General features: G+C 65.6%; 100 protein-coding genes and 2 tRNA genes (2 of these 102 only partly in view). 61 read left to right on the plus strand and 41 right to left on the minus strand.

Going from position 1 to position 115343, the window contains the following annotated elements; all coding sequences use genetic code 11:
* The 6 genes from dxs to rpe all read right to left on the minus strand — a co-directional run.
* Nucleotides 1-587, minus strand: the start of a protein-coding gene (dxs, locus tag GRI97_RS00595; protein ID WP_161389226.1) for a 1-deoxy-D-xylulose-5-phosphate synthase. The gene continues 1336 nt to the left of window position 1, outside the view; only the first 587 of its 1923 coding nucleotides appear in the window; it begins with the start codon at nucleotides 585-587; its stop codon lies off the left edge, out of view.
* A 58-nt stretch (nucleotides 588-645) separates the two neighbouring features.
* Nucleotides 646-1107 (minus strand): Fur family transcriptional regulator, encoded by a 462-nt coding sequence (locus GRI97_RS00600; RefSeq protein WP_161389227.1) that lies wholly within the window; start codon nucleotides 1105-1107, stop codon nucleotides 646-648.
* Nucleotides 1108-1142: 35 nt separating this feature from the next.
* Nucleotides 1143-1784, minus strand: coding sequence for a peptide-methionine (S)-S-oxide reductase MsrA (gene msrA / locus GRI97_RS00605; protein WP_161390732.1), 642 nt, complete (start codon nucleotides 1782-1784; stop codon nucleotides 1143-1145).
* Between the two features lie 313 nt (nucleotides 1785-2097).
* Nucleotides 2098-3717 (minus strand): bifunctional phosphoribosylaminoimidazolecarboxamide formyltransferase/IMP cyclohydrolase, encoded by a 1620-nt coding sequence (gene purH, locus GRI97_RS00610; protein WP_161389228.1) that lies wholly within the window; start codon nucleotides 3715-3717, stop codon nucleotides 2098-2100.
* Nucleotides 3718-3723: 6 nt separating this feature from the next.
* Nucleotides 3724-5607 carry a heparinase II/III family protein gene (locus tag GRI97_RS00615; protein WP_235917555.1) on the minus strand — a complete coding sequence of 628 codons (1884 nt, stop codon included), beginning with the start codon at nucleotides 5605-5607 and terminating at the stop codon, nucleotides 3724-3726.
* Entirely contained in the window at nucleotides 5604-6266 is a 663-nt protein-coding gene (gene rpe / locus GRI97_RS00620) for a ribulose-phosphate 3-epimerase (RefSeq protein ID WP_161389229.1), read from the minus strand. Before rpe ends, GRI97_RS00615 begins: the two co-directional genes overlap by 4 nt.
* Nucleotides 6267-6417: 151 nt before the next feature.
* On the opposite strand from rpe, the gene GRI97_RS00625 reads away from it, so the two are divergent.
* Nucleotides 6418-7608, plus strand: coding sequence for a M20 metallopeptidase family protein (locus GRI97_RS00625; RefSeq protein ID WP_161390734.1), 1191 nt, complete (start codon nucleotides 6418-6420; stop codon nucleotides 7606-7608).
* A 27-nt stretch (nucleotides 7609-7635) separates the two neighbouring features.
* Here GRI97_RS00625 and GRI97_RS00630 read toward each other — a convergent pair whose 3' ends face one another.
* Both GRI97_RS00630 and GRI97_RS00635 read right to left on the minus strand, forming a co-directional pair.
* Nucleotides 7636-8949, minus strand: a complete 1314-nt coding sequence (locus tag GRI97_RS00630; RefSeq protein WP_161389230.1) for a HAMP domain-containing sensor histidine kinase — start codon at nucleotides 8947-8949, stop codon at nucleotides 7636-7638.
* Entirely contained in the window at nucleotides 8946-9650 is a 705-nt protein-coding gene (locus GRI97_RS00635) for a response regulator (RefSeq protein ID WP_161389231.1), read from the minus strand. The genes GRI97_RS00630 and GRI97_RS00635 overlap by 4 nt, the downstream gene beginning before the upstream one ends.
* 146 nt (nucleotides 9651-9796) lie before the next feature.
* Between GRI97_RS00635 and GRI97_RS00640 the strand changes: the two genes are divergently transcribed.
* From GRI97_RS00640 to GRI97_RS00665, 6 genes are all read left to right on the plus strand, one after another.
* Complete coding sequence (locus tag GRI97_RS00640; RefSeq protein ID WP_328598466.1) at nucleotides 9797-10954, plus strand: efflux RND transporter periplasmic adaptor subunit; 1158 nt, start codon at nucleotides 9797-9799, stop codon at nucleotides 10952-10954.
* A gap of 11 nt (nucleotides 10955-10965) precedes the next feature.
* On the plus strand, nucleotides 10966-12936 hold the full coding sequence (locus GRI97_RS00645) for a MacB family efflux pump subunit (protein WP_161389233.1): 1971 nt from the start codon (nucleotides 10966-10968) through the stop codon (nucleotides 12934-12936).
* Nucleotides 12937-12955: 19 nt separating this feature from the next.
* Complete coding sequence (locus GRI97_RS00650; protein ID WP_235917557.1) at nucleotides 12956-14377, plus strand: efflux transporter outer membrane subunit; 1422 nt, start codon at nucleotides 12956-12958, stop codon at nucleotides 14375-14377.
* A gap of 74 nt (nucleotides 14378-14451) precedes the next feature.
* Nucleotides 14452-14886, plus strand: a complete 435-nt coding sequence (locus tag GRI97_RS00655) for a BA14K family protein (protein WP_161389234.1) — start codon at nucleotides 14452-14454, stop codon at nucleotides 14884-14886.
* A 142-nt stretch (nucleotides 14887-15028) separates the two neighbouring features.
* On the plus strand, nucleotides 15029-16675 hold the full coding sequence (locus GRI97_RS00660; protein WP_161389235.1) for an inorganic phosphate transporter: 1647 nt from the start codon (nucleotides 15029-15031) through the stop codon (nucleotides 16673-16675).
* A gap of 90 nt (nucleotides 16676-16765) precedes the next feature.
* Complete coding sequence (locus GRI97_RS00665; RefSeq protein WP_161389236.1) at nucleotides 16766-17200, plus strand: acetyltransferase; 435 nt, start codon at nucleotides 16766-16768, stop codon at nucleotides 17198-17200.
* Here the strand turns inward: GRI97_RS00665 and GRI97_RS00670 are convergent.
* The 5 genes from GRI97_RS00670 to GRI97_RS00690 all read right to left on the minus strand — a co-directional run bounded on the left by GRI97_RS00670 (nucleotide 17191) and on the right by GRI97_RS00690 (nucleotide 23552).
* Complete coding sequence (locus GRI97_RS00670) at nucleotides 17191-20373, minus strand: efflux RND transporter permease subunit (protein WP_161389237.1); 3183 nt, start codon at nucleotides 20371-20373, stop codon at nucleotides 17191-17193. The genes GRI97_RS00665 and GRI97_RS00670 overlap by 10 nt on opposite strands.
* A 3-nt stretch (nucleotides 20374-20376) precedes the next feature.
* Entirely contained in the window at nucleotides 20377-21510 is a 1134-nt protein-coding gene (locus tag GRI97_RS00675; protein WP_161389238.1) for an efflux RND transporter periplasmic adaptor subunit, read from the minus strand.
* 3 nt (nucleotides 21511-21513) lie between these two features.
* Nucleotides 21514-22782, minus strand: a complete 1269-nt coding sequence (locus GRI97_RS00680) for a TolC family protein (protein ID WP_161389239.1) — start codon at nucleotides 22780-22782, stop codon at nucleotides 21514-21516.
* A gap of 63 nt (nucleotides 22783-22845) precedes the next feature.
* The gene (locus GRI97_RS00685) at nucleotides 22846-23214 is read right to left on the minus strand and encodes a hypothetical protein (RefSeq protein ID WP_161389240.1); all 369 of its coding nucleotides are present in this window, start codon (nucleotides 23212-23214) and stop codon (nucleotides 22846-22848) included.
* Between the two features lie 65 nt (nucleotides 23215-23279).
* On the minus strand, nucleotides 23280-23552 hold the full coding sequence (locus tag GRI97_RS00690) for a helix-hairpin-helix domain-containing protein (RefSeq protein ID WP_161389241.1): 273 nt from the start codon (nucleotides 23550-23552) through the stop codon (nucleotides 23280-23282).
* A gap of 229 nt (nucleotides 23553-23781) precedes the next feature.
* Between GRI97_RS00690 and GRI97_RS00695 the strand changes: the two genes are divergently transcribed.
* From GRI97_RS00695 to GRI97_RS00710, 4 genes are read left to right on the plus strand one after another with little or no spacing between them, the layout of a single operon-like run.
* A complete protein-coding gene (locus GRI97_RS00695; RefSeq protein WP_161389242.1) occupies nucleotides 23782-25428 on the plus strand; it encodes a (2,3-dihydroxybenzoyl)adenylate synthase in 1647 nt (548 codons plus the stop codon).
* Nucleotides 25425-25658, plus strand: coding sequence for a phosphopantetheine-binding protein (locus GRI97_RS00700; RefSeq protein ID WP_161389243.1), 234 nt, complete (start codon nucleotides 25425-25427; stop codon nucleotides 25656-25658). Before GRI97_RS00695 ends, GRI97_RS00700 begins: the two co-directional genes overlap by 4 nt.
* 6 nt (nucleotides 25659-25664) lie before the next feature.
* Nucleotides 25665-29564 carry a non-ribosomal peptide synthetase gene (locus GRI97_RS00705; RefSeq protein WP_161389244.1) on the plus strand — a complete coding sequence of 1300 codons (3900 nt, stop codon included), beginning with the start codon at nucleotides 25665-25667 and terminating at the stop codon, nucleotides 29562-29564.
* Nucleotides 29561-30334, plus strand: a complete 774-nt coding sequence (locus tag GRI97_RS00710; RefSeq protein WP_161389245.1) for a 2,3-dihydro-2,3-dihydroxybenzoate dehydrogenase — start codon at nucleotides 29561-29563, stop codon at nucleotides 30332-30334. The genes GRI97_RS00705 and GRI97_RS00710 overlap by 4 nt, the downstream gene beginning before the upstream one ends.
* Before the next feature lie 522 nt (nucleotides 30335-30856).
* On the opposite strand, the gene GRI97_RS00715 is transcribed toward GRI97_RS00710, so the two are convergent.
* On the minus strand, nucleotides 30857-32008 hold the full coding sequence (locus GRI97_RS00715) for an amidohydrolase (RefSeq protein WP_161389246.1): 1152 nt from the start codon (nucleotides 32006-32008) through the stop codon (nucleotides 30857-30859).
* A gap of 172 nt (nucleotides 32009-32180) precedes the next feature.
* Between GRI97_RS00715 and GRI97_RS00720 the strand changes: the two genes are divergently transcribed.
* Nucleotides 32181-33299 (plus strand): FecCD family ABC transporter permease, encoded by a 1119-nt coding sequence (locus tag GRI97_RS00720; RefSeq protein WP_328598468.1) that lies wholly within the window; start codon nucleotides 32181-32183, stop codon nucleotides 33297-33299.
* Nucleotides 33299-34093, plus strand: a complete 795-nt coding sequence (locus GRI97_RS00725; protein ID WP_161389247.1) for an ABC transporter ATP-binding protein — start codon at nucleotides 33299-33301, stop codon at nucleotides 34091-34093. The genes GRI97_RS00720 and GRI97_RS00725 overlap by 1 nt, the downstream gene beginning before the upstream one ends.
* A 94-nt stretch (nucleotides 34094-34187) precedes the next feature.
* Here GRI97_RS00725 and GRI97_RS00730 read toward each other — a convergent pair whose 3' ends face one another.
* Together GRI97_RS00730 and GRI97_RS00735 are read right to left on the minus strand one after the other, a co-directional pair.
* Nucleotides 34188-35627, minus strand: coding sequence for a YncE family protein (locus GRI97_RS00730; protein ID WP_161389248.1), 1440 nt, complete (start codon nucleotides 35625-35627; stop codon nucleotides 34188-34190).
* A gap of 104 nt (nucleotides 35628-35731) precedes the next feature.
* Nucleotides 35732-36847, minus strand: a complete 1116-nt coding sequence (locus GRI97_RS00735; protein ID WP_202392539.1) for an ABC transporter substrate-binding protein — start codon at nucleotides 36845-36847, stop codon at nucleotides 35732-35734.
* 159 nt (nucleotides 36848-37006) lie between these two features.
* Here GRI97_RS00735 and GRI97_RS00740 point away from each other — a divergent pair, with 159 nt between their 5' ends.
* From GRI97_RS00740 to GRI97_RS00775, 8 genes are all read left to right on the plus strand, one after another.
* Nucleotides 37007-37837, plus strand: coding sequence for an alpha/beta hydrolase (locus GRI97_RS00740; RefSeq protein WP_161389249.1), 831 nt, complete (start codon nucleotides 37007-37009; stop codon nucleotides 37835-37837).
* Nucleotides 37838-37931: 94 nt separating this feature from the next.
* A complete protein-coding gene (locus GRI97_RS00745) occupies nucleotides 37932-38477 on the plus strand; it encodes a cytochrome b (RefSeq protein ID WP_161390738.1) in 546 nt (181 codons plus the stop codon).
* Nucleotides 38478-38768: 291 nt separating this feature from the next.
* Nucleotides 38769-39314 carry a Csu type fimbrial protein gene (locus GRI97_RS00750; RefSeq protein WP_161389250.1) on the plus strand — a complete coding sequence of 182 codons (546 nt, stop codon included), beginning with the start codon at nucleotides 38769-38771 and terminating at the stop codon, nucleotides 39312-39314.
* A gap of 27 nt (nucleotides 39315-39341) precedes the next feature.
* Entirely contained in the window at nucleotides 39342-39887 is a 546-nt protein-coding gene (locus tag GRI97_RS00755) for a Csu type fimbrial protein (RefSeq protein WP_202392541.1), read from the plus strand.
* 37 nt (nucleotides 39888-39924) lie between these two features.
* The gene (locus GRI97_RS00760; protein ID WP_161389251.1) at nucleotides 39925-40686 is read left to right on the plus strand and encodes a fimbrial biogenesis chaperone; all 762 of its coding nucleotides are present in this window, start codon (nucleotides 39925-39927) and stop codon (nucleotides 40684-40686) included.
* A gap of 6 nt (nucleotides 40687-40692) precedes the next feature.
* A complete protein-coding gene (locus GRI97_RS00765) occupies nucleotides 40693-43038 on the plus strand; it encodes a fimbria/pilus outer membrane usher protein (protein WP_161389252.1) in 2346 nt (781 codons plus the stop codon).
* The gene (locus tag GRI97_RS00770) at nucleotides 43029-44024 is read left to right on the plus strand and encodes a Csu type fimbrial protein (protein WP_161389253.1); all 996 of its coding nucleotides are present in this window, start codon (nucleotides 43029-43031) and stop codon (nucleotides 44022-44024) included. Before GRI97_RS00765 ends, GRI97_RS00770 begins: the two co-directional genes overlap by 10 nt.
* A gap of 72 nt (nucleotides 44025-44096) precedes the next feature.
* Nucleotides 44097-44654, plus strand: a complete 558-nt coding sequence (locus GRI97_RS00775) for a methylated-DNA--[protein]-cysteine S-methyltransferase (protein ID WP_161389254.1) — start codon at nucleotides 44097-44099, stop codon at nucleotides 44652-44654.
* A gap of 67 nt (nucleotides 44655-44721) precedes the next feature.
* On the opposite strand, the gene GRI97_RS00780 is transcribed toward GRI97_RS00775, so the two are convergent.
* The 4 genes from GRI97_RS00780 to GRI97_RS00795 form a co-directional block, all read right to left on the minus strand.
* On the minus strand, nucleotides 44722-46038 hold the full coding sequence (locus tag GRI97_RS00780; RefSeq protein WP_161389255.1) for a sensor domain-containing diguanylate cyclase: 1317 nt from the start codon (nucleotides 46036-46038) through the stop codon (nucleotides 44722-44724).
* The gene (locus tag GRI97_RS00785) at nucleotides 46035-46835 is read right to left on the minus strand and encodes an alpha/beta fold hydrolase (RefSeq protein ID WP_161389256.1); all 801 of its coding nucleotides are present in this window, start codon (nucleotides 46833-46835) and stop codon (nucleotides 46035-46037) included. Before GRI97_RS00785 ends, GRI97_RS00780 begins: the two co-directional genes overlap by 4 nt.
* A 203-nt stretch (nucleotides 46836-47038) precedes the next feature.
* Nucleotides 47039-47115: transfer RNA gene (locus GRI97_RS00790), tRNA-Arg, on the minus strand.
* A 140-nt stretch (nucleotides 47116-47255) separates the two neighbouring features.
* Nucleotides 47256-47651 carry a DUF6152 family protein gene (locus GRI97_RS00795; RefSeq protein ID WP_161389257.1) on the minus strand — a complete coding sequence of 132 codons (396 nt, stop codon included), beginning with the start codon at nucleotides 47649-47651 and terminating at the stop codon, nucleotides 47256-47258.
* A 146-nt stretch (nucleotides 47652-47797) separates the two neighbouring features.
* Here GRI97_RS00795 and GRI97_RS00800 point away from each other — a divergent pair, with 146 nt between their 5' ends.
* The 10 genes from GRI97_RS00800 to GRI97_RS00845 all read left to right on the plus strand — a co-directional run bounded on the left by GRI97_RS00800 (nucleotide 47798) and on the right by GRI97_RS00845 (nucleotide 56593).
* On the plus strand, nucleotides 47798-48595 hold the full coding sequence (locus GRI97_RS00800; RefSeq protein ID WP_161389258.1) for a hypothetical protein: 798 nt from the start codon (nucleotides 47798-47800) through the stop codon (nucleotides 48593-48595).
* A gap of 81 nt (nucleotides 48596-48676) precedes the next feature.
* On the plus strand, nucleotides 48677-49090 hold the full coding sequence (locus tag GRI97_RS00805; protein ID WP_235917558.1) for a hypothetical protein: 414 nt from the start codon (nucleotides 48677-48679) through the stop codon (nucleotides 49088-49090).
* A gap of 38 nt (nucleotides 49091-49128) precedes the next feature.
* Complete coding sequence (locus GRI97_RS00810; RefSeq protein ID WP_161389259.1) at nucleotides 49129-49701, plus strand: MmcB family DNA repair protein; 573 nt, start codon at nucleotides 49129-49131, stop codon at nucleotides 49699-49701.
* 123 nt (nucleotides 49702-49824) lie between these two features.
* On the plus strand, nucleotides 49825-50730 hold the full coding sequence (locus tag GRI97_RS00815) for a PAS domain-containing protein (RefSeq protein ID WP_161389260.1): 906 nt from the start codon (nucleotides 49825-49827) through the stop codon (nucleotides 50728-50730).
* Between the two features lie 106 nt (nucleotides 50731-50836).
* Complete coding sequence (locus GRI97_RS00820; RefSeq protein ID WP_161389261.1) at nucleotides 50837-52192, plus strand: M48 family metalloprotease; 1356 nt, start codon at nucleotides 50837-50839, stop codon at nucleotides 52190-52192.
* A gap of 11 nt (nucleotides 52193-52203) precedes the next feature.
* Entirely contained in the window at nucleotides 52204-52896 is a 693-nt protein-coding gene (locus GRI97_RS00825) for a DsbA family protein (RefSeq protein ID WP_161389262.1), read from the plus strand.
* A gap of 77 nt (nucleotides 52897-52973) precedes the next feature.
* The gene (locus tag GRI97_RS00830; protein WP_161389263.1) at nucleotides 52974-54161 is read left to right on the plus strand and encodes a sensor histidine kinase; all 1188 of its coding nucleotides are present in this window, start codon (nucleotides 52974-52976) and stop codon (nucleotides 54159-54161) included.
* Nucleotides 54158-54952: a LytR/AlgR family response regulator transcription factor gene (locus GRI97_RS00835; protein ID WP_161389264.1), complete on the plus strand. Its 795-nt coding sequence runs from the start codon at nucleotides 54158-54160 to the stop codon at nucleotides 54950-54952. The genes GRI97_RS00830 and GRI97_RS00835 overlap by 4 nt, the downstream gene beginning before the upstream one ends.
* Before the next feature lie 67 nt (nucleotides 54953-55019).
* Nucleotides 55020-55883: a carboxylating nicotinate-nucleotide diphosphorylase gene (nadC, locus tag GRI97_RS00840; RefSeq protein ID WP_161389265.1), complete on the plus strand. Its 864-nt coding sequence runs from the start codon at nucleotides 55020-55022 to the stop codon at nucleotides 55881-55883.
* Nucleotides 55880-56593, plus strand: a complete 714-nt coding sequence (locus tag GRI97_RS00845; protein ID WP_328598469.1) for a ribonuclease T2 — start codon at nucleotides 55880-55882, stop codon at nucleotides 56591-56593. Before nadC ends, GRI97_RS00845 begins: the two co-directional genes overlap by 4 nt.
* A 10-nt stretch (nucleotides 56594-56603) precedes the next feature.
* On the opposite strand, the gene GRI97_RS00850 is transcribed toward GRI97_RS00845, so the two are convergent.
* Both GRI97_RS00850 and GRI97_RS00855 read right to left on the minus strand, forming a co-directional pair.
* The gene (locus GRI97_RS00850) at nucleotides 56604-57059 is read right to left on the minus strand and encodes a nucleoside deaminase (protein ID WP_161389266.1); all 456 of its coding nucleotides are present in this window, start codon (nucleotides 57057-57059) and stop codon (nucleotides 56604-56606) included.
* Between the two features lie 37 nt (nucleotides 57060-57096).
* On the minus strand, nucleotides 57097-57234 hold the full coding sequence (locus GRI97_RS00855) for a hypothetical protein (RefSeq protein ID WP_161389267.1): 138 nt from the start codon (nucleotides 57232-57234) through the stop codon (nucleotides 57097-57099).
* Between GRI97_RS00855 and rpmB the strand changes: the two genes are divergently transcribed.
* Complete coding sequence (rpmB, locus tag GRI97_RS00860; protein WP_161389268.1) at nucleotides 57233-57520, plus strand: 50S ribosomal protein L28; 288 nt, start codon at nucleotides 57233-57235, stop codon at nucleotides 57518-57520. The two genes, GRI97_RS00855 and rpmB, sit on opposite strands and share 2 nt — an antisense overlap.
* Nucleotides 57521-57651: 131 nt before the next feature.
* On the opposite strand, the gene GRI97_RS00865 is transcribed toward rpmB, so the two are convergent.
* From GRI97_RS00865 to xseA, 4 genes are all read right to left on the minus strand, one after another.
* A complete protein-coding gene (locus tag GRI97_RS00865; protein WP_161389269.1) occupies nucleotides 57652-58617 on the minus strand; it encodes an esterase-like activity of phytase family protein in 966 nt (321 codons plus the stop codon).
* A 72-nt stretch (nucleotides 58618-58689) separates the two neighbouring features.
* Entirely contained in the window at nucleotides 58690-59625 is a 936-nt protein-coding gene (locus GRI97_RS00870; RefSeq protein ID WP_235917559.1) for a M23 family metallopeptidase, read from the minus strand.
* Nucleotides 59625-59828, minus strand: coding sequence for a DUF2093 domain-containing protein (locus GRI97_RS00875; protein ID WP_161389270.1), 204 nt, complete (start codon nucleotides 59826-59828; stop codon nucleotides 59625-59627). Before GRI97_RS00875 ends, GRI97_RS00870 begins: the two co-directional genes overlap by 1 nt.
* 26 nt (nucleotides 59829-59854) lie before the next feature.
* Nucleotides 59855-61327, minus strand: coding sequence for an exodeoxyribonuclease VII large subunit (gene xseA, locus GRI97_RS00880; RefSeq protein ID WP_161389271.1), 1473 nt, complete (start codon nucleotides 61325-61327; stop codon nucleotides 59855-59857).
* On the opposite strand from xseA, the gene purD reads away from it, so the two are divergent.
* A complete protein-coding gene (gene purD, locus GRI97_RS00885) occupies nucleotides 61326-62615 on the plus strand; it encodes a phosphoribosylamine--glycine ligase (RefSeq protein ID WP_161389272.1) in 1290 nt (429 codons plus the stop codon). The genes xseA and purD overlap by 2 nt on opposite strands.
* A gap of 69 nt (nucleotides 62616-62684) precedes the next feature.
* Here purD and GRI97_RS00890 read toward each other — a convergent pair whose 3' ends face one another.
* Nucleotides 62685-64460, minus strand: a complete 1776-nt coding sequence (locus GRI97_RS00890; RefSeq protein ID WP_161389273.1) for a peptide MFS transporter — start codon at nucleotides 64458-64460, stop codon at nucleotides 62685-62687.
* 158 nt (nucleotides 64461-64618) lie between these two features.
* Between GRI97_RS00890 and GRI97_RS00895 the strand changes: the two genes are divergently transcribed.
* The 4 genes from GRI97_RS00895 (at nucleotide 64619) to GRI97_RS00910 (ending at nucleotide 67986) form a co-directional block, all read left to right on the plus strand.
* Entirely contained in the window at nucleotides 64619-64957 is a 339-nt protein-coding gene (locus tag GRI97_RS00895; protein ID WP_161390743.1) for a GntR family transcriptional regulator, read from the plus strand.
* Nucleotides 64958-65128: 171 nt separating this feature from the next.
* Complete coding sequence (locus tag GRI97_RS00900; RefSeq protein WP_161390744.1) at nucleotides 65129-65410, plus strand: integration host factor subunit beta; 282 nt, start codon at nucleotides 65129-65131, stop codon at nucleotides 65408-65410.
* Between the two features lie 99 nt (nucleotides 65411-65509).
* On the plus strand, nucleotides 65510-66766 hold the full coding sequence (locus GRI97_RS00905; RefSeq protein ID WP_161389274.1) for an MFS transporter: 1257 nt from the start codon (nucleotides 65510-65512) through the stop codon (nucleotides 66764-66766).
* A gap of 32 nt (nucleotides 66767-66798) precedes the next feature.
* On the plus strand, nucleotides 66799-67986 hold the full coding sequence (locus GRI97_RS00910) for an FAD-dependent oxidoreductase (protein WP_161389275.1): 1188 nt from the start codon (nucleotides 66799-66801) through the stop codon (nucleotides 67984-67986).
* Between the two features lie 12 nt (nucleotides 67987-67998).
* Here GRI97_RS00910 and GRI97_RS00915 read toward each other — a convergent pair whose 3' ends face one another.
* Nucleotides 67999-69336, minus strand: a complete 1338-nt coding sequence (locus GRI97_RS00915; RefSeq protein WP_161389276.1) for an MFS transporter — start codon at nucleotides 69334-69336, stop codon at nucleotides 67999-68001.
* Nucleotides 69337-69433: 97 nt separating this feature from the next.
* On the opposite strand from GRI97_RS00915, the gene GRI97_RS00920 reads away from it, so the two are divergent.
* The 10 genes from GRI97_RS00920 to GRI97_RS00965 all read left to right on the plus strand — a co-directional run bounded on the left by GRI97_RS00920 (nucleotide 69434) and on the right by GRI97_RS00965 (nucleotide 77467).
* Nucleotides 69434-70267 carry a CmcJ/NvfI family oxidoreductase gene (locus GRI97_RS00920; RefSeq protein WP_161389277.1) on the plus strand — a complete coding sequence of 278 codons (834 nt, stop codon included), beginning with the start codon at nucleotides 69434-69436 and terminating at the stop codon, nucleotides 70265-70267.
* Nucleotides 70268-70373: 106 nt separating this feature from the next.
* The gene (locus GRI97_RS00925; RefSeq protein ID WP_161389278.1) at nucleotides 70374-71603 is read left to right on the plus strand and encodes a serine hydrolase domain-containing protein; all 1230 of its coding nucleotides are present in this window, start codon (nucleotides 70374-70376) and stop codon (nucleotides 71601-71603) included.
* A gap of 11 nt (nucleotides 71604-71614) precedes the next feature.
* Nucleotides 71615-72013 carry a carboxymuconolactone decarboxylase family protein gene (locus tag GRI97_RS00930; protein WP_161389279.1) on the plus strand — a complete coding sequence of 133 codons (399 nt, stop codon included), beginning with the start codon at nucleotides 71615-71617 and terminating at the stop codon, nucleotides 72011-72013.
* Nucleotides 72013-72486, plus strand: coding sequence for a nuclear transport factor 2 family protein (locus tag GRI97_RS00935; protein WP_161389280.1), 474 nt, complete (start codon nucleotides 72013-72015; stop codon nucleotides 72484-72486). The genes GRI97_RS00930 and GRI97_RS00935 overlap by 1 nt, the downstream gene beginning before the upstream one ends.
* Nucleotides 72487-72532: 46 nt before the next feature.
* Nucleotides 72533-72946 carry a nuclear transport factor 2 family protein gene (locus tag GRI97_RS00940; protein WP_161389281.1) on the plus strand — a complete coding sequence of 138 codons (414 nt, stop codon included), beginning with the start codon at nucleotides 72533-72535 and terminating at the stop codon, nucleotides 72944-72946.
* The gene (locus GRI97_RS00945; protein ID WP_161389282.1) at nucleotides 72946-73698 is read left to right on the plus strand and encodes an SDR family NAD(P)-dependent oxidoreductase; all 753 of its coding nucleotides are present in this window, start codon (nucleotides 72946-72948) and stop codon (nucleotides 73696-73698) included. Before GRI97_RS00940 ends, GRI97_RS00945 begins: the two co-directional genes overlap by 1 nt.
* An 11-nt stretch (nucleotides 73699-73709) precedes the next feature.
* Entirely contained in the window at nucleotides 73710-74855 is a 1146-nt protein-coding gene (locus GRI97_RS00950; protein WP_161389283.1) for a serine hydrolase domain-containing protein, read from the plus strand.
* A 55-nt stretch (nucleotides 74856-74910) separates the two neighbouring features.
* Complete coding sequence (locus tag GRI97_RS00955; protein ID WP_161389284.1) at nucleotides 74911-76473, plus strand: phytoene desaturase family protein; 1563 nt, start codon at nucleotides 74911-74913, stop codon at nucleotides 76471-76473.
* Nucleotides 76470-76682, plus strand: coding sequence for a hypothetical protein (locus GRI97_RS00960; RefSeq protein ID WP_161389285.1), 213 nt, complete (start codon nucleotides 76470-76472; stop codon nucleotides 76680-76682). The genes GRI97_RS00955 and GRI97_RS00960 overlap by 4 nt, the downstream gene beginning before the upstream one ends.
* Complete coding sequence (locus GRI97_RS00965) at nucleotides 76682-77467, plus strand: SDR family NAD(P)-dependent oxidoreductase (protein WP_161389286.1); 786 nt, start codon at nucleotides 76682-76684, stop codon at nucleotides 77465-77467. The genes GRI97_RS00960 and GRI97_RS00965 overlap by 1 nt, the downstream gene beginning before the upstream one ends.
* Before the next feature lie 145 nt (nucleotides 77468-77612).
* Here the strand turns inward: GRI97_RS00965 and GRI97_RS00970 are convergent, their stop codons facing one another.
* The 7 genes from GRI97_RS00970 to GRI97_RS01000 form a co-directional block, all read right to left on the minus strand.
* Nucleotides 77613-78551 carry a helix-turn-helix transcriptional regulator gene (locus GRI97_RS00970; protein WP_161389287.1) on the minus strand — a complete coding sequence of 313 codons (939 nt, stop codon included), beginning with the start codon at nucleotides 78549-78551 and terminating at the stop codon, nucleotides 77613-77615.
* 113 nt (nucleotides 78552-78664) lie between these two features.
* The gene (locus GRI97_RS00975; RefSeq protein WP_161389288.1) at nucleotides 78665-79579 is read right to left on the minus strand and encodes an NAD(P)-dependent oxidoreductase; all 915 of its coding nucleotides are present in this window, start codon (nucleotides 79577-79579) and stop codon (nucleotides 78665-78667) included.
* Nucleotides 79576-80412 carry an N-acyl homoserine lactonase family protein gene (locus GRI97_RS00980; protein WP_328598470.1) on the minus strand — a complete coding sequence of 279 codons (837 nt, stop codon included), beginning with the start codon at nucleotides 80410-80412 and terminating at the stop codon, nucleotides 79576-79578. The genes GRI97_RS00975 and GRI97_RS00980 overlap by 4 nt, the downstream gene beginning before the upstream one ends.
* A 1-nt stretch (nucleotide 80413) precedes the next feature.
* On the minus strand, nucleotides 80414-81595 hold the full coding sequence (locus GRI97_RS00985; protein ID WP_161389290.1) for a cytochrome P450: 1182 nt from the start codon (nucleotides 81593-81595) through the stop codon (nucleotides 80414-80416).
* Nucleotides 81596-81770: 175 nt separating this feature from the next.
* Nucleotides 81771-82676, minus strand: coding sequence for an MBL fold metallo-hydrolase (locus GRI97_RS00990; protein ID WP_161389291.1), 906 nt, complete (start codon nucleotides 82674-82676; stop codon nucleotides 81771-81773).
* Nucleotides 82677-82687: 11 nt separating this feature from the next.
* A complete protein-coding gene (locus tag GRI97_RS00995; protein WP_161389292.1) occupies nucleotides 82688-84394 on the minus strand; it encodes a GMC family oxidoreductase in 1707 nt (568 codons plus the stop codon).
* Between the two features lie 93 nt (nucleotides 84395-84487).
* A complete protein-coding gene (locus GRI97_RS01000) occupies nucleotides 84488-85285 on the minus strand; it encodes a citryl-CoA lyase (RefSeq protein ID WP_235917560.1) in 798 nt (265 codons plus the stop codon).
* A gap of 151 nt (nucleotides 85286-85436) precedes the next feature.
* Here GRI97_RS01000 and GRI97_RS01005 point away from each other — a divergent pair.
* A tRNA-Leu gene (locus GRI97_RS01005) sits at nucleotides 85437-85521 on the plus strand.
* Nucleotides 85522-85535: 14 nt separating this feature from the next.
* On the opposite strand, the gene GRI97_RS01010 is transcribed toward GRI97_RS01005, so the two are convergent.
* From GRI97_RS01010 to GRI97_RS01025, 4 genes are all read right to left on the minus strand, one after another.
* Nucleotides 85536-86213: an energy transducer TonB family protein gene (locus tag GRI97_RS01010; RefSeq protein ID WP_161389293.1), complete on the minus strand. Its 678-nt coding sequence runs from the start codon at nucleotides 86211-86213 to the stop codon at nucleotides 85536-85538.
* Nucleotides 86214-86282: 69 nt separating this feature from the next.
* Nucleotides 86283-87260: a FecR family protein gene (locus tag GRI97_RS01015; protein WP_161389294.1), complete on the minus strand. Its 978-nt coding sequence runs from the start codon at nucleotides 87258-87260 to the stop codon at nucleotides 86283-86285.
* 4 nt (nucleotides 87261-87264) lie between these two features.
* Nucleotides 87265-87813 (minus strand): RNA polymerase sigma factor, encoded by a 549-nt coding sequence (locus GRI97_RS01020; protein WP_161389295.1) that lies wholly within the window; start codon nucleotides 87811-87813, stop codon nucleotides 87265-87267.
* Nucleotides 87810-88505: a hypothetical protein gene (locus GRI97_RS01025; protein WP_161389296.1), complete on the minus strand. Its 696-nt coding sequence runs from the start codon at nucleotides 88503-88505 to the stop codon at nucleotides 87810-87812. The genes GRI97_RS01020 and GRI97_RS01025 overlap by 4 nt, the downstream gene beginning before the upstream one ends.
* A 255-nt stretch (nucleotides 88506-88760) precedes the next feature.
* Between GRI97_RS01025 and GRI97_RS01030 the strand changes: the two genes are divergently transcribed.
* The 12 genes from GRI97_RS01030 to GRI97_RS01085 all read left to right on the plus strand — a co-directional run bounded on the left by GRI97_RS01030 (nucleotide 88761) and on the right by GRI97_RS01085 (nucleotide 113811).
* A complete protein-coding gene (locus GRI97_RS01030; protein ID WP_161389297.1) occupies nucleotides 88761-89639 on the plus strand; it encodes a helix-turn-helix domain-containing protein in 879 nt (292 codons plus the stop codon).
* Between the two features lie 430 nt (nucleotides 89640-90069).
* Entirely contained in the window at nucleotides 90070-91644 is a 1575-nt protein-coding gene (locus tag GRI97_RS01035) for a ShlB/FhaC/HecB family hemolysin secretion/activation protein (RefSeq protein ID WP_235917561.1), read from the plus strand.
* Nucleotides 91644-93377, plus strand: coding sequence for a DUF2341 domain-containing protein (locus tag GRI97_RS01040; protein ID WP_161389299.1), 1734 nt, complete (start codon nucleotides 91644-91646; stop codon nucleotides 93375-93377). Before GRI97_RS01035 ends, GRI97_RS01040 begins: the two co-directional genes overlap by 1 nt.
* Nucleotides 93378-93401: 24 nt before the next feature.
* On the plus strand, nucleotides 93402-93824 hold the full coding sequence (locus GRI97_RS01045) for an ExbD/TolR family protein (RefSeq protein WP_161389300.1): 423 nt from the start codon (nucleotides 93402-93404) through the stop codon (nucleotides 93822-93824).
* Nucleotides 93824-94564, plus strand: coding sequence for a TonB-dependent receptor (locus GRI97_RS01050; RefSeq protein WP_161389301.1), 741 nt, complete (start codon nucleotides 93824-93826; stop codon nucleotides 94562-94564). Before GRI97_RS01045 ends, GRI97_RS01050 begins: the two co-directional genes overlap by 1 nt.
* A 74-nt stretch (nucleotides 94565-94638) precedes the next feature.
* Nucleotides 94639-96441, plus strand: a complete 1803-nt coding sequence (locus GRI97_RS01055) for a putative porin (RefSeq protein WP_161389302.1) — start codon at nucleotides 94639-94641, stop codon at nucleotides 96439-96441.
* Nucleotides 96442-96601: 160 nt separating this feature from the next.
* Nucleotides 96602-97042, plus strand: a complete 441-nt coding sequence (locus GRI97_RS01060) for a hypothetical protein (RefSeq protein ID WP_161389303.1) — start codon at nucleotides 96602-96604, stop codon at nucleotides 97040-97042.
* 151 nt (nucleotides 97043-97193) lie between these two features.
* Nucleotides 97194-109841, plus strand: coding sequence for a filamentous haemagglutinin family protein (locus GRI97_RS01065; RefSeq protein WP_161389304.1), 12648 nt, complete (start codon nucleotides 97194-97196; stop codon nucleotides 109839-109841).
* A gap of 88 nt (nucleotides 109842-109929) precedes the next feature.
* Nucleotides 109930-110751 carry a SapC family protein gene (locus GRI97_RS01070; protein ID WP_161389305.1) on the plus strand — a complete coding sequence of 274 codons (822 nt, stop codon included), beginning with the start codon at nucleotides 109930-109932 and terminating at the stop codon, nucleotides 110749-110751.
* A gap of 15 nt (nucleotides 110752-110766) precedes the next feature.
* Nucleotides 110767-111384 carry an OmpH family outer membrane protein gene (locus tag GRI97_RS01075; RefSeq protein WP_161389306.1) on the plus strand — a complete coding sequence of 206 codons (618 nt, stop codon included), beginning with the start codon at nucleotides 110767-110769 and terminating at the stop codon, nucleotides 111382-111384.
* Nucleotides 111385-111395: 11 nt separating this feature from the next.
* Nucleotides 111396-111863, plus strand: a complete 468-nt coding sequence (locus GRI97_RS01080; protein ID WP_161389307.1) for a hypothetical protein — start codon at nucleotides 111396-111398, stop codon at nucleotides 111861-111863.
* Nucleotides 111864-112026: 163 nt separating this feature from the next.
* Complete coding sequence (locus tag GRI97_RS01085; RefSeq protein WP_161389308.1) at nucleotides 112027-113811, plus strand: PfkB family carbohydrate kinase; 1785 nt, start codon at nucleotides 112027-112029, stop codon at nucleotides 113809-113811.
* A gap of 19 nt (nucleotides 113812-113830) precedes the next feature.
* On the opposite strand, the gene GRI97_RS01090 is transcribed toward GRI97_RS01085, so the two are convergent.
* Complete coding sequence (locus GRI97_RS01090; RefSeq protein WP_161389309.1) at nucleotides 113831-114127, minus strand: hypothetical protein; 297 nt, start codon at nucleotides 114125-114127, stop codon at nucleotides 113831-113833.
* Complete coding sequence (locus GRI97_RS01095) at nucleotides 114124-114621, minus strand: DUF3299 domain-containing protein (protein ID WP_235917562.1); 498 nt, start codon at nucleotides 114619-114621, stop codon at nucleotides 114124-114126. The genes GRI97_RS01090 and GRI97_RS01095 overlap by 4 nt, the downstream gene beginning before the upstream one ends.
* A gap of 281 nt (nucleotides 114622-114902) precedes the next feature.
* On the opposite strand from GRI97_RS01095, the gene GRI97_RS01100 reads away from it, so the two are divergent.
* Nucleotides 114903-115343 carry the 5' portion of an ABC transporter ATP-binding protein gene (locus tag GRI97_RS01100; protein ID WP_161389310.1) on the plus strand. Its footprint extends 216 nt past the window's final position, so 441 of the gene's 657 nt are visible here — the first part of the coding sequence; the start codon lies at nucleotides 114903-114905; its stop codon lies off the right edge, out of view.

Consider the following 115343-nt stretch of genomic DNA (forward strand, 5'->3'; position numbering starts at 1 on the left):
GCCAGATAGGCGGATAGGCCACCCACCGGCGGGGCGATCGACATGTCATTGTCGTTGAGGATCACCACCAGCCGATTGCCGGCATGTTCGGCGTTGTTCATCGCCTCATAGGCCATGCCCGCACTCATTGCGCCATCGCCGATCACGGCAATCCCGCGGCCGGGCTTGCCCGCCAGCTTGTTCGCCACGGCAAAGCCGAGCGCGGCGGAAATCGAGGTGGACGAATGCGCCGTACCGAAGGGGTCGTATTCGCTTTCACTGCGCTTGGTGAAACCGCTCAGCCCGCCGGGCTGGCGCAGGGTGCGGATCCGGTCGCGGCGCCCGGTGATGATCTTGTGCGGATAGGCCTGGTGGCCGACATCCCAGATCAGCCGGTCGTCCGGCGTGTTGAATACGTAATGCAGGGCCACGGTCAGTTCGACCACGCCCAGCCCCGAACCCAGATGGCCGCCGGTCGATCCGACGGCGTCGATCATCTCCGCGCGCAGTTCATCGGCCAACTGGCGCAGATCACGAGCAGGAAGTCGGCGCAGGTCTTCGGGTGTGCCAACCGTGTCGAGAAGAGGTGTCTCGGGACGTGAGTACATCTTGTGCCCCTACACCCGGTTCAGCGCGCGTGATACAGAAAACCGCTGCATTGCGGCTTCAACCGGCGCAGGCGTTGCACAATCCGCGCAATTCCACGACCGGGCGAACGTCCGCAAAACCTGCGTCACGCCCCGCCGTGCGCAGGGCCCCGGTTACCCGTTCGTCGTCCAGGTGCTTGGCGATGCCGCAATCGTCGCAGATCAGGAAAATGCAGTCATGCCGGCATCCGGGGTGGGTATTGGCCAGATAGGCATTCGAACTTTCGATCCGATTGGCCAGATTGGTCCGCACGAACAGATCGAGGATCCGATAGACGCTGTTGGCTGCCACCCGCTTGCCGCGCCGACGACCAACCTCTTCGGCGATGTCATAGGCCGATGCCGGGCGATCCTGCGATGCCAGTGCATCGAACACATCCGCGCGCATCGTCGTCCATTGCTCGCCGGCGGTCTTGAGCACCGCTGCTGCTTCTTCGACCAGCGCGGCGCCGGAATGTTCGTGGTGAGAATGTCCTGCCATGACATCAATATAGGCGCAGCATGGCGCGCCCGCAATCAGCCGGTCTGGAAGGTGTCGCTGTAAAACGTCGGGAACATTCGCCGCAGCGCGGCGACCTTCGGGGCATCCCAGCGCAGAATATAGGGATTGTTGGGGTTGCGCTTGGCGAAGTCCTGATGATTGCTTTCTGCCGGGAAGAACCGACGGGCGGTTTCCACGCGGGTCACGATCGGGCGCGACCAGACATCGCTGTTGCTCATCTGGGTCAGATAGGCGGTCGCCACCGTGCTCTGTTCACGGTTCAGCGGCACCAGCGCCGCACGATATTGCGGGCCGGTATCGGGGCCCTGCCGGTTGCGCAGGGTGGGATCGGCCACGACCGAGAAGAAAATCTGCAGCAGCTGATCATAGCGGACCACACTGGGGTCATAGACCACCCGCACCGCTTCGGCGTGGTTGGTCGTGCCGGTGGATACCTGATCATAGGTGGCATTGCCCGCTGCGCCACCGTGATATCCGGAAACGGCGCTCTTCACGCCCTTCACATGGCTGAACACCGCTTCCACGCCCCAGAAACATCCGCCAGCGAAGATCGCGGTCTTCAGCCCTTCCCCTTCGCGCGCCTGGCGCGTCGGGACCGGGGCATTGACGGCAGTTTCAGCCGCGACCGCGGGTGACTGGCATGCGGCCAGCGCCATGGCACCGGCGATCAGCACGCCGCGCAACGCAGTCAGGCGGGGGGTGTTCACGCCCCGGCCAGCGCCGGTAGCATGTTGATCACCATCGCCCCGGCGGTCAGCGCGAAACCAATGGCGAAGGCGGTGATGGATTGGCTGGTGAATAGACCCATCGGACTGACTCTCTTGTCTGTGAAACAGGGGATCGTGTGCCATGGGGTCTACTCCGCGCTGGATTGCGAAGGCGTGAATGGGCCATCTGCGTAGCGTTCAGCTTCATAGCTGACAGCGTCGCAGATGGGCAATCGTTCCTGCCTTGCAAGCCTGCCGGCAATCAGTGGCGGAAATGGCGCATCCCGGTGAAGACCATCGCCAGCCCGGCTTCGTCGGCCGCTGCAATCACCTCGTCATCGCGCATCGCCCCGCCCGGCTGGATCACGGCTGTGGCCCCCGCATCGATGGCGGCCTGCAGCCCGTCGGCAAACGGCAGGAATGCTTCGGATGCCATGGCGCTGCCGATGGTGCGCGGTTCCGCCCATCCTTCGGTTTCGGCGGCTTCGCGGGCGCGGATCGCGGCGATTCGCGCCGAATCGCGGCGGTTCATCTGCCCTGCGCCGATGCCCGCGGTCACCCCATCCTTGGCAAAGACGATGGCGTTGGATTTGACATGGCGGGCAATCGTCCAGGCGAACAGGCAATCGGCCAGCTCGCGTTCGGTCGGGGCACGCTTCGTCACCACCTGCAGCATGTCGGCCGTGACCGCGCCATTGTCGCGGCTTTGCACCAGCAGGCCGCCGGCAATGCTCTTCAGCATCAGCCCGGGGCGGCGCGGATCGGGCAGGTTTTCGGTCAGCAGCAGGCGCAGGTTCTTCTTCGCGGCGAAGATCTCGCGCGCTTCTTCATCGGCGCCCGGTGCGATCACCACCTCGGTGAAGATTTCCGCAATCGCGGCGGCGGTGGCGCCGTCCAGCGGGGTGTTGAGCGCGACGATTCCACCAAAGGCCGACACGCTGTCACAGGCCAGCGCTTCGCGCCAGGCCGCCAGCGGGGTTGCGGCTTGGGCCACGCCGCAGGGATTGGCATGCTTCAGGATCACCACGGCCGGATCCTGCCCGGCGAATTCGGCGACCAGTTCCAGCGCCGCATCGGCGTCGTTGAAATTGTTGTAGGACAATTCCTTGCCCTGCACCTGTTGCGCCTGCGGCACGCCAGCGCCACCGGCCTGCGCCTTGTAAATGGCGGCCTGCTGATGCGGGTTTTCGCCATAACGCAGCACGGCGTCGCGGCGGAACGCCAGCGGCATCACAGGCGGGAACAGCGATGCGTCCAATGCCTCGGGTCCGGCCGGGTGGCTGAAGGCATCGCTCCAGGCGAACCAATTGGCGATGGCGGCATCATAGGATGCGGTGCGGGCAAAGGCCTTGCCTGCCATGCGAATACGGAACGCTTCGGTGGTGGCGCCATCGTTGCCGGCCAGTTCTTCCAGCAGCGTGGCGTAATCTGCCGGGTCGGTCACGATGGTCACATAGCCGTGGTTCTTCGATGCGGACCGGATCATCGCCGGGCCGCCGATATCGATATTCTCGATCACTTCGGCGCGGTCGGCGCCGCGCGCGACGGTTTCCTCGAACGGATAGAGATTGCACACCAGCAGATCGATTGCGCCGATATCATGCGCCTCCATCGATGCGGCGTGATCGGCGTCGTCGCGCACCGCCAGCAGGCCGCCATGGATCAGCGGGTGCAGCGTCTTGACGCGACCATCCATCATTTCGGGGAAGCCGGTGACATCGGCCACATCGCGCACCGGCAGGCCGGCGTCGCGCAGCGCCCGCGCCGTGCCGCCGGTGGAAACCAGTTCCACCCCACCCTTGTGCAGGCGTGATGCCAGTTCCACCACACCGGTTTTGTCGGACACTGACAGCAGCGCCCGGCGGATCGTTACATCGCTCATATTCTTCTATCCCGCTTTTTTCAGCAGCCAGGAAAAGCTTCCGCCGCCCCGTGACACCAAGCCCTGTACCACCAATTGCTGTACCGGATGCGGCTTGCCATCGCCATCGATCCAGATGCTTTCTTCCAGCTCCAGCGTCTCATTCTCTGCCAGAAACTGCCAGTAACTGCCATCGGGCAGCGCCAGACCGGCGCCACGCCCGTTTTCCCACAGCGATGCGTCCACCTCCGGGCCCAGATGGAACCGGATGGCGAAGGGCACCTTGCCGCGCTTGCCCTTCTGCGTGCCGGGCACCAGCAGATCCGCCCCGCGCAGTTCCAGCCCATCGTCGCGCAGCATCAGCAGCCGGCGATGGATCAGGCCGAAACGCGGCACATAGCCGTCATGGCTGGCTTCGATCCGGGTCGCGGTCACGCCATTGTCGGTGTCCAGCGTCCGCCGTTCCACCTCCACCTCGTTCACACCGCTGCCCAGCCGGCCATTGATCAGGACGGCGGTGGAATTGGCATCGCCCAGCACCAGCGTGGAATGCGCCGCGCTGGCGCGCAGCCCCTGTTCGATCCGCACCGGTACCTGCCCACCGGCAAAGGCCGCGCCGCCGCAATTGACGACGATTCGCTGGCCCAGATGGGACATTTCGAAGGACAGGGTGGAGGCACAGCCATGCCGCGCATGGCGGGCCAGCGGCGGAGGAGCCGCGTCGAATTGCAGGATGGTCTTGCCGGCGACCGCCCGCTGATAACCCCATTGCCGGGCATCGCGCAGCGGCCGGGTGCGCACCTGCGCAGCATCGACCAGGGCGTTGACCCGCGCGGCGGAAATCGCGCCGCAGCCCTGCCAATTGCCCAGCCCGCCTTCGCCATGGGTCAGCGCCAACAGCGGCGGCACCAGCAGCTGCAGCATGGTGTCCAGAATATCGGGGGTGTCGAGTCCGGCCGCACGATAGCAGGCCGTCAGATCGATCAGCAGGCCGATCGCTTCCATCTGGTCCAGCGGGCTGCGTGACAAGACGCCGCCGTCATTGCCGACCAGATCGCCCAGCACGCGGGCCAGCCCGGCTTCACCATAGAGCCGACGCGGCTTGCCCTGCGGCAGCAGCAGCCCGGCGGCGGTGATGGCGCACCAGGCGGCCAGTTCTTCCAGCCGGTCGCCCGCCTTGCCGGTGTTGCGATCCAGCCAGCGCGCGGTGGCCTCCAGCGCCTCCAGCACGCGTCCGCACAGGGCGGATTCGCTGTTGGACATGATCAGCGGCGCATGAACGATCCAGGCGAGCGCCCGATGGCCGGCATTGCCGACCCGCCAGGCTGCACCCTTGCCGGGGCCCGGATTGGCATCCAGCCAGGCGCCCAGCACGCGCTCCGCCGTGGCGGCACTCTGCTGGCGTGTGCCGGCGGCCTCGATATCGCGCAGCCAGGAAAATCCATGCACCACCCGTTCGAACGGCGGGGTCAGCTTGGCGGCAGACGAAAAATCGATCTGCGCGATCGGGGCTTTCACCCCATAGACCAGGAAGTGCCCGGACCGCAGCGCCATGCCGGCCACCCGGTCACCCGGCAGCGGGCTTTCCACCGTCGCCAGCAGATGCGGCCTGGCCGGCCGGCGGAACGGGGCGCTCAGCACCGATCCGGACAGACCCATGCGATAGGCGAACCGGATCAGCCGTTCCCCGGCACTGGCGGAAGGGGGTGAAAAATCGGCCAGCGCCAGGGCCCTGCCCGGTTCTGTCACGGGGAAAGGTTCGCGCGCATCCCCGCTGTGCGGCTGCAACAGCGGGTCGTCGGTGGAACCGGAAGCGGGAATAGCCATGATCTCTGCACCTTCCCGTTCATGTGCCTGCCGTTCTTCCGCCTTGCCCGTGGGGCGGCGCAGATCGGCAGTCTGGTCCGTCATGCAGCGCCCTTCAGCGCGGCGATATTGGCGGCATATTGGTCTGGTCCGCCCCGGAATGTGGCCGATCCGGCCACCAGCACATCGGCCCCGGCGGCCACGCACAACCGCGCGGTGTCGACATTGACGCCGCCATCGACCTCCAGCCGGATATCGCGCCCGGTCTTGTCGATCATCTTGCGCACGGCTTCGATCTTGCGCAGTTGCGATGAAATGAAGCTCTGCCCGCCAAAGCCGGGGTTGACGCTCATGATCAGCACCAGATCGATATCGTCGATCAGATAGTCGAGCATCTTGGCCGGGGTAGCCGGATTGAGCGAGATACCCGCCTTGCATCCCAGCGCATGGATCGCCTGCACCGTGCGGTGCACATGCGGGCCGGCTTCGGGATGGACGGTGATGATATCCGCGCCGGCATCGGCAAAGCCTTCCAGCCACAGATCGACCGGCGACACCATCAGATGCACGTCGAAGGTTTTGGCCGAATGCGGCCGCAGGGCCTTCACCACGGCGGGGCCGATGGTCAGATTGGGCACATAATGCCCATCCATCACATCGATGTGGATCCAGTCGGCGCCGGCCGCATCGATTGCGCGCACCTCTTCACCCAACCGGGCAAAATCGGCAGACAGGATCGAGGGCGAGATAAGGACATCTTGCATTACAGGGACCAGCCGATACGCGCGCGGGATTCACGCGACAAGCGCAAGCCACTGTCTTTTCCACACGGTGGGGTGCTGCGGGGCTGTTTTCGGACCGATGACCGCTGCGCGGACGCTCGACCTGCACCGATCCAGCAGGTACACCTGCGCCATGCTTGCGGACCATTTGCTCGATCAGGCTCACGACATTGCACCGCGGATCATCGCGCTGCGCCGGGCCATCCATACGGAACCCGAACTGGGGCTCGAAACCCCGCTGACCCTGGCCAAGGTGCAGGCCGAACTGGTCGATCTGCCGCTCGAATGGCGCACGGGCCCATCCTCCACCGGCGCCGTGGCGATCCTGCGTGGCGGTGACGGGCCAGCGGTGCTGCTGCGCGGCGATATGGATGCGCTGCCCATGGCGGAGGAAACCGGCCTGCCCTTCGCCTCTGCCATCCCCGGGCGGATGCATGCCTGCGGCCATGATACGCACACCGCCATGCTGGCCGGCGCCGCGCGGCTGCTGGCGGCGCGGCAGGCGGACCTGTCCGGCGATGTGCGCTTCATGTTCCAGCCGGGCGAAGAAGGGTTTCACGGCGCGCTGCGGATGATCGAGGATGGCCTGCTCGATCCGCTGCCGCAGGCGGCCTTCGCCCTGCATATCATGCCCAACGCCCGCCATGGTGTGCTGGCCAGCCGTGCCGGCCCGCTGATGGCGGCGGCCGACCAGCTGGAAATCACGGTTACCGGGCGCGGTGGCCATGCCTCTATGCCGCATCAGACGCGTGATCCCGTGCCTGTCGCGGCAGAGATCATCACCGCGATCCAGACGCTGGTTACGCGGCGCTTTTCTGCCGCCGAAGGCACGGTGATCACCATCGCCCGGCTCGATGCCGGCAGCGCGCACAATGTCATTCCCGATCACGCCATGTTGCGCGGCACGATCCGCACCCTGTCTGCCGAACGGCGGCAGGCGGTGCGTGGCGCGTTAGAGACGCTGGTGGCCGGAATTGCGCAGGCGCATGAATGCGTGGGGGCGGTGCGGTTCCAGGATGGTTTTCCGGTGACGGTCAATGATCCGCGCGCGGTCGACCTGGCGCAGCAGGTGGCCTCCGCCCTGCCCGGCGGCGTGTTCGAACGGCTCGGCGATCCGATCATGGGGGCGGAAGATTTTTCCTACGTGCTCGAACGTGTGCCGGGAATGATGGGTTTTCTGGGCGTAGCAGCGGATGGCGCCGACTGGTCCAGCTGCTGCGGCATCCATTCCAGCCGGATGCTGGTGGATGAAGCTGCCCTGCCGCGCGGGGCGGCGTTCCTGGCCGGCTGTGCGCTGCGCTTCCTTGATCGCGGCTGGGCCTGAAGGCTCTTCTGTTCGGGAGGGCGCCCGTCAGCCCTGCGGCGGATGGATGGGCAGGGCTATCGTGACCTGCAAACCGCCGCTGGGGCGATTTTCGGCGGTCAGCCTGCCACCATGGGCGGCGATCGCCCGGCTGGCGATGGTCAGCCCCAGGCCGAACCCGCTGCCGGGCTGATCATCTTCCGCTCCGCGCACGAAAGGTTCGAAGATCGCGCCGATCTCCGCCTCCGGAATGCCAGGCCCCTCATCCAGCACGGTGATCCGGCTGCAGGCCGGATCGGACCGTTCGTCCACCGCGATGGTCAGCGTGCTGCCGGGCGGTGAGAAGCGCAGCGCATTGCGCACGATATTGTCGATCGCGCGGCGGACCAGTTCGGCGTTGCCCTTCAATGGGGGGCGGTCATCTTCGGGCAGCAGGGTTTCGATCAGATCGATGCGGATGTTCTGCGCCTGGGCCTCAAACCGCGCATCCTCGACCACGCTGGCAACCACGCCCGCCAGATCGAAATAATCGTCACCGGGCGATTGCCCGCTTTCGGCACGGGCCAGCGTCAGCAATTCGGCCACCAGCGCTTCCAGCCGGGCCGATTCGCGTTCGATCCGGCTGACCATGGTGGTCATGTCGGCCGGCTCCCCCCGGTCGCTGTCACGGCCCAGCGCAATGGCCAGCTGCAGCCGCGCCAGCGGGGACCGCAATTCGTGCGATACATGGTGCAGCAGCCGATCGCGTGCTTCCACCAATTGGGCCAGACGCCGGGCCATCAGGTCGAAATCGCGCCCCAGATCGGCCAGCTCATCGCGCCGGTGGCCGATGGCCGGCGCCAGCCGCACGGTCAGGTCGCCCCCAGCCAGCTGTTCGAAGCCGCGCCGCAGGCGGTTGATCGGGGCGGTCAGATACCAGGCCAGCGCGCCGGAAAACAGCAGTCCGCCCAGCACCCCGACCAGCAGCAGTTCGGGCGGGGCATTCAACAGCGGCACTTCGCGCGGATTGTCGCCGCCATGGCGATAGCCGATCCGGTAATTCTGCCCGTCGGGGGCGCGGACCATGCGCGTGATCAGTCTTTCGGGCGCAGGTTCCTGGTCGGTCACTGGCACCAGGGTCAGACGTTTCGCCTGATCGGCTGGCAGCGATGCCTGCAGCCGTTCGATTCCCCCGGGTCCGCTGCGCGCAACCGTATCGACCGCCGCCGCCAGCACGGTCGGGGCCACGAATTCCGCCATCAGCTGTTCGGGCGGGCCGCGGCGGTCGTTGTTCAGCATGAACAGCAACCACAGGCCCTGGGTCATCAGGATGAAGGTCAGCCAGAATGCCAGCAGGATCTTCAGGAACAGCCGGCTCTTCATGCGCCGGCCTGCAGGCGATAGCCGACCCCGCGTATGGTTTCGATGGCAATGGCGCCATCGGAACAGGCGGCCAGCTTGGTGCGCAGATTGCTGACATGCACATCCACGCTGCGATCATAGGATTGCCGCGCCCGGCCCAGCCCGCTCAGCGACAGATTGTCCTTGGTGATGACATCATCACCCGGGCGCATCAGCGTCACCAGCATGTTGAATTCGGTCGCCGTCAGATCGATCGGCTGGCCATGCCAGCTGGCCCGCCGGGCCGAAACCTGCACTTCCAGCCCGCCGCTGGTCAGCACGGCCGCCCCGGCCTCCGCCGGGCTGGTCCGCCGCCGCAGCACCGCCCGCAGCCGCGCGACCAGCTCGCGCGGGAAATAGGGTTTGGCGATATAATCATCCGCGCCCAGCTCCAGCCCGACCACGCGATCGATCTGGTCGCCGCGCGCCGTCAACATGATCACCGGTATATCGCTCGCCTGGCGGATGTGGCGCAGGGCTTCCACCCCGTTCAGCTTGGGCAGCATGATGTCCAGGATCACGGCGCCATGTTCGCCGGAAAGGGCGCGCTTCACCCCGTCCTGCCCATTGTGCACGCTTTCCACGGCAAAGCCTTCGCTGGTCAGATATTCGCCCAGCATGGCGCTCAGCTCGGCATCGTCGTCGACCAGCAGGATGGATCGTTCAGTATCGGCCACAGTCATTCCATGACGGAGAGCAGGCAGGCTGTCAGCGGGCTTTGCGATAACTTTACACTCTCCTCACACTCTTTTGATCCCTGTCGCGGGTTTTCCGGGCTAGTCCCAGCGGCATGATGACCCGTCGCCGAATGATCATTGGTGGTGCCATCGTGGCAGTGATTGCACTGTTGCTGATCTGGCGCCTGTTCTTCGCCGCGCCCGATGCGCCCGCCCTGCTGACAGCCGACGTCACCCGTGGGGATATCGAGCAGACGGTGGAGGCCACCGGCGCGCTGGAGCCCAAGGAAATCGTCAGCGTCGGCGCCCAGGCTTCGGGCCGGGTCGAGGTGCTGACCGTCGCGCTGGGCGATACGGTGCGCCAGGGGCAATTGATCGCGCAGATTGATCCGCAACCGCAGACCAATGCCCTGCGCACGGCCCAGGCCGAACTGGCCAATACCCAGGCGCAGCGCGCTTCGCGGCAGGCGACGCTCGCCCGCGCGGAACTGGCGTTCCGCCGCCAGCAGCAGATGATCGCGGGCGAAGCCACTTCGCGGGCCGAATTCGAAACGGCGGAGGCTGAGCTGAAGGCGGCGCGCGCCGATCTGGCGGCGGTCGATGCGCAGATCCGGCAGGGTCAGGTCAGCGTCACCAACGCAGAGGTGAACCTGGGCTACACCCAGGTCATTGCGCCGATGGATGGTGTGGTGGTGGCCGTGGTCACCAAGCAGGGGCAGACGGTCAACGCCAACCAGTCTGCGCCGACCATCGTCATTCTGGCGAAGCTGGATGTGATGACGGTGAAAGCCGAAATCTCCGAAGCCGATGTGATCCGGGTGAAGCCGGGCCTGCCCGTCTATTTCACCATTCTGGGCGATCCGGACCGGAAATATGAGGCCAGCCTGCGCCAGGTGGAACCCGCACCCGAATCCATCGTCAACGAAGTGGATTCGACCAGCACCAGTACCAGCACCACCTCCAGCGCGATCTATTACAATGCGCTGTTCGATGCGGCCAATCCCGAAGGCACGCTGCGCGCCATGATGACGGCGCAGGTCACCATCGTGCTCGCCCGCAAGACCAATGTGCTGCAGATCCCCTCTGCCGCGCTGGGCGCGAAGGGCAAGAATGGGCGTTATACGGTGCAGGTTTCCGTACCCGGCAAGCCGCCCGAAAGCCGCGAGGTCCAGATCGGGCTGAACAACAATATCCAGGCAGAGGTTCTGTCCGGATTGAAGCAGGGTGAAAAGGTTGTGCTGGCCGAAGCCAGCGCCACGGACGCCGCCTCTGCCAATGGGGGCCGCCGGATGGGCCCGCCGCCGAGGTGAGGCCGGCAGATATGACCAGTCTTCATTCGACATCAGGCGAACAACCGCTGCTGCACCTTGAGAAGGTCCGCCGCGAATACCCTTCGGGCGACGGCGTCTTCGCTGCGCTCAAGAGCGTGGATCTCACCATCTGGCCGGGCGAGATGGTGGCGATCGTCGGGGCGTCGGGCTCCGGCAAATCGACGCTGATGAACATCCTGGGCTGCCTCGACCGGCCGACGTCGGGATCCTATCAGGTGCGTGGCCAGGAAACCGGGCAGCTGGAACCCGATCAGCTGGCCGCGCTGCGGCGCGAACATTTCGGCTTCATCTTCCAGCGCTACCACCTGCTGGGCGATCTGTCCGCGCTGGGCAATGTGGAGGTTCCTGCGGTCTATGCGGGGCTGGCGCGCAATGCGCGGGATCAGCGCGCGGGTGCGCTGCTCGAACGGCTCGGTCTGGGTGCGCGCACCGGGCACCGTCCGGGGCAATTGTCGGGCGGTCAGCAGCAGCGCGTCTCGATCGCACGCGCGCTGATGAACGGCGGCGAGGTGATTCTGGCTGATGAGCCGACCGGCGCGCTCGATTCGCACAGCGGCGTCGAGGTGATGAAAATTCTCGAGGAACTGCATGCCGAAGGGCATACGGTCATCCTCGTCACCCATGACATGGCCGTGGCCGAACATGCCGATCGCATCATCGAAATCAGCGATGGCGACATCGTCGCCGACCGGCAGCAGCGTGAATGCAAGCCAGCCCCCAGCCTGCCGCCGCCCCACCCGCCAGCGGGCGGCCTGCAGCAGCTGATTGACCGTTTCCGCGAAGCCTTCCGCATGGCCACGCTGGCGATGGCGGCGCACAAGCTGCGGACTTTCCTGACCATGCTGGGCATCATCATCGGCATCACATCGGTGGTGTCGGTGGTGGCGCTGGGCAATGGATCGCAGCAGGTAATCCTCGAAAACATCGCCAGCCTGGGCACCAACACGCTGGATGTTTATCCCGGTACCAGTTTCGGCGACATGCGATCCAGCCGGGTCGAAACGCTGGTTCCAGGCGATGCCGATGCGCTGGCCAGCCAGCCCTATGTCGACAGTGTCACGCCCAGCGTGTCATCCAGTGTGACCGCGCGATATCGCAATGTCGCCGCCAATGCGCAGGTCAGTGGCGTGGGCGAAGGCTATTTTCGTGCCAAGGGCCAGACGCTGTTGCAGGGGCGGCTGTTCGACGCGACCAGCGTGACCAGCCGGGCGCAGGAAGTGGTGATCGACGAGACTGCGCGTGATACGTTGTTCACCAATGGCGAAGACCCCATCGGCCAGGTGGTGATGTTCGGCAATGTGCCGATGCGCGTGATCGGCGTGCTGAAGAAAAGCCAGATGGGTTTCGGCGGCAATGACACGCTGAGCGCCTATGTGCCCTATACCACGGTAATGACCCGCATGCTGGGGCAGAGCTTCCTGAGCAGCATAACAGTGCGCATCGCCGATGATGCCGATATGACTGCGGCGCAGGCGGCGGTGACACGCCTGATGCAGACACGTCATGGGCGGACCGACTTTTTCATCAACAACACCGATGAAATCCGCAAGTCGATCACCAGCACCACCCAGACCATGACTCTGCTGATTTCCGCCATCGCGGTGATCGCGCTGGTGGTGGGCGGCATCGGGGTGATGAACATCATGCTGGTCTCGGTGACCGAACGCACCAGCGAGATTGGCGTGCGCATGGCGGTGGGCGCGCGCCAGTCCGACATTCTGCAGCAGTTCCTGATCGAAGCGGTGATGGTCTGCGCCCTGGGCGGGGTAATCGGCGTGTTGCTGGCATTGGGAATCAGCGGGCTGTTCTCCCTCAGCGGGGCCAGTTTTCCGATGATCATTTCCGCGACCTCGGTCGTGATCGCCTTCCTGTGCTGCACGATGATCGGGGTGACCTTCGGCTTCCTGCCGGCGCGTCGCGCCGCCCGGCTCGACCCGGTCGAAGCCCTGTCCAGAAATTGAAATCCCGAGGAAGCGACCAATGATGCAGGCTTCTGCCCCCTTCCGCCAACGGCCCTTGCGCCGCATGGCCGTGGCATCGCTGCTGGCCCCCATGATGGCCGTGGCCTGCGCCGGCTGCGCCTCCATGACGCGGACCACCTATGTGGCGCCCGAACTGCCGGTGGCGCAGGGGTGGGATGTGCGCCCGTCCGGGGCGGTGATCGCGCGTGAAGGGGCTTGGTGGAACCAGTTCGGCGATGCTGGCCTGACCACGCTGGTGAACAATGTGCTGGCCGCCAATGGCGATCTGGCGGCGGCGGGCATCCGTCTGCGCCAGGCGCGCATGTCCGCCGATCTGGCCGCCAGCCAGCTGCGCCCGACCTTCACCGGCAGCCTTTCGACCGGCGCCTCGCAAGCGCTGGATGGTGGCAATGGCTGGTCGGAAAACGGTTCAGCATCGCTCGGCGCATCATGGGAAGTGGATCTGTTCGGCCGGCTGGGCGCGCAGCGGGACGCGGCCGACTGGGCGGCAGAGGCGAGCGTGCAGGATTTCGCGGCAACGCGCCTGTCGCTGGCCGGAACCGCCGTCAGCGCCTGGTGGCAGCTTGGTTATGCCAATGAACGGATCGCGATCGCGCAGGACAGCCTGGCCTATACCGAACGCGCGCTGACGCTGGTGCAGCTGCAATATCAGGCGGGCGCGGTCTCGCAGATCGAGCTGCGCGATGCCGAACAGAGCGTCGCGGCGCAGCAGGCAACGCTGACCCAGCTGAACCAGGCCCGGGTCGAGGCGCGCAATGCGCTGGCGGCCCTGCTGGGCCAGCAGACCTATGCCGGCGCGGAATTGCAGGCGCTGCCGATCGCGCCCCTGCCCGCGGTGAGCGCTGGATTGCCGGCGGAATTGCTGGGCCGGCGGCCTGATCTGGCCGCGGCGGAACTGCGGCTGCGCCAGACGCTGGCCACCAGCGATGCGACGGTGGCGGGCTTTTATCCGCAGCTGAACCTGACTGGATCGCTCGGCACCGCCAGTTCCACCCTGCTCGACATCATCAGCAATCCGGTGGCGAGCCTGGGGGCGGCGATTTCCCTGCCGTTCCTGAACCCTGACCGGGTGCGGCTGCAGAGCGGGATCGCAAGGGCGGATTACGATATCGCGGTCGCTGAATTCCGGCAGGATTTCTACGAGGCTCTGCGCGATACGGGCAATGCCCTGTCCCAGCGGGAACAGCTGATCGGGCAGGCCGTGCTGCTGCAGCGCAGCCTGTCGGCGGCCAGCGATTCCGAACGGCTGTATGAACGCCGGTACCGCGCCGGGGCGATCGCCCTGCGCGACTGGCTCGACGCGCAGGAACGGCTGCGCACGTCCCGGGTCAGCGCGATCGACAACCGCTTGAGCCAGCTGAACGCCCAGGTGGCGCTTTATCAGGCGCTGGGCGGGGACACAGCCATAGCAGGGGAATGAGGGGGCACCTCGCAAGCCCGGGCAGGACGAAACTAGCATTCGCGCCTGCCCGATAACCCCACAGGAGCAATTTCATGAAGCAGTCCAAGTCTCGCGCCATCGGCGCCGTGCTGGCGCTCGCTTGCCTTGCCGGATTGCCCGGCCCGGCCAGTGCGCAGCAGCAGGCACCCCGTCCGCAGGCCAGCAGTTCCGCCGCGCCCCGGCCGGCAGCCACCCGCGCTGCAGCGACGCCAGCGCGCCAGAATGCACCTGCACAGGAGGCAGGGCAGCAGGTGGGCCAGCGGTCCGGCAATGCGCATCCATCGTCACACTCCAGCAATGATGCCAGCCAGTATGGCAATTGGAACACCGGCTGGGGCATCCGTCCCGGCGCGCCGCCGGCGCATTGGAACAACAAGGGTGACTGGTATCGCCACGTCCGCGCCTGCCAGCAGAAATTCCGTTCTTACCGTGCTGCCACAGATACTTACCGGACGAATTCGGGCCGGACAGTGCGCTGCACACTCTGACCGGATCAGCCTTCCGACCTGGCAGCTGTTGCCTTCCGGCAGCACCCAACAGCGCCGCGGTCCGGGCTCAGATTATGACTTCGAATTGTCATAATTGATTGCTAGGGGCCGCCGCGTAATCACCTCCCGGGGAAATTCTCGCATGACGACGGCGGCGGCTCTTGAGCCTGCGGCACCAGCCCAGCCTTCGGCAGGGCGACCGGATCTCGACAAGGGATTTGGACTGGCCGGGATGATTGGATTCTGCGCGGTGATCATCGCCACGCTGATCTATGTCGGATACAATGTCTACGCCGATGCCAACGCCGCTGGCGTGGCACCGACGACCTATCTGCCCTTCATGCTGCTGTTTCTGGCGCTGTTGATCGCACTGGGCTTCGAATTCGTGAACGGCTTCCACGATACGGCCAATGCCGTGGCGACGGTGATCTACACCAATGCCATGCCGGCGCATGTCGCGGTGGTGTGGTCCGGATTCTTCAACTTCCTGGGCGTGCTGCTGTCCACTGGCGTGGTGGCCTTCGGCATCGTCTCGCTGCTGCCGGTCGAACTGATCCTGCAGGTCGGATCCAATTCCGGCTTCGCCATGGTGTTCGCGCTGCTGCTGGCGGCGATCATCTGGAACCTGGCGACCTGGTTTCTCGGTATCCCGTCCTCCAGCTCGCACACGCTGATCGGCTCGATCATCGGCGTGGGCGTGGCCAATGCCCTGCTGCATGGCAAGAGCGGCACCTCGGGCGTGGATTGGACCAAGGCGCAGGAAATCGGCCAGGCGCTGATGATCTCTCCGCTGATCGGTTTCGGGGTGGCGGCGCTGCTGTTCCTGGCGATGAAGGTGCTGATCCGCAATGAAGCGCTGTATCAGGAACCCAAGGATGGCGCCCCGCCGCCGCCGTGGATCCGTGGCCTGCTGATCTTCACCTGCACCGGTGTCAGCTTCGCGCATGGTTCGAACGATGGGCAGAAAGGCATGGGCCTGATCATGCTGATCCTGATCGGCACCGTGCCCACCGCCTATGCACTGAACCGCGCCGTGCCGGAACGCTATACCGTGGAATTCCACGCCAATTCGCTGACCGCCCAGGCAGCACTGGCGCAGAATGGCGTGGCGCTGGAACCGCGTGTTGCCGCTGCGGTGCAGACGCCGTCGCTGGCCCGCGACCAGGTATCGCGCTATATTTCCGAAAAGAAGCTGCAGCCTGAAACCCTGCCGGCGCTCAATGTGCTGATCAACGATGTCGATCAGCAGGTGGCCGAATATGGCTCGCTGGCCAAGGTGCCCTCGGCTGCGGTCAGCAATATCCGCAACGACATGTATCTCGCTTCCGAAGCGATCAAGCGTCTGGGCAAGGACAAGGCGGCGGGCCTGTCTGAGCAAAAGATCGAAACGCTCAACACCTACAAGGAATCGCTGGATGCCGGTACGCGCTTCATCCCGACCTGGGTGAAGGTGGCGGTGGCCTTCGCGCTCGGCCTTGGCACCATGGTCGGCTGGAAGCGGATCGTGGTGACGGTGGGTGAAAAGATCGGCAAATCCCACCTGACCTATGCGCAGGGTGCCTCGGCCGAACTGGTGGCGATGGGCACGATCTTCGGCGCCGACAGCCTTGGCCTGCCGGTTTCGACCACCCATGTGCTGTCGTCCGGCGTGGCGGGCACGATGGCGGCCAACAAATCGGGCCTGCAGATGAGCACGGTGCGCAATCTGCTGATGGCCTGGGTGCTGACCTTGCCGGCGTCTATCTTGCTCGCGGGCGGTCTCTACATGCTGTTCTCCGGCCTGTTCTGACCCTCGTCAGCCGGACCGAAAAAGAGCGGTACCCAACCGGGTTGCCGCTCTTTTTGTATCCGGTGCCAGCGGCCACGCTATAGGCGGGCCATGCTCACGATCCGACAGTCACGGCCCAATGATAGCTTGCGGGCGATGGATATCTGGCGCGCCGCCGTCGATGCCACCCACCACTTCCTGCATCCGGATGATCGCGCGGCGATAGAGGCGGAATTGGCCGGATTTCTGCCTACGGCCCCGCTCTGGCTGGCGGTGGATCGCGGCGACCTAGCGCTGGGCTTCATGCTGCTGGATGGCGCGCAGATGGAGGCGCTTTTCGTCGATCCCGCCCATCACGGCCGGGGCGTGGGCCGCGCCTTGGTGGACCATGCGCGGCGCCTGCATCCGGTGCTGACGACTGACGTCAACGCGCAGAACCCGCAGGCCGCAGGGTTCTATGCCCGGCTCGGCTTTGTCGAAACCGGTCGGTCAGACAGGGACAGCCAGGGCCGCCCCTATCCGCTGATTCATCTGCGTTACGGCTGAGAATTCCCGGCCCGTCCATACCGCGCGTAAAGCGTGGGCAGGACGAACAGCGTCAGCAGCGTGGCGGTGATCAGCCCGCCGATCACCACGGTGGCCAGTGGTTTCTGCACCTCTGCCCCCGCTCCCGTGGCCAGGGCCATGGGCACGAAGCCCAGCGATGCAACCAGCGCGGTCATCACCACCGGGCGCAAACGGGTGAGGGCGCCTTCACGGGCGGCGAGGGCGCGTTCCATTCCCCGGTCCATCAAATCCTGGATCGAGGTGACCATCACCAGCCCGTTCAACACCGCGATGCCGGACAGGGCGATGAAGCCCACTGCGGCCGAGATGGAAAAGGGCATGCCGCGCAGGAACAGCGTCATGGCGCCGCCGACCAGCGCCAGGGGGACGCCGGTGAACACGATCGCGGCGTCCCGCCCGCTGCGCAATGCGCCATAGAGCAGCAGCATGATCAGCACGAAGCAGACCGGCACCACCAGCGCCAGCCGGGCCGTGGCGGAGTTCAGGTTTTCCACCTGCCCGCCCCATTCCAGATATTGCCCGGCGGGCAGGCGCACCTTTTGTTCGATGCCCGCCTGCGCATCGGCCACCACGCTGGCGACATCGCGCCCGCGCACATTGGCCTGCACCACGATGCGGCGCTTGCCGTTTTCGCGGCTGATCTGGTTCGCGCCCGATGTGATGGCGATATCGGCCAGGCTGGAAAGGGGGACGAACTGCCCCCCGGCGGTGGGCACCGGGATCTGGTTCAGCACGTCCAGATCGCCAAGTTCCGCATCGGACAGGCGGATGGTGACCGGAAAGCGCCGATCCCCTTCGAAGATCATGCCCGCATCGCGCCCGGCCACGGCCGCCGTGATGATCTGCTGCATGGCCACGGGCGATACACCCAGCTGAGCCATCTGATCGCGCCTGGGGCGGATATCCAGCATGGGCAGGCCATCGGTCTGTTCCACTCGCACATCGGTCGCGCCCTCGATGCCGCGCAGCACCGCCGCCAGCTGATCGGCGGTGTTGGTCAGCGCGTCGGTATCATCGCCGAACACCTTGATGGCGACATCCCCGCGCACCCCGGCGATCAGTTCGTTGAAGCGCATCTGGATCGGCTGGCTGATTTCCCAGGCATTGCCGGGCAGGCCTTCCAGCGCGCCTTCAACCTTGGCGATTAGATCGGCCTTCGACAGGCGCGGATCAGGCCAGGCGGACCGGTCGCGCATGATGATGAAAGTGTCGGAGATATTGGGCGGCATGGGGTCGGATGCGAGTTCCGCCGTGCCCGTCTTGGAAAAGACGAACTTCACCTCCGGCAATTTGGCGATCGCCTGTTCCACCTTGTTCTGCATCGCCTGGCTCTGCGCCACGGAGGTGCCGGGAATGCGCAGCACCTGCGCCACCAGATCGCCTTCGTCGAGTTGCGGCAGGAACTCATGCCCCAGCAGAGAGAAGGCGCCGGCCCCGGCGGCCAGGGTCAGGCCGGCAATGGTCAGCGTGCGGCGCGGCCAGGCCATGGCCTGGGTCAGGCGTGGGGCATAATGCCGTTCCAGCCAGCCCATGATCCGCCCATGCTTTTCCTCCACCGGGCGCGACAGCCAGATCGCCAGCATGGCGGGCACGAAGGTCAGCGACAGGACGAAGGCACTGATCAGCGCCAGGATCACCGTCAGCGCCATCGGGGTGAAGGTCTTGCCCTCCACGCCGGTCAGCGTCAGCAGCGGGACATAGACAAGGATGATGATCGACTGCCCATAGACGGACGGGCGGATCATTTCCCGCGCTGCAGCGGATACCACGCTCAGCCGTTCGTCCTGCTGCAGCGTGCGGCCAAGCGCGCGCTGTTGTTCGGCGATGCGCCGCAGCGCATTTTCGACGATGATCACCGCGCCATCGACGATCAGCCCGAAATCGAGCGCCCCCAGGCTCATCAGATTGGCGGAAACACCGCCGCGCAACATGCCGAAACTGGTCATCAGCATGGTGATCGGGATCACCAGCGCCGCGATCAGTGCCGCCCGGACATTGCCGAGCAGCAGGAACAGGATGACGATGACGAGCAGCGCCCCCTCGATCAGATTCTTGCCGACCGTGTGGATGGTTGCATTGACCAGCCCGGTGCGGTCCAGCACCGGCTGGACCACGATATCAGTGGGGAGGGAGGCGTTGATCGTTTCCAGCCGGGCGGCGACATTGCCGGCGACATTGCGGCTGTTTTCGCCGATCCGCATGATCGCAGTGCCGACGACTACTTCACGGCCGTTTTCGGATGCGGAACCCATGCGAATGGCCTGGCCCGGCTGGACATTGGCCACTTGCGCCAGTGTGATCGGCACTTCGGATCGGGTGGCGATGATTGTCTGGCGCAGATCGTCGATATTGCCGATCCGCGCGTCGGACCGCACCGACAGCCCTTCACCATTTCGGTCCACCACGCCCGCGCCAATGGCGCTGTTGCCGGCTTCCAGCGCCTGGGCCAGATCTTCCAGGCTGATGCCCAGCGCCGCGAGCCGCTGCATGTCCGGGATGACCTGGAACTGCTTGACATAGCCGCCGATCGAATCGATCCCGGCCACGCCATCCACGGGTTTCAGCAGCGGGGTGATGATCCAGTCCTGCGCGGTGCGCAGATAGGTCGCCTTGTCCGCCTCGCTGATCAGCCGGTCCCCCTCTGGCGTGATATAGCTGCCGTCGGGCTGGATGCCGGGCTCACCCGGCTTGTGATCGTCATCGGGGCGGTGGGCCATGTGGACGGTCCACATGAACACTTCACCCAGGCCGGTGGCGATCGGGCCCATGCTGGGTCTGGCGCCGTCGGGCAGGTCTTCTTCGGCTTCGCGCAGGCGTTCGGCCACCTGGTTGCGGGCGAAATAGATATCGGTGCGCTCGGTGAAGACGGCGGTCACCTGGGCAAAGCCGTTACGGCTCAAAGATCGGGTGTATTCAAGCCCTTCGATGCCCGCCAGGGCGGTTTCGATGGGGAAGGCGATCTGGCGTTCGACCAATTCGGGCGACAGGGCCGGGGCGCTGACATTGATCTGCACCTGGTTGTTGGTGATGTCCGGCACGGCATCGATCGGCAGGCGGCTGACGGCCCAGCCGCCGACACAGGCGGAAAGAGCCGTCAGCAGCAGCACCAGCCAGCGCTTTTCCACTGAAAAGGCAACGATTTTTGCGATCATGGATCAGTGCCCCCCATGTTCGGCTTCGCCCTTGCCGAGCTCTGCCTTCAGGGTGAAGCTGCCCTCGGCGGCGATGCGTTCATCGCCGGTCAGCCCGGTCACGACCGCGCGGCCGCCGCCTCGGCTGCTGACCGCGACGGGGGTGGCGCGGAAACCTTCGGCTGTGCGGACGAAGACGGTGGTGCGGCCTTCGACGGATTGGATGGCGCTTTCCGGGATACTGAAATTGCTGGCAGAATTGCCTGATCCGGCGGCTTGGATGGCGACGGAGACCGGTTCGCCGGGGCGCCAGAGGCCGCCGCTGTTGTCCAGCGTTACGATCACCGGGACCAGCCGGGTGGTTTCATCGACCACGGGGGAGATGAAATGCACCGCCCCGGTGCCGCGCCGGTCGCCCGAGATCACCTCAACCGGCACGCCACGGCCGATCCGCCCGGCATCGGCGGGGGACAGGGAAAGGGTTACGGCGACGCGTGAGAGATTGGAAACACGGAACAATTCCGCGTCCGGGGCGACGGTGGAGCCCAGCGTTACGGTGCGGGCGGTGATCCGTCCGGCGATGGGGGCGGTGATGCCGATGCGGTTGAGCGACCCGCCGCCGACGCCGGCAGCGGCCAGTTGCTGCTGCGCCAAACGGACGGCGATGTCGGCTTCGGTGGCGGCGGTGCGGGCGGCGATCAGGTCTGCTTCGGGTGTGACGCGTTCGGCAAACAGGCGCTGTTCGCGGGCCAGAGTGGCGCGCGCCAGTTGCGCACGGGCGCGCCCTGCCTCCGCCTCAGCGCGCAGGGCCGCCACTTCGCGGCTCTCGATCACGGCGATCACGTCGCCGCGCTGGACCGCTTCGCCTAGGTTGCGCTGCAGGCTGACGACCCGGCCACCGATGGCGGCAGACACGACCTGCGTGGCCTGGGGATCGCCCTCGATCATGGCCGGCAGGGACAGCACGCCGGCACCGCCCGATTGCGGCTGGACCAGGGTGATGCCGGCTGAACCGATCTGCTGTTCGGTCAGGTGAATTTCACCCTCTTCATCGTGATTGTCCGCATGGGCTTCTTCTTCGGCATGCTCTGGCGGGTTGGAACTGCAGGCTGCCAGAGGGGCGAGCAGGAGCGCGGCGAGAATGATGCTTTTCCGCATGGGTCAGTATCCGTTTTCGGAAAGGGCCGGGGTGAGCAGGCGGGTGATCCGCGCGTCGGCTGCGAGATATTGGCTGCGTGCCTCGACGATCGAGCGCCGGGTCTGCAGCAGGGTGGTTTCGGCATCGAGCAGGGCAAGCTGGTCGAACTTGCCCTCCGCATAGCCGATCCGGGCGATCCGGGCGGCTTCGGCGGCGGTGCGCATCAGCGGTTCGGACAGGCGCAGCGTGGCGGCGGCGCGGTTGCGATCTGCGAGGGCGGTGTCGATGGCCTGCTGCGTGTCGAGCATGGTCTGGCGCCGCCGGGCTTCGGCCTGATCGCGGGCATGGCCGGCGCGGGCGATGGCGGCATTGCCATTGTTGAACAGCGGCAGGGGCAGGCTGATGCCGACGACCAGCGCGACATCGTTCGATGCCTGAAACTGCCGCGCCCCGGCCATGACGGAAACATCCTGCCAGCGCTGGCTGCGGGCGAGGCGGATCTGCGCCTCGGCATCGGCGATATCGGCATCGGCCTGGGCCACGGCCAGATTGCCGGCGATATCGGCGGTTGCGCCCGGCTGTTCGCCGAGCAACGGGCCGGAAGCGCCGGCATGGTCGAGCGGCCGGCGGTCGAGCGGTTCGGTGACCGGGCGCCCCATCAGCCGGCCGAGCTGTACCCGCGCGGCCATTTCGGCGGTTTGCGCCTGATCCCGTTCGGCCTGCGCATTCAGATGCTGCAGCCGGGCGCGTTCGGCATCGATCGGTGGGGCGACACCCAGTTCGGACCGGCGGGTGGCAACACGCAGGTTTTCTGCCGTCACGGCCAGCTGATCCTGCGCAATGGCGAGCAGATCCTGCGCGGACAGCGCGGCAACGAAGGCCTGGGTCAGGGCCAGCCGCAGATCGGCGCTGGTGGCGCTGCCGGCCAGATCGGCACGCTGCAGGGCGACATCGGCGGCGGCGAGGCGGGCCGAGCGCTGCCCGCCGATTTCGAGCGGCACGGCCAGGCTGACCATGGTTTCGGCCTGGCGGATGCCGCGATAATCGCCGGAGCCGACGATATTTTCGCTGTCCACGCTGGCGATGGGGTTGGGCCGCAACCCGGCGACGATGCGCCCGGTGGCCGCTTCCCGGCGGCCGGATGCGGCGGCATCGAGCGCGGGGGAGGCTGCGCTCGATTCGGCCAGAGCCCGTTCCAGCGTCAGCGCGGGTTCGGTTTCCGCCTGCAGCGGGCCGGCAATCGGGCCTGCCACAAGCATCGCGACGCCAAGCGCCGCCATCAGAAATCTCATGTCGATTGTCCTGAACAGAATGGCTGATCCGTGCCGCGCATCGCGGGCGGCAGGGGCACATCGTCAGGCTATCGGTGGCCTCAGCATCAGCGCCCGGATGGAGAGCGGCAGGATTTCGCTGTCGAAGCCATGCGGCAGGGCCAGCGTCACCGGCTGGAGCGGCAAATGATGATCCTTGACCGAGCCGAGCTGGTGGTGGCCGTGGCAGCCGCCATGGGCATGGCAGGTGCAGGCATCATCGCTGCCGTGATCCTGGCCATGTTGTGTGGAGGAATTGTGGAGATGCCTTTCCGCAGCCTGTTCAGCGCAGCCGAACGCCACGCAGAATTCCGCGATCGGCGATCCGCTGTCTTCAGCTGCATGCGCCACCCCGCCCAGGCCGAGGGCCAGGCACATGTAGATGCCGGTCAGGAGGCGGAGCAAACGGGCCATGCGGGAGCCCGTTTATGCGATCCGTTCGCAGCTGTCATCTGATAGCATAACATCACACTGCGGATTCACGGCTGCGCGTTCTGGTGGTCCTGCGCAGCGGCGATGGCGCTGGTCAGCGATTTGCGCGCCATGGGACTGTTTTTCCAGCAGGTGCTGCCCAGCGAACCGGCCACGCGGGTGCAGATATCCACGGCATCTTGCCGGGCCAGATCGGCCAGCGTGGTGATGCCGAGTTCTTCCAGTCGGCCGACGATGGCCGGGCCGACGCCCTTCACCTGCAGCAGGATATCGCGTTCCTGATCGGAAAAGCATGCGACAGAGGAGGATGGTGCGGTCATGGTTGGTGCCCTAGGCCATGATCACGAGGCGGGCCAAGGGAGCGGCGCCGCCACCCGTCTGAATATCAACTATGCGGATTTGTTTGTTCGGCGCGGGCCGGTTTGGTTATAGGGCCTTATTGCAAGGCATTCGCAGAAATTTCGATCCGGTTGCAATAGAGCGATGTGCGGGCAGGGGGAAACCACCGGCCCTTATGGACCGGTGTCGGAACGGAATATGGGTTTGGTGATGGATAGCGAGAATCAGAAGACGCCGCTGGCGCAGGTGTGGCCACCGGAATTTGCCGCGCGCTATCGTGCGGCCGGATATTGGCAGGATGACACATTCCGCCAGGTGCTGACCGGGCTGGCCACAACGCGCGGCGATGCGGTGGCGGTGGTCGGGGGCGATCAGCGCTGGACCTATGCCGAGCTGGCGCAGCGCGCCGATGTGGCGGCGGCCGGTTTCCTGGCGTTGGGCCTGCAGCCGGGGGACCGGGTGCTGGTGCAATTGCCCAATATTCCCGAATTCCTGTCCGTGGTGTTCGGGCTGTTCCGTGCCCGGCTGATCCCGATCTTCACCCTGCCGGCCCACCGGCTGACCGAAATCGTCCATTTTGCCCGCAAATCGGAAGCCTCAGCCTATGTCATTGCCGAAAGGCATGATGGTTTCGACTATCGTCCGCTGGCCGCCAGCGTACAGGCAGAGGTGCCGGCGATTGCCCATGTGGTGGTGGTCGGCGATGCGGGCGATCATACTGCCTTCGACAGCTTTGCCGCCGATCCGGCGCAATTGCCGGAAGAGGATGCCGATCCTTCCGATGTGGCGCTGGTGCAGATTTCGGGCGGCAGTACCGGCCTGTCCAAGCTGATCCCGCGCACCCACAATGATTACCTTTATTCCATTCGCGCCAGCAACACGATCTGCGGAATCACGCCCGACAGCGTCTATCTGGCGGCGCTGCCGGTGGCGCATAATTTTCCGATGAGTTCGCCGGGCGTGTTCGGTGCGATCTGCGCCGGGGCGCGGGTGGTGCTGGCGCCGTCCCCCACGGCCGATGTCGCCTTTCCGCTGATCGCGCGCGAAGGCGTGACCATCACTGGGTTGGTGCCGCCGCTGGCGCTGCTGTGGCTGCAGGCCGCGCCCAAGACCAGCCATGATCTGTCCAGCCTGCAGGTGCTGCAGGTCGGCGGGGCCAAGTTCATGCCCGAATCGGCCAAGCGGGTGCGCCCGGTGCTGGGCTGCACGCTGCAGCAGGTGTTCGGCATGGCCGAAGGGCTGGTGAATTACACCCGGCTCGACGATCCCGAAGACATCATCACCGATACGCAGGGGCGGGCGATCTGCCCCGATGACGAGGTGCTGATCCTGGATGATCAGGGGAACCCCGTGCCGGAGGGGGAGGCGGGCAATCTGCTGACGCGCGGTCCCTATACAATCCGCGGATATCATGACGATCCGGCCGCCAATGGCCGATCCTTCACCGATGACGGGTTCTATCGCACGGGCGATGTGGTGAAGCGCCTGCCCGGCGGATATCTGGTGGTGCAGGGCCGATCGACCGATCACATCAACCGCGCCGGCGAGAAGATTTCCGCCGAAGAGATCGAGGATCATTTGCTGGCCCATCCGCAGATCTTCGATGCGGCGGTGGTGTCGGTGCCCGACAATTTCCTGGGTGAGCGCAGCTGCGCCTTCATCATTGCCGAGGGGGAGGCGCCCAAGCCATCCGCGATCAAGGCCTGGATGCGCACGCGCGATATCGCCGTGTTCAAGATTCCCGACCAGATCGTGTTCGTCGATGAATTCGTCACCACGGCGGTCGGCAAGATCAGCCGCAAGGAATTGCGCGCCACATTGCGGGCGCGCCTGCTGGAACAGGAAAATGCCCGATGAGCACCATGACGCTTGAGAAACTGCGCGCCGATATCGCCGCGCTGCTGGAAGATGCGCCCGAAAGCTTCGGCGATGACGAGAATTTGATGGATCTGGGCCTCGATTCGATGCGCGCGATGAATTTGGCGATGCAGTGGGACGAAGATGGCGTGCCGCTCGATTTCGCCGATCTGGCCGAAGCGCCGACCGTGGCCGGGCTGTGGGCGCTGCTCAGCGAACGTCAGGGCTGATCAGCCGTGGATGAGGCGCGCGCGGTTCCGCTGACCGAAGCACAATCGGGGCTGTGGTATGCGCAGCGGCTGGATCGTGCCAATCCGATCTTCAACACCGGGCAGTATCTCGATCTGCGCGGGCCGCTGGACACGCAGGCGCTCAGCGCCGCCGTGGCCCAGGCGGGGGTGGAGGCGGAATCGCTGTCGCTGCGCTTCATCGATGGGCCCGACGGCCCGCGCCAGCTGATCGATCCGGCGCTGCGCCCGCAATTGCAGCTAGTGGATCTGAGCGGGGAGCCCGATCCCGAAGCGGCCGCGCGCGCCGCGATCCGGCATGAGATGAATATTGCCGTGGTGCCCGAAACCGGGCCGATGGCGCGGCAGATCCTCTTTCGCCTGGCGCCCGAGCGGCATTTCTGGGCCCAGCTCGTGCATCATTTCGCGATCGATGGTTACGGCATGGTGCTGCTGACCGGGCGGATCGCGGAACTCTACGGTCTGTTTCTGGCCGGCAAGGAAACAGGCGGGCCAATTTCAGGTGGCAGGGCTCTGGCAGGGCTCTCCGGCGTGTGGGCCGACGATGCCGCCTATCGGCAATCCGATGCGCGGGCCGATGATGCGGCCTGGTGGCGCCAGGCCATGGCCGGCATGGATGAGGTGATCGGCATGGCGCCGGGCAAGGCGCAATCGGCCTATACCTTCCGCCGGTTCGAGGCGGCTTTGCCGCCATCCGCGCGGGAAGCGCTGCTGGCGCGGGCCAAGGATGCCGGGCTGAACTGGCCCGATGTGCTGACCGCGCTGGTCGCTGCCTATTGCCGGCGGTTTACCGGCACGCCGGGCATCACCGTGGGCGTGCCGTCCATGGGCCGCATGTCCGCCGCCACCGCGCGGGCCGTGGCGATGGTGATGAATGTGCTGCCGCTGCGGGTGAGCCCGGACGAGGGCGCGCCGCTGGGTGATTATCTGTCCGCCGTCGCCCGCGACACGGGGGAGGCGCGCAAGCATGGCCGCTATCGCAGCGAATATCTGCGGCGCGATTTGGGGCTGCTGGGCGGCAACCGCCGCTTGCATGGCCCGCTGATCAATGTGCAGCCCTATGACCGCCCGCCCCGGATGGCCGGGCTGGAGGTGGCGCTGCATGTCACCGGCACCGGCCCGGTGGAAGATATCAACTTCACCTTCCGGGGTGACGGCACGCGCGAGCTGTCGATCGAGGTGGATGCCAATCCCGATCTCTACAGCGCCGCCGAGGTGGCTGCGCATGGCCGGCGGCTGGCTGTGTTCATCGAAGCGGCGGCGCAGGCCGAGCGGCTGGTGGATGTGTCCACCGCCACGCCGGAGGAAGCCCTGCATGAGCTGGAGGCATACAATGCCACCGCCCATCCGGTGCCGGAGGGCTCGCTTACCGAACTGATCGCGCGCGGCATGGCGGCCACGCCCGATGCCCCGGCGCTGCGCTTCGGCGGCGCGGAGATCGACTATGCCGAGCTGGACCGGCGCACCGCCGCGCTCGCCGCCGCCTTGCGCGCGCGGGGCGTGGGGGCAGAGGTGATCGTTGCCGTCGCCTTGCCGCGATCCTTCGAACTGGTGATCGCGCTGGTGGCGGTGCTGCGCGCGGGCGGCGCCTATCTGCCGCTCGATCTGGACCATCCGGCAGAACGGATCGCCACCATTCTCGACAGCGCAGCCCCCGCCGTGGTGCTGGCGCAGGACGATCCGCATGGGCTCTATGGCACGCGCCTGCTGCAACCCGCCGACTGGCCCTCGACCGCGCCAGCAGCCCTGGCGAAATATCCGGCGCCGGATGATGCCGCCTATGTCATCTACACCAGCGGTTCGACCGGTACGCCCAAGGGGGTGCTCGTCACCCATCGGGCGATCGTCAACCGGCTGCTGTGGATGGGCGAACATTACGGTTTCGGCCCACAGGACCGCATTCTGCAGAAAACCCCGGCGACCTTCGACGTGTCGGTGTGGGAATTCTTCCTGTCCTTCGTCACCGGCGGCACGCTGGTGGTGGCGCCGCCCGATGCCCATCGCGATCCGGCGGCGATTGCCGCGCTGATCCGGCGTGAAGCAATCACCACGCTGCATTTCGTGCCTTCCATGCTCGGGGCCTTCCTCGATGCGCGCGAATCCGATGGGATCGCCGTGGCGCGGGTGTTCTGCAGCGGCGAAGAGCTGCCGGCCGATCTGCGCGACCGGTTCCATGGTCGGGTGACCGGCGAATTGCACAATCTCTATGGCCCCACCGAAGCCGCGGTCGATGTCAGTTACTGGCCGGCGAGCGCGGATGACCCATCGCGCCCGGTGCCGATCGGCCATGCGGTGTGGAACACGCGGCTGGTGCTGCTCGATGATCAGCGGCGCCCGGTGCCGCTGGGCATGGCAGGCCATCTCTATCTCGGCGGGGTGCAGCTGGCGCGGGGTTATCTCGGGCGGCCGGATCTGACCGCAGAACGGTTTATCGCCGATCCGTTCCATCCCGGTGAACGGCTGTATCTGGCGGGCGATCTGGCGCGGCGGCGGCCCGATGGCGCAGTGGTCTATCTGGGGCGGGCCGATCACCAGGTGAAGATTCGCGGCTTGCGGATCGAACTGGGGGAAATCGAGGCCGCCATCGGCGCCTCGGGCCTCGCCACTGCCAATATCGTGCTGGCGAAGGATGGCCGGCTGGTCGCTTATGTGGTGCCGACGGCGGATTACACGGCGGAGGCGCTGCGTGCGGCGCTGGCCCGGCGGCTGCCCGATTACATGGTGCCCAACGCCCTGGTGGAGCTGGATGCCATGCCCGTGACCGCCAATGGCAAGCTGGATCGCAAGGCCCTGCCCGAACCGGTGTTCGCCAGCAGCGGCGGCGAAGCCCCGGCGGAGGGGACCGAGGCCCGGCTGGCGGCGATCTTTGCCGAGGTGCTGGAGCGCGAAGGGGCGATCAGCGCCAGCGATGATTTCTTCGGCCTGGGCGGCGATTCGCTGTCCGCCGTGCAATTGCTGGCGCGGGTGCGCGAAGAATGGGGCCATGATCCGGGCCTGGCCGCCTTGTTCGAATATCCCGATGTGCGCGGGCTGGCGGCCCAGATCGATACCGGGAACGGTGACGACGGCGGGGATGAGGGGCTGGGCCCGTTGATCACGCTGGTGCGCGGGGCGGCGGATGTGGCGCCGCTGTTCCTGATCCATCCGGCCGGCGGGCTGGGCTGGGGCTATCGCACGCTGGCGCAGGCGGTTTCCCGCGCGGGCGCGGCCGGGCGCACGGTCTATGCGCTGCAATCCCCTGCGCTCGACCCCGATGCCCCGGCCCCGGAATCGATCGATGCGCTGGCGGCGGATTATGCCCGGCGGATCATGCAGGCCTGGCCGCAGGGCCCGTGCCATGTGGCCGGCTGGTCGGTCGGCGGCATCATCGCCCAGGCGATTGCCGTGGAACTGGAAGCCGCCGGGCGGCAGGTCGGGCTGGTGGCCATGCTGGACAGCTATCCGGCCGATTGCTGGCGGGCCGAACCCGAACCGACCACCAGCCAGGCGCTGCGCGCGCTGCTGGCGATTGCCGGTTATGACCCGGAGAAATACCCGCATCTGCAGACGCGCAAGGATATCCTGGATTTCCTGCGCGCGGGCGACAGCGCGCTGGGCAATCTGCCGCCGCGCGCGCTGGATGGGGTGATCCGCGTGGTGCTGGATACCAATCGGCTGATCCGGGGGCATCATCACCGCCGCTATGGCGGGGTGCTGACCCATGTGCGCGCCGGGCTGGACCATCAGGCGCGCCCGCAGCTGACGCCGCAATTGTGGCAGGTGCTGGGCACGCTGGACAGCCTGACCGTGCCGTTTCTGCATCCGCAGCTGACCGGGGCGGATGCCAGCGCGCTGATCGCCCCGGCGCTGGTCGAACGCATGGCCGCCTGCGAACAGGTGCCGGCATGACCAGCTCTGAAACGCGCCTGGGCGGGTTTGAGGATCGCGTGGTGTTCGTCACCGGCGCGGATGGCGGGATCGGCCAGGCGCTGGTCCGCCTGCTGCTGGATGAAGGCGCGCGGGTGGTGGCGACCGATCTGCACACGCCGGAGGACCGGGGCGATCGGTTGTGGCGCAAGCCGCTGGATGTGGCCGACAGCGCCGCAGTGGACCGCGCCGTGGAGGCGGTGGCCGACGCCTGGCAGGCGATCGACATGGGTGCCAGCGTGGCGGGCATTCTGGCCACCAGCATCGTGCTGGAAACCAGCGATGCCGAATGGCGCCGCGTGTTCGATGTGAACACCCATGGTGCGTTTCATCTGGGCCGCGCGCTGGGCCGGCAGATGCAGCCGCGCGGGCGGGGCAGCATCGTGTTCGTCAGTTCCAATGCAGCGGGCATTCCGCGCCATGCGATGGCCGCCTATGCCGCATCCAAGGCGGCCATGACGATGTTCGCCCGCTGCCTGGGGCTGGAACTGGCCCCGCATGGCATCCGCTGCAATGTGGTGGCGCCCGGATCCACTCTGACCCCGATGCAGACCGGCATGTGGGCCGATGATCAGGGCGCCGCTCGGGTGATCGCGGGCCAGCCCGATATCTTCAAATCAGGCATTCCGCTGGGCAAGCTGGCGACGCCCGAGGATATCGCCCAGTCGGTGCTGTTCCTGCTGTCCGACCGGGCCGGCCATATCACCATGGCCGACTTGTATGTCGATGGTGGGGCTACGCTGCGCGGTTGAGGGGGCGGGTGATTGGGGCTGGCCTGATGGGGTGCAGCAGCAATTCACATACTTCCACACAACACCCGCTCATGCTGAGCTTGTCGAAGCATAGACACGGCGCCGACTTGGGCGCGACCGGCTGCGCGTGGCCTTCGACGGGCTCAGGCTGAGCGGGGTTAGGTGATTGGGGCAGGGCTGGCGGGGTGCCACGGCAATTCAGGCACCTCGGTACAACACCGCTCATGCTGAGCTTGTCGAAGCATAGCCACGGCGCCCGACCCGGGCGCGACCGGCTGCGCGTGGCCTTCGACGGGCTCAGGCTGAGCGGGGTGGGGTGATTGAAGCTGGGCTGGTTGGGTGGCGCAGCGGTTCACATACTTCCGCACAACATCCGCTCATGCTGAGCTTGTCGAAGCATAGCCACGACACCCGACCTGGGCGCGACCGGCAGCGCGTGGCCTTCGACGAGCTCAGCATGAGCGGGGGTGGTGATTGGGGCTGGGCTGGTGGGATGCTGTGGCAGCACGCACACCGCCCGTCTTACCCCAGCCGCTGGCCGACCAGGGTCACGAAGATGCTGGCCGCCACGGGCAGCAGCGCATCGTCGAAATCATAGGCCGGGTTGTGGCACATGGCGCTGTCCTGCCCCAGGAACAGATAGGCGCCGGGGGCCGATTGCAGGAACAGCGCGAAATCATCGGTGAAGGGGAAGGGGGCGTGATCGCGGATCACGGCATCGGCGCCCAGCACCGCGGCGCAGGCCGCTGCTGCGCGGTCGGCGCCTTCGGGGGCGTTCACGCAGGGTGGTACTTCTGCCAGCACATTGCAGCGGATGGTGCAGCCGGTCAGCGTGGCGATGCCGTCGCAGGCGGCGCGCAGCCGGTCGAACAGCAGCGCCTGCACCTGCGGATTGAGCGCGCGCAGCGTGCCGCTGAGTTTGGCGGAGGCAGGGATGATATTGTGCGAGGTGCCCGCTTGCAGCGAACACACGGTGATCAGGCCCGATTCCGCCGGATCGACATAGCGCCCGACGATGGAGGAGATTTCGGTCGCCAGCCGCGCGGCGGCCTGCACCGGATCGGTGGCCTTGAAGAAGGCCGCGCCATGGCCGCCCACGCCGTCGATCTCCACCTCCCACACGATATAGCCGTTGAGGGTGGAGCCGGTGCGCACCCCGGCGGTGCCGGGTGCGAGCAATGGCATGTTGTGAAAAGCGTACACCTCATCGAAGGCGAAGCGTTCGAGCAGCCCGTCGGCGATCATCGCGCGGGCGCCCAGGCCGTTTTCCTCGGCCGGCTGGAAGATCAGCACCACGCGCCCGCTGGCGGGCGGGTTGGCGGCCAGATGGCGCGCAACGCCCAGCAGCGCGGCGGTATGGCCGTCATGGCCGCAGGCATGGGCCACGCCGCTGGTCAGGGAATGCCAGTCGCGCCCGCCCTCATCGCTCATCGGCAGGGCATCCATATCGGCGCGCAGGGCAATGGAGGGGCCAGGGGCCGCGCCTTCGATCACCGCGACCACGCCGGTGCCGCCAATCCCGGTTTCCGGGTTCAGACCCCATTCGCGCAGCCGATCCGCCACCAGCGCGGCCGTGCGGTTTTCCTCGAACGAAAGTTCGGGATGGCGATGGATATCGCGGCGCCATGCGGTCATGTCCGGGGCGATGGCTTGCAGCTGCGGTAGGATGTTCACGCGATCATTGTTCCTTGTGCTGACCGGCTCCAAACATGGGGCGGGCAAAATCACAACCCGGCTTGGGCGGAAAATTCACCTGTGGTGGCGTGTGGCGCCGAACAGGGCGGGGCGACAGTTGCCAGTGATTATCAATTTGCTACAGCGCCGGGCATATCCGGGGTGGTTCCACGTGGAACCTGCGAAGATCCGCCCGCTGGCTGTCGTGAAGGAAGACGCGCTGCACACTCCCGCTCCCGCTACGGTGCCCGATCATCGGGATATGGCCGCTGCCTATCGCCGGACGATCCGGCGCCGGGTGCTGATCCTGCTGGTGATGCTGGTGGTGGGGATCGCGGCCTTTGCACTCGATATCTCGACCGGTCCTTCACCCCTAGCGCTGCGCGATGTCTGGTCCGGGCTGTTCGATCCGGGCAGCCTGACCCCGCCGGAGGTGACGATCATCCGCGACGTCCGCCTGCCCTATGCGCTGATGGCGATATTGGTGGGCGTGTCGCTGTCGCTGGCAGGTGCGGAGATGCAGACCATCCTGAACAATCCGCTGGCCAGCCCCTTCACCCTGGGTGTGTCCTCCGCGGCATCGTTCGGCGCAGCACTGGCGATTGTGCTCGGGCTCAGCCTGCCCTTCGTGCCGGGCGACTGGATGGTGCCGATCAATGCCTTCATCTGCGCCTTTGCCTCCGTCCTGTTGCTCGAAGCCCTGGCGCGCAGCCGTGCCGCCGGGGTGGAAGGGGTGGTGCTGTTCGGCATTGCGCTGGTGTTTACCTTCAATGCGCTGGTGGCGCTGATCCAGTTCGTCGCATCGCAGGAAGCGCTGTCCCAGCTGGTGTTCTGGAGCATGGGATCGCTGGGCCGGGCGACCTGGACCAATCTGGCGGTGCTGGGGCTGGTGGTGCTGGTGGTACTGCCGTTTTCCATGCGCGCGGCCAATGCGATGACCGCGCTGCGGCTGGGTGAGGATCGCGCGCGCAGTTTTGGCATCGATGTGCAGAAGCTGCGCTTCGCCTCCCTGCTGCGGATCAGCGCGCTGGCGGCGACATCGGTCGCTTTCGTCGGCACGATCGGCTTCATCGGGCTGGTGGGGCCGCATATCGCGCGGATGCTGCTGGGCGAAGATCACCGTTTCCTGCTGCCGGCATCGATGCTGACCGGGGCGGTGATCATGTCGCTGGCCTCGGTCGCCAGCAAGATCATGGTGCCCGGCGTGTTGCTGCCGGTGGGCATCGTCACATCGATGATCGGGGTGCCGGTGTTCCTGGCCCTGATCCTCCGCCGCCCGGACCGCGCCTGATGAGCTATACTGACGAGCTGACCATTACTGGCCTGGGCGCAGCCTATGCCCGGCGCCAGATCATCGCCGATCTGTCGCTGGCGCCGATGCAGCCGGGACAGGTGATATCGCTGATCGGGCCCAATGCGGCGGGCAAGACCACGCTGCTGCGATCGATCGCCGGGCTGCACCCGACCACCGGTTCCCAGCTTCTGGGCACGCGCGAGCTGACGCATATGGCGCTGGCCGACCGCGCCCGGCTGGTGACCTATATGCCCCAGAGCCTGCCGCAAAAGGTGGCGCTGACCGTGCTGGAGGGGGTGATTGGTGCGCTCAGGGCGTCGCCGATCGATGGGGATTCCCTGTCCGAACAGCAATTGCTGGAAACCGCGCTGGATGTGATCGCGCGCGTGGGCATCCCGCAGCTGGCGATGACCGCGCTGGACCAGCTTTCCGGCGGGCAGCGGCAGCTGGCATCGCTGGCGCAGGCGCTGGTGCGATCACCGCGCGTGCTGTTGCTGGATGAACCGATCAGCGCGCTGGATCTGCATTATCAGCTGCGGGTGATGAAGCTGGTCAATGCGCTGGCGCGCGAACGCGGGATGATGGTGATCATGGTGCTGCATGATCTGGCGATCGCGGCCCGCTGGTCCGACCGGATCGTGGTGCTGGCACAGGGGCAGGTGGTGGCCGACGGCACGCCCGCCGAAGCGATTACCGCCGAGGTGCTGGCCCATGTCTATCGCGTGGTGGCACGGGTGGAGCCCGAAGAGACCGGCCTCAGGATCGCGATCGACGATATTCTGACCCGTTGAAACAAGAAGGGCGCCTGCATCGCTGCAGGCGCCCTTCTTGTTGGGTGCCGTCAGAACTGCCCGGCCCATCAGGACCAGGCAGTCATCCGACAGATCAGCGCGGACGGATGCGCAGGACGGTGTCGCCTTCTTCACCGCGTGCCGCTGCCGACTTGTCGACCGCGAAGACGGTGCCGTTCGGGCCGACCGAAACGTGGTTGGCCATCGGCGCCGGGCCCAGGTTGGCCACGATCTTGCCGTCGACATCGGTCACCGCGATGGTGCCGGCGCCGCGGTTGGCGACATAGGCCAGGCGCTTGACCGGATCGAAAGCGACGTTCAGCGCGCCGGCGCCGATCGGCGTATCGGCGATGACATTGCCGGTGTTGCCATCCAGCACGACCAGATTGTCGCTGCCCTGCGCGGCGACGAAGATACGGCCGGTCTGCGGATCATTCGATACGCCGATCGCCTGACGGACGCCGGGCACGCGCAGCACCTTTTCGACCGCATCGGTCTGGGTGTTGATGATTGCCACTTCCGCCGTCGACAGGCTGACGACGTAAAGCTTGTGGTTGGTGGCATCGAGCGACTGGCTGGCGGCGGAGAATTCTTCGCCACGGACGCCGGACTGGATGGTGATGGTCTTGGCGACTTCATTGTTGGCAGTGTTGAACACCACCACTTCGGGGTGACCGGTGGCGCTGACGAAAGCCTTGTTCAGCGACTGATCCACCACGACATCGCGCGGGTGGCCAACGGTTTCGGGCGCGAACTGCTTGACCAGTTCCAGGTTCGACTGGCGATAGACGCCGACGGTGTTCTGGCGGGTGTTGGTGACCCACACCGTATCATGCGCGTCATCCACGCCCACGCCATAGACCGCGAACAGGCCGGGGCGGGTATCGGTATCTGTGGGGGCGCCGGGGCGTGCCGGGCCGGGGCGTGCCGGTGCGGCCGCGGGCGAGATGCGGGCGATGATCGCCATGGTTTCCGCGTTCAGCTTCAGCAATTCGGAATCTCGTACCGGCGGGCGGCCGACGGCCGAGGTGACGAACAGAGCGTTGTTCTTCGCGCTGAAGGCCGACTGATAGAGGCCACGGGCGGCCTGGGCTTCGGTCAGGGTGAAGTTGGACTGGCCCGACAGCGGAACGGTGGGCGAAACCTTCAGTTCAGCGACCTGCGCCGAATAGGGGCCCTGTGCGACGACGACGATCGGGTGCGTGCCATAGACGGCATTGGCCGGCACGGTGATGCTGCCTTCGATCTTGCCTTCGGCATTGGCGGTCAGTGCGCCGCCGGCCAGCGCTTCGGCGCCGTAATAGAGCGCGACCTTCTGGTTCGGCTGGAAGCCTTCGCCAGAGACGGTGACCTGAGAGCCGGCTTCGATCGGCTTGCCGCGTTCGGCAGCGGAGAAGTTGACGCGCGCTTCGGAATTGCGGTCCAGCGTGGTGAAGGCAGCCTGGGCGTGCGCAACGCTGGCGCCGGCCAGCAGCGAGCCGGCAATCAGCAGGCTGAGGCCCGAACGCCGGAACCGGTGGGTAAGAGATGCCATTGGGTATTTCCTCCTGTTATGTCTCGAACGAAATTGGCGGATGATTCATCCGGATAGGGAGCCCGGAGCCGGGCGTTTGCGAAAATCCTGTCAGCGGGCGGCGGTCAGCGCTGGTCCACCCAATAGACCCCCTGGTAGGGGATGGAGAGGAACCGGCTGTTGATCGCTTGCAGCGTGGCGGCCGGATCGACATCGGCGAATTCGGCCGGGTGGATCCATTTGGCGAAAGCCTCGATCGCGACGATATCGAGCGGCGAATTGATCAACTGATGCGAAAAGCCATGTGCGCGGCCTTCGCGCACGGCGGTCAGGCCAGAAATGCCGCGACGGGCGGCGACTTTCAGCAGCGATGCGCGCGCGGTCGCCTCGTCATAACCGGCGCCGAGCACCAGCCCGCCGGCTTTGGCCAGATGCGGGCCGCCGGTGGCGATATAGACGTGAGGGTCGCGGGAGATCACATATTCCAGGTTCAGCTTGCCGAAGGACTGATCGATCACATCGGCGCCGATGTTGTGGCCGCCGACGAAATTGATGTAATCGCCGATATTGCCCTTGCCCGGGGAGTTGCAGCAATCGGCATTGATGCCAGCATGCGCCTCCAGAAACACGGTCGGGCGGTTGTCCTTGGCGAGCGAGGCGACCCGGTCGGCGATGGTTTTCATCCGTTCGGCGCGGAAGGCGATGAAGTTTTCGGCCTGTTCCTGCCGCCCGGTCAGATTGCCGAGGATGCGCAGGCTTTTTTCCAGATTTTCGAACGGCTTGACGAAGAAGTCGACGATCACCACGCGAATGCCGGCGGCCTCGACCTGGGCGATCTGAGCCTCGGTCACGCCGCTTTCGAGCGAGAGCAGGGCGACATCGGGCTTGGCCGCGAGCAGCGATTCGAGATCGAAGGCGCCGGCGGAGCTGCCGATCTTGGGCAGATTGGCCAGCTGCGGCGATTTGCGCAGCAGCTGCTGATAGGTTTCATCGCCCAGGCGGTTCACATCCTGCGGCCAGGCCGACAGCAGCGACACCGGATCGGGGTGGATCAGGCCGAGCGCGACGAGATAGCGGCTGTCATCGATGGCGATGCGGGTGGCCGGGCCGGCCAGGGTGATGGGGCGCCCGCGCACATCGGTCAGCTCTGCGCTGGCCGCATCGGCCGCGGGCGCCGCATCATGGGTGCCGCGCCAATAGAAGGACGCACCCAGCAGGGCGACGATGGCGATGGCCAGCACGATCAGCAGGTTGGACCGCCGACGGGTGCCCGGACCCGAATTTTTGTCTAGAGTGGTAATCTCTGTTCCCCTGCCGGTTGCCCGCTTGCGGCACGCTCTCACGGATTTGATAATGATTTGCAAGAGTGATTCATGGAAAGCATAAGCGGAATTCGATCAATGGATGATGCGGATGGCGCGATGCCCGAGGGTGGCCCCTATATTCTGAGCGGCGCGGAGACGCATTTTCGGCGGTCGGCCATCACTGGCGATGTCTATCGTATCGATATTGCGATTCCCACCGCAACAGCGCCCGAAGCCGGCTGGCCGGTGATTTTTCTGCTTGATGCCGGGGGCTGTTTCGCGACCGGCGTTGAGGCGATGCGGCGGATGAGCCGGCGGCCCGATGCGACCGGGGTGGAGCCGGCGGTGGTGGTGGGGGTTGCGCTGCAGAGCGCGGATGTGGCCCTGCGCCGGCGGGACTTTACCTCCGCGCGCGGGGACGAACCGGGCGTGGGCGGGGCGGGGGATTTCCTCGCCTTGCTGCAGGGGGAGGTGCTGGCGCTGGTGGCCGGGCTGGCACCGGTCGATGCGGCGCGGCTGACGCTGTTCGGGCATTCGCTGGCCGGGTATTTCACGCTGTGGGTGCTGGCGCATCATCCCGCCAGTTTCCGGGCCTATGCCGCGATCAGCCCGTCGATCTGGTGGGATCGCGACGGGCTGATGGCGGCGCTGGGGGCGGCGCGGCTGCAGGACCGGCGGGTGATGATCGCGATCGGCGAATGGGAAGATGACCTGCCGCCCTGGCAGCAGGCGGCGCCCGGCAGCGATCAGGTGCGCGCGCGGCGGGCGGCGCGGCAGATGGTGGCACAGGCGCGCGCGATGGGCGAATATCTGCGCGGATTGATGGGGGAAGATCGGGCGCGGTTCGAGCTGCTGCCCGAGGAGGATCATGCCTCCATCCTGTCCGCCGCGATCCCGCGCATGCTGAGGCTGGCCAGCCGCGACTGAGCCTCTGCATCCGGCGCATGATGATTATGCGGTGGATTTATGGGCCGGGTCTGCGAAAGCGGGGGCAGAGTTTTCCAGCAAGGACGAATGGCGCATGGCCCTGACCGACAGCAGCAGATCCTATGGCACGGTCAGCCGCGTGCTGCACTGGACCATGGCGGCCTTGCTGTTCTGGCAGTTCGGCGGGATGATCCTGAAGATGGTGCTGGGCCGGGTGCCGCTGATGGCCTTCTGGGTGGGTACCCATGCCTCGGTCGGGGCGCTGTTGCTGCTGGTGCTGATGCTGCGCGCGGGCTGGGCCTTCACGCAAAAGGCGCAGCGGCCGCCCTATGAGGCCGGGCTGATCGGGCGGGCGGCGATGCTGGGGCATTATGCGCTTTATACGCTGATGTTCGTGATCCCCTTCATTGCGCTGCTGCGGATGGCCGGATCGGGCAAGGGCGTGACGCTGTTCGGGGTGCAATTGCAGCACCCGCATGGTCAGGAAGTCGAATGGATGACCGCGCCCGGCAATGCGCTGCACGGCAATCTGGCCTGGGTGCTGCTGGCGCTGGTTGCCGGCCATGTGCTGATGGTGCTGCTGCACCGTTTCCTGTGGCGCGATGACGTGCTGAGCCGGATGGCCGGCACTCCGGCCTGAGGCACCCGCCGGGCGAGTCTGCCCCGGTCCATTTTCCATGAGCTGAAGATCATGCTCGGCCGCATATGCGGCGGGTGGACAAGTGCGTCTGACGAACAAGCCATGGTTGGTCCATTAATGGAACAGTTTCACAATGAACCATTTTCATGCTGGTTTGTATGGATAATATCTCTGCAAATGCCGGATTTTGTGCACTGCAGTATTGGATGATCTGTTCAGAAATTAGGGTTTGTTAACGATATAAGTTCTTAAACATGAATCTCAAACGGGGGTGTACCAGGAGTAAATACTGTGCGCAAAAAGCTGTTTATTTCGGCGGCAGCTCTGCCCGTCGCCATCTTTGCCGCCGTGCCCGCCCAGGCGGACATCGCCGGCACGATCGATGCGACGATCACGCTGGAAGCAGGCTGCATCATCAACGGCACCAATTATGATGACGGAGCGACCGGCGTCGATTTCGGGACGCTGGATTTCGGCACCTACAACACGCTGTTCACCCAGGCCGATGCCCAGGTGGTCAGCGCGGTCACCGGCTTTACCATCCAGTGCAGCAATGGCGTGACCCCGACCCTGTCGTTCAACGCAGGGCAGAACGATGGGGAAGGCGCGGGCGTTGGCGTGCATTCCATGGCGCATACCACTGCCGCCGGTCAGTTTGTGACCTACAACCTCTATAGCGATGCCGGGCGGACCACGCTGATCCCGGTCGGCGGCGATATCGTGCTGGCCGGTGACGGATCGGTGCAGACGGTCAATGTCTATGGCCGCGCCTTCGGAGAGGCTGGGCTGACGCCGGGTGTCTACAACGACGTCGTTACGGTGGTGGTCGAGCTCTGAGGCGGGGGCGCATTGCGGCGACGGCCCATGCCGGACGTGATGGTGCGCCAGGTCTTGTTCTTGATCGGCCTGCTGATGGCCGGACTGGTTCCGGCCGGAGCGCAGGCGGCGACGACGGCCGAGTTCGAGGTCAGCGCCACGGTGAGTTCGGGCTGCCTGGTCGATGGGTTGGGTGCCAGCGGCAATGCCGGGCGGATCGGCACGCTGGATTTCGGAGAGGATTCCACCTTTTCCACCAGCACCCACACCGCCACGACCACCGCCAACCAGGCGATCCGGCTGCGTTGCACGCCCGGTGTGACGTTGCGGATGACGATCGATGGCGGGGCGCATTCGGGAGCCGGCACCCGCAATCTGCAACGGGGCGCCACGCTGACGGCGCGGATTCCCTACACGCTGTGCCGTGATGCGGCCTGTACCCAGCTGATCGGCGTCAATGCCCAGCAGAACATCGTGATCACCACCAGCAACACCGAAGACGTGCGCCTGCCCATCTACGGCCGGCTGACGCTGCCGGGCGGTTTGCCGCCCGGCACCTACACCGACACGCTGACGGTCACCCTGACCTGGTGACCGCCGCTGTCACCCCGCCGTTACAGGAATGAAGCAGATGACCCACCGATTGCTGTCCATGATTGTCGGCGGGCTGCTGGCTCTGCCGGCGCTGGCCATTCCCGGCATCGCCCTGGCCCAATCCGGCGCTTCGGTGCTGATCTGGCCGGTCAATCCGGTCATCGAGGCGGATATGCGCGCGGGTGCGCTGTGGCTGGAAAACAAGGGCCGGAACGCGGTGACCGTGCAGGTGCGTGTGTTCGCCTGGGCGCAGCAGGATGGGCGCGATGCCTATGCCGAACAGGATGAAATACTGGGCACCCCGCCGATCATCACGATCCAGCCCGGTGACAAGCAATTGGTGCGGCTGACGCGCACGACCCCGCCCCCGGTGGAGGCCGAGCGGCCCTATCGGCTGGTGATCGATGAAGTGCCGACCAGCGACGGGGCATCGGCGTCCGGGGCTGCGGTCAGTTTTCGCATGCGCTATTCCCTGCCGCTGTTTTCCTATGCCGCCAACCAGGCCGAACCGGGCAAGCCCGCACCCCGGCCGGTGCCGCAGATGGCGTGGCGCATTGGGTCCGACGGCGGCAAACGCTTCCTGGAAATCAGCAACACCGGGGCCGGCCATGCCCGGCTGACCGATGTGGCGCTGGCGAACGGACGCGAGCGCTGGACCGTGGCGGAGGGGCTGTTCGGCTATGTGCTGCCCGCGTCTTCCATGCGCTGGGACCTGCCCGACAGCATCGGCGATGCGACCGAGCTGACCGCGACGGTCAATGGAGAGGAAGCGCTTCGCATAGAGCGTCAGCCGGGATGAGCTGGCGTGACTGGTGGGATCGCCCGATCGGATCTGCTGCTGGTGTCCACGATGGCGATTGCGCTGGGATATCCGGTGGCGGGACGGGCCGCGAACGAGCGGGTGGCGGAATATCACAGCTATGACGATCTGCCCCCCCCGGCCAAATCGAGTGATATCCCCGCCAGCCAGCGCCTGGAGCTGGAGCTGTTCGTCAATGCGATGCGGACCGGGATCGTGGCATCGGTGATCCGCCATGGTGACCGGTTCCAGATGCGCATGGCCGATCTGCGGCATGCAGGGCTGTTGATCGCCGGGGATCAGGAACTGGTTTTCCTCGACACGCTGGAAGGGGTGCAGGCCGATTACGATGCGCCGCGCCAGATCCTGCACCTGACCGTGTCGCCGGAAAAACTGCCCGCGCAACGGGTCGGGGGGCGCAGCGGCGCGTTCGAGCCGGCCCGATATGACATGGGCGCGCTGCTGAATTACGATGTCTATGTGACCGGCGGCGCCGGCATGCCGGTGCAGGCATCGCTGTGGCATGAGGCGCGGGCCTTCGGCATGGGGGGAATGGCGTCCACCACCGGCGCGCTGCGCAGCGGCACGGTGAACGGTTATGTCCGCTTCGACAGCTACATCCGCTGGTCCGACGAACGCAGCATGACCACGGTGGAGGCAGGGGACATCATCACCCGCACGCTGCCCTGGGTGCCGGCGGTGCGGCTGGGCGGGGTGCAGGTGTCGCGCGACTTTTCCGTTCGCCCCGATGTGATCACCTATCCACTGCCCGAATTCGCCGGCACGGCGGCGCTGCCTTCCACGGTGGAGCTGGTGGTTAATGGCCGGCGAATTGCCGGGGCGCAGGTGCAGCCGGGGCCGTTTTCGCTCGACACGCTGCCGCCGATCAATGGCTATGGCCAGGCCAATCTGATCGTCACCGACATGCATGGCCGCAGCGTCGCGACGGCCATGCCCTTCTATGTCGGCAGCACGCTGCTGCGCCCGAGGCTGACCGATTATGCCGTGTCGGCCGGCGCGTTCCGGCGCAACTATGGCCTGCGCAGTTTCGACTATGGCGCCTATGCGGCCAGCGCCTCTGCCAGGCACGGTCTGACCAGCGATATCACGCTGGAAATGCGAGCGGAATTTGCCGATGATCTGAAGGTCGGCGGCGCCGGGGCGGTGGTGTCGATAGGCAATCTGGGCCTGACGAGCGCATCCTACAGCCGCAGTTTCCATCGGGGGAAGAGCGGCGGCCAGCTGACTGTGGGCCATGAATATCAGACCGAAACCTTTTCCATCGGCGTGCGGCATGTGCGGCAGGATGCCGACTATGTCGATCTCGGTCTAATCGACCGGAATGATCGCGGCTGGGAACGGCAGACGTCGGCCACGGCGGCATTCTCCCTGGGGCAGCTGGGCACGGTCGGTCTAGGCTATTTCGATCTCGAGCGCGAAAGGGCGCAGGACAGCCGGCTGGTCAATGCGGCCTGGGTGCTGCCGCTGAGCGGGGAAACGCGGCTCAACCTGTCGTTGTCGCATGAATTCGAGCAAAAGAGCTGGTTCGGGGCCATCACGCTGAGCATTCCGCTGGGTGGCGGTATCCTGAGCGGGGGTGCGGCACGCAACCAGAACGGGCGAATCGGCCTGCGCGCCGATTATTCGCTGCCCGTACCGGTGGAAGGCGGGCTCGGCTGGAATGCCAGCGCAGTCAGCGAAGATGGCGATACTCCATCCTGGCGGGCGGAGGCGATCTGGCGCACCCAGCCTGTGTTGCTGCGCGCGGGCGCCTATGGCCGCGACAATGCCGTCGGCTGGTTCGGTGCGACCGGATCGCTGGTGATGATGGATGGCGGATTGTTCGTGGCCAATCGGGTGACCGATGCCTTCGCCGTGGTCAGCACCAATGGCCAGGCGGGCATACCGGTGCGTTATGAAAACCAGCTGATCGGTGAAACCGACAGCAATGGCCAGCTGCTGATCCCGGCGGCCAGCGCTTATTACCCCGCGCGTTACGACATCGATACGCTGGCGCTGCCCGCCAATGTCCGGGCGCCGCTGGTCAGCCAGCAGGTCAAGATCGCGGCCGGCAGCGGCCATGTGATCCGTTTCGCGGTGCAAGAGGTTGTCGCCGCGCGCGGGACGATCCGCGATGCGGCCGGCGAACCGTTGCCCGCCGGGGCGATCGCCCGGCTGAACGACGGGCTGGAAACCTATGTCGGGTGGGATGGGCTGATCTATCTGGAAAATGTCGCGCCCGCCAACGTGTTGCAGGTCACCCTGCCCGAAGGCGGCAGCTGCAGCGCAAGCTTCGAGGTTGGCGCATCCGATGAAGAAATCATCGATCTGGGGGATCTGACATGCCGGTAATCCTGCGTCGCGCCCTGGCCTTGCTGGCTGTGCTGATCGCCGCCCTGTGCGCGCAGCCCGCCAGCGCCTGCACCACCGCCAATTCCACCATCGCCCTGCCTGGGGTCAGTTCCTACACCGTGGCCACCACCGCTCAGTCAGGCAGCGGTTCGGCGGGTCTCAGCTGCAATGTAACCCTGGCCTTGCTGACCGATCATTACATAAGGCTGCGGACCGAAAGCATCAGTTCGGTGCTGACGGGGCCGGGCGGTTTGACCATTCCCTTTACTGCATCAAGGACGTCGGGCGGGGCGCCGCTGGTCGCCAACACCACCCTGGACCTGTCATCGACGGCCATTCTGACCCTGTTTGCCGGGCAGAACAGCACCATCCCGCTGTTCATCCGCACATCGCCGACAGCCAATCTGCGCGCAGGCACCTACACCGGCACGATCAATCTGCGGTGGTTCTATTCGGTCTGTTCGGTGGGGGTGGCCGCCTGTCTGAGCTATTCCAACAGTCCCGGCCTTGTCCGCCCCCTGCTTGGCGCCCCCACCAATTGGGGGCAGGGGGTTCCGGTCACGGTGACGGTGGAACTGGTCGTGCAGAATGATTGCGTGATTACCGCACCCAGCCTGGCCTTCGGCACGGCGCCGCTGGTCGGGGCCTTCAACGCCGTGACGCGCACCATCCAGATCCGTTGCAGCGCCGGGGCCGCCTATACGGTTGGCCTGAACAACGGAGCCAATGCTTCGGGCACGGTGCGGCGCATGCGCAGCGGTACGAACTATCTGAACTACGAGATCTACAAGACCACCGCCTCCACCGAACGCTGGGGCGCGGTCGGCACCGCGCGCCGCAGCAGCAGCACGGCCGATACCAATGCCGGGGTGTACAATTCCTCGACCAATCAGACCTATACCTATCGGGCAGTGATCCTGTCCGGCCAGATCACCCCGCCGCCGGGCAATTATCTGGATACGATCCAGCTGGATGTGATCTTCTGAACGGGCCTTGCCCCGCCGCATCGCGATAATGATATGGTGGGTGGCGCGATCCGGCGCGGTCGAGATTGCATCATGGCCCATCATTATCAGGTGTTCGAAACAGCCACCGGCTTTGCCGCGATCGGCTGGGGTACGGGCGGGGTGACGAGCTTCCGCCTGCCTGCGCCCACCGCGCGCGAGGCCGGGCAGGCGCTGCTGCGGCGACTGCCCGATGCGCGCAGGGCGGAACCGCCGCCGGGAATGTGCGAGGTGATCGACATGGCCTGCCGCTGTTTCACCGGTGAGCGGGTGGATTTTGCCGCGGTGCCGGTCGATTTGGGACCGCAGGGCGATTTCTTCACGCGGGTCTATGCCCATGTCCGCGCTCTGGGCTGGGGGGAAGTAACGACCTATGGCGCCGTGGCCAGGGCGTTGGACGCCGCGCCAGAGGCGGCCCGCGCGGTGGGGCAGGCGATGGCGAGCAATCCCGTGCCGCTGATCATTCCCTGCCATCGGGTCAGGGCCGCCAATGGCCGCATCGGCGGCTTTTCCGCACCGGGCGGATCGCTGTCCAAGGTGCATATGCTGACGCTGGAAGGGGTGGAGCGCGCTTCCGTGGAGGCGACGGCCCAGATGGGGTTCGGTTTCTGACCGGCGGTCGCCCCGTTCACTTGCCGCCCTGGGAATCAGGGCCTGGGCGTTTCAGAACTTGTGCATTTCAGGATCGGGCCATCATCACCCGGTTTCGGCCGCCCTGCTTGGCCTGATACAGCGCCTCGTCCGCGCGGCCGATCAGGTCGTCCATCAGATTGCTGCCCAGCGTCTTGACGACTTCGGCGGTGGCGGTGCCGATGCTGACGGTGATCGGGATGGACAGATCGCCCAGCTGCACCGGCTCATCCGCAATCGCGGCGCGCACGCGTTCGGCGATGGCGGGAAGATCGTCCTCGACCGAACTGGCGAGCAGGGCGATAAATTCCTCCCCACCGAAACGGGCGAACAGGTCCCGATCGCGCAGGGCTTCGCGGCAGCGCCTGGCCACGACCTTGAGCACCTCGTCGCCGGCGGGGTGGCCGTAATTGTCGTTGATACGCTTGAAATGATCGACATCGAGCATCATCACCGTGACCGAATGGCCGCTACCCGCCTGGCGTGCGGCCAGAATTTCGGCCGATCGTTCTTCGAAATGGCGCCGGTTGGGCACGCCGGTCAGCGGATCGGAGGTGGCCAGGCGGCGCAGTTCGGCCGCCATCATCAGTTCGGCGGTCACATCGGTGAACAGCCAGATTCGCCCTTCCCCCCCTTCACCGCGGACGGGATGGGTGGTCACCTCCAGCGTGCGTTCGCCCAGCGTCCAATGCATGGAGGCGGAGAAATTGACGTCGCTGACATGGGCGGCATAGGCCCGTTCCAGCTCTTCCCTGTTGCTGCAGTTTTCGCGCAGGCGGCGCATCATGTCCGCCAGCTTGCCGGCCCTGTGCTGGCCCGCATCGCAGCCCAGCAACACCCCGGCGCGTTCATTGATCATGGCGCCCTGGCCATCACCATCGATCAGCACGATGCCGGACGGCACGCTTTCGAACAGATCGCTGAACTGATCGCGCATGGCCAGTTGACGAACGCTGTCCCGCCGGGCGGACAGCAGCCGCGCTATGCTGTCCCCCAGCAGGGGCAGTTCGCCGATGACCGACAGTGGCGGGGCTTCGTCGGCCCACAGCAGCAACAGGCCGCTGGCGGGGGCATGGTCCACCGGGGTGGGCACGAACAGCAGCGATGCGGGGGGCTGGTTCAGCGCATGGAGGATCGCACTGGGCAGGCGGAAATCATTCGCCGGAACGGGCGAGGTGGCCCAGCTGCGATCCAGCAATCCGCTGCGCTGCAGATTGCAGGCGCCGAACGCCTGCACGCTGGATGCGCCGGCGGGCACAGCGCGCCCGGTGCCGTCCACTTCCACGGCCAGCACCAGATCCGCGCGGCAGGCCTGCTGGATAAATCGGCAGAGTGCGTCGATGCCGCCCGCTGGACTTGCGGTCATGCAGCCTTCGCCAACAGGTTACTGTCCAGAATGCGCTGTACCTCGTTCGCGGCGGTCATATGCGGCAGGTGGCCCGCCGCATCGATCACATCCAGCGTTGCCCCGGGAATGGCATTGGCCAGCCAGGTGCCCACGGCGGTGGGAACGGCCATATCGGCGGAGGTCTGGATCAGATGCACGGGGCGGCGGATCCGGGTGGCCGTCTGCCGCATGTCGGAACTGAAGATGGTGCGGGATATGTTGAGCGCGATGTCCGGCTGCATCTGGCACAGCGTGCGGGAGAAATCGGTGATGGTGGTGTTGTCGGGTACGCCGACCACCATGGGCGCGAAGCCGGCGACCCAGGCCTGGAAATTCGCGGCCATGCTGTCGAACAGCTGGTCCAGATCGCTCTGTTCGAAGCCGCCGAAATAGTCGCCATCGTTCAGATAGCGCGGCGATGCCCCGATCATCACCAGCCGATCGAACAGCCCAGGCCGGGCGCAGGCCGCCGCCGCGCCGATCATCCCGCTCATGGAATGGCCGACATAGACGATGTTCTGCGTATCGATTTCGTCGATCAGGTCGATCAGATCATCAGCATAGCCGAAGATCGTGCCGTGCCGGTCGAAATCATAGGTTTCCGCCCCGCGCGCGCCGCAACCGGCCAGATCGAAGGAGATGACATCATACCGCGCGTCGAACCAGGGGCGCAGGCTGCTCCAGGCCGATTGGTCGGTGCCAAAGCCATGGGCGAGAACGGCCACCTGGCGCCCCAGCCCGCTGCGTCGACCGCTCAGTTTCCGGAAAAACTCCATCCTCGCCACCTGTCGATTCCGCATTTGCGAACGAGGCGTAGTTCACCCATCCGGGCAAACGCAACCAGGGATGCGGCCTGTCGTGGGCGAAGCGTTGCAGAAGTCGGGTGACCGCCCTGATTCGACATGGTTAATGGCGGAAAACAGCCATTTTTTTGCTCGAAAGGCTGGCAAAAAATGCAGCCGTATGGATTTTCGAGAAATGGTGCACCCGACAGGATTCGAACCTGTGACCTCTGCCTTCGGAGGGCAGCGCTCTATCCAGCTGAGCTACGGGTGCCTGGCCGCCCGCCTAGCAACACAAGCGGCGCCCGCCAAGCCTTCAATGTCGGACAAATGACAATCCTGCATCGGGCGGGCCATGGCAAGGGCGTCATCCCGGGGCGCCGCGGTTGCGGTGGCGCGGGATGATGGGCCCGATCAGCGCGCGCCGGGCAGCTGGATCAGCCGCGAACCATTGGCCTTGGTCACCGTGACATTGAAGCCGCCGCGACGGGAATCGCGCAGGGCGTAATAGGTCAGGTCGATTCGTTCGCCGGCTGTGAAGGACCGTTTCGACCATCCTTCGCGCACCAGATGGTTGGGGCTCATCCCCTCAAACGCCCAGCGATTGCCCTGGGCATCGCGGACATAGAGAAAGGTGTGCGGATTGGTCCAATCCCAGCGTTCGACCGTCACATTTTTCATTTCGGTGGGTTTGCCCCATTCGAACATGGCGGTGGAATGGTGGGCGGACCCCGGCATGGCCATGGCTGCCGCGCCGATCGCTGCCGTGGCGATGATGGCAATTCGGGTGCGAATTCCGCGGGTGGACATCGTGCTTCTCCTCAATCTGGCAGCTCTGCAGGCGCTCAGTATCAGGCTCCTTTTCTCGCAATCATTTGATAGAATCAAGCATCCCTTGACTTGTTCAACAAGGCCGCAAAAAAGCAGGGTTGAGGAGCAGGAACCTGGAGAAAAAAATGCAGGCTTGGATTCATGCGGCGTGGTGGATGGCTGGCGCGGCAGCATTGGCGCTGGCGACGGCGGCCGGCGCGCAGGACAATGCGATTCCCCGCGCAACCGGCTATGCGGACATTGAAAAACTGCCCGATTTCAGCGGGGTCTGGAATCCGGACTGGTCGCTGCTGTTCGGCGAAGGCGGGCGGCGCCCGGCCGATCCGTCGCTGACCCCGGCGGCGCAGGCGAAATTCGATGCTTTCCGCAAGAAACAGGAAGCCGAAGGGGTCGATCAGGAAGCACAGGTGCATTGCCTGCCGCCCGGCATGCCGCAGATCATGCGCATGCCCTATCCGATCGAATTTCTCTACACGCCGGGACGGGTGACGATCTTCGCCGAAACCTACAGCCAGGCGCGGCGGATCTACACCGATGGCCGCCCTTTGCCCGAAGATCCCGATCTGCTGTTCAACGGCAGTTCGATCGGCCGCTGGGACGGTGATACGCTGCTGGTCGATACGATCGGCTTCTCTCCGCAGATTCAGATCGCCGCCGGGATCGACCACGGCGAAAACATGCGCATTCATGAAAGGATGTGGTTGGAATCGCCCGAAGTGCTGCGGGTGGAAACCACCATCACCGATCCCGATGTGCTGGCCGCGCCCTATGTGATGCAGACCGCCTATCGCAAGCATGCGGATTGGGAGATCCGCGAATATGTCTGCGCGGAAAACAACCGGCTGCGGTCGGAAGAAGGCGGCGCCAATATCGACCTGGGTCTGGATGAAGAGGATCCCTTCGGCCCGGCGGTGGAACCCTGAGGAGACGATGGGCGTCGGAAGCCGAGGGGGCGGCAAGCGGCGCTAACGAATTGGCAATCTGATCTGGCTAGGGTTGGGGTGATGAATGCGTTCACGCCCCCCCGCGCCGGAACATCCGGCCGATCCCGCACGGTTTTCGGTGCCGGTTCCGCCAATGCCACCGGCATCCGCTGGGCGGCCATGTGTGACGCGGCAGAGATCGTGTGCGTGATGGCCGGAATGGAACCGGAAAAGCCGAACCGGGCAATCCGCAATTTCCCCGTGCTGATTCGCGATGCCGAAGCATGGCGCCGGAGCCAGGCGGAAAACGCGGTATCCGATCTCTCGTCGGTGATGGAACATGGGCTGGCCGCGTTGTTGGCCATTCGCGGGCGCGGGGCCGATGCCCGCCCGGCGGCCATGGCGCTGTGGGCTGAATTCGCCAGCGCCCGGGCGGCGATTCTGGCGCTGCTGCCGCCAGAGGATGATCATTTCCCGGATCTCGACCGGCGCTAGCACTTGACGGTGTTCCTCATTCGTTCCAGCATGGCGGAATGAACGAGGCCCGAATCCTGGCAGATGCAGGCGCACCCGCCGCCCATGTTGCAGATGCCGCAGCAAACACTGCCGCAAACCTTGCCGCAAATCCCGTCGTGACGCAGGAATTGCGCCGTTCGGCGGAGGTCGCGCGCGGCATTTGCCGGCTGTTTGCCCGCAACGGCATCTGGATGCTGGGCGAAATGCCGCTGCGCAATGGCCGCCGGGCGGATCTGATGGGGATCGATCCCAAGGGGCAGGTCGTGATCGTGGAGATCAAGACGGCACGCTCCGATCTGCTCGGCGATGCCAAATGGCCGGACTATCTCGACTTCTGCGACCGCTTCTATTGGGGTTTGCCACCCGAACTCGATCGCGCCTGCCTGGAAACCCCGGCGTTTCATCCCGACTGCTGCGGGGTGATCGTGGCCGATGCCTATGACGCGGAAATCCTGCGTCCGGCGCCCACGCGAGCGCTTGCCGCTGCCCGCCGGCGGGTGGAGGTGGAAAGGCTGGCACGGGCGGCGCTGCGGCGTCATCTGGTGGCGGCCGATCCGCATTGTGCGCGTTGGGGTGACGAAGCGGGCTGAGCGGGTTATGCTCGCCGACCGGATGCGCTGGGCCGACCTGGATGCTCCGTCCTGATGGCGGAATTTAACCTTTGAGTTACCAAGATCCGCCATGAGGAACACGGGAACTGAAGGGTATTTCGAATGGACAGGCTGCGTGGATCCTTCGACCCGTTCGGCGGCGATCGTGATGGCGATCCGGACGAAGAGGATTTCGGCGTAGAGGCGGCCCCGATCGATATCGGGCAGAGCGAACGCCGGATGCAGGTGCGCGCCTACAACCATTGGGCCAGCCTGCTGCAGCATCGCAACTATCCTGCGCCATCCGATCTGGATCCGAGCATTCCGGAATTCGGCCCTTTCAGCATATTGCTCGATTTCACGGCCGGCCGTGCCGACCCGGCGATCGCCTATCTGGGGCAGTCGCTGGCGGAAGAATGCGGGGTGGCCGGCGAGCGGCCGCGCACTCTGAACGATCTGCCGACATCATCGCTGCTGAACCAGATCAGCGATCATTGGGCGCAGACCATCGACAATGAGGCGCCGGTCGGTTTTGCCGCAGAATTCATCAACCAGCGTAACGCCACCATCCTCTATCGCGGCATATTGCTGCCCTTTTCGGCAGACGACCGGACGGTGGATTTCATCTACGGCGTGATCAACTGGAAAGAACAGGTCGATGCCCGCACGGCCAGCGACCTGCAGCATGAGATCGGCCGGATGCTGGCCGATCGCGGCGATCACAAATCCGGCTTTGCCCTGCCGATGACGGACTGGGCCGATGGTCCCTGCCTGATCGAGGGGTTCGGCCTAGTCGATACGATCATCCATGATGGCGCGGATGAGGCTGACAGGAGCGATGCGGGCGAAGGCCTGCCCGCCCGCCTGCGCGCCATGACCGGGTGCCTGCTGGAAGATCTGCGGCAGGATGGACCCGAATTTTCGCTGGCGCTGATCCGTCGCGACGGGCCGGGCCAGATCACGATCCTGGGCGAAATCCCGGAAGATCCGGCGCTGCTGGGCCATGCCGCCCAGCGGCTGCTCGGCTGATTGTCCGGCTGATTTGGCAGACTGTTGCCGGCTGGATCGGGCGATGGCCGGCAAAGGGCCGGCTTCATTTCCTGTTCAGCCCGGAATCGGTTACCCTTCCTGCTTGATGCGTAACTTCGCCCATATTCTGGCCTTTCTGGCGGCGATGATCATTGCCGCGCAGCCCGCTGCGGCCCAATCGATCCTGCGCGACGCAGAAACCGAAGCCCTGCTGCAGGAACTGGTCGACCCGCTGACAGAGGCTGCCGGATTGCAGCGTGGCGCGGTCGATGTGGTGATCATCAATGATCCTTCGATCAATGCCTTCGTCGCCGGCGGGCAGCGGATCTATATCCATTCCGGGCTGATCAATGCCGCCGATACCGCCAATGAGGTGCAGGGCGTGCTCGCGCATGAGCTGGGCCATATCACCGGCGGCCACATCATTCGCGCCTATGAGGGCATGGGCAAGGCATCGACCATTTCGATTCTGTCCATGTTGGTCGGCGTTGCGGCCATGCTGGCCGGGGCCGGTGAGGCGGGTATGGGCGCCATGGCGCTGGGGCAGCAGGCGGCCATGGGCAGCTTCCTGTCGTTCAGCCGGGTGCAGGAATCGAGCGCGGACGCGGCCGGCGTGCAATATCTCTCCACCGCCGGGATTACCGGGCGCGGTTCGATCGCCTTTTTCAAGAAGCTGCAGAACCAGGAATTCCGCTACGGCTACAGCCAGGATGACGATGCCGCTTTTGGCCGCACGCACCCGCTGTCTGGCGACCGCATCGCACGGCTGCAGGATGATTATGAGCGGGATGCAGCGTGGGACACGCCGCCCGATCCGGAACAGCAGCGCCGCTTCCTGCGCGCCAAGGCCAAGCTCTTCGGCTATCTCGCCACCCCGGTGCAGACGCTCAATTCCTATCCCGCGCATCTGACCGATGTCGGGGCGCATTATGCCCGCGCCTATGCCTATCACAAGGATGCGCGGATCGACGACGCGCTGAAGGAAACCGATGCGCTGTTGGCGCTGGATCCCGATGATCCCTATTTTCTGGAGCTGAAGGGCCAGGTGCTGCTCGAATCCGGGCGACCGCGCGATGCGCTGGCGCCGCTGCGCCGCGCAACCGAGTTGACCGGCAACAATCCGCTGATCGCCGCGACATTCGGCCATGCGCTGCTCGCCACCGAAGACCAGAACAATCTGGCCGAGGCGGAACGCGTGCTGCGTGCGGCCGTGGGGCGGGATCGGGAAAATCCCTTCGCCTGGTATCAGCTGGGGCTCGTCTATGCCGGGCGGGGCGACATCCCCCGTGCGCAGCTGGCCAGCGCCGAACAGCAGATCATGAGCAATCAGCCGCGCGGGGCATTGCAAAACGCCGAAGCGGCCGAACGCAGCCTGCCGACCGGCAGCCCGGACTGGTTGCGGGCGCAGGATATTGCCATGCAGGCGCGGGCCACGCTTGAACGAGAGAAGGACCGCCGGTAATCGGTAAAGCCATGCGTTGGTTGCTTACTTCTATCGTCGCCCTGATCGCCGGTTTTGCCGGTGCCGCCCTGTGGCATGTTTCCGGCCTGGGCCAGAATGCGACGCGCGATTATCTGATGGCCCACCCCGAGGTGTTGCCCGAAGCGATGCAGGTGTTGCAGCAGCGGGATCTGGCCGGCCGGATCGGGCCGCAGCGGGCCGAACTGGAACGTGCCTTCCCCGGCGCGGTGCTCGGCAATCCCAAGGGCACGGTAACGCTGGTCGAATTCACCGATTATGCCTGCGGCTATTGCGCCAAGAGCGTGGCTGATGTGCAGGCCCTGATCGCCGCCAATCCCGATCTGCGGGTGGTGGTACGCGAGTTCCCGATCCTGAGCCCGGAAAGCGTCGACGCCGCGCGCATGGCGCTGGCTGCCGCCGAACAGGGCAAGTTTGCCGCCTTCCACGATGCCATGTTCCGCCTGGGCCAGCCGAGCGCCGACAGCATTACGGCCGCTGCACGCGAAGCGGGTGTCGATCTGGAAAAGGCGCAGGCGGCCATCGCCAATGGCATCTATGATGCGCATCTGCAGCAGAATGCCCAGCTGGCGCAGAATCTGGGGATCAGCGGCACGCCTGGCTGGGTGACCGGCGACAAGATCCTGGCCGGCGCGGTCGGTGGCGAGGCGATTGGTGCCGCCATTGCAGAGGCGCGCAAGTCCTGACAGTCTTGTTGCCTGTGGCCCCTTTCGGCAGGCGCAAGCGGCCGGCCCGGCAGAATGCGGCGGCGCCCGGCGGGCAGATGACCATGCTGCCGTTCCGCCCGGCGCCGTTCTTCAAGGACAAGAACCGCGCCTTCTGGCGGTTGCAATTCATCGGCTGGGGCGGGGCGGCGCTGCTGCGCGCCATGACCAGCCTGGCCAATGAGAAGCCCCTGTCCTTCCTGGTGCTGGTGCTGATCGCCACGATCACCGGCTTTTCGATCAGCCTGGTGCTGTCCGTCATCTACGGCAAGCTGATCAACCGTTCGCCGCTGCTGACCTGGAGCCTGACCGCGATCACCCTGGCCGTGGCGGTGGGTGTGTCCGCCTTCATCAACGGCTGGACCATCAGCCTGTACCAGTCCGGCAGCGAGGCCAGCTTCGCGCAGCTGGTGCTGGGCGTGTTTTACATGGACATGACGCTGCTCGGCGCGTGGTCGGCGCTCTATTACGCGATCAATTATTATCTGCAGGTGGAAGAACAGGCCGATCAGCTGGAACGGCTGGAAGCCCATGCCACCAGCGCCCAGCTGGCGATGCTGCGCTATCAGTTGAACCCGCATTTCCTGTTCAACACGCTCAATTCGATCAGCACGCTGGTGCTGCTGCAGCAATCGGAACCGGCCAATGCGATGCTGACCCGGCTGTCCAGCTTCCTGCGCCACACCCTCGTCACCCAGCCGGGTGGCAGGGTGACGGTGGAACAGGAGGTGGATACGCTCAAGCTCTATCTCGATATCGAACGGATGCGGTTCGAGGAACGGTTGCGCACCGAATTCCGCATCGATCCGCTGGCGGCCAAGGCGTGCCTGCCGTCCCTGCTGCTGCAGCCGCTGGTCGAAAACGCCATCAAATATGCGGTTTCGCAGCAGGAAGAAGGGGCGCGGATCACGCTGGCGGCAGAGGTTGTGGGTGATCGGCTGCGCGTCACCGTGTCGGACACCGGGCCCGGCCTGCAGGCGCGGCCAGACCGCAATTCTGCACCGCTGGCCGGAACCAGCTCGACAGGGGTAGGTCTCGCCAATATCCGTGATCGGCTGTCGCAGGCATACGGAGCCGATCACAGGTTTGAAATCCGATCCCCCGCTGACGGCGGGTTCACCGTCATCATCGAAATCCCCTACGACGCCACAGAGGCCGCCGCTGCCGGCACAACGCAGCCACAAAATTCCCCCACTCTGCCTGTTCCCCCCCACCCAGACAGGCAGCCCATCGAAAGCAACGCATGACCATTCGCACCCTCCTCGTCGATGACGAGAAACTCGCCATTCAGGGCCTGCAATTGCGGCTGGAGCCGTTTACCGATGTGGAGATCATCGGCACCTGCGCCAACGGCCGCGAAGCGATCCGCGCGATCAAGACCGAAAAGCCCGATCTGGTGTTTCTCGACATCCAGATGCCCGGCTTTGACGGGTTTTCCGTGGTGAAGGGCGTGATGGAAATCGAACCGCCGCTGTTCGTGTTCGTCACCGCCTTCGAAGAGCATGCGATCCGCGCGTTCGAGGCGAATGCCGTCAACTATCTGATGAAGCCGGTGGATGTGGACAAGCTGGCCGATACGCTGGACCGAGTGCGCACCCGGCTGGCGGAAAAACGCTCTGCCGAAGAGGCGGGCAAGCTGAAGGATGTGCTGGCCGAAGTCGCCCCCGATGCGATCGACAACATGCCGATCGAGGAGGAATCCACCGGCCGTTATGAAAAGATGATCAATGTGAAGGATCGCGGGCAGATCTTCCGCGTGGATGTCGATTCCATCGAACATATCGAGGCGGCCGGCGATTACATGTGCATCTATACCGGCGACAATTCGCTGATCCTGCGCGAAACGATGAAGGATCTGGAACGCCGGCTGGATCCGCGCGTGTTCCAGCGCGTCCACCGGTCCACCATCGTCAATCTGGATCAGGTCCGCCAAGTGAAGCCGCACACCAATGGCGAATGCTTCCTGGTGCTGGAATCCGGGGCCGAGGTGAAGGTCAGCCGGTCCTATCGCGACGTGGTGGCGCGCTTCGTCCACTGATCCGGCAGTATCCGAATTCCGGCTGAGGGTGATTCCCTCTGCCGGAATTTCGCGATAGGGCTGGGGCATGAATGAATTCAACCTGCCCGGCTTTGACTGTGCCGCCTTCGTTCGTGCCACCCTGGCGGAAGACCTGGGTGAAGGCCTGCCCGGCGGCGGGCGCGATGTCACCGCCGAAAGCGTGATCCCCGCCGATGCCCGCTTTGCCGGGGTGATGGACAGCCGCGATCCGATCGTGGTTGCCGGCCTGCCGATTGCGGTCGCTTTTTTCCGCGCGCTCGATCCCGACATGGAAATCAATGTGCTGGTGGATGAGGGGGCGGAGGTTCCCGGCGGCACAGTGCTGATGCGGCTGGCGGGCAATGCCCGTGCGCTGCTGACCGCCGAACGCAGCGCGCTCAACACCGTGCAGCATCTGTCGGGCATTGCCACCATGACGCGCAGCTATGTACAGGCGATGGCCGGCAGCGGCTGCGTGCTGCTGGATACGCGCAAGACCATTCCCGGCCTGCGCCATCTGGAAAAATACGCCACCCGCATGGGCGGCGCGCGCAATCACCGCATGGGATTGTGGGATGCCGCGATGATCAAGGACAACCACGTGCTGGTCGCCGGCGATGTTGGCGAAGCCGTGCGCCGGGCCCGTGCGGCCGGTGTGGCGGAGGTGATCTGCGAGGTGGACCGGATCGAACAGATCGAACCGGCGCTGGCCGCCGGGGCCAGTCATCTGCTGCTCGACAATATGGACCCGCAAACCCTGCGCAAGGCGGTGGCGCTGGTGGCCGGGCGTGTCCCGACCGAGGCATCCGGCGGGATCAATCTGGAAACGATCGCGGCCAAGGCGGCGACGGGTGTTACCTTCGTATCGGTCGGGCGGCTGACGCAGAGCGCACCGGCGGCCGATATCGGGCTCGACTTCACCCCGCTGTGAGGTGCGCGGCGGCTCTCGCGCTGGTGCTGGGCAGCGCCGCTCTGCCCACGGCAGCGCAGGCGCAGGCCTATCAATGCGCGGTGCCGCAGGGGCCGGTCTCGGTTCCCCGGGTGGAACGGGACGGGCCGGTGCGGCAGACGCCGATCGCCAGCTACACGCTGGCCCTGTCATGGTCGCCCGAATATTGCCGCACGCGGCAGAACAGCGCGCGCGACCGGCAACAATGTTCGGGCGAAAGCGGGCGGTTCGGCTTCATCGTCCATGGCCTGTGGCCTGAGGGGCAGGGGCGGCAATGGCCGCAATGGTGCCCCACCCGCCGCCCGCTGCCGCCCGCAGAAGCACGGCGCAATCTGTGCATGACCCCATCGGCCCGGCTGCTGGCCAATGAATGGGCCAAGCATGGCACCTGCATGGTGGCGAGCCCTGAGGCCTATTTCCAGACCACGCGGATCCTGTGGAACAGCCTGCGCTGGCCCGATTATGATCGGCTGTCCCGCCAGGACGGGCTGACCGCTGGCGATATCCGCCAAGCCTTTGTCCAGGCCAATCCGGGCTGGCGTGCGCAGCAGGTCGGGCTGGTGGTCAATGAACGTGGCTGGCTGCAGGAAATGCGGCTTTGTTACGGGCGCGATTTCCGCCCGCGCAATTGCGATTCGCGCCGCTTCGGTCCGACTGATTCGACACCGGCGAAGATCTGGCGCGGAATCTGATGGCAGGAGTTCAGCGGCGGGCGGCGAAGAAATCCCGTAGCAGGGTGGCAGACAGGTCTTCCCCCATACCGGAATAGACATCGGGCCGGTGCAGGCACTGCGGCTGGTCGAACAGGCGGGCGCCATGTTCCACCGCGCCGCCTTTGGGATCGGTGGCGGCGTAATAGAGCCGCGCGATTCGCGCATGGCTGATCGCCCCGGCGCACATCGGGCAGGGTTCCAGCGTCACCCACAGCTCGCAGCCGTCCAGCCGTTCGCGCCCCAGCGCCACCGCCGCCCGCCGCAGGGCCAGGATTTCGGCATGGGCGGTGGGATCGGTCAGTCGGCGCGGAGCATTGTGCGCTTCGCCCACGATCACCCCGTTACACACCACCACCGCACCCACGGGCACTTCGCCCTGTTCGGCGGATTGCCGGGCCAGTTCGATGGCACGCGCCATGGGCGGAGGAAGAGGCCAGCGAGTCATGACTGGCGCTGCTAATGCAATTTCCAGGCAGGTGGAATCATTCAACGGCTCGCCCGGTGGCATAAACCGTGTAAAGCGATTGGCGCAGCTTGATGCGGCGGCGCGCTTGACGGCGCAACGCCTTGCCGTTAGGCGCACCGCTTTCCGAGATTACTTGAACTGAGAGATTCTCCATGTCGCGCATCTGCGAACTCACCGGCAAGGGCCGTCAGGTTGGCCACAATGTGAGCCACGCCAACAACAAGACCAAGCGGGTGTTCCTGCCCAATCTGCAGAACGTCACGCTGCTGAGCGAAGGGCTGGACCGCAGCTTCAAGTTCCGCGTGTCGACCCATGGTCTGCGTTCGGTGGAACACAATGGCGGCCTGGACAACTGGCTGCTCAAGACCTCTGACGCCAAGCTGAGCCCGCGCGCTCTGCGCGTGAAGCGCGACCTCAAGAAGGCCGCTGCCGCAGCCTGATTCGCGTCATGCGAATAGCATGAAGGGCGTGCCGCCTGTTGGCGGCGCGCCCTTCGCTGTGTCTGCGTTCTACTGATGGCAAGGTGGGGGCATCGCATCGCCACGATGCACGCGCGCCTGTTGCCCGGCCCTTACGATGGGCAGGTTTGCGTGGGATTCCAACGCGCTTTCAGCAGCAATGTGCGCTGGAAACTGGCGGTGTTGTCGTCAGAGATGATCCACAGGAACACCGTGCCGTCCTGGGCGGGCTCGATGGTGATCCCTTCGTAATTGTCGAACAGCGTCTCGTCGCGCAGTGCGGCGATATCCTGCAACTGCCAGGCCTTGCCCGCGCGAATCGTCTTCGGATCGCCGACCACCAGCCGGGTGTGGAACCGGGGCGGCAGGCCGAAACGGAAACCGCGCAGCAGAATCACCACCCGCCCGTCCGGTAGCGTCGCGGCATCGACCGGGGCCATGCCGTCCGGCGTGGGAAAACGGAACTCGATCGGCCTGGCGCCCTCGACCGGGTCGCCGGGAAACAGCAGCGCCGGGGTGTGCCCCTTGCTGCCGTCATAATGCCGTTCGGCCAGCACGATGAAACGGCCATCGTTCAGCCGCGTGACCGATTCGGGGCCGCTGTTCTGCGGCCAGAAACGCATCGCCTTGGGCGCGATGTCCTTTTCCAGCTGCAGCTGCGCATTATAACGCACGATGCTGTTGGTGAATTCATAGCCGGCCCAGATTTGCCCGGTTTTCGGATCGCGGGTCAGCGCCTCCAGATCGGAATTGCGTTTGATCGATCCGGCATCGGGATTGAACGGGCCGAGACGGGGCGGGGCAGGGGAGATGTGGCCGGGCGGATCGGGCGAATCGAAGATCAGCATGTCGCCCCGGTCGCTGCCGGCCAGGAAACGGTCCCCATCCAATCGCACCAATCCGGAATAGCCACCGAAATGATCATTGGGGCTGGTCAGGTGCCAGGCCTTTTCCAGCACAACGGGCGCACAGGCGGCGGCAAAGGCATCCGCGCTGGCCGGGATCGCCTGCACCGAAAGAATTTGCCGATTGTCCGGCGCCGGTAGAGGGCTGCGCCACCAGGTTCCCGGCGCCAGCATGGCTGCCAGAATGACGATCGCGGGCAGCCGCCAGCGGCGGCGAGAGGAGGGCGATGTGCGGGGCAAGAAAGCTCAGCCCATCGGGCCGAGGAACAGCAGCGGATCAAGCCGGGTATCATTCCATTTGATACCCCAGTGAAGATGCGGCCCGGTCGCACGGCCGGTGGCGCCGATATCGCCGATATGCTGGCCCTGCCGCACCCGTTCGCCTTCGCGCACGACGATCTTCGAACAATGCAGGAAGGCGCTGTTCAGCCCCATCCCATGGTCGATGATCAGCAGATATCCTTCCAGCGAAAACGGCGATTCGGCGGCCAGCACCACCACCCCATCGGCCGGTGCCACGAACGGCGTGCCGGTGCGGGCCGCGATATCCAGCCCGGAATGATAGGCGGCCGGTTCTCCGCGATAGACGCGCTGCGAACCGAAGCGGCCGGATATGCGCCCGGTGGCGGGCCAGATGAAATCCTGCGCCCAGCCATCGCTTGGCGCATTGACCGCGCGCGCTGCCTCGATCCGCGCCAGTTCGGGCCGCCGCCGCGCCATGAACGCCTCGGTCGCGCCGCCCGGCGCGCGCGCGACATTGACATGTTCGATTTTCCAGGCGCGCGGCGTGATCGTCAGCGGGGTGTCGATGGTCTGCCCATTGCGCAGCGTTGCGCGGAGCAGGGCGGACGTTCCCGCATCACGGTCGAACGCTGCGAAGAAGCGGCCATCGGCCGTCACGGTCAGTGGCTTGCCGGAAAGGCTGGCCGATACCGCGCCGCCGGGCACTTGGCCCCTGATCCAACCGCCCTGGGTCAGTTCGCCGGCGAAGGCGAAATTGGCCGGTCCGGTCGGTTGCACAGGCTGCAGTGGCGGGGCCAGCGCGGCCGGCGGAGGTGCCGTAGTCACCGGCGCGGCATCTGCCGTATCGCGGCTGCGGTTGTCGGGCGAAGGGGCAACGCAGGCGGCCACGGTCAGCAGCGCTGCCATGGCGACCGCAACCGAAAATGCCGCGCGGCGCATCACGCCTGTTCGAGGAAGCGACGGGTCGAAATTTCGGCGGAGGCGTAGGGTTCCTGCCGGTCCACGTTCCAGTAACGCAGATCCTGCAGCAGGATCTTTTCCCCGCTGACCGCGCAGGTCACGAAAGTGCCGGGGCGAATGACCCGGAACCCGCTCGGGCCATAGATCAGGGTGGCGGCTTTATCACCAGTGGTATTAAGCATGGGCGGGTCTTACCAAGCGCGGCCGGTCAAAGCAATTTGGGCTGTTCGGGTGCGGCACCGGCTGGCGGCGAAGCGGGCTTGTCCCGCGTTGGGCGGCGCGGCGCATCGCCGGTGCCCACGCGCAATTCGCCATCGCCGAACCGCAGCGTCAGTTCCGCTTCCTTGCGCGCATCGGCGGCGCGGGTCACGGGCCGGCCCGTCTGATCCAGCACCATGGCGTAACCGCGCTGCAGCGGGCGTTCGGGGTGCAGCTGCCCGGCCAGCCGCTGCAGCGCGGCCAGCTGCTCGCCGCGCTGGGCGATGGCGCGGGTAATGACTGCCGGATTGAGCCGGGCGGCGTTCAGCCGTTGCTGCGCCTGGGTGATGCGCGATTTCAGCAAGGGGGCGGAAAGCCGCGCCTTGTCGGCCTGCAGCCGGTCGCGCGCGATGCGGGCGCGATCGCCCAGCCCCCGCCGCAGCCGTTCACCCAGATCGTCCAGCCGCTGCTGAGCCTGGGCGGCCAGGGCCTCGGGGCGGGGCAGCCGCGCCACGCGCGCTTCCAGCCGTTCGCGACCCAGCTGTACCGGGCGCAGTGCGCATCGGCGCTGGCGCAGGCCGAATTCCTCCAGCATCATGGCCAGATCGCGCAGCACCGGCACGGCCATTTCCGCCGCTGCCGTGGGGGTCGGGGCGCGGCGGTCGGCGGCGAAATCGGCCAGGGTGGTGTCGGTTTCATGGCCGACCGCGCTGATCACCGGAATGGACGAATCGGCGATGGCGCGCACCACCACTTCCTCGTTGAAGCCCCACAGATCCTCGATCGATCCGCCGCCGCGCGCCACGATCAGCAGATCGGGGCGCGGCACCGGGCCGCCCGGCGCCAGATCGGAAAATCCGCGCACGGCATTGGCCACCTGCTCGGCGCTGCCCTGGCCCTGTACCAGCACCGGCCACACCAGCACATGGCTGGGGAAGCGATCGGCCAGCCGGTGCAGGATGTCGCGAATCACCGCGCCGGTGGGTGATGTCACCACGCCGATGACGCGCGGGATGAAGGGGAGTGGCCGCTTGCGTCCCTCGGCAAACAGCCCTTCGGCTTCCAGCCGGCGGCGGGTCTTTTCCAGCAGCGCCAGCAGCGCGCCTTCGCCGGCGATCTCCATCGCCTCGATCACGATCTGGTATTTCGATCGGCCGGGATAGGTCGTCAGCTTGCCCCGCGCGATCACCTCGATCCCGTCTTCGGGCAGGAAATTCAGCCGCTGGCAATTGCCGCGCCACATGATCCCGTCGATCACCGCGCCATCATCCTTCAGCGCGCAATAGAGGTGCCCGCTGGCCGCGCGTTTCACGCCCGACAGTTCGCCGCGCAGCTTCACATTGCCGAAACGGTCTTCCACCGTGCGTTTCAGCATGCTGGAAATCTCGGTGATGGAGAGCGGTGCAGCGTTGTCCCCCGGCTGCGGCTTGGCTACCAGCCCCCCACCGGATTGATCATCACTGCTAAAAAAAGGACCGGGCATGAATATCCTGCTGTTGGGATCGGGCGGGCGCGAACATGCGCTGGCATGGAAGCTGGCGCAATCCCGGTTGCTTGCCGATGGCGGCACGCTGTATGCGGCTCCGGGCAATCCAGGAATTGCCGAATTTGCGCAACTGGTGAAACTCGACGTGACCGATCACGCCGCCGTGACCGCATTCTGCGATGCGCAGGGCGTGGATTTCGTAGTCGTCGGGCCCGAAGCGCCGCTGGTGGACGGGCTGGCCGATACGCTGCGCGCCGCCGGCATCGCGGTGTTCGGCCCCAGCAAGGAAGCGGCCCAGCTGGAAGGCAGCAAATATTTCACCAAGGCGCTGTGTGATCGCGCCGGCATCCCCACCGCCGGCTATGCCCGCACCACCAGCCTGGAACAGGCGATCGGCGCGCTCGACGGCTTTGCCCCGCCCTATGTGCTCAAGGCCGACGGCCTGGCCGCGGGCAAGGGCGTGGTGATCGCAGCCGACCGGGCAGAGGCAGAGGCAGCGCTGGCCGATATGTTCGGCGGCTCGCTCGGCGCGGCCGGGGCAGAGGTCGTGATCGAGGAATTCATGGAAGGGGAAGAAGCCAGCTTCTTCGCCATCACCGATGGCATCACCATCATGGCGTTTGGCAGTGCGCAGGACCACAAGCGCGTGGGCGAAGGGGATACCGGCCCCAACACCGGAGGCATGGGCGCCTATAGCCCGGCCCGCGTGCTGACGCCGGATATCCGCGCCAAGGCGCTGACCGATATCATCGCCCCGACCGTGCAGACCCTGGCCAGCGAAGGCCGCCCCTATTCGGGCGTCCTCTATGCCGGGCTGATGCTGACCGACGAAGGGCCCAAGCTGGTCGAATACAATTGCCGCTTCGGCGATCCCGAATGCCAGGTGTTGATGATGCGGCTGGAAAGCGATCTTGGCGAATATCTGCTTGCCTGCGCGGAAAACAGCCTCGCCACCATGCCGCCGGTGAAGTTCTCCGGCGATACGGCGCTGACGGTGGTGCTGGCGGCCGATGGTTATCCCGATACCCCGCAGAAGGGCGGAACGATCGACAATATCGCTGCCGCACAGGCCGATGGCGCGCGCGTGTTCCATGCCGGCACGGCGCTGCAGGGCGATCAGCTGGTCGCCAATGGCGGGCGCGTGCTGAATGTCACCGCGCGTGGCGCCAGCGTGGGGGAAGCGCAGGCCGCTGCCTATCGCGCGGTCGATGCGGTGGAATTTCCCAGTGGGTTCTGCCGCCGCGATATCGGCTGGCGCGAGGTGGCCCGCGAACAGCAGGGCTGATCGCTCAACGACAAAAAAGGGGCCCGGTTCGCTGGAACCGGGCCCCTTTTTTGTGTCCTTGTCGCAGGGTCAGCGGGTTTCGGGGTGCACCCCGGCAGCCTGCGGTTCGGCCAGTTCATCCTGCCCGGCCAGCTTGTCATCGCTGTCGACCAGCGTGTCGAGATGCATCAGCTTCTTGATCAGCGGGCTGATGATGAGAACGGCCACACCAACGCCGATCGCGACCCAGCCGATCTGGTCATAGACGGCCATCACCACGGCCCGTCCGGCGCCTTCGCCCGATGCGGCTTCCGAACCGGTCGCTGCGGCGATCAGCCCGGCGGCGAAATTGCCGGTGGCAGAGGCGAAGAACCAGGTGCCCATGATCAGCGATGCCATATGCGCCGGGGCCAGCCGGTTCATGGCGCTCAGGCCCACAGGGGACAGGCACAGTTCCCCGGTGGTGTGCAGCAGATAGATCAGGAAGATGAAGATCACCGGGATGGCGGCACTGCCGGCCGCATTGGCGCCGGCCACCAGTACCAGGAAGCCCAGGCCCAGCTGGATGATCGCCAGGCCGAACTTGGCCGGGGCCGAGGGTTCCAGCCCCTTGCGCGCCAGCTTGGTCCATGCCCAGGCGAACAGCGGCGCCAGCAGCACGATATACATCGCATTGAGCGACTGGAACATCGATGCGGTCGGTTCCCAGCCCAGGATGGTGCGGTCGACATGGCGATCGGTCAGCAGGCTGAGCGAGGAACCGGCCTGTTCGAACAGCGCCCAGAACAGGATCGAACCCACGATCATGAACATGGCGGCAAAGATCCGGTCACGATCTTCATGACGGCGGCCGATCGACTGCCAGACGATCACCAGCAGGGCGAGGCCAAAGCCGGCCAGCGCCAGATTCTGCGCCGCGTCGCCGGTGATGGTGCCCACGAACATCAGCACGAAGGCGCCAGCTGCCATCACTCCGCCCAGCATGAACAGGCCCAGCGGCAGCTTGGGCGCGGCGGCGAAGGAGCCATAGGTGAACTGGAAGGTGGCAATCCCCAGCACATAGAGCACCAGGACAGAGCCGGCGATGCCCAGCAGCGTGCCGACGATGGCCTGGTTCTGCACCAGCCACCAGCACACGGCGACGGCGACCAGCCCGGCCAGATAGAGCAGCCATTCCAGCTTGATGCCCATCACCGGCCTGGCCAGCAGCGCCGGATCGTTCGGTTCGCCCCGGCCCATCAGCAGCGGCTTGAACGCCACGAACACCACCAGGCCCAGCAGCATGCCGACCCCGGCCGCACCGAAGCCGTAGGACCAGCCGTAGGTTTCCCCCAGATAGCCGCACAGCAGCGAGCCGAGGAAAGCACCCAGGTTAATTCCCATGTAGAAGATGGTGTAGGCGCCATCGCGGCGGATATCGGTGCGGGGATAGAGCTGGCCCACGATCACGGAGATATTGGCTTTCAGAAAGCCGGAACCCACGATGATGAAGCTCAGCGCCAGCCAGAACATGTTGAGCGCGCCGGCATCCTGCCCGCCATCGCCCTCGAAACCCATCAGCAGATGGCCGAATGTCAGCAGCAGCGCGCCATACATCACCGCCTTGCGCTGCCCCAGCCAGCGATCGGCCAGATAGCCGCCGAGCACGGGGGTGATATAGACCAGCGCGGTATAGGCGCCGTAGATGACGCCCGATTGTTCGTCCGAAAACAGCCAGTGCTTGGTCAGGTAGAAAATCAGCAGCGCGCGCATGCCATAGTAGGAAAAGCGTTCCCACATTTCGGCAAAGAACAGCACGAACAGGCCCTTGGGATGGCCCAGAATCGTCCCGCGTGCATCGCCGCTTTCGGCGTATTGGTTTGCCATGATTATCCCCAGACCCCAGCAAAGCGTAAAGGAGGCAAATTAGCGCAACGAATGCACATGTGAAGCATATTTTGTTGCAGGCGAAACTTGCCACACCAGAGTGGCCGGTGGTCCGCCAGCTTGACCTGCTCCGCTGTATTATGCCACTGCATCACCCCATGGCCGACACTCGCCCTGTCTATCTGCGTTTGCGCGACGATATTGCCGCAGCGATCATCGACGGGCGTTACGCCGAAGGGGCGATGCTGCCTTCAGTTCGGGCGCTGGCGGTGGAACAGGGCGCCAATCCGCTGACCGTGGCCAAGGCCTATCAGCAGTTCCAGGCCGATGGCCTGATCCAGGTGCAGCGCGGTGTCGGCATGTTCGTTGAACATGGTGCGGCAGAGCGACTGCGGCAGACGGAGCGGGAAAATTTCCTGCAGAACGAATGGCCGGAGCTGCGAACCAAACTGGCGAGATTGCGGGTTAATCCGTCAGAATTATTCGATAAGTTATGATTTATAGCAATCGCGCGCATTATTTTTGCTATATGGCATTGCGAATGTGTCCCGCCTCTGCCACTCTGTCTTCGAGGGCGCATCTGCGGATGCAGCCGCACAACGCGGCGTAAAACATGAAGCAGTAATACATCACCGGGTGGAGTCATTCTGCTCGGGAAAGGGGCGATGATGATCCGATCCGAACTCCTGTTGGCGCTGGCCGCCGATAATCCCGATTTGCGACCCGAAGAGGTGGAGCAGGTGGTGGAAATCTTCTTCGACGAGATCGCTGCCCGTCTGGCAGATGGCGGTCGGGTCGAACTGCGCGGCTTCGGCACCTTCTCCACGCGTCAGCGCGATGCCCGCAACGGGCGCAATCCCCGCACTGGTGATTCCGTGGATGTGCCGGCCAAGCGCGTGCCCTATTTCAAGCCGGGCAAGGAAATGCGCGAGCGGCTGAACGCCGACTGATTTCCGCTGCGGTGAACGTTGCGCCGATCGCTTCGCTCACCGTCAAGACAAGCCGGCTGATCAGTCACTACCCTGTCCCCGAACGGGGGGATGGTGGGCATGACGCAGATATCGTCAGTACAGGATTCGGCAGAAACGGGGGCACCTGGCGGGCGCAGCTATGAATTGCGCGTGCTGGTGCTGCTCGGGCTCGCCTATGGCTTTGCCTATTTCGACCGCATGGCGATGACGTTCCTCTCGCCCTTCGTGGCGCGGGAACTGGTTCTTTCCAACACGGAAATCGGCGCGCTCGGATCGGGGCTGTCGGTCACCTGGGCGTTGGGCGCCTTCTTCGTCGGTCGCTGGTCGGATTCGATCGGCCGCCGCAAGCCGTTCCTGCTGGGCGCGCTGGTGCTGTTTTCCTTCTGCTCGGTGCTGTCCGGCCTGTCGTGGAGCTTCGGCACGCTGTTCGCCACCCGCGTGGTGATGGGCGCGGCGGAGGGGCCGTTTCTGCCCATCTGCCTGGCAATCATGGTCGCCGCATCGGCTGACAGCCGCCGGGGCCTCAATGCCGGTATCGTCCAGAATGTCTTTGGTTCGATCCTCGGCACGGCGCTGGCGCCGGTCCTGCTGGTGTGGATCGCCGAACATTTCGGCTGGCGCGAAGCCTTCTACATGGCTGGCATCCCCGGTCTGATCCTGGCCGTGCTGATCTGGCGCCTCGTCGATGAGCCGCCAGCTGCGCCCAGGCAGGCGGCTGTCGCAACCGGTGTGCCAAGACCTGACTGGTGGCAGATGCTGGCCCAGCGCAATATCGCCATCTGTTCGCTCATCAGCTGCTGCGCGGTGGGATCGGCGGTGATCGGCTCGATCTTCATGCCGCTCTATCTCGACGGGCCGCTCGGCCTGCCGCCCGCCACCTGGAAATGGGTGATGTTCTGCATCGGCTTCTGCCCGGCCGTGGGCGGCGTGCTGGTCACTGCGCTGTCGGATCGGGTGGGGCGCCGCCCGCCGATGATCGTGTTCGGCCTGCTGATGGCGCTGGCCCCGCTTTCGCTCCTGTTCTTCCGGGGTCCGGTGGAGGTGCTGACCCTGCTGATGTTCGTCAGCTGGATGGGGCTGGGCATCTTCCCGCTGTTCATGGGGGTGATCCCGGGTGAAACGCTCGGCCGGGGGCTCGCCGCCACGGCCATGGGGCTGGTGGTGGCGGTGGGCGAACTGACCGGCGGCGTGTTCGGGCCGCTGGTTGCCGGCCTTTTGGCAGACAATTATTCACTGGCCGTACCGATGTGGTTACAGGCAGGGCTGTCACTGACAGCCGGGGCGGCCGGGATCTTCCTGCGGGAAACCAATCCCCGCCTGGCCCACGCCGCCTGACCGGAAAGGAATGGCCCCGCCGGGGTGTGAACATGGAAAAACGTCAGGTCGTGATCGTGGGCGCGGGCCCGGTCGGGTTGCTCACCGCGCTCGGCCTCGCGCGGCAGGGGATCCAGGTCACCGTGCTCGATGCCGAAACGGAGGTGATCCGCGCGCCGCGTGCCTCGGTCTATTTCCACACCACCCTGTCGGTGCTGCGCAAGCTTGGTCTGGATGATGACGCCCATGCCGTGGGTGAACCCTCGCATCTGTTCATGATGCACTGGCCAGCCAGCGGCGATGTCATGCGATCAGACATGCGCGACGCGCTGGATCCGGGGCAGGAATTCGATCACAATCTCCATTTCGGGCAGGATCTGCTGGCCGATATGGTGCTGCGCCATCTCGCCGCTCACCCGCATGCAGAGGTGTTGTGGGATCATACGGTAACCGCGCTGGGCCAGGTCGAAGGATCGGCCCGGGTCAAGGCGGATACCGAAGAGGGCGAGCGCGTGTTCGAAGCCGATTGGGTGATCGGCGCCGATGGCGCGCGATCCGGCGTCCGCAGCCTGCTGGGCCTGCCGTTCGAAGGATTCACCTGGCCCGAACGGTTCGTGGCCGCAAACATCAGCTATCCCTTTGCCGAATGCGGCTTCGCCAATGCCAATATGGTGGTCGATCCGGTCAATTGGGCGGTGATCGCCCGGCTTGGACAGGGGAATCTGTGGCGGGTCACCTTTGGCGAGGATGCCGATTTGCCCGAACGCAGCCTGGCGAATCGCCTGCCGGGGCGGCTGGCGCAGATTCTGCCCGATCCGGCCCTGCCGCATGTGGTGCATGAATTTTCGCCCTATCGCGTGCATCAGCGCTGCGCCCCGCGTTTCCGCGTCGGCCGGGTGCTGCTGGCCGGCGATGCGGCCCATTCCTGCAACCCCTGTGGCGGCATGGGGCTGACCAGCGGGGTGCTGGATGCCGATATGCTGTCTGACGCGCTGGGCGCGGTGATCGCCGGGCGCGGTGGGGAAGATCTGCTGGATTTCTACGCCGCCGAACGCCGCCGCGTGTTTCAGGATGTCGCCGCGCCACTCTCCGCCCATTTCAAGCGTCTTCTATCCGAAAGCGACCCGGCGCAGCGGGAGGCGGACAAGCAGGCGATGCTGGCCGGCGCGCGCAAGGGCGGGGCGGAGATCCGCTCCTCCTCCCTCGCCGAACGGATCAGGGGCAATCCGCTGCCGCTTTGATTGACTCGAGACTTAGCGACCGGGCTCGATCCGCCGCGCCCGGCTGAACGCCATCGCAGACAGCACCGCCGGCACCGCCATCGCCGCGCAGACGGCCAGCAGCCCCACGCCTTCGCCCAACAGCCAGCCGCCAGCCAGCGGGCCGAAGATCGAACCCACCCGACCGGCGGTGGTCGCAAAGCCCAGCCCGGTGGCGCGCAATTGCGGGGGGAAGGCATAGGCGATCGTCAGCCAGTTCGCCGTCGCCGATCCGAACAGCGCGGCCCCGATCAGCGGGGCCAGGATCATCAGCGCGCTGACATTGCCGACGAAATGCCCGAATGCGGTGATCAGCACGGCCAGTGCCAGCATGGTGAACCACATCATGCGCTTCACCCCGATCACCCCGCACAGGAAACCGGCGGTCATGCCGCCGACGATCCCGCCATAGCTGACCCAGGCGGAATAGCGGGCCCCCAGTTCATCGGACAGCTGTTCCTGCGCCACCAGCGGCGGGCCCCAGTTGATGATGAAATACCAGGCGAACATGTTCAGCGCGTGGGCCAGGAACAGGATCAGAAAGGTGGAGCGGTGCACCGGCTGCAGCACATCGCCCAGCGCGCTGGATCCGCTGTCCTGCGGGCGCGGGGGCAATTGGCTGATTTCCGGCACGCGCATGCGGCGCAGCACGCGGTTGGTGGTGGCCAGCGCCCCGCGCGGCTGGCGCGTCAGCAGGAAATCCAGCGATTCGGGCAACCACAGGAAGGCGATCGGAAACAGCATGGCGGACATGCCCGCGCCCACCCAGAATATCCCCCGCCAGCCATAGCCATCCAGCACCGCCACCGCGACATAGGCGCCGATGATCGTGCCGACCGGATAGGCGGCGGCCACCGTGCTGGCGGCGAATTCGCGCCGTTTCTGGCTGGCATATTCCAGCGCCAGCGTGCCCGCCGTGCTCGTCATCCCGCCGATACCGACCCCGGTGATCAGCCGCGCGGCGGCCATCATGGTGAAACCGTCGGACACGGCGGATATCGCCATGCCCGCGCTCATGAACAGCAGGCAGATCAGGATCGCCGGGCGCCGCCCCCACTGGTCGGCCACGGGCGATACGCCCAGCGCGCCCACGGCCATGCCGATCAGATTCATGCTCAACAGCGTGCCCAGTTCAGCCGGGCTAAGCCGCCAGTCCCGCGTCAGCGCCGATCCGGCCTGGGCCAGTGCCAGAATATCATAGCCGTCGATCATGTTGATCAGCACGCACAGCCCGATCACCCCATATTGCTTGAGGTTCATCGGCCGTTCGCGCAGCGTGGTGCGCGGGTCTGTGCCGGATGCATATCCGGCTGCCGGCGTTTCGCTTGCCACCAAGACTGTTCTCTCCCGTCACCACTATGCTGCGGCCCTGACAGGCTATGCCGGGCGCCGTCGCGCGCCAAGGGAACCAGCGAAGGAGAGGTTGGCGGTGAGCGAAACCCAGACCGATGGATATTCCGATAAAAAGGCCAGCGCGCGCGACGTGCAGACGATGATGAAATATGTCGTGCGCGGGGAAAAGGCGACCTTCCACCCCGGTGACCGGACCAAGAGCTACTGGCCGGGGGAAGACCATCCCGTGACCATCCATGACGTCCGCCCGATCGCCGATCAGCTGGCCTTCGATCGCAACGGCTTCGTCCTGGCCACGGGCGCCAGCACGGTGCAGGATTTCACCCAGCCGGCGCAGCAGGATCTTTATGCCCGGGAGACAGAGGCGCTGGTGAAGCGACTGACCGGGGCCGACAAGGTGATAGGCTTCGGGGCGATGATCCGCACCAATGCCGGCGGCACCCATGGCCATAACCAGCCTGCCCATGGCGCGCATGTCGATTACGGCGCGCGCACGGTGGCCGATTTCACCCGCGATCTGCTGCCTGCGGAGGAGGCGGAGGAACGGTTGGCGCGGCGGCATATGCTGCTCAATGTCTGGCGCCCGATCGTGCCGGTCGAAAGCGCGCCCTTTGCCGTCTGCGATGCCAGCACGGTGCGGCGCGAGGATCTGTTCGACAGCGAAGTGGTCGGCGGGCTGGGCGATTTCGGGCGCCGCTCGCTCTGGGGCTTCAATCTCGCCTGGCGGCCCGATCACCGCTGGTACTGGGTGCCGGACATGCAGCCCGAAGAAGCGCTGGTGTTCAAGCTGTTCGACAGCGATCCCGATGCGGTGCAGTTCACCGCACACAGCGCCTTTGACGATCCCACCGCCAAGCCCGGCGCCGCCCCGCGCCAGAGCATCGAACTGCGCACCATCGCCTATCTCTAAGGCGCGGATTGGCCAGTCTTCGCGCGCTGCCAAAAGATTTTCGCCCCGGCGCAAGCTGGCGCGGCGCGGCGCGGCCTAGACTTCGGGGCAAGGAGCAGGAGAGTTCATGGCACAGGCCGTTCTGGACGAAGTGATCGCGGCGCAGGGCCATCAGGTGCCGGTGCATGGGCGTTATGATCCGCAATTTGCCGCACTGGCCGATGCCTTCATCGAAAACTTCCAGCAGGAAGAGGAACTGGGCGCCGCCGTCTCTGTCGTGATCGACGGGGAAACCGTGGCCGATCTGTGGGGCGGCCATGCCCGTGCTTCGCGGCAGCAGGAATGGGGCGAACACACCACCGTCTGCATGATGAGCGTGGCCAAGGGCGTCACCGGCATCTGTTTCAACATGCTGATCGATGCCGGGCTGGTCGATCCCGATGAACGCGTCGCCCGCTACTGGCCCGAATTCGCCCAGGCGGGCAAGATCGACATTCGCGTGCGCCATATTCTCGATCACACCGCCGCGATTCCTGTGCTGACCACCGATGTGATGCAGCCGGGCGGGTTCTTCGATTACCCCGCCTACATCCGCGCACTGGAGGTGCAGGAACCGCTGTGGCAGCCGGGCACGCGGGCGGCCTATCACGTGCACAATCAGGGATTCCTGCTCGGCGAAATCATGCGCCGGGTCACGGGCATGAATGTCGGCAGTTTCCTGCGCCGCCATGTCACCGGGCCCTTGCAGGCCGAATACTGGATCGGCGGTATGTCCGCCGATGAACAGGCGCATGTCGCCGAAGTGCTGCCCAACACCGGCGCGCGGCTGTTCGCGGCCAAGGATCAGGCGCTGCCCGAACGGCCAACCACGCCCGAAGGGTGGCAGGATGGTGCCGTGCTGCGCAGCTTCGCCTTCCTCCAGAACCCGAGCGAACCCTGGTATGACACGATGAACTCACCGCGCTGGCGCGAGGTGGAGATTGCCAGCGGTTCCGGCCACGGCAATGCCCGTGCGGTCGCGCGGATCTATGGCGCCACTGTCGGTACGGTCGACGGCGTCAGCCTGCTGTCCCCGCATCAGCTGGCGGCGATGATCACCGAGCAGCACAACCAGACCGAGCTGCTGCAGGAACGCCCCTATCACCAGGCGCTGGGTGTGCTGCTCAACACGCCGGAGGCGGTGTTCATGGGCCCCAATCCGCGCAGCTTCGGCCATCATGGCCTGGGCGGTTCGATCGGTTTTGGCGATCCCGACCGGCGGATCGGTTTTTCCTATTGCTGCAATCAGATGCACGCCGTCGGCACCAATGGTCCGCGCGCGAAGCGGCTGATCGATGCCCTCTATTCGGTTTTGTGAAGGACGATACGATGGATCAGGAACTGTTCGACAAGGGTATGAAAATTCGCCGCGAGGTGCTGGGCGATGCCTATGTCGACCGCGCGCTGTCGAAATCCGGCCCGTTCAACGATCCGCTGCAGGAACTCGTCACCACCTATTGCTGGGGCTGGTGCTGGGGGCGCGACGGGCTGGAAAAACGCGATCGCAGCCTGATCAATCTGGCGATGATCGCCGTGCTCAACCGCGGGCATGAGCTCAAGGCGCATATTCGCGGCGCGCTCAACAATGGGCTGACCCGTGAACAGATCCGCGAAGTGCTGCTGCAGGTCGGCATTTATGGCGGCATCCCGGCGACGGTCGACAGCTTCCGCCTGGCCAATGAAGCCTTCGCCGAAATCGACAGCGAAGCGCAGGATGGCGCCGCCTGATGGACGATTTGGCACGCCTGCTGATCGAACGCGAATGCGCGCGGCTGCCGCTGCTGTTCGCGCTGCATGCCGATCAGGGCGATCACGCGGCGCTGGCGGCGCTGTTCACCCACGATTGCGTGTTCGCCCGGCCGTTCCAGCCCGATCATCCGTTTCACGGGCGCGATCGGGTGCAGGCGATCTTCCGCGATCGGCCGCCGATCCTGGTGCGCCACATCGTTACCAATGTGCTGGTCGATGTCGTGAATGCGGATGAGGCGCGCGGCACCAATTATCTCGCCATGCTGTCCAGCCATGCCGCCGTCACCCCGCCGCAGGAAGCCGGGGGATTGTATGTTGGCGGTTTCGAAGATCGCTATGTCCGCACGGCAGACGGCTGGAAATTCGCCAGCCGACGCGGATCGGTGGCGCTGCACCAAGGTGGGGCGATGCCGGTAATCCCGCCGCCCAGCGACGAGGCGCGCGGCCTCTAACAAGCATCGAAAAACGGCCCATGACGAGGCCGATGGAGAGACGATCATGACCATCACCGCCAAGAACGCCAATGAACAGCTGGTGCTCGATTTCTTCAAAGTCCTGTCCTCCGGCGATCTGGAGGCCTTGCGCGCCTTCTTCCACGATACATCGGTCTGGCAGCCCAAGGTGAAGGAAATTGCCGGTGCTGGCGAACATGTCGGCATGGCCATCATCGATCTGTTCCTCGCCCCGGTGCGCGGGATGTTCGAACAGGGCGATCCCAAGATCCATGTCACCCATCTGTTTTCCGATGGTCCCACGGTGGGGGTCGAATCCTATTCGGTGGGCAAGACGATGGACGGCAAGGTCTATGAAAATGACTACGCCTGGGTCTTCACCGTCTCGAACGGCAAGATCGACCGGATGCACGAATATATGGACAGCCATTACACGGCCAAGCTGTTCGGAATGGAATGATGGGCCGGTTCGACGGGCAGCCGATCCTGATCTCCGGCGCCGGGCGTGGTCTTGGCGAAGGCATCGCCCGGCACCTCGCGGCAGAGGGCGCGCTGGTCGGGGTGGCGGATATCCAGGTGGACAATGCACGCGCCATCGCCGCCTCCATCCGCGATGCTGGCGGGCAGGCCTTTGCCTATGGCGGGGATCTGGGGCAGCGCGGGCAGTATTTCAGCGTGGCAGAAGCGTTCCGTTACGACGCGGGGCCGCTGCGCGCGGTGATCAACAATGCCTCCGTGCTCGTTTATGAACCGATCGAGGATGTGACCGAGGAAACGCTCGACCGCATGCTTTCCGCCGGGCTCAAGAGTGTGTTCTGGGGCGTGCAGGCGTTCCTGGCCTATCGCGACGAGGATGCGCCCGGCAGCATCATCAATTATTCCTCTCCGGTCGCCTATCGCGGGCGCCCCAACACCGGCGCCTATACAACCATCAAGGCGGGTATCGCCGGGCTGACCAAGGTGCTGGCAGGCGAGTTGGGCCCGCGCGGCATCCGCGTCAACGCCATCGCCCCGGGCAGCGTGCCGACGCCGGCCACCGAAGGCTTCGTGACGGCCGAACAATATGCACAGCGCGCGAAGGGCATTCCCCTGCGCCGCAATGGCACGCCCGGCGATGTGGCGAAGGCGGTGTCCTTCCTGCTGTCGGACGATGCGGAATTCATCAACGGCGCGATGCTGGCTGTCGATGGCGGCATCATCGCTGCCGGTTGAAAGGAACGGGAATGATGCAGGTGTGGCAGGACAGGCTCGATCGGTTGCGGGCGGTCATCGAAGGCGATGTCGCACGCGGCGATTATTTCGGCCTGGTGCTGAAGGTGGCGCGCGGCGGGGACGTGGTGTTCGAAGAAGCCATCGGCGCGGCGGATGCCGATGGCACGCGCGCGCTGAAGACCGATGATGTGTTTTCGATCTTCTCGGTCACCAAGGCCTTCACCAATATCCTGATCCTCAAGGCGATAGAGGAGGGCCGCTTCGCGCTGACCACCAGGGTGCGCGACATGCTGCCCGAATTCACCGGCGCGCCGCGTGAAGACGCGACCTATTACCATCTGCTCACTCATACCGCCGGCATGCCCGGGGTCTGGTCGCCCAAGCCGGGCATGTATCTCGACCGGCTGGATGAGCTGTATGATGCGGTGATCGCCAATGTGCATGGCGCGGTGCCGCCGGGCGAACGCTGCGATTATTCGCCGCTGGTCAATCATGTGCTGATGGGGATGACGCTGGTGCGGCATGATCCCAAGGGGCGCGATTATCAGACGCTGCTGCGCGAAGATCTGTTCGATCCGCTCGGCATGACCAGCACCAGCATGGGGCTGCGCGCCGATCTGCAGCCGCGCCATGTGAAGCCGGATATGCGCGGAACGGTGCCGATCCAGCATCTCAGCCGCAATCTGCCCGGCGATCATGCGCTGTTCGAAGATCCGGCGACCGAAAGCCCGCATGTCGGCTGCGCCTCGACTGCCGGCGATCTGTGGCGCTTTGCCGAAATGCTCCGTCGTGGGGGCGAACTGGGCGGCACACGCATCCTGTCCCCGCGCATGGTGCAGGTCGCGCGGCAGGTGCATACGGGCGATCTGCCCAATGAACTCTACAAGGCGGCGCATCTGCGCGCCGGCTGGGCGGTGGCGCCGGCCTATATGGGGCTCGGCTTCAATGTGCGCGGCACGCGCATCGTCAATCACCAGCTCGGCACGCTCACCAGCCCGGAAACCTTCGGCAATTACGGCGCGGGCAGCACGCTGCTGTGGGTCGATCCCGCGCTCGACGTCAGCTTCGCGGCCTGCAGCGCCGGGGTGATGACGCAGACGGCCAATATCGAACGCTTCCAGAAGCTCAGCGATCTGGTGGTTTCAGCAATGACGTGACCCTGCACCGCATGGGCCACGCGCCCGCAGGAAGCAGGTCGGGAAAGGACAAACAATGAGCGACGCGGATATCATCATCATCGGGGCCGGCCACAATGGGCTGGTCGCCGGGGCCTATCTGGCCGTGGCGGGCAAGCGCGTGCTGGTGCTCGAACGCAATGAATGGTTCGGCGGCGGGGTGGTGACGCGGGAACTCACCCGCCCCGGTTTCCACCACGATCAGCATTCGATGAGCCACATCTTCATCCAGGGCAATCCGCTGCTGCTGGCGGACGAACTGGGGCTGAAGCGCAAATACGGGCTGCAATATGTCTTCCCCGACGTGCCGATGATGAGCGTTTGGGAAGATGGCACCACCCTGCCGCTGCATCGCGATCCGGCCAAATCGGCGGAGGCGATCCGCCGCTTTTCGGCCAGGGATGCCGATGCCTTCCTCGAACTCTCGCGTCAGGCTGCGGCCTGGCTGCCGATGGTGCAGGCCGGGCTCTATTCTCCGCCCATGCCGCAGGGCGCGCAGGCGGCGATGATGGACCAGAGCCCGGAAGGGCGCGAATTGTGGCGTACCATGCAGCTGTCGACCTTCGACCTGATGGAAGAGCTGTTCGAACATGAAAAGGTGCAGGCGCATTTCGCCCGCGTGGCCGGGGAAAACCTCGTCAGCCCGGACGAGAAATCGACCGGGATCGGCGCCTATGTCTTCCTCGGCTTCCTCGAAAAATTCGGCTTCGGCGTGCCGGTGGGCGGATCGGGCAGCCTCTCCGCCGCGCTGATCCGCTGTATCGAGGATCATGGTGGCAGCATCCGCAACAATGCCCAGGTGCGCGAAGTCACCAGCCAGGGCGAACGCGCCACCGGCGTGGTGCTGGATGATGGCACGCGGCTGACTGCGGGGGATGCCATCATCGGCGCGCTGCATCCGCATCTGCTGCCCGATCTGGTGCCCGGCGTGCCGGCGCATGTGGCGAAGAATGCCAAGCGCACGCATATCACCGATGCCGCCTGCTTCACCGTCCATGCCGCGCTCGACGGGCCGCTCCGCTTCAAGGCGGGCGATCTGTCGGCGGTGATGTATGAACTGATGCCCGACAGCTATGAAGTGCTGCGGCGCGGCTTCGACGATCTGCGCTATGGCGAATTCGTCCGTCAGCCGCTGGTCGGCGTGGGGCAGTTGACCCAGCATGATCCCAGCCGCTGCCCCGATGGCAAGGCGATTTTCCACGCCTGGGACTATGTGCCCTATAACCATCCCGAAGGCCGCAATTGGGATGAGGCGAAGGGCGATTATGCCCAGCGCATCATCGCGCGCATGGGCGATTTCATTGAAAACGTGCCCGATGTGATCCTGGATTTCCATGCCGACAGCCCGGTGGACATGGAACGCACCAGCCCCAGCTTCCTGCGCGGGGATCTGCATGGCATCGCCACTCCGCCCTATCAGTCGGGCGCGCACCGGCCGACGCCTGAACTGGGCCAGTACCGCGTGCCGGGTGTGGACCGGCTCTATCTGGTCGGCCCGTTCCAGCATCCGGGCGGCGGCGTGTTCGGCGCCGGGCGCGCCACGGCCATGGTCGCGGCGGAGGATCTGGGCATCGAATTCGACCGGATCGCCGTGGCATGAAGATCTTTTCCGCCGACAAATCCGAACTGATGCAGGTCACCACGATCGAGCGGAAGGGCGATGATCTGGTGCTGAAGGGCAAGGTGTTCGGCACCATGCCGATGACGGCCCTGCTGACCCCGGAACAGGCGCGCGCCTTCATGAAGCTGCTGACGCCCAAGCTGATGTTCTTCCTCCTCACCCTGCCGTTTCGCAAAGGGCCCAATTGATGCGCCATGCCGGACAATCCATCATCGTCACCGGTGCGGCCGGGGCCATCGGCTTCGCCACGGCGGAAATCCTCGCCCGCGAAGGCGCGGAACTGCTGCTGGTCGATATTGACGGGGATCGGCTGGAAAGCCGCGCCGCCGGGCTGATCGATGCCGGCCATCGGGTGATCGCCCATCGCGCCGATTGCGCCGATCCGGCCGCGGTGGAAGGCTATGCCAGCGCTGCAATGACCGCCTTCGGCAAGATCGACGGCTTCTTCAACAATGCCGGGATCGAAGGCACGCTGTCGCCGACGCATGAATATGACATCGCCGAATTCGACCGGGTGATTCACGTCAATCTGCGCGGCATGTTCCTGGGCCTGCGCTTCGTGCTGCCTCACATGGTCGCCGCCGGGCGCGGCGCGGTGGTCAACACCGCCTCCATCGGCTCCGAACGCGGCCTCGCCGGCGCCTGCGCCTACAATGCGGCCAAGCATGGCGCCGTGGGCCTGACGCGCACGGCCGCCAGCGAGGTGGCGCAGCGCGGCGTGCGGGTAAACTGCGTGATGCCCGGCGTGATCGAAACCCCGCTGCTGGTCGGCATGCTGGAACAGATGTTCGACGGTGATGTGCAGGCCGGCATGGACAAGCTCGGCCAGGTCGCCACCCTCAACCGCGTCGGCCAGCCGCATGAAGTGGGCGAAGCCGTTGCCTTCCTGCTGTCGGACGCGGCCAGCTATGTGAACGGCGCGAAATGGGAAATCGACGGCGGCGCCCTGGCGACGATCAGGAACGATGTATGATGGGGTACGTGCGCCGATAAAGCCCGGCGCGTTGCTCCCGTCCAACTCCAGCAGACGGGGCCGCGCCGCCACCTCCAAGACGTCATCCTGAACTTGATTCAGGATCCATCGCGGGCGAAGGCGACGGTGTACCGCCTAGCTTCCCTCAAGCCCGCTGCCCGCTCCGGTAATTGCGCGGGCTGGTGTCGAACCGCCGCCGAAACGCGCGGCAGAAACTCGACAGATCGTTGAAGCCGGCGTCATAGGCCACCTCGGTCACCGTCACCTCCATGCCTTCGCGGCCCAGCCGGCGGGCGGCCAGTTCCAGCCGGCGGTCCTGGATGAAGGCGCGCGGGGTGGTGCCCATTTCGGCGAACAGCATCTGCACATAGCGGGCCGATACGCCCATGCGGCGGGCCAGCCGGTGCACGTCCAGATCGGGATCGGTCAGATCGGCTTCGACCGCTTCGAACAGCACGCGGCGCCGTTCGTCGCGGCGGCTGGTTTCGGTGCGCGGGCGGGTGTCGGCATAGGCCATGTCCAGCAGCGGCCAGATCGCTTCGCCCAGGCATTCGGCCCATTCGCCTTCGCCGCCTTCCTGCAATTCGGCCCAGGCATTGCGCAGGAACTGGGAAAACAGCGCGCCGGGTCCGCCCCGGCCCTTCACCGGAATGCCGATCTGGCTGCGCAGATGCGGCATGCGTTCCTCCACCGTCGCCAGCGGCAGGCGCAGCACGATCGCCTGGGTCGGTTCCTCGAAATGCAACCACAGCGGCTTGGCCGGATCATAGAGGACGAAATCCCCTTCCTCCAGCACGGCGGTGCGACCGCCCGTATGGTTGGTGGTTCGCCCGCGATGCTGCAATTGCAGGTTCAACACCCCGGCTTCGTGTTCGCCATCGCGATAGACCCGCGCCGGGCTGGATACGGGCGAGAGGATTTCGCATTCGCGCAACGCCCGGCGATAGATGCGGGCGTTGAACGGGCCCGCCCCCAAAGGCTCCACATGGAGCGGGGTGATCATTCGGCTCGCCACATCGTTCCAATATGGCAGACGGTCTGCAGCCGCGAGCGGTGCAGTGTTCATTTCTTCGAGAAGCGACATCGGCTTCCTTTCCCAATTGGCCTCTGTCGGACCCTTGTTGGAACGGAAGCTAGGCGGGAAAGGCCCTGCTTGGCAAGGTTGGGTTATAACTGATCTATTTTTGACGATCGATTTTAGGCGCGATCGGGATCCAGCCCGGCGGCTTCCTCCACCACCTTGGCAATGGCGGTGAAATCGGCCTCGGGCCCTTCACGCTGCAGGGTGCGTTGCAGATAATCGCGCACGATTTCGCCCAGCGGCAGGGGCACCTCGGCCGTGGCCGCCTCTTCCATCAGCAGATTGGTGTCCTTCAGGCTCAGCGCGGCGGCGAATCCGAAATCGAATGTGCGCGGCAGCACCGATTTGGGCCATTTGTCGCGCGTGGCCGAATTGATGCCGGTGGACTGGTTCAGCACCTCGATCATGCGCGCCGGATCCAGCCCGGCCTTGATGCCAAATGCCATGCCCTCTGCAGTCACGCCGATCGCCACCGCGCCCAGCAGATTGTTGATCAGCTTCATCGTCTGGCCCGCGCCCGGCGTCACCCCCATATAGATTGGCGTGCCGAACCGGCGCAGCAGCACCTCCAGCTGCGGATAGGGCACCTCCGGTCCGCCAATCATCAGCGACAGCGTGCCGTCATGCGCGCGGGATATGCCGCCCGATACCGGCGCGTCGAAGCTGGCGATGCCGCGCGGCGCCAGCAGTGCGTCCAGCTCCTTCGCCAGCGCCGGGCCGGATGTGGACAGGTCACAGATGATTTTCGGTGATCCGCCGGCGGCAATCGCCACCACGGCTTCCCGCACAATGGCCGGGGTCGGCAGGCTGGTGAACACCACATCGCATTGCGCGCCCAGCGCCTCGGCACTGGCCGCCGGTTCCGCCCCCTGCACCACCAGCGCGGCCACGGCATCGGGCGCGATGTCATGCACCAGCAGGCGGCCACACAGCGCCGGCTGGCCCAGCAGGCGCGCCGCCATGCCGGCGCCCATGCGGCCCAGGCCCAGGAACCCGATAACAGGGCCCGCAGTCGTGGTGGTGGTGCTCATAAACTCTCCAGGATCGGCTTGTGCGGGGGCAGGTCGACGCGGGCGATGCCATCGTCGGTGGGGAAACAGGCCAGTACCAGCGGGTCATGCCCGGGGATCAGATGGTCCAGCGATCCGCCGGCCAGCGCCAGCGCGCGCTGCTGCGCCTCATCGTAATCATCGGCATCGATATAGATCGGGAAGGGCAGGCGGCGGGTGATATTGGCGTAAAGATGCGCCGCATCGCTGGCCAGCACCACCGTGCCGCGCGCGGTTTCGCAGCAGACCACCTGCAGCCCGGCGGTATGGCCGGGGCACAGCCGCAAACTGATGCCGGGGGCGAATTCCGCATCGCCCGCATGGAACACCACATGATCGGCATAGAGCCGGCGGACCAGCTGGGCGATCGGTTCCCCATCGAAGGGCGCGCGTGTCGTGCCGTCGCCAATATGCGGCCCGGTGGCGAAGGCCATTTCCGCCGCCTGCACATGGAAACGGGCATTGGGGAAGGCGCTCAGCATGCCGGCGTGGTCGTAATGGAGATGGGTCAGGATCACATCCTGCACCAGCAGATGGTCGATCCCGGCCGCGCGCAACCCATCCACCACCGGGCGGATCATGCGCCGCCCGCGCGCCAGCGCCGCCTGTTCGCCGAAACCGGTATCGACCACCACCGGCGGATGTCCGGCCCGGTGAATCGCCCAGATATAATATTCCAGCGGCATCGGCCGGTCATGATCATCCACCGGCGCGGCAAAATTCTCCGCCGCGCAGCGTTCGTGTCTTGCATAACGAATGGCATCGATCCGGCAGACCGGCGCGGCACCATCTGCCGGCAGGGGGGGCGGGCTCACATCAGGCAAAATGCAGCTGCAATGGCTGGCGGATCGGGCCATGGCCGACCGTGGTCATCCAGGGTTCGTAATCCCCGGCAATACTGATCCGCTCCACCGCCCCGGCAATCGTGCCCAGCAGGGCATGGGCCTCCATCTGCGCCAGGGTCCGCCCCACGCAGCCATGCACGCCATAGCCCCAGCCAAGCGAATGGCGGGTGTCGCGGGTAATGCGGTATGCGCCCGGATCATCCCAGAAGCGCGGATCGCGATTGGCCGCGGCGAACATCAGCCCGCAACGCGTGCCGGCCGGAATCACATAATCCTCGATTTCGACATCCACCGTGGTGATCCGCCCTGCCATGCGGCTGGGCGAATCCCAACGCAGGCTTTCGTCAAACGCAGACCGGATGGTCTTGGGTTCCGCCCGCAGCTGCGCATATTCATCGGGGTATAGCGCCCAGGCGCGCAGGGCATTGGCCATGGTGATATAGGTGGTGTCCGCCCCCGCGCTCAGCACGGTCTGCAGCAGCAGCTTGGCCTCCGCCACGGTCACCTGCCCCCGGTCCGATGCGGCATAGATCGCCTCGCCAATCCCGTCCGGGTCCAGCGCCGAACGGTCGCACTGGGTTTCCAGCCATTCGACCACGGCGGAAAAATCATCCTCCATTGCCGCGTCGAACAATTCGCCCGGCGGGCCCATGGTCGCCCACACCATCTGGCTGAAGCCATGCATGTGGTGCCGCCCTTCCTGCGGCAGGCCCAGAATATCGGGCAGCACGCGGAACACATAGGCCTGGGCAATCTCGCCCACGGCATCCACCGCCTGGCCTTCGCGCGCGCGCAGATCGGCGACCATGTCCTGCGCCACATCGCCAAAGATGCTGCGCACCCGTTCCAGCGCCCGGGGGGACAGCGCATCGGCAATCACCTTGCGCACCTGGGTGTGGCGCGGCGGATCATCGGTCAGCAGGATTTCGGGGCGCGGGCTGGTCGGATCATGCCAGGGGCGCGACGTGCTGGAAAACCGTTTCCAGTCCAGCAGCCCTGCGGCGACATGCTCATGCCGCCCCAGCATCACCGTGCCATCGGCCAGCCGCACCACCGGCGCAAATTCGCGCAGCGCATCATCCACCGCCCGCGCATCGCGCACGGCCGCCGGGGTGAAGATGTCGATCGGATACTCGGGAATGGCCGTGCTCATGCCGCAATCTCCGTCCGCAAACCTGAAATCTGCACCCTACCCCCGCTCAGCTTGAGCCTGTCGAAGGCCACGCGCTGACGGCCGCGCCCGGGCCGGACGTCGTGGCTATGCTTCGACAAGTTCAGCATGAGCGGGTGTTGTACCGGGGTGTGAAACCCGCCGCCGCTCCGCCCCCTCACAGCCCCAGCCCCCGAAACCACACCGCGCCCGCCTCGTCGCGGATCATGTGCCCGGCAGTCGGATCGGCAAAATGCGCCCCGATCACGGTCACCCCGCTGTCGGTATATTGCTCGACAAAGCCGATCCGCGTGGCCCGCCCCGCGTCCTTGTCCAGATCGAAGGTCGCCGTGCGTTGCGGCATCGCGCATTGCATCGGGTGGTGCATCAGGTCGCCGGTGATCACAGCCTCTTCGCCCTGGCTCGATATGCGCACATGCACATGGCCCGGCGTGTGCCCATGGCTCGGCTCGCACCGGATGCCCGGCGCGATCCGGTGATCCGCCTCGATGAAATCGGCCAGGCCCAGTTCCACGATCGGGTCGACACATTCGACCAGATGGGTGTCGCTGTGATGCCCGTCATGGCGGATCACATCGCGCCATGCCTCATATTCCACCCGCCCGAACAGATAGCGGGCATTGGGGAAGGTCGGGCGATAGGTGCCGCTTTCGCTGTCCTTGTAGGTGTTCCAGCCGACATGGTCGAAATGCAGATGGGTGCACATCACCGTGTCCACATCCTCGCGGCTGATGCCCAGCGATGCCAGATCTTCCAGGAAGCCTTCGGGCAGGTCGCAGAACACATCGAAATCGCGTTTGCGCCCGGCGCCGATGCAGGAATCGACCACGATCACGCGGTTGCCGTCGGGATGCGGCGCCTGCACCACGAAGCCCTGGAAATTCATCCGCTGCCGCCCCTCGGGCGTGGCATAATGCGGATGCAGCCAGTCCAGCGCGATCACTTCCTCTTCGGTCGCATCCGGCATGGTCATGCGGATATCGTCCTGAAAATCCCACAGCTCGACAATGCGTGTCACCGTGACATCGCCGATGCGCCAGCTTTTCATCGTTTCGCGGGCCATATGGCTCTCCTTCAGGCGGGCTGGATTTGTGGCTGGGAATGGAGGTTGGGCGCGGTGCCGGGCTTGTACCGGGCCACGCTTTCAGGGGGCAGCACGGCGGCCGGCAGTTGCGGCTTGCCCAGGATGAAATCGGCTGCGCGTTCACCAATCATCACGCTGGGCGCATTGGTGTTGCCGCCGATCACGCTGGGCATGACCGAGGCATCGGCCACCCGCAGCCCGGCGATCCCGTGCAGCCGCAATTGCGGGTCCACCACCGCCCCGGCGTCTGATCCCATGCGGCAGGTGCCGACCGGATGGTGCACGGTATAGCCGGTTTCGCGGATGTAGCGGTCCCATTCGGCATCGCTCTGCGTGGCCGGGCCGGGCGCCACCTCGGTGCCGTGATATTGCGCGAAGGCCGGGCTGGCGAAGGCCGCGCGGGCAATCTTCAGCGCGCGGATCAGCGGTAATATATCCTCCGCCTCGCCCAGCAGATTGGGGTCGATCACCGGCGCCGCCTCGGGATCCGGGCTCGCCAGCCGTACCGTACCCCGGCTCTTGGGATAGAGCGCCACGGGGCTGATCGCGTAGCCATGGCCGATGGGGAAGGGGATCTTGGTCGTCAGCCGCCGGGCCGGCTGGAACACGAACTGCACATCGGGCCGGGTCAGCGATGGATCAGTCCGCAGGAAGGCCACGCTTTCGAACACATTGCCCGCCAGCGGTCCGCGCCTTGTGGCCAGATATTGGAAGAAATGCAGGATATCGCGCGGCAGCGCCTTCCACGACAGGCCGTAACTCGTCGAATCCGCGGTTTCCATATGCAGCGGGCTGGCCACGTGATCGTGATAATTGGCGCCCACGCCGGGCAGATCATGCACCACCTCCAGCCCCATGGCCTGCAGATGGGCGGCCGGGCCGATGCCGGACAATTGCAGGATCTGCGGCGTCTGCACCGCGCCGGCGGCCAGCACCACCTCATGCCGGGCGTGGATCACCCGCCCGTCGGTCAGTTCAACGCCGGTCGCGCGGCCATCCTGCACCACCACCCGCGCCACACGGGCATCGGTCTGCAGATGGATATTCCCGCGCGCCAGCGCCGGGCGCAGCATGTTCTTGGCCGTGCTTTCGCGCTGGCCATTGCGCAGCAGGCCCTGCCGCCGGCCATAGCCTTCCGGGTTCGGCCCGTTGAAATCGGGGCAGGCCGGAAACTGCAGCGATGCCAGCGCATCCATGAAGGCGTAATTCAGCCGGTTGGGGTTTTCCACCAGCTTGACATTGATCGGGCCGTCCGCGCCGTGGAACACACTGGCGGGGTAATTCTCATTGTGCTCGGTGCGCGTGAAATAGGGCAGCACTTCGGCATAGGACCAGCCGGTGCAACCGGCATCGGACCAGTCGTCATAATCGGTCGGGTGCCCCCGGAAATAGACCATGCCATTGATGCTGCCCGATCCGCCCAGCACCTTGCCGCGCGGCACGGGGATCTCCCGGCCCGCCATGCCGGCCTGCGGCACGGTGGCGAAACGCCAGTTGGTTTCTGCCCGGCCGATCGCCGCACCCACGAAGCTGGGGATGTGGATGAAGGGGTGGCTGTCATGCCCCCCTGCCTCGATCACGCAGACCGTGCGGTCTGCCGCTTCACCCAGCCGGGCAGCCAGTGCCGCCCCTGCCGATCCGGCACCGACCACGACATAGTCGAATGCGGTCGCACCTGCTGTCTGCGCTTCTCCCATGGCAGGAGGCTAACCGGGCAGGTCACAGGCGGCTTGGCTGGCTGCGAAGCCTGCTTGCGTTCAGGCGAAGGGGGTGGGCGAAGCGGGCGCGCCTCAGCGCGGCAGCGGCCCGTCATAGCTGACCGCTTCGGCGGCCTTGTCGGACAGCAGGAAGCCGATCGGCCGTTCCTGTTCCTCGGTCAGATGGCCGATCAGCCCGGCGGTGCGCGCCAGCAGGGCAATGCCACGCAGGGCAGAGGGCGGGAAACCCAGATCCAGCATGATCGCCGCGATCGGCCCGTTCACATTGATCGGCAGCGATCGGCCCAGCGCCCCGGGCAACAGATCGCGAATGGCATAAAGCATCGCCACATGCGCGCCGCCAACCCCCTGTTCGCGCGCCAGCCGCAGCAGCAGATCGGCCCGCGGATCGGATCCGGTGTGCAGCGGGTGGCCGAACCCGGGGATCGGCTGCCCGGCATCGCGCAACCGGGCAATGCCGCGCCTGGCGGCCCCTTCGGCGGTGCCGCCGCTGGCCTGCTGGTCAGCGATGCATTCGTCATAGAACCGCCCGGCCAGCTCGACACTGCCCATCAGCACATCGCCACATCCCAGCAGGCCGACGGCCACCGCCCCCTGCAACGACTCCGGCGCGGCGGCATGGGTCATGCGCGCGGTGATGACGCTGGGCATCAGCCCATGTTCGGCCAGCGCGCAGAGTATGGCATTGAGGAAGAAACTCTGCTGTTCGTCGGGCTCCTGCCCGGTCACCAGCAGCCAGAAATAGGCAGTGAAATCCATATGACCGATGATGTCGGTCGTCAGATCGCGCCCGCGCACGGTGATGCTGTCCGCATCCGAAGTGCAGATCGCGCTGCTCTGAGCCTTCTGCCTGCCAATCCGCATCATCATGTCCTTCGCCGCTGCATGCTGCACCCTAGACCCGCGACGCTGCGCAGGCGATAGGCGCCCATGCGCGCAGCTTGTGGCGATTATCGGGCACTGGTCAGCCGCAATCGGCAAGGCTAGAGGATTGCCCGCCCCGCCTTGCCGGCGGGATCATGCGGGCGTGGCGGAATGGTAGACGCCGGAGACTTAAAATCTTCTGAGTTATGCTCGTGCGGGTTCGAGTCCCGCCGCCCGCACCAATCGGCCGATGGGTTCAATTCAGCCTGAACAGGATCGGCAACACCACTTCGAAGCTTTGCGGCCAGCTGTCGGGCGGGGGCGGCAGCGGCTGGGCACGGCGCAGGGCAGCCAGCGCCTCGGCATCGAGCGGGCCCGATCCGGATGTGGTTTCGACCCAGGCTTCGCCGAGCCGCCCGGACCGATCCATCACGAACCGCACCTGGGCCACCCCCTGTTCCCCCGCCTGGCGGGAAGGCAGCGGATATTGCTGATGCTGCTGGATATGGCGCAGCAACAGCGCGCGATAGGCCTGCACTTCAGCCCCGGCAGGAACCGGCGCGCCTGATTTGTCATCGGCCAGGCCATCAGCCTCGTTCTGGTCGTTCAGACCGCCATCGGTCGTGGGCGGGGCCCCGATTTTCATGGATTTTTCAGCGGAATTGCTTCTGATCGCCTCCCCCGGCTGGTCGATCCGGCGCATGGCCTCTTCGGCGCGATGGGCATTTTCTTCCCCCGCGTCCGGCGCGCCGCTTTCATCGAATGGCTGGAGTTCGACCACCAGTATCCGTCCCCGTTCCCCGGTCTGATGCGCAGGGGGCGGGGCCGCGGTCTTCATCCCGGCGAAGATCGCGAAGCCGATCGCGAGATGGAACCCTGCCGAGAGCAGCATGGAGCCGGAGCGCGACAGCCAGGAGGAAGAGGTGTAGCTCATGGGAATCGCATCCCCTGTGGCGGAACAAGATGAACCTTTGGCGTCGCTGCGAACGTCGCCTTGTCGGCTCTATCCGACCAGGATCACCCCCCCGGGCAGATGCCGGACATTGAGCTGATGCAGCGCCTGCAATTGGGACACTGCGGCATCGATGTCGCTGGTATGGAAGAAGCCGCTGACCGGTTGTGCCCCGATGGCAGAGCTGGCCAGCATGACCGGCCTCGCCCGGTACCGGTTGAACTGTTCGATGACTTCGGCCAGCGGCGCCCGCTCGAAGCGCAATATGCCATTGCGCCAGCTGCCGGCCGCTCCCTCATCGATGGGTCGGGTCGTGGCGCGGCCATTGGCGGCAAGGCGCCATTCCTGGGCCGATGCCAGGCGGGCTATGGTTCCACCCGTTCCGCACAGCACCTCGCCCGCCACGCAGGCGACGCGGATGCCCCCGGCCAGGGTCTGCACATTGAAGCTTGCGCCATTCGCACGCAGATGGGCCTCGCCCGCCTGCACGTCGAAGGGTGTTCCGTTCGCGACCGCGACGAAGGTTTCCCCGTCGATCAGGCGCATGCCCTCGCCGCTCGAAACCAGCGCGACGCTGGTCCGCGAATTGAGCTCGACATCGACCCCATCGATCGGGCGGAAGGCGAAACGCTGGCCAGGCCCGGTGCGGTGATCGGCCATAAGCTCCGAAAAGGACGGCCACAGGCCCAGCGGTGGGCGGGCCAGACCGATCGCGCCAATGGCGGCGAGCGAGACGGCCCCGCCCGAAAGCATGGCCCGCCGGCTGACCCCGGATTGCCCCTTCAGCGCTGCGCCCAGCGGATGCAGCGCTGCCAGCGCCCGATAGGCGGCATCATTGGCGGGCGTTGCAGCGCGCCAAGCATCCAGTTCCTGCAAATCGTCATGCGTGGCCTCGCCCGAGGTCAGGTGAACCACCCAATCCACGGCCTCCGCCATGGCGGGGTCGGGCTGTCCCGCATCGGCCATCAGCGCGGCCATGCTGCCGTCAGCGGGCCGGTGTGTCTGGGGTGGTGCGGCATTCGATGACATCCTCCTATCGATTCCTAGATACTTTGAGGTCCTGTTTCGCGCAGACATCTTTATCGAGCAGCCGACTGGCGACATGGAGCAGCCCGGTGCGCAGATCGGCCTGGATGGTCCGGACGGAGACATTGTAGCGTTCGGCCAGCTCGGCATGGGTTGCCTCGCCGACATAGCTTTCCATGAAAATCTCCCGCTGCCGCGCGGTCAGGCTCGACAGCGCGCGCTTGAGCGCTGCGACTTCGCTGCGGGCGATCGCCACCCGTTCCGGGTCCGGGCTCTCATCGGCCAGATTGATCGCGCTACTGATCTCGATGCTGTTGAGCAATCGGCGTTCGGCCACGGCGGCCCGGTTGGCGTGGTTCAGGGCGGATCGAAACAGATAGGCGTCCGGGTCCGCCACGGGCGCCAGGTCGCCGCCACTTTGCAGGCGCAGCCAGGTGTCGTGCAGCGCTTCGGACGCGCGATCGCGCGATCCCAGCGCTCGGGCAAGCCGGCGGCGCAGATCGGCATAATGCGCAACCAGTCTTTCGGTCAGCGCCACGCGCGCGGGTCCGCTCATCGCGCGCCCTCCCTGCTGGAAAGCGGCTTGCCGGTAATCTCGAAGGTCAGCGGCTGGGCCAGGCCTTCGGGCGGCGGGGCACCAATCGTTCGGCCGACGACGAGCGATGGCACGCGCCCGTCCCGCTCAAGATCGCCGGTCGACCGCAGCAGGGTCAGGCTGCTGACCGTGCCATCCGGCGCGATCGAGACGGCGATGCGTGTCCGGAACACCGCCTCCCGATAATCGGGGTGACGGGCGAAGATAGCCTGAATCTCGCGCGCGGCCTGCTGCACATACTGATCGATCTGCCCGGGGTTGCGGCGGCCGATCATGCGCGATGCTTCCACCACGGCCAGATCGAGCGTGATGGTCGGGCGATTGGTCACCCGCGATGGCCCGACTGATCGCTCCACAGGCGCGACGGGGAGGCGCGGATCGAAGATGATGACGGAATGCGGCCCGGTGAAGCGGGCGCGCAGGCCGCTGCGCGCCAGCAGGGTCTGCAGCGCGATTTGCGGGGTGTGATTGCCAGACAGGCGCGTGGAACGATGCCGCCCGACGACATCAGCATCGAAGGCGATGCTGACATTGGATTGGCTCGCGAAAGCGTCCAGCGCATCGGACAGATTCTGCTCCGGAATATCATAAGCCAGCTGCGCCTGGTCCTGATTCTGGGCTTGGGCGGGCAGCGGCGTAGAGGGGCACAGCATGGCGGCAAGCGCCAGGGGCCATGAACAGGGCAGGGGGCGGGAACGCAGGGGCAAGGGTGGGTACGCTGATCTCAAGGCGGAAGGGAAGGTCTGTCGTCAACTGCGTCAGGCGACCATGGCGCAAAGCGTATGACACTTATGTCTCGCGTTCATGACAGCTGACGCAGGACAGCGTCCGGGCCGAAAAGCGCGGGTCTGAAAAAATAATCTGCACGAACGCCGCCCCGGTGCATCTGCATCAGCAGGAGGAATTCTATGCTGGCCGTTGGACGGGATCTGGAGATTGGGGACGTTGCAGTATCGGCGGATGCCGATGCGCGTGCGTTCGGGATCGGATCCGGTCCGGAGGCTGGCCCAGTATCTGCCCTGGTATGCAAAATGGTGCGGCTGGATGGCGCGATGCGGCTCGAACCGCAGGATGACAGCCTGCAACTGGTCGTCCCGATTGCCGGCAGCATCAATGTGGCGGGGTCTGCAAATCCGCTTGGCGACCATGTCCTGATTGGCGGCGATGGGGAGGGGATCGTGCTGTCGGGCGTAACAGGCCAGCCTGCGCTGCTGATCCGCCTGCCACGGCATCTGGTGCAGGCAGCCGCCTATGCGGCAGAGGGCATCCCCCGCCGCATCGGCCGTATCCGGCTGACCCTGCCCTTGCACGATCCCGCCAATCCCCTTGTGCAGGCAATTGCGCGCATGATCGGGGAAGGCGGCAGCGCGACCGAGGGCCTGGCTGACGATCTGGTCACGGCACTGGCTGCAGAACTGCTGCAGCATCCCCAGGCGCCGATGATCTTTTCGGTTGCCAGCGCGGTGCAACGCGCGCTCGATCGGGTCACTTTGGTGAATGGGGATCCGGTGGTGCTGGATGATCTGCTGCGCGCAGCCGGGGTCACTCAGGTGACCTTGCGTCGCACGATCAAGGAAACCACCGGCCTGTCGCTGTCGCGCCTTGTGCACGAAGCGCGGCTGGAATGGGGCCGGCTGCGGCTGGAAAGTCATCTGGAAAGCCGCTCGCTGAGCGCGTTGGCCGATGCGCTCGGCTACCGCCCCAGCGCCTTCACGCGCGCCTATCAGAGATTCTTCGGGGAAACCCCGACTCAGACACGCACCCGGGCCTTCGTTACCGCCCGCTGAAATCGGCCGCAGGCCTGAAATTGAATAATTCGGGATGGATATGAAATATCTCTCTCCTGAATGGTTTTTTTCGTGCGTAACTGACATCCTGAAATTCCATATGCAAAAAATATCATCGAACATGATTCGATGGCATGTATCATATTGTCAAAAATATTGTTGTAATCAAACTTACATACAACCCGAGCGATCACGCACAAAGCGATGCTGAGGCGCATTCAAGCTTGAGAATCCTTCCTTCCTATTTCTAAGGGCCGTCGTGAGTTGGCGCCGCAGTGCAGCAATATGCTGGGTGTAGCGGCGGCGTTTGCGACGCGATGACCGATCCTCCGCCGGGCTTTGGGGCCTGGCGCGGTGGATCCGGCAGGGGGTTATGATTTTGCGGTTTGATCACAAACAGCGGCACTGGCGTATGTCGGCGGGCGCAAGCATGCTGGCTTTGGCTCTTTGCGCGGCTGTTCCGGCGCTTGCGCAGGATGCGCTGACGGTAGCGGCAGACGCGTCGTCCGAGGCAGCGGTGCGCTTTGACATTCTGGCGTTTCAGGTGCGCGGGAACACCTTGCTGTCGCCCGATGCTGTGGAGCGGGCGGTGCTGCCGTTCATGGGGCCGGGGCGGAGCGAGGCGGATGTGGAGTCTGCGCGGGCGGCGCTGCAGCAGCTTTATGAAGATGCCGGCTATGTCGCGGTCTCGGTCTATATTCCCGAACAATCGGTCGATGGCGGAGTGCTGCAGCTGCAGGTTCAGCCGCAGGCGGTGGGCCGCTTGCTGGTTGAGGGCGACACGAAGAATGCGGATGAGGTGCGGGCGCTGGCGCCATCGGTGGCGCCGGGGGTCACGCCCAATATTCCGGCCTTCCAGCGCGATGTGGTGGCGCTCAACAGCAAGCCGAACCGGCGGGTCACGCCCGAGCTCAAGGCCGGCGAAGCGCCCGGCACGCTCGATGTGGTGCTCAATGTGGAAGAAAGCTCACCCTTCCACGCTTCGGCAGAGCTGAACAACTTCTCCTCGGCCGCGACCAGCGCGCTGCGCGCTTCGGCCATGCTGCGTTATGACGACATGTGGGGCCGGGGCGACAGCTTGAGCCTGTCGGCGCAGACCGCGCCCGAGCGGCCCGATGATGGCACGGTGTTTTCCGGCAATTATCTGATGCGGCTGGGGCAGGGCACGCAGCTGCTGCTCTATGGGGTCTATTCGGACAGCGATATCGCCGTTGTTGGCGGGACCAGCGTGATCGGCCGGGGCAAGATGGGGGGCTTCCGGCTGATCCGCTCGCTTGGCTCGGGCGAGGGCTTCTATCACTCGCTGACCCTGGGGATGGATTACAAGGACTTCAGCGAAGATGTGACGCTGGGTTCCGACCGGGCCTCGGCACCGATCAAATATGCGCCCCTGCTCGCCAGCTGGCGCGGCGACTGGATGGGCGATGGCGCAACCAGCAATCTGACGCTGAGCAGCGTGTTCGGCATTCGCGGGCTTGGCGATGGCTGGGAACGCTTCGATGCCAAGCGCTATATGGCGCGCCAGAGCTTCATCGCGCTCAAGCTCGATGCCCAGACCACGCGCCAGCTGGGATCGGATATCGTGTTCGATACGCGGCTGACCGGTCAGTGGTCGCCCGATCCGCTGATCAGCAATGAAGGCTTCAGCCTGGGCGGCATGTCCTCGGTGCGCGGCTACTTCGAGAGCGAGGCGATCGGCGATTATGGCTTTGCCTGGCAGAATGAACTGCGCTCGCCCGATCTGGGCAAGCTGCTGGGCGAGGATTTTGTCACCGAGCTGCGCTTCCACGTGTTTGCCGATGGCGGCTATGCCGGGATCCATCATCCGCTCGAGAGTCAGATCGCCACGCGCAACAGCTGGCTGGCCAGCGCCGGTCTTGGCGGCCGGATCAAGCTTCTCAATCATCTGAGCGGGTCGGTCGATGCCGGCGTGCCGCTCCGGTCGGGCTCGCAATCCGAACCCGGCGATATCTTCGTCCGCTTCCGCATCCAGGGGGAATTTTAATGTCGATACTCACGCGTGCCCGCAAGGGCATGATGGCGGGCGCCGTTGCGCTGGCCGCTCTGACCGCCGCCACGCCCGCTTATGCCTGGTGGGAAGGCGACTATGCCTATCGCACGAAGATCAACCTTAATGTCGATGCCGCCGGCATCACCGGGGAAGTGGCGCGCGCGCCGGTGCTGGTGCGGCTGCATCAGGGCAACTTCAACTTCAAGGATGTGAAAGCCGACGGATCGGACCTGCGCTTTGTCGCGGGCGATGACCGCACGCCGCTCAAGTTCCATATCGAGAAGTGGAGCCCGGCAGAGGAACAGGCGCTGGTCTGGGTCGATGTGCAGGGTCTGCAGCCGGGCCAGGCCTCGGCGATCTATGCCTATTACGGCAATCAGAATGCCGCTGCCGCGCAGGATGTGGCGGGCACCTTCGCGCCCGATTACCGGCTGGTGTATCACTTCAGCGATGAAGGCGCCGCCAAGGACGCCACCTCGAACGGCAACAACGCTGCCGGCGCCTCGGGTCGCAGCGCCGCAGGGCTGATCGGCTCGAGCCTGCTGCTCGACGGGGCCAGCAGCGTGACGCTGCCGGCCGCAGCCTTTGCCAGCGGACCGCTCAGCCTCAGCTTCTGGGTCAAGCCCGGCAGCGATGGCGCGATCTTCACTTTGCCGGGTTCGGTCAGCCTGATCGCCCAGGGCGGCCAGCTGTTCATCGATCAGGGCGGCGCCCGATCGGCCGGCGCAGCGCTGGCCGCTGACGCCTGGGCCAATGTCGCGCTGGTCAATGATGGCACGAAGAGCGTGCTCTATATCAACGGCCAGGCGGCCGGCGAAGTGGCCGGCGCGCTGGCCGCTGCAGCCGGCGACGCCGTGCTGGGCACAGGCTTTGCGGGCGAGATCGACGAGCTGCGGGTGGCCGGTGTGGCGCTGCCGCAGGCCGCCTTCCAGCTGGCCTCTGCTGCCGAAGGCCAGTCCTCGAAGCTGGTCACCACCGATACCGCGCAGCAGGTCGAGACCGGCGGTGGCCATGGCTATATGGGCATTCTGTTTGCCGCGCTGACCTTCGACGCCTGGGTGGTGATCATCATCTGCGGCCTGATGCTGGCGATCGCGATCGCGATCATGATCACCAAGGGCCTGCTGATCGGCAAGGTGCGCAGCGCGAATGAGGCCTTCCTGGCCTCTTATGCGGGCGTCTCGCGCCGGACGGGCGAACATGACGGCCTGCCGATGTTCGATCCGGGCATGGGCGCGTCCGATTCCACGCTGGGCCGGCTCTATGCCATCGGCCGGCGTGAGCTGGGCGAGCGGCTGATGGAAGGACGCACGACGGGTTCGCGCTTTGCGATCCGGGCGCAGTCGATTGCCGCGATCCGCTCGGCGCTCGATGCGGGCAAGGTGCGCGAGGGGCAGAAGCTCCATGCGCGGCTCGTGCTGCTGACCATCGCCATCTCGGGCGGTCCCTTCATCGGCCTGCTCGGCACGGTGCTGGGGGTGATGATCACCTTTGCTTCCGTGGCTGCGGCCGGCGAGGTCAATATCAACGCCATTGCCCCGGGTATTGCCGCCGCGCTGCTGGCGACGGTGGCGGGCCTTGCGGTCGCGATCCCGGCGCTGTTCGGCTACAACTATCTGCTCAGCCGCATCGAGGAGATCACCGCCGACCACGATATCTTCGTGGACGAGCTGGAAAAGCGCATCGCCGAGACCTGGCAGGATGTGCCTGCGGCGCAAGCGGCCTGAACCCGAGGATAAGGAGCTCAGGCCATGGCCATGCAGGCAGGCGGTTCGAAGAAGCCGTATAACGAGATCAACATCACCCCCTTCGTCGATGTGGTGCTGGTGCTGCTGATCATCTTCATCCTGATGACGACGGCAGCGGTCCAGGGGATCAAGGTGGACCTGCCGTCCGCCTCCTCGGCCAAGGTGCTCGAGGCGCAGAAGAGCCGGGTGATTGCGGTCAGCAATGACGGGACGGTCTCGATCGATGCGATCCCCGTCTCGATGAGCGAGCTGGAAAGCCAGCTGCGTTCGAGCATTGCCACCACGCCCGATCTGGCGGTGATCCTGCGCGGGGACAGGGCGGTGCAATATGACAAGGTGATGCAGGTGCTCGACCTGTGTTCCAAGGTCGGCGTGCCCAGCCTTGGCATGGCCTCCACCCGGCCGCCGAGCGGCGGGGGGGCGTGATGGCCGCGCTCGCGCTTGGTGGTTCAAATGGCTCAGGTGGGGGTGGTCCAGGTGGGCGCCGCCGCAAATCCCCCGTCACCTTCGGCCGCGTGGCCGTGGTGGTTGGCGTGGGGCTGCTCGCGGCGGTGGTCTATAACATGATGAGCTGGCAGTCGGTCAGTGACCGGCCGAACGAGATGAAGACGACGCAGGTCATCCTGCCGCCGCCTCCCCCACCTCCGCCGCCACCGCCCGAGGTCAAGCCGGAAGAAAAGCCGCCCGAGCCGGTCGATGCGCCGCCGATCGACAGTCCGGTCGATACGCCGCCGCCGCCCGATCAGGCGCCGTCCGATGCCACACCTTCCTCCGATCCGGCCCCGGGCGACAATGCCCTGACCGCGCGCGAGGGCGCGGGTCCGTCGAACTACGGCCTGGCCGTGGGCGATGGCGGGGGCACCCGTATCGGTGGCCGGCCCGGCGGGGGCGGGGGAGGAGACGCTCATCGCGCCTATGCCAATGTGGCGCTCGGCTGCATCCGATCGGCCGCGCAGCGCGACCGGGACCTGTCACGCGGCCGCTATGATGCGGTGCTGAGCGTGACCATGACCCCGGCCGGGCGGATTGCCAATGCGCGGGTGGCGGGGGTCGATGATCGCCGTGCCGCGCAAATCCGCAATCTGCTGACCGGGCTCCAGTGCCAGGCACCGCCTGCCGGCCTGCCGGTGATGCGGATCGAACTCAATGCCCGCTCGGGACGCTGAACCTGACAGCTTCGGGGCCGGACTTCCTGCGGCCGGCACCCAGCGACCATCTGTTTTTTGAAGGGAACTTCACGATGTCTATTCTCACCGGTCCCAGTGGCCGTCTCAAACCCCTGCTTCTGGCCTGCGTGGCCGGCGCCACCCTCTTCGCCTCGCCGGCGTCCGCGCAAGAACGCCGGATCGACGGCGAGAAAATCCTCGAACTGCTGGTCGCCAAGGGCGTGATCAGCCAGGCCGACGCCGATACCATCGTATCGCAGGCCGAAGTGGTCGAAGCGGCACCGGTTCAGGCCCAAGCCCAGGCACGCGCCCCGCTGCCGCAGGCCGGCGTTGCCGCCGATGGCACGCAGACCATCGCCTACGTCTCGCCCGTGGTGCGCGAACAGATCGTCCAGCAGGTGCGGGCAGAGCTCGGCACCCAGGCGCAGGCCGAAGGCTGGTCAAAGCCGGGCGAGACGCCCGAATGGACCCGGCGGATCAACATCTATGGCGATGTGCGCGTGCGCGGCGAGGCGCGGTTCTATGACAAGGACAATGGCGACATCTTCTGGAACTACGGCGCGCTCAACCATGGCGAACCGTTCGATATCAACGATCGCAACCCCGACTATATCGGCGCGCCCTATATAAACACGCTGGAAAACCGCGAACGCTTCCGCCTGCGCGCCCGATTGGGCGTCAAGGCGCAGATCGCCAGCTGGATCAGCGCCGATGTGCGCATCGCCACGGGCGCCGACAATGCCCCGGTCTCGACCAATCAGACGCTGGGCGCCGATGGTACGGGCAAATATCACCTCTGGCTCGATCGCGCCTCGGTCCGCCTGACCCCGGTCAAGGATGTGGCGATCGATGTGGGGCGCTTTGCCAACCCCTTCTTCACCTCCGACCTGATCTTCGACAATGACATGAACTTCGACGGGATCGCCGTCTCGGCCTCGGCCCCGGTGACCCAGGGACTGCGCCTGTTCGGCACGGCCGGCGCCTTCCCGGTGTTCAACACCGACATGAACTTCGGGTCGCAGAACGCCCAGGTGGAAGAGAATGTGCCACGCGGGCGGCCCTATCCCAGCCAGGATCGCTACATGTTCGCCGCCCAGGCCGGGTTCGATGCCAGGGTCAGCGATGCGATCGATCTGAAGCTGGCCGGCGCCTATTACCACTTCGACAACATCCAGGCCCGCCAGTCCGACCCTTGCTATTGGTATGAGCTGGTCTGTTCGACAGATGCGCTGCGGCCTGCGTTCCAGCAGTTCGGCAACACGATGGCGACGCTGCGCGATATCGTGCCCAATCCGGTCAATCCCGATCTCTCGCCCGATCCGCAGTACTTCGGCTATGCCTCAAAGTTCAGGATCCTGCATGTGCGCGGGGCACTCGATTACCGCGCCAATGACGGGTTCGGCGTGCGTCTGGAAGGCGATTACGTCCGCAATCTGGGCTGGAACCGCAGCGAGGTGGCCGCCCGGGCGATCAACAATCTGGGGGCGGACGTCACCCTGCCCGATCCCACCCCAACCGATCCCGACAACACCATCACCCGGCCCGGCGCCTATCAGGGCGGCAATCAGGGCTGGCAGGCCCGCCTGACGGTCGGTTCGGTGATGAACCTCAACATGATGGGCGACTGGGCAGCCAAAACCGGCGACTGGAACGGCTATGTGGCCTACCGCCGGCTTGAGAGCGATGCGGTGGTCGATGCCTTTGCCGATTCCGACTTCCACATCGGCGGCACCAACAACCGGGGTTGGCAGATCGGCGGCAATTATGCAGTCGCGCCCAACACCATCGTCGGGCTGCGCTGGCTGGCGGCTGAAGAAATCGCCTCGGCCCCCTTCAGCGTGGATCGCGGCTTCGTCGATCTGATGACCCGGTTCTGAGAACCGGATCCCGGATCACACCATGTCCACCACCGCGCTCCTTATCGTGACCGCCCGGCTGCGCCAGATCGCACGGCCGGGCAGTCATGCGCACCCGGCTGTGCCTGTGCCCTCAGGCAGGCGCAGCCGGGTTGCGGCCAAAAGGATCGCGGGAAGGATCATGGCCTGGTTCGCCCTGCTGCTGCTGCCGGCCTCGCCGCTGCTCGCAGCCCAGCAGGTGGAGCCCGATCAGCACGAACCTGCTCAGACAGAAGCTTTGCGTGAACTGCCGGCCACCGAACTGCCACCCGTCGAACCAGCACCGGCGAACACCCGCATCGGCACGGCCGCGCCGCAGGGGCCCTGCGTGATCGTGGACATCGCGGGCGAACAGGCCGGCCATCTCGATTGCGCGACCCGGCGCCTGGCCCAGGCCGCCCGCATTGCCCAGGATCAGGCCCGCGCCGGGATCGATGCCCCGGTCTCGCAAGCCGGATCCCCCGATACCCGGATCGGCATCGCCAACCAGTCCGCCACCCGGCTGCGCATGGGCAGCGGCTTTGGCACCTCGGTCCATGCCGAACGGCCCGCGACGCGCCCGCCCCGGGTGCCGCGGCCATGATGGCGAGGAGCTGCTTGAGACATTCTTCAGACCACCACGCGCGCGGCCCGTCCGCCGCGTGGTGCCGTCCCCACCCAGACCTTCCTTTTGAACATGATGCGACGCGCCAGCCCGTGACGGCCGCGCGTGCCCGCCTGCCGGAGAACGACCGATGACCGACAACCGCACTATCCGCACCAAGCTTCTCATCGGTGCCTCGCTCTCCGCCCTGCTGCTGACCGGTGTGGCCCAGGGCGTGGCCCAGGCGCAGGACCGGGCTGCCGCAGGCTGGGGGCGCGGGCGCGGCGCGGGCGCCGATCCGGCCGCTGCGGTTGCCCGCGCCGCGCAGGACCAGGCCGTGCGCCAGGCGCAGACCAACAGCTCCACCCAGCGCGCGCTCGATGCCCTGCGCCGCGCCGCGCAAACCCGCACCCAGATGCAGGATGCCCAGGTCCAGGCCCGTATCGCCGCCCAGGCAGCGATGAACCTGGTTCCCAATGGCATCGGCCAGGGCGGGCTCCAGGCCGCGCCCGAGATCGAGATCGATCCCAGCCTGTGGGTCGGCGCCAATGGTCCCACCCAGAGCGCGGGCGAAGGCGGGCGCACCAAGGTCACGGTCGAACAGAGCGAGAGCAAGGCCATCCTGACCTGGGACAGCTTCAACGTCGGGCGCGAGACCGATCTCTCCTTCAATCAGCAGAGTGCCGACTGGGTCGTGCTCAACCGTGTGCGCGATGCCGATGCCAGCCAAATCCACGGCAGCATCAATGCCAAAGGCACCGTGCTGATCCTCAACCAGAACGGCGTGCTGTTCGGCGGCACGGCCGCCGTCAATGTCCGCAATCTGGTCGCCTCCAGCGCCAGTATCACCGATGCCGCCTTCCTCGATCGCGGGATCTACTCCCAGCTCTCGGGCACCGAATATCTGCCCAGCTTCACCGATGCGGGCGGTGCGATCACGGTCGAGGCCGGCGCCCAGATCACGACCCATGCGCCCACCAGCGCCACCCAGGGCGGCGGCTATGTGCTGCTGATGGGCAGCCAGGTTACCAATGCCGGCGCCATCACCACGCCCAAGGGGCAGACCCTGCTCTCGGCCGGGGATGACTTCCTTGTCCGCCGGGGCTTCGGCACGGCAGAAAACCCCTATTCCACCACCCGCGGCAATGAGGTGCGCGGGCTGATCGATGCCGGCTCTGTCAGCGGAACCGTCACCAACAGCGGCCTGATCGAGGCCACCCAGGGCGATATCACGCTGGCCGGCCGCACCATCCGCCAGGACGGCGTGGCGCTGGCCACCACCGGGGTCAATCAGCGCGGCACGATCCATCTGCTCAACAGTGCGTCTGACACGCAGGGCTCGGTCACGCTGGGCGCCAACAGCCTCACCACCATCCTGCCCGAACTCGAAGCCAAGGATACTGCGCTCAACGGCCAGCGCGATGCGCTGATCGCGCAGAGCAACACCGCCAATCTCAACCGCCCCACCACCACCAATGGCGGGTTCGACGATCGATCGCTGCTGGCCGACCGGCTCGACCAGAGCCGCATCGAGATCGTCACCGGCGGCGATGTGCTGTTCGCCGGCGGTTCCAGCACCAGCGCCCAGGGCGGTCAGGTGGCCGTGCAGGCCAATGCCGGGCGGATCACCGTGGCCGATGGTGCACGGATCGATGTCTCGGGCGTGATGGGCGTGGCGCTGGACATGGAATCCAACTCCATCATGGTCAACGTCCAGGGCAATGAGATGCGCGACAGCCCGGTCAATCGCGACAGCGAGAATCTGCGCAGCCAGAACATCTGGCTCGATGTGCGCGACCTCGTCCTCCTGCCCGATGGCACGGGCGATTATGACGGCGATCGCTGGTACACCGGCGGTGGCCTGCTCGAGGTTGGCGGCTATCTCGCCAATATGTCTCACGGCATCGGCGAATGGGCGGCCGTGGGCGGCACCATCACGCTCGCCGCCAGCGAAGTGGTCGCCCATCAGGGTGCCAGCTTCGATATCTCGGGCGGCAGCCTCGATTATGCCGCTGGCTGGGTCAACTCCACCCGCGTGCTCGGCGAAGACGGCAAGCTCTACGACATTGCCACCGCCCCCGCCTGGGTCAGGATGCTTGCCTGGGGCGATGCCTTCGTGCGCAACCACACCCGCTGGGGCACCGCCTATACCCAGGTCTGGTCCCACCCGCTCGGCGGCGCACGCTCTTCCCGCCGATGGTCCGAAGGCTACAGCGTCGGTCGCGACGCCGGCCAACTCATCCTCTCGGCCCCGACCGTCATCCTCGAAGCCGATATCCTCGCCCAGACCATCAATGGCGAGCGCCAGACCCTGGTCCGCGAAGATGGCGTCACCGATGGATACAAGCTCGGCCAGCATACCGTCGCCAAGGCCGGTACCCTCGCAATAGGCGGATATACCGCGCTGGGCCGGACTGATCTGTTCGACAGCCTCATCACCATTGGAGAGGCTCCTCCCCTCGCTCTGGCGCTGGAAACGGGTGCTGCCCTGTCGGAGGATCTTCTCAATCGCATCACGCTCGATGGCGATCATCTCAGCGCACAAAGGCTGGGCGGCCTTTCCATCGGCACGCGCGGCGCGGTCACCATCACGGGGGACCTCGTGCTCGGCGATGGCGGGGCGCTCGATATCACGGCGCCGACATTCCATCTGGATGGCAGCGTCGTCGCACGCGGCGGCTCCGTTTCCGTATCCAATATCTTTTCAACCTCGCAGGCCTCGATCCCGGCCGTGGAATTGCTGGACGAGGGTGTGGCTGGCATCACCATCGGCGCAGGCAGCCTGATCGATACACGCGGCCAATGGGTCAATGCGCTGACCGATGCCAACATCGATGCTGCAGCGCCATTTTCCGGCTTCGGATATCTCGATGGGGGCTCCGTCACCCTGCGTTCGACGCAGGATGTCACGCTTGACGAAGCGTCTGTTGTGGATGTTTCATCGGGTGGCGGCTTGCTGCCCGATGGCAGTGTACGGGGCGGCCGGGGTGGCGATCTGTCGCTGGAGGCCGGCATTCTGAGCGGCGGCTACACCCGGGACGGCCGGCTGACACTGGGTGGCAAGATCCACGGGTACGGCGTTACAGGGGGCGGTACGCTGCTGCTGCAGTCGGGACGCATCAGCCTGGGAACAGGCGAAGGTGCATCCGACACGACGCTGGTGGTCAGCAATGCGCTGTTTTCCAGTGGTTTTGGCCATTACGAGATCGTGGGCGACCAGGGTATTTCCGTGGCAGATGGGGCTGTCATCGATGTGACCATGCCAGTCTACCGGCTTGGCGTAGACGGCCGCGTCCTGGCGAGCGGCAGCGATCCGGCTGCGGCTCTGGAGCTGTGGACTCCACCGCTTTATCTGGAAAACCCGGAATCCGGCGTGCTCACCCAACGCGGCGGCGCATCGCTGACGCTGCGCACCGGCGACACGCTGCGATCGCTTGCCGACGTGGAGGATATTCGCGTGTCCATCGGCACTGGCGCGGTGGTCAGTGTCGATGCCGGGCAGGAGATTGCCCTCAGCGGGCCTGGCTATATCGAGATGGATGGCCGCCTGAACGCCTGGGGTGGAGATATCTCCATCACGCAGAGGGGCATTCTGTCGCAGGAAGCGGGCGGACCGGCGGATGTGCCCGCCCATGGTCGTTCGCTGTGGATCGGTGAAAATGCCGTGCTCGATGTCGCGGCCCGGGCCGTGACTGCCGTCGATGTACAGGGCCGGCGTTACGGACATGTCGGCAAGGGCGGCAACATCATGATCGGCGGGGCGATCGATCATTCCATAGGCAGCCCAGGGGGCGGATCGGCCTTTGTCGTGATCCGCGAGGGGGCATTGCTGGATGCATCGGGCGCACAGGCGGTGCTCGATCTCGATGGGCGGCCGGGGACCACGGTCGCCAGCGACGGCGGCACGATCTCCCTGGGTTCCGTGCTCGGCCTCTATCTGCATGGAGATGTCAGGGCGGCGGCCGGCGGCGCGGGTGCAGCGGGCGGCACGCTCGACTTGTCGCTGGGCACCACATTGATGGATCGCAATCGGCCAGTCGACCGGATGGTCGTGCCGCGGGAACTGATCCTGACCAATGTCCGGGAAGATCTGGATTTGTTCGGCACCATGACCGCACGCGAAGCGGCTGATGGTCTGGTCTACGGGCATGGTGCGCTGGCGGTGGATCAGATCGAAGCCGGCGGCTTCGGCAGCCTTGGCCTGGCCGTCATGGGGCAGGTCAGCTTTGCCGAAAGCATGGATATCACGCTTGGGCAGAGTGCCAATATCTACGCGCTGTCGCTGGCTCTGGGTGAGGCGGCGGATGCGGACGGCCGCATTTCCATCACAGCGCCCTATCTGCGTCTGGGGGGCGTGCCGCAAATCGGTACCGATCTGATCGGTGTCGTGGCCGTGCAGATCGCGGGCACTTCGTCCCGTCCGACCGCCGCCAGCCTGACGCTGAACGGCGGGCTGATCGATCTGCGCGACCGCATGAGCTTCGGCGCGAATGGCACGCTCAACCGCACGACGGGCGCGTTTGCCTATGATCGGCGTGATTTCGCCGATATCACACTGAACAGCAGCGGGGACATCCGCCTGCTGGCGGGGGCCAACACCAATGCCACGCGCCTGGTGACGGCGCACAATCTCATCCTGTCCAGCGCGCAGGTCTACCCTGCGACCCACGCGCAGACGGAACTCGTCGCGGACACCATTCGGATCGGCCGCAGCACTGATGTCGTCCCTGTACTGCCTCATTCCGCCTTCGGCCTGCTCTGGCTCGATGGGCGCACGATTGAACAGGGCGGCATCGTACGCGCGCCGCTCGGTGCACTGCAGATCGGTCGCACGGGCACCGAAAATCCAGCGGTGGAAGTCGATTTCCTGCCCGGCAGCGTCACCTCGATCAGCGGCAAGGGCCTCATCATGCCCTATGGCGGCACGGTTGACGGCATCCGCTATGACTACGACGGCACGCCGCTCAGCGAAACGCTGCTCGGCCTCAGCGGCTTTCGCGCCGAACTGGAGATCGCAGGGCAGAGCATCGCGGTTGCCGAAGGCGCGGTGATCGACGTCTCCGGCGGCGGCGAACTCACCGGCGCGGGTTTTGTCAGCGGGCGCGGCGGTTCGATCGATGTGCTCAAGCATGCGCTGGTCGATGCCAATCCCGCTTTCCCGTCCAGCGTTTCGGGCAGCAGTGTCTATGCGCTGGTGCCGTCCCATTCCGGCATCGCGCCCTCCGCGCCGGAGGCTGGCGCAGGCGATCCGATGATCGGGCAGCAGATCACGCTCGATGCCGGTGTGCCGGGCCTGCCGGCGGGCACCTACACATTGATGCCGTCGACCTTTGCCCTGCAGAAAGGCGCCTTCCGCGTGGAGATCGCCCCGTCGGCCAATCCGCGCGGCACTGCGCTGCCGGCTGTCGACCTGAAGAACGGATCGCATATCGTTACCGGCCATCTGGGAACCGCCGGCACGAATGTGCGGGAAGCGCTGAGCCGGCAGGTGATCGTGACCCCTGCCGATGTGGTGCGCAGCTATTCGCTCTATAACGAAACCAGCTATCACGATTTCGCCGTCGCCGATGCGGCGCGGTTGGGCATGCCGCGCATCAGCCTGCCGATCGACGTGCAGAATCTGTCTCTGACCTTCGCGAAGAACCACACCGATCGCCCGGCTCTCTCCTTCGAAGGCGAACTTCGCAACACACCGGAAAAGGGTGGCTGGCTGGGCCAGGTCACGCTCCGCCCCAGTTCCGGATCGGTCGAGATCGTGAAGGCCGGCAACGGGCCGACGGTGGATTTCGACGGGGTGACGCTGGATGATGCGGCGATCAATGCGATGAATGCCGGCCGCCTGATGATCGGCGGCACCACCGTTCGTAATTACGGCCCGCCAAAGCTGACCACAGGGGCCACCGGCACCGTGCAGGGCAATATCGTGGATATCCGCTCTTCCACGCGCGATCTGATCGTGCGCAGCAGTGCGACGTTGATGGCCAGCGACATTTTCCTGATCAACGGTTTCCAGGAAAACGTCATCACTGTCGAACAGGGTGCGGTGCTGAACACGCTGGGCAAGGGCAGCGCGGGGCAGGATGCGCGCGATGGTTTCATCTATCGGCCCCTTCAAGCTGCAACCTTTGCCGTTTCCAACAGCTATCTGACCTTCATTACCCCGGACGATGGTAGCAATGGCTTCGGACCGGGGCGGATCGACATCGGCACCTGCCTGTCCGTCTGCGACGGGGTTACCCAGCTCTATTCCGAAGGCAGCATCGTTTCTGCCACCAACAAGGCGTTCAATTTCGACAATGCCGTCCGCTACGGCACGCGCAGCCTGACGCTGGCGATGGGCGGTATCAATATCGGCACCGAAACATCGCTGGCTGCAGCGCAGGCGACAGGCGTGATGCCAGCCGGCCTGAACCTGAGTCAGAGCGTGCTGGAACGCCTGCTGCAGGGTGATACCAGCACCGGCGCGCCCGCGCTGGAAACACTGGTGCTGACCGCCAGCGGATCGATCAATTTCTACGGCACGGTCACGCTCGATACGATCGATGCAACCACTGGCAAATCGTTGCTGGCCAATCTGGTTATGACCAGCGGCGGCATTTATGGCCACGGCAGCGCCAGCGATGTGGCAACGATCCGCACCGGAAATTTCATCTGGAACGGCTCCACCAATCCGACCCCGGCTATCATTACCGGTGGAGCAGGTACGGGCAGCGGCCTGTTCAATGTGGAGGCGGAACGGATCGAGTTCGGCTTTGGCCCCGACGCTGTCATCTCGACCGCGAAGCATGATCGGCTGGCGCTGGGCTTCTCCGCCGTCAATCTGACGGCGAGTGATCGCGTTACCGCCAACCATTCGGGCACGCTCTCTGTCTATCAGGCCCAGGGCGCCTATGCACCGGAAACCGGCTTTGCCTATTCGGGCGGCAATCTCACCATCACCGCCCCGCTCATCACCAGCAATGCGGGTGCCAGCAATGCCATCACGGCAGGGGGCGCGGTGCATCTGACCGGTTCGGGCACGGCGGCTTCCATCAGTGATCTGGGCGGCACCCTGTCCGTCCGTGGCCAGACGCTGACGGTCGATACCACCATTGCCCTGCCCTCGGGCCGGCTGACCCTGGCGGCCGAAAACGATCTGGTCCTGACCGATCGGGCGCAGATCGACCTGGCCGGGCGGGAAATCCCCTTTGATGATGTGAAGCGTTACAGCTGGGGCGGTGAGGTTGTTCTCGAAAGCCGATCGGGCGATATTCTGCAGGGATCGGGTTCGGTCATTGACCTGTCGGCCCGCAACAACAACGCCGGCGTCCTGCGGGCGACCGCGCTGCACGGTTCGGCCGGGCTCATCGATCTGCAGGGCCAGGTTCTCGGCAGCAGCAGCGGCGAATATGATGCAGGCGGCACCATGGTCCCCTATCAGGGTGGCGCGGTGGATTTGCGCGCGCAGAGCCTCGGCGATTTCGCCGCCCTCAACACCCGTTTGAACGAAGGCGAGGTCTTCGGCGGCCGCGCATTCCAGATCAAGCAGGGTGATCTGGTCGTCGGCGATGAGCTGAAGGCGCGCGACATCAGCGTATCACTCGACGGCGGGGCCCTGACGGTTACGGGCAAGGTGGACGCCAGCGGGCTGCAGGTGGGTAGCATTCGCCTCTATGCTGCCGATGGCCTGACCATCGGCGGCAATGCACAGCTGGATGCGCATGGCAGCCTGCTGCGCGTGGACAGCTATGGCCGGATCATCAACAGCCCCAACCGCGCCATCATAGAACTGGGTTCAGGCAATGGTACGCTGACCCTGGCGTCGGGCGCTCGGTTCGATCTGCGCCACGGCACCGGGGTAGCTGTCGGCACCGGAAAGGGCCAGCATGACGGCAAGGATCGTGGTACGCTGGAACTCAATGCCCCGCGTCTGGGCGCCCGAGATATCGCGATCGACGCCGCCGGGGCGCTGACGATCGTGGGTGCGCGGTCGATCGCGGTCAATGCTGTGCGCAGCTATGGTGACGGCGATCTGCTGATCGGCAGGGAACCGACGGTCGATGACCGTCCTTATCACTACATCAACGAAGGCTGGATGGATCAGCGCCATGCAGAAAGCACGGCCTTCATCGATGCCGCCCTCGCCAATGGTTCACTGATGAACGGCAAGCTCGCCGGGCTCAACAATGCGACCTATCGCGATGCCTTCCACCTGCGGCCCACGGTGGAGGTGGCCAGTTCGGGCGATCTGGTGATCAGCGGCGATATCGATCTGTCAGCCTATCGCTATCGCGGGGTGAACCCCAATTTCGTCCATATCGACGGCGTGGTCGGTTCGGGAGAAGCAGGTTCTCTGGTGCTGCGGTCGGGCGGCAACCTGACCCTGTATGGATCGGTCACCGATGGCTTCGCTCCGCCGCCCGATGCCATGCCGGAAGAAGGCGGCTGGGTGCTGCTGCCGGGCGAACAAATGTTCAACACGCCGGTGGTTGTGCCGCGTGCGGGCATCACCCTGCACCCGGGTTCGCGCTTCAAGGCGGGCGATACGCTCAACTATGGCGTGACGCTGCAGCCGATGGTCATGGCAGCCGGCACGCGCCTGCCATCGTCGGCCGCGCTGACGGGCGATGTCACTCTGCCGGCGAATACCGTTCTGTCCGGCGATATCTTCAATGCTGACGGCAGCCTGGCCTATGCCGCTGGCAGCCGTGTGGCAGAAGCGACCACGCTGACGGCGGGCATGACGCTGGGGGCAGGTTTCCTGCTGACCGGGCCGACGCCGCTGGGGCAGATCGAATGGGCCAAGAACGTTCCGCTGCCGCATCTGGGGTCTTTCGTGCAGAACCGCGATCTGGACATCGTCCACCTGGCAGAAAGCGTCACCCTGCCAATGGGCGGCGTCATTCCGGCCGGCGCCTGGCTGGAACTGGGTGCGGGTGTGGACAAGGTGGACCTGCGGCCCGCAGGCGGCGGCAAGAGCTATGCGCTGGCCCAGATGCTGCCCGAAGGGTCGCAGAGCTGGAACCTGCGCCTGGTCGCCGGCGCCGATCTGGGCGCGGCCGACAGCCGCCGGGTCGATCCCTTCGCTGCCCATGGCAATCTGGTGCTGGCCGATGCCCATTTCGGCATGAACGGCAAGCGCGCCGCCGGTGGTGGGGAGCGGTTGTTTACCGAGGAAGGGGCCATGAACCTGATCGGCGATCCCTCGTTCGCCGGGCTGACGGAATCCGAAGTGGATGCTCGCCTGCTGAGCGAATATGGCGCCAACTTCGCAGATCTGATGGGCATGTCGTTTTCCGACATGTGTGCGCAGAACCCCACCTATTGCGCAGGCGGCGGCGGTGGCGTGCCGATCTTTACCGAGGAAGGAGCGATGTACTGGATCGGCGATCCGTCGCTGGCGGGCCTGACGGAGGCTGAACTCGATGCACGGTTGCTGAGCGAATACGGCGCCAACGTTCAGGACCTGCTGGGTATGTCCTTCGCCGATATGTGCGCGCAAAACCCCACCCATTGTCAGGCGGGCGCAGGCGGCGGCGCACCGATCTTCAGCGAAGCCGGCGCGATGTACTGGATCGGCGATCCGTCGCTGGCGGGGCTGACCGAGGTTGAGCTCGATGCACGGTTGCTGGCCGAATATGGTGCGGTCTTCGCCGATCTCCTGGGCGTCAGCTTTGCTGACATGTGCGCCATGGACCCCACCCATTGCGAAGCCGGGGCCAGTGGCCCGATTACCTATGATTACACGCCTGCCCAAGCCGCGCTGAGCGTGCTGCGCACCGGCACGGGCGATCTCGAACTCGTCAGTGCGGGCGATCTGTCGGTCCGCTCGCTGTTCGGCGTCTATACGGCGGGCACATCCACGATCAGCCTTGCCGATAGTCGGGCAGCCGGTCTGGACATGCCGCGCGGAACCTCATCGGTCACCAGTATCCTGTTGGGGGCAGGTTTCGAGAAATACGTGGATGGTGGAGAAGAGAGCCTCTACCGCGCCTGGTATCCTGATGGCGGCGGCAATGTCAGCCTGACTGTGGGCGGCGATCTGACCGGCGATCTGATGGGGCGCAAGCGCACCTCCGCCGGGGTCGGCAGCGAACAGTTTGCCGGGATCGAGATCGGCAACTGGTTGTGGCGCCAGTCGAGCGTGCAGGGGCTCGGCGCGCCGACCGCCTGGTGGATCAATTTCGGCACCTATGCCAGCACCGGTGCTTCGGCTTCCTCCGTCGTGGGCTTCACCGGTTTCGGCACGCTGGGTGGCGGCAATCTGGCCGTCCACGTTGCGGGGGATGCCGGGACGATCGCGAAGCAGGGCTCCATGCTTTATGGGGAAGCTACGCGCAGTCAGGGCCTGGTGCTGGCCGTGGGCGCGACCGGACGGGTCATCGATGGCGAATTGATCCAGACTGGCGGCGGCGACATGGATATCCGGATCGGCGGGACCATCAACCCCTCTGTGGAGGCGCGGACATTCGGTGTACGCCAGGATCTGCTGGGAACGATCGTGAATATGCGCGGCACCGTACGGCTGGATGCCCAGGCTGTCGGAGGAATTACGCCCAGCGCGAACCTGGAAGACCTCAATCCCAACCACATACCTCTCATTCCGCCGGCAGCGACCAATGGCGGGGGCATCGTGCTGGCGCCCGGCGACGCTACGGTCCGGGTCAGCACGCGCGGCGATCTGGTGCTGGGCAGCGTGGTGGATGGCGGGCGCGGCACGCAGCGCAACGCCAGCGCTTATGATCTGGTCATGCCCGGCGGTGCCCGATTCACAGGCACCGGCGGCGCCAGCAACTGGTTCAGCCTGTGGACTGACAGCACGGCGGTCGACATCTTCTCGGCCGGTGGCAATTTGCGGCCGCTCGCCGCGATGGCGGCGATGGAATTCGGTGGAAATCCCAGTGGTGGCACCGGCGTCGAGCCGACCGACGGGCGTTTCCTCTATCCGTCGATCTTCCGCGCCACGGCGGCGGGCGGCAGCATCTATGTCGATAATGGTCAGGGTGGGCCGGACACCGCGAACACCACGCTGTATTCGCTGATGCTGGCGCCCGGCCGGAAGGGGCAACTCGAAATCCTGGCGGCGGATTCGATCAATGCCGGCGGCTACACGATCACGCCGTCGGGCGCAGACATGAACAGCCTGGTGACGCCGTTCAATCCGGGCATGTCCATCTATGGTTTCTACGAAGGCTATTTCCATACGTTTGGTCCGGGCCTGAGCGCCCTGGCAGGGTCTGCCTCGTTCAGCCTGTTCGGCTATGGCTACAACACGGCGGGCGGCAATACGCCCGGCGCCGAGGGGCCGGCGCGCTTCTATGCCCGTGACGGGGACATCATCGGGCTGCGCACAGGCGAAATCCTGGATTATCCGGTGCGCGGCCTGACCATCTATGAAGGCGCACGGCCGGTCTGGATGAAGGCTGGCCGCGACATCGTGAACAGCGGCAGCCCATTGGGTGAAGCACTTCGCCTGCCGTCCTCGATCGGGCAGGCCGGCGCCACCACCACCAGCAATCTGTTCGTCCACAATGATGCGACCGACGTGTCGATGGTTCAGGCTGGCCGCGACATTCGCTTCAGTTCCTTCAACATTGCCGGCCCAGGCACTCTGGAAATCACCGCCGGGCGCAGCATCGTGATGGAAGATGTTGCATCGGTCACCAGCCTTGGCCCGATCTTCATAGGTGATACCCGCCCCGGCGCATCCATCAGCATGATGGCCGGCATGGCCAATGGGGTGGATTGGGGCGCGATCCGCACGCGTTATCTCGATCCGGCCAATCTGCTGGTCGCCAATCCCGATGGGCAGATGCCCCCGCTCGAAGGATCGGGCAAGGTTGCCAAGGTCTATGATGCCGAGCTCGGCGTCTGGCTGAAGGATCGCTATGGCTTTGCGGGCACGGGCGAAAAGGCGCTGGCCTATTTCGATGCCCTTGCCCCGGAACAGCAGCGCGTGTTCCTGCGTGAAGTCTATTACACCGAAACCCGCCTGGCCGGCCGCGAATACAACAATCCGGACAGTCCGCGTTTCGGCAGCTATCTGCGCGGGCGGGAAATGATCGGCACCCTGTTCCCGGACAAGGATGCCGATGGTGCAGAGATTGTCCGCACCGGCGATATCCTGATGTTCGGCGGTTCCGGCGTGCGGACCAATTTCGGCGGCCATGTTGAAATGATGGCGCCCGGTGGGCAGATCGTGGTCGGCGTGCAGGGCAATGTGCCGCCGGCCACCGCGGGCATCGTCACCCAGGGCGTGGGCGATATCCGCCTGTTCAGCGAAGGCAGCCTGCTGCTGGGCCTGTCGCGCATCCTGACGACATTCGGCGGGGACATCTTCAGCTGGTCTGAAGAAGGGGACATCAACGCCGGGCGGGGTGCCAAGACCACCGTGCTCTATACCCCGCCGCTGCGCACCTATGACGCCTATGGCAATGTCCGCCTCGCCCCGCAGGTACCGTCGTCCGGCGCCGGGATCGGTACGCTCAACCCGATTGCGGAGGTTGCCCCGGGCGATATCGATCTGATCGCTCCGCTCGGCACGATCGACGCAGGCGAAGCGGGCATCCGCGTGTCCGGCAATATCAACCTGGCCGCGCTGCAGGTGCTCAATGCCGCTAATATCCAGGTCCAGGGCGAAGCAACCGGCATTCCGGTGGTGGCAGCCGTCAACACCGGGGCGCTGACTTCGGCCAGCGCGGCCAGCACGGCGGTGGCAAACCAGGCGGCGCAGCTGGCGGAACGGACCCGGCCCCAGGCTCGCGTTGACCTGCCCACCATCGTCCAGGCCCGCTTCATCGGATTTGGCGAACAGCCCTGATCGGCTGGACACCGTTTTACCGGGATGGCGGCGCCACAGGATTGCGGCCCGCCATCCCGACCCATCATCATATTGGAGCATACCCATCATGGCGGATACACCCGCTTCGACCGCGCCCGCCGGCGCACCCTTGCAACCCCTGTTTTATCAGGCGCTTCAGCCTCTGAATTCGCAACTCCATGCCGATTGGCGGCTGGCCGATGGCGATGCCGGTTTTGCCGAAACCACGCCCTTCGTCCCGCTGGTGGTGGGCGAACTGGCGGCGGCTGCTCGCAGCTACCCGATCGTGTTCGCGGCCGACAGCGCGCAGCCGGTGGCCGTGCTCGGGCTGGAACGACGCAATCTGTTCGTGCAGGGCGGTCGCTGGCTGCCCGATGCCTATGTGCCCGCCTATGTCCGGCGCTATCCCTTCGCCTTCGTCGCCACGATCAATCCCGATGGCTTTGCCCTCGCGATCGACAGCGGCTCGGACCGCGTGTTGCAGAATGGCAGCGACGGCACGCCGCTGTTTGTGGAAGGAAAACCCAGCGAACTGACCAGCCAGGCGCTCGCCTTTTGCGACGCCTTCCAGGCCGAAGCCGCCGCGACCGCCGCTTTCCTCGATGCGCTCAAGGCACAAAATCTGCTGATCGATCGTCGGGCGGATGCCACCCTGCCGGACGGGCGCAAGCTCGGGCTGGACGGATTCCAGGTGGTCGATGCCGAAAAATTCGCAAACCTTGCCGATGATGTGGTGCTCGACTGGCATCGTCGGGGGTGGCTGGCGCTGGTGCACTTTCATCTCGCCTCGCTCGAACGCTTCGGTCTGCTGCTCAGCCGCCAGGCCGGCCTGGCCGATCCGGCCACACCGGTCACGCCCATGTCATCTGATGCTGCTTCGGCCGCGCCAACCTCCACCCACCTTCACTGATAAAGGCCTGATCGCATGTTCCCCCGTATCCTCATCGCTTCTGCGCTTGTTTCCACCATGCTCGCTGCCGCGCCCCTTGCCGCACAGACAATTGGCGGCGCAGCGGCTTCCCCGGCACCTGCCGCCCAGCCGCTGGGCGGGCCGGTCGTTCCGGGCCTCTGCCTGCTCTCGCGCGAAGCGATCTTCGCCAATGCCGCAGTCGGCAAGGCAGCCTCGGCTCGTCTCAATGAACTGACCCGCACGGCGCAGGCGGAAATCGATGGCCAGCGTCCTGCGATAGAGGCGGAAGCCAAGGCGCTGGAAGGGCAGCCGGACAATGCCGAAAACCGGCAGAAGAGAGAGGCGCTGGCCGCCCGCTGGAACGCGCTGCAAGCCAATGCCGCGCATGTCAGCCAGGAAATCGAGGCCACCCGCGCCAAGGCGCTGGAACGGATCGCCAATGATGCACAGCCTTTGATCGCGCAGGTCTATACCGCAAAGGAATGCGGCCTGCTGTTCGATCGCGGGGTCGCGCTGGGCGGCAATTTTGCCAATGATCTGACGGCCGATGTGGTGCGCGCGCTCGATGCGAAAGTCCAGACCATCACTTTCGAACGCGAACGCCTGCCGCAGCAGACGCCCGCCGCAAACTGAGGGGGAAGGGCATGGCCGGTTCGCGTTTTTCGCTGGGGCGTCTGGGGTTGAAAATCCTGTCGGGCATCGTGGGCGGCACGGCGACCATCGCCATGCCCGCCGCTGCCCAGTCGATCAGCCCGGAACAGGCGCCGGCCGCATGGCTCGCCTATGCCGATCATGTGACCCGCGCGGTCATCGGCTGGATCGAGGCGGATAGCGAACCGGCCGTGCGGCTGCGCACCTATCTCGATGCGATGCGCAGCGACCCGGCACAGCCGACCGCACCGCTGCTGCTCAAGATCTGGATCGATCCGGCGGGAATCGTATCGCGCATCGAGCATGCGCCCTTCGCCCATGCGCAGGCGAATGCGGATTGCCACACGCTGCTGGCCGGGCGCTCGCTCGATCAGCCCCCGCCCCGGGGTATGCTGCTCCCGCTGCGGGTCATGGTCCAGTTGCCACCACGACAGGATCCAGAGGTGCAGCAGGGCTTCTGACCCCCAATTGCCAATGGCGCCGAAAGACCACTGGCAATTCTGTATTTGACTGTATCAAACGATCGGCACCGGATTGTTGCGGCCTGACTTCCGTAAGTGATTGATTGACAACTTTAACACAAGTTAATTAGTCAATGATCCATAAGAACGGAGGAGGCCGCGCATGACCATTCTCGTCGCGGGCAATGCTGCCCTGCTCGACCTCGTCGGTGTGGCGGATCGCCTGCCGGCTTTGCATGGCAATGCCATCCCGCCAGCGGCGCGGGCGGATTGGGCCAGGGGTGGCGCGGCGCTCATCGCTGCCTTGCGCATGGTGCGCTATGGCCATGATGTCCGGCTCTGGCATCCCGTTCCGCGCGATGATCGCGCGACCGCGATGTTTGCTGATCTGGCCGATGCGGGTGTCGATACCCGGCTGTGCCCGTCGATCGATCAGGTCATCCCCAACGGCGTGATCCTGTCTGGCCATGCGGGTCGCTCCACTTGGTCGAACCGGAACGCGATCGCCGAAATCGGTGATATGGATGGCCTGCTCGACGGTATCAGCGATGTCATCATCGCGCCCGTCTGGGGCGATTGGGCCGATGATCTGCTGCGGGCGGCAAGCCAGCGCGGCATTCGCTGCAGCCTGTTCGGCGCCGCCCCGCCGGCGCTTGCGCGCCAGCAATGGTACATGCGCGTCGGCAATGCGGCGCAGATAGCCGCCAGTGCCGATGCCGGCCATCCGGTCACCGCCACGATCACCTGCATGACCAGGGGCGCGGCCGGTGCGGTGGTCACGGTGGCCGGGCGGGACAGCTTCATTCCGGCCAAGGCCGTCACGGTGATTGATGCCACGGGGGCGGATGATGCCTTTGCGGCCATCTTCATGGCCGCCATGATCGATGGCAAGACGCCGGTCGAGGCCGGGAAAGAGGCCGCCCGCGCAGCGGCCGAGGCATCGCTGCATTGGGGCGCCTGGCCGGTGGAACAGGCGCGCCGCGCTGTCCCGCCGGGGGCCGGTCAGCACGATCGTGTTCTGGGGGCACTGGCGGGCGCCGCCACTGGCGAAACGCTGGGCATGCTGAATTCCTTCGTGTGGATGCCCGTCTGGCGCAAGGAGATGGCGCCGGGGACGCAGGGCGATGATGCCTGCTCGCCGCAGCAGGGCGACACGCGCGATCAGGTGGCGAACAGCCTCAACGACTTTTTCATGTCGATGGGCGGCAGCGATCCGCTGGCTGCCGGTCCGGGCACCCGCCGTGCGCTGCAAACGCGCGAACAGGGGGAAGCGGTCGACGTGATCGGCAAAACGGGCGTTGCCGACAGCGTGGCCATGCGGCTGGCGCCGATCGGCGTCTTTGCCGGCCTGGCTCAGCTCGACATTGCCGAAACGACCACTTTGGTGGAGGCGGCTGGCTGGCCGGTCCATGTCACCAGCCTGGCCATTTCAGGCGCGAGCGCGGTGGTCTGGGCGATTGCGGTGGCGATCCGTGGCGATGCCTGGGGCGATGTCATGCAGGCGGCCCTGGCCGGTGCCGCTGCAGGCGCCACGCGCGGCATTGGGGGCGATGCGCAGGGCATCGGCGGGCGGATTGCTGCTGCCCGCGCGCTCGCTGCGGCCAGCCTTTCAGTCCAGAAGCTGGTGGATGGGCTTGCGGGCCTGCCGGGCGCCGATGGCGATTGCGGCAATGTCATTCCTTCCGCCATTGCCATTGCCGATTTCGTGCAGGGTGATCCAGCCCACGCCATCGATATTGCCGGCCGTCTCGGCTCCGATGCGGATACCATCGCGGCGCTCGCGGCGGCGGTCTGCGGCGCCTATGCGGGCACCACCTGCCTGCCGGCAGATTGGCGGCCCCTCATCGATCACCAGCTTGATCGCCATCGTGATCGCAATGCGCCGTTGACGCTGGCGCAATGGGCACATCAGCTCGAAGATCTCGCCCGCGCGCATATGTCGGGCTGACCGGCCGTTACGGCGCCGATCAGCTTTCGCGACTGGCGGTGACGATCGGTTCCTGCGCGTCGGGGGTGAAACGGCGCAGGAACTGCTGCTTGGACCGGGCGATCTGATCGGCGTGGAATTCGTCGATCGCGCGCTGGGTCGCCTCGGCCTTTTGTTCCGGGGTCATGCCGCCGTAATTCAGGAAGCCGAGGAATTTGTAGACCGCCTCGTCATGCTGGTCGCAGGCAAGTGCCGGGGCGGCCACCACCGCCAGCCCTGCGGCGGCGATCATGGCCAGCCGCCTGGCGCGGCCCTGGATGGATGTCACAGGCTTCATATCTCGCGTCCTTCAACCATCTTGTAGAATACGCCGCTCTCATCCGCGCCGGACAGCACCAGCTTTCCTTCAAAGGTACGCACGCTGGTTTCGTCGACCCCGACCGGGCGGGACACGCGGATTTCGATGAATTGATCGGGCGCTGGATTCAGGTGGAACGGGCAATCCGGCGGATAGGCCAGCAGCACGAAATGGCTCTGCCGCGCGCCACTCTGCAGCGGCAGCATATAGCCGCTGACCTTGATCGTCCTGCCCGCCAAGGCCCGCACCTGGGCGGGGAAACGCGGCTTGGAATAGATCAGGCCAGACCGTTCCTGGGTGATTTCCTCGGTCGATTCCAGCAGCGCCCAGGAAACCCCACCCGGCGGCGTTGCGGCCGGGCGCCAGACGGTTTCTGCCGGCCGCAATCCGGCGGCGCGCTGCGCCTGCACGGGGGATGTCAGCATGGCGGCAACGAACAGGGCCAGCATGATCGCCTTAGCGCGCATGAACATGTTCCGATCGATCGTTCACCTGATGTCCCCGAATTGTCCTGGCCCGGATGCGGGCGGGGCAAATTATCGGGCGCAGCCCCCCGGCGATCAATGTCGATCCGTAGCGAAATCCATCAAATTGCCGGGCTGCCCCTGCGAATGCTGCCGGATTCCGTGAAAATGCCGCGACACGGCGGGCAGGGTTGTGCAGGTCTAGGATATATTGTTACATGCGCGCGAATGGGTCGCCGCTGTCCGAGCCGGCGCCCGGGCCACCCGCAGCTCACAGGTGCCGATACGCAATGACCGCCGTTCTCGATGTTAGCGCAATCTCCAAGGCCTATGGGTCTGACCGGATCCTCAGCGATCTGAGTTTCTCCGTCGAACCGGGCGAACATCTGTTGCTGCTCGGCCCGTCGGGTTCGGGCAAGAGCACGCTGATCAATCTGGTCACCGGTCTGCTGACCCCCGATTCGGGCGAAATCCGCATCGGGGGGGAGGCGATGACCGGCATCGACGGCGCCGCACGCGATGATCTGCGCCGGCGCCGCGTGGGCATCATATTTCAAACGCTGCGGCTCGTCTCCGCGCTCAGCATCCGCAACAATCTGCGTATGGCGCAGCAGCTCGGCAGCGGGCGCACCGATGATGCCGCGATCGACCAGCTGCTCGATATTCTCGGCATCGCCCACCGCGCCGATGCCAAGCCGCGCCAGCTCAGCCATGGTCAGGCACAACGCGCG

The sequence above is a fragment of the Croceibacterium xixiisoli genome, from assembly GCF_009827305.1.
GTDB lineage: Bacteria > Pseudomonadota > Alphaproteobacteria > Sphingomonadales > Sphingomonadaceae > Croceibacterium_C > Croceibacterium_C xixiisoli.

What these genes read in the sequence shown, in the direction of transcription:
- GRI97_RS00600 (WP_161389227.1), bottom strand. Translation starts at nt 1,107, where the DNA reads ATGGCAGGACATTCTCACCACGAACATTCCGGCGCCGCGCTGGTCGAA.
- msrA (WP_161390732.1), bottom strand. Translation starts at nt 1,784, where the DNA reads ATGGCGCTGGCCGCATGCCAGTCACCCGCGGTCGCGGCTGAAACTGCC.
- purH (WP_161389228.1), bottom strand. Translation starts at nt 3,717, where the DNA reads ATGAGCGATGTAACGATCCGCCGGGCGCTGCTGTCAGTGTCCGACAAA.
- GRI97_RS00615 (WP_235917555.1), bottom strand. Translation starts at nt 5,607, where the DNA reads ATGACGGACCAGACTGCCGATCTGCGCCGCCCCACGGGCAAGGCGGAA.
- rpe (WP_161389229.1), bottom strand. Translation starts at nt 6,266, where the DNA reads ATGCAAGATGTCCTTATCTCGCCCTCGATCCTGTCTGCCGATTTTGCC.
- GRI97_RS00625 (WP_161390734.1), top strand. Translation starts at nt 6,418, where the DNA reads ATGCTTGCGGACCATTTGCTCGATCAGGCTCACGACATTGCACCGCGG.
- GRI97_RS00630 (WP_161389230.1), bottom strand. Translation starts at nt 8,949, where the DNA reads ATGAAGAGCCGGCTGTTCCTGAAGATCCTGCTGGCATTCTGGCTGACC.
- GRI97_RS00635 (WP_161389231.1), bottom strand. Translation starts at nt 9,650, where the DNA reads ATGACTGTGGCCGATACTGAACGATCCATCCTGCTGGTCGACGACGAT.
- GRI97_RS00645 (WP_161389233.1), top strand. Translation starts at nt 10,966, where the DNA reads ATGACCAGTCTTCATTCGACATCAGGCGAACAACCGCTGCTGCACCTT.
- GRI97_RS00650 (WP_235917557.1), top strand. Translation starts at nt 12,956, where the DNA reads ATGATGCAGGCTTCTGCCCCCTTCCGCCAACGGCCCTTGCGCCGCATG.
- GRI97_RS00655 (WP_161389234.1), top strand. Translation starts at nt 14,452, where the DNA reads ATGAAGCAGTCCAAGTCTCGCGCCATCGGCGCCGTGCTGGCGCTCGCT.
- GRI97_RS00660 (WP_161389235.1), top strand. Translation starts at nt 15,029, where the DNA reads ATGACGACGGCGGCGGCTCTTGAGCCTGCGGCACCAGCCCAGCCTTCG.
- GRI97_RS00665 (WP_161389236.1), top strand. Translation starts at nt 16,766, where the DNA reads ATGCTCACGATCCGACAGTCACGGCCCAATGATAGCTTGCGGGCGATG.
- GRI97_RS00670 (WP_161389237.1), bottom strand. Translation starts at nt 20,373, where the DNA reads ATGATCGCAAAAATCGTTGCCTTTTCAGTGGAAAAGCGCTGGCTGGTG.
- GRI97_RS00675 (WP_161389238.1), bottom strand. Translation starts at nt 21,510, where the DNA reads ATGCGGAAAAGCATCATTCTCGCCGCGCTCCTGCTCGCCCCTCTGGCA.
- GRI97_RS00680 (WP_161389239.1), bottom strand. Translation starts at nt 22,782, where the DNA reads ATGAGATTTCTGATGGCGGCGCTTGGCGTCGCGATGCTTGTGGCAGGC.
- GRI97_RS00685 (WP_161389240.1), bottom strand. Translation starts at nt 23,214, where the DNA reads ATGGCCCGTTTGCTCCGCCTCCTGACCGGCATCTACATGTGCCTGGCC.
- GRI97_RS00690 (WP_161389241.1), bottom strand. Translation starts at nt 23,552, where the DNA reads ATGACCGCACCATCCTCCTCTGTCGCATGCTTTTCCGATCAGGAACGC.
- GRI97_RS00695 (WP_161389242.1), top strand. Translation starts at nt 23,782, where the DNA reads ATGGATAGCGAGAATCAGAAGACGCCGCTGGCGCAGGTGTGGCCACCG.
- GRI97_RS00700 (WP_161389243.1), top strand. Translation starts at nt 25,425, where the DNA reads ATGAGCACCATGACGCTTGAGAAACTGCGCGCCGATATCGCCGCGCTG.
- GRI97_RS00710 (WP_161389245.1), top strand. Translation starts at nt 29,561, where the DNA reads ATGACCAGCTCTGAAACGCGCCTGGGCGGGTTTGAGGATCGCGTGGTG.
- GRI97_RS00725 (WP_161389247.1), top strand. Translation starts at nt 33,299, where the DNA reads ATGAGCTATACTGACGAGCTGACCATTACTGGCCTGGGCGCAGCCTAT.
- GRI97_RS00730 (WP_161389248.1), bottom strand. Translation starts at nt 35,627, where the DNA reads ATGGCATCTCTTACCCACCGGTTCCGGCGTTCGGGCCTCAGCCTGCTG.
- GRI97_RS00740 (WP_161389249.1), top strand. Translation starts at nt 37,007, where the DNA reads ATGGATGATGCGGATGGCGCGATGCCCGAGGGTGGCCCCTATATTCTG.
- GRI97_RS00745 (WP_161390738.1), top strand. Translation starts at nt 37,932, where the DNA reads ATGGCCCTGACCGACAGCAGCAGATCCTATGGCACGGTCAGCCGCGTG.
- GRI97_RS00755 (WP_202392541.1), top strand. Translation starts at nt 39,342, where the DNA reads ATGCCGGACGTGATGGTGCGCCAGGTCTTGTTCTTGATCGGCCTGCTG.
- GRI97_RS00760 (WP_161389251.1), top strand. Translation starts at nt 39,925, where the DNA reads ATGACCCACCGATTGCTGTCCATGATTGTCGGCGGGCTGCTGGCTCTG.
- GRI97_RS00770 (WP_161389253.1), top strand. Translation starts at nt 43,029, where the DNA reads ATGCCGGTAATCCTGCGTCGCGCCCTGGCCTTGCTGGCTGTGCTGATC.
- GRI97_RS00775 (WP_161389254.1), top strand. Translation starts at nt 44,097, where the DNA reads ATGGCCCATCATTATCAGGTGTTCGAAACAGCCACCGGCTTTGCCGCG.
- GRI97_RS00780 (WP_161389255.1), bottom strand. Translation starts at nt 46,038, where the DNA reads ATGACCGCAAGTCCAGCGGGCGGCATCGACGCACTCTGCCGATTTATC.
- GRI97_RS00785 (WP_161389256.1), bottom strand. Translation starts at nt 46,835, where the DNA reads ATGGAGTTTTTCCGGAAACTGAGCGGTCGACGCAGCGGGCTGGGGCGC.
- GRI97_RS00795 (WP_161389257.1), bottom strand. Translation starts at nt 47,651, where the DNA reads ATGTCCACCCGCGGAATTCGCACCCGAATTGCCATCATCGCCACGGCA.
- GRI97_RS00800 (WP_161389258.1), top strand. Translation starts at nt 47,798, where the DNA reads ATGCAGGCTTGGATTCATGCGGCGTGGTGGATGGCTGGCGCGGCAGCA.
- GRI97_RS00805 (WP_235917558.1), top strand. Translation starts at nt 48,677, where the DNA reads ATGAATGCGTTCACGCCCCCCCGCGCCGGAACATCCGGCCGATCCCGC.
- GRI97_RS00810 (WP_161389259.1), top strand. Translation starts at nt 49,129, where the DNA reads ATGAACGAGGCCCGAATCCTGGCAGATGCAGGCGCACCCGCCGCCCAT.
- GRI97_RS00815 (WP_161389260.1), top strand. Translation starts at nt 49,825, where the DNA reads ATGGACAGGCTGCGTGGATCCTTCGACCCGTTCGGCGGCGATCGTGAT.
- GRI97_RS00820 (WP_161389261.1), top strand. Translation starts at nt 50,837, where the DNA reads ATGCGTAACTTCGCCCATATTCTGGCCTTTCTGGCGGCGATGATCATT.
- GRI97_RS00825 (WP_161389262.1), top strand. Translation starts at nt 52,204, where the DNA reads ATGCGTTGGTTGCTTACTTCTATCGTCGCCCTGATCGCCGGTTTTGCC.
- GRI97_RS00830 (WP_161389263.1), top strand. Translation starts at nt 52,974, where the DNA reads ATGACCATGCTGCCGTTCCGCCCGGCGCCGTTCTTCAAGGACAAGAAC.
- GRI97_RS00835 (WP_161389264.1), top strand. Translation starts at nt 54,158, where the DNA reads ATGACCATTCGCACCCTCCTCGTCGATGACGAGAAACTCGCCATTCAG.
- nadC (WP_161389265.1), top strand. Translation starts at nt 55,020, where the DNA reads ATGAATGAATTCAACCTGCCCGGCTTTGACTGTGCCGCCTTCGTTCGT.
- GRI97_RS00850 (WP_161389266.1), bottom strand. Translation starts at nt 57,059, where the DNA reads ATGACTCGCTGGCCTCTTCCTCCGCCCATGGCGCGTGCCATCGAACTG.
- rpmB (WP_161389268.1), top strand. Translation starts at nt 57,233, where the DNA reads ATGTCGCGCATCTGCGAACTCACCGGCAAGGGCCGTCAGGTTGGCCAC.
- GRI97_RS00855 (WP_161389267.1), bottom strand. Translation starts at nt 57,234, where the DNA reads ATGGAGAATCTCTCAGTTCAAGTAATCTCGGAAAGCGGTGCGCCTAAC.
- GRI97_RS00865 (WP_161389269.1), bottom strand. Translation starts at nt 58,617, where the DNA reads ATGCTGGCGCCGGGAACCTGGTGGCGCAGCCCTCTACCGGCGCCGGAC.
- GRI97_RS00870 (WP_235917559.1), bottom strand. Translation starts at nt 59,625, where the DNA reads ATGCGCCGCGCGGCATTTTCGGTTGCGGTCGCCATGGCAGCGCTGCTG.
- GRI97_RS00875 (WP_161389270.1), bottom strand. Translation starts at nt 59,828, where the DNA reads ATGCTTAATACCACTGGTGATAAAGCCGCCACCCTGATCTATGGCCCG.
- purD (WP_161389272.1), top strand. Translation starts at nt 61,326, where the DNA reads ATGAATATCCTGCTGTTGGGATCGGGCGGGCGCGAACATGCGCTGGCA.
- xseA (WP_161389271.1), bottom strand. Translation starts at nt 61,327, where the DNA reads ATGCCCGGTCCTTTTTTTAGCAGTGATGATCAATCCGGTGGGGGGCTG.
- GRI97_RS00890 (WP_161389273.1), bottom strand. Translation starts at nt 64,460, where the DNA reads ATGGCAAACCAATACGCCGAAAGCGGCGATGCACGCGGGACGATTCTG.
- GRI97_RS00895 (WP_161390743.1), top strand. Translation starts at nt 64,619, where the DNA reads ATGGCCGACACTCGCCCTGTCTATCTGCGTTTGCGCGACGATATTGCC.
- GRI97_RS00900 (WP_161390744.1), top strand. Translation starts at nt 65,129, where the DNA reads ATGATCCGATCCGAACTCCTGTTGGCGCTGGCCGCCGATAATCCCGAT.
- GRI97_RS00905 (WP_161389274.1), top strand. Translation starts at nt 65,510, where the DNA reads ATGACGCAGATATCGTCAGTACAGGATTCGGCAGAAACGGGGGCACCT.
- GRI97_RS00910 (WP_161389275.1), top strand. Translation starts at nt 66,799, where the DNA reads ATGGAAAAACGTCAGGTCGTGATCGTGGGCGCGGGCCCGGTCGGGTTG.
- GRI97_RS00925 (WP_161389278.1), top strand. Translation starts at nt 70,374, where the DNA reads ATGGCACAGGCCGTTCTGGACGAAGTGATCGCGGCGCAGGGCCATCAG.
- GRI97_RS00930 (WP_161389279.1), top strand. Translation starts at nt 71,615, where the DNA reads ATGGATCAGGAACTGTTCGACAAGGGTATGAAAATTCGCCGCGAGGTG.
- GRI97_RS00935 (WP_161389280.1), top strand. Translation starts at nt 72,013, where the DNA reads ATGGACGATTTGGCACGCCTGCTGATCGAACGCGAATGCGCGCGGCTG.
- GRI97_RS00940 (WP_161389281.1), top strand. Translation starts at nt 72,533, where the DNA reads ATGACCATCACCGCCAAGAACGCCAATGAACAGCTGGTGCTCGATTTC.
- GRI97_RS00945 (WP_161389282.1), top strand. Translation starts at nt 72,946, where the DNA reads ATGGGCCGGTTCGACGGGCAGCCGATCCTGATCTCCGGCGCCGGGCGT.
- GRI97_RS00950 (WP_161389283.1), top strand. Translation starts at nt 73,710, where the DNA reads ATGATGCAGGTGTGGCAGGACAGGCTCGATCGGTTGCGGGCGGTCATC.
- GRI97_RS00955 (WP_161389284.1), top strand. Translation starts at nt 74,911, where the DNA reads ATGAGCGACGCGGATATCATCATCATCGGGGCCGGCCACAATGGGCTG.
- GRI97_RS00960 (WP_161389285.1), top strand. Translation starts at nt 76,470, where the DNA reads ATGAAGATCTTTTCCGCCGACAAATCCGAACTGATGCAGGTCACCACG.
- GRI97_RS00965 (WP_161389286.1), top strand. Translation starts at nt 76,682, where the DNA reads ATGCGCCATGCCGGACAATCCATCATCGTCACCGGTGCGGCCGGGGCC.
- GRI97_RS00970 (WP_161389287.1), bottom strand. Translation starts at nt 78,551, where the DNA reads ATGTCGCTTCTCGAAGAAATGAACACTGCACCGCTCGCGGCTGCAGAC.
- GRI97_RS00975 (WP_161389288.1), bottom strand. Translation starts at nt 79,579, where the DNA reads ATGAGCACCACCACCACGACTGCGGGCCCTGTTATCGGGTTCCTGGGC.
- GRI97_RS00985 (WP_161389290.1), bottom strand. Translation starts at nt 81,595, where the DNA reads ATGAGCACGGCCATTCCCGAGTATCCGATCGACATCTTCACCCCGGCG.
- GRI97_RS00990 (WP_161389291.1), bottom strand. Translation starts at nt 82,676, where the DNA reads ATGGCCCGCGAAACGATGAAAAGCTGGCGCATCGGCGATGTCACGGTG.
- GRI97_RS00995 (WP_161389292.1), bottom strand. Translation starts at nt 84,394, where the DNA reads ATGGGAGAAGCGCAGACAGCAGGTGCGACCGCATTCGACTATGTCGTG.
- GRI97_RS01000 (WP_235917560.1), bottom strand. Translation starts at nt 85,285, where the DNA reads ATGATGATGCGGATTGGCAGGCAGAAGGCTCAGAGCAGCGCGATCTGC.
- GRI97_RS01010 (WP_161389293.1), bottom strand. Translation starts at nt 86,213, where the DNA reads ATGAGCTACACCTCTTCCTCCTGGCTGTCGCGCTCCGGCTCCATGCTG.
- GRI97_RS01015 (WP_161389294.1), bottom strand. Translation starts at nt 87,260, where the DNA reads ATGTCATCGAATGCCGCACCACCCCAGACACACCGGCCCGCTGACGGC.
- GRI97_RS01020 (WP_161389295.1), bottom strand. Translation starts at nt 87,813, where the DNA reads ATGAGCGGACCCGCGCGCGTGGCGCTGACCGAAAGACTGGTTGCGCAT.
- GRI97_RS01025 (WP_161389296.1), bottom strand. Translation starts at nt 88,505, where the DNA reads ATGCTGTGCCCCTCTACGCCGCTGCCCGCCCAAGCCCAGAATCAGGAC.
- GRI97_RS01030 (WP_161389297.1), top strand. Translation starts at nt 88,761, where the DNA reads ATGCTGGCCGTTGGACGGGATCTGGAGATTGGGGACGTTGCAGTATCG.
- GRI97_RS01035 (WP_235917561.1), top strand. Translation starts at nt 90,070, where the DNA reads ATGCTGGCTTTGGCTCTTTGCGCGGCTGTTCCGGCGCTTGCGCAGGAT.
- GRI97_RS01040 (WP_161389299.1), top strand. Translation starts at nt 91,644, where the DNA reads ATGTCGATACTCACGCGTGCCCGCAAGGGCATGATGGCGGGCGCCGTT.
- GRI97_RS01045 (WP_161389300.1), top strand. Translation starts at nt 93,402, where the DNA reads ATGGCCATGCAGGCAGGCGGTTCGAAGAAGCCGTATAACGAGATCAAC.
- GRI97_RS01050 (WP_161389301.1), top strand. Translation starts at nt 93,824, where the DNA reads ATGGCCGCGCTCGCGCTTGGTGGTTCAAATGGCTCAGGTGGGGGTGGT.
- GRI97_RS01055 (WP_161389302.1), top strand. Translation starts at nt 94,639, where the DNA reads ATGTCTATTCTCACCGGTCCCAGTGGCCGTCTCAAACCCCTGCTTCTG.
- GRI97_RS01060 (WP_161389303.1), top strand. Translation starts at nt 96,602, where the DNA reads ATGGCCTGGTTCGCCCTGCTGCTGCTGCCGGCCTCGCCGCTGCTCGCA.
- GRI97_RS01065 (WP_161389304.1), top strand. Translation starts at nt 97,194, where the DNA reads ATGACCGACAACCGCACTATCCGCACCAAGCTTCTCATCGGTGCCTCG.
- GRI97_RS01070 (WP_161389305.1), top strand. Translation starts at nt 109,930, where the DNA reads ATGGCGGATACACCCGCTTCGACCGCGCCCGCCGGCGCACCCTTGCAA.
- GRI97_RS01075 (WP_161389306.1), top strand. Translation starts at nt 110,767, where the DNA reads ATGTTCCCCCGTATCCTCATCGCTTCTGCGCTTGTTTCCACCATGCTC.
- GRI97_RS01080 (WP_161389307.1), top strand. Translation starts at nt 111,396, where the DNA reads ATGGCCGGTTCGCGTTTTTCGCTGGGGCGTCTGGGGTTGAAAATCCTG.
- GRI97_RS01085 (WP_161389308.1), top strand. Translation starts at nt 112,027, where the DNA reads ATGACCATTCTCGTCGCGGGCAATGCTGCCCTGCTCGACCTCGTCGGT.
- GRI97_RS01090 (WP_161389309.1), bottom strand. Translation starts at nt 114,127, where the DNA reads ATGAAGCCTGTGACATCCATCCAGGGCCGCGCCAGGCGGCTGGCCATG.
- GRI97_RS01095 (WP_235917562.1), bottom strand. Translation starts at nt 114,621, where the DNA reads ATGTTCATGCGCGCTAAGGCGATCATGCTGGCCCTGTTCGTTGCCGCC.